The organism is Stenotrophomonas sp. 109824_Sma, from assembly GCF_056480025.1.
Genome location: NZ_CM151078.1, coordinates 410001 through 521791, shown reverse-complemented (window position 1 = coordinate 521791; position 111791 = coordinate 410001). Strand labels below are relative to the sequence as shown.

General features: G+C 65.8%; 104 protein-coding genes and 3 rRNA genes (2 of these 107 cut by a window edge). 45 read left to right on the top strand and 62 right to left on the bottom strand.

What is annotated here, in order from left to right:
• Positions 1-1100: the 5' portion of an NHL repeat-containing protein gene (locus ACZK1G_RS02415; protein WP_197659482.1), read on the bottom strand. 982 nt of this gene lie to the left of the window's left edge; the window shows 1100 of its 2082 coding nt (coding positions 1-1100); it begins with the start codon at positions 1098-1100; the stop codon falls past the left edge of the window.
• Positions 1101-1260: 160 nt separating this feature from the next.
• Between ACZK1G_RS02415 and ACZK1G_RS02410 the strand changes: the two genes are divergently transcribed.
• Entirely contained in the window at positions 1261-2781 is a 1521-nt protein-coding gene (locus ACZK1G_RS02410; RefSeq protein WP_101764845.1) for a tetratricopeptide repeat protein, read from the top strand.
• Between the two features lie 7 nt (positions 2782-2788).
• Here ACZK1G_RS02410 and ACZK1G_RS02405 read toward each other — a convergent pair whose 3' ends face one another.
• Both ACZK1G_RS02405 and cycA read right to left on the bottom strand, forming a co-directional pair.
• Complete coding sequence (locus ACZK1G_RS02405; protein ID WP_101764844.1) at positions 2789-3565, bottom strand: lytic transglycosylase domain-containing protein; 777 nt, start codon at positions 3563-3565, stop codon at positions 2789-2791.
• Positions 3566-3892: 327 nt separating this feature from the next.
• On the bottom strand, positions 3893-5266 hold the full coding sequence (gene cycA / locus ACZK1G_RS02400) for a D-serine/D-alanine/glycine transporter (protein WP_049444868.1): 1374 nt from the start codon (positions 5264-5266) through the stop codon (positions 3893-3895).
• Positions 5267-5496: 230 nt separating this feature from the next.
• On the opposite strand from cycA, the gene ACZK1G_RS02395 reads away from it, so the two are divergent.
• Positions 5497-7113: an EAL domain-containing protein gene (locus ACZK1G_RS02395; RefSeq protein ID WP_101764842.1), complete on the top strand. Its 1617-nt coding sequence runs from the start codon at positions 5497-5499 to the stop codon at positions 7111-7113.
• A 314-nt stretch (positions 7114-7427) separates the two neighbouring features.
• Here ACZK1G_RS02395 and ACZK1G_RS02390 read toward each other — a convergent pair whose 3' ends face one another.
• The gene (locus ACZK1G_RS02390) at positions 7428-8612 is read right to left on the bottom strand and encodes an MFS transporter (protein ID WP_101764841.1); all 1185 of its coding nucleotides are present in this window, start codon (positions 8610-8612) and stop codon (positions 7428-7430) included.
• Positions 8609-9787 (bottom strand): serine hydrolase domain-containing protein, encoded by a 1179-nt coding sequence (locus ACZK1G_RS02385; RefSeq protein ID WP_119007534.1) that lies wholly within the window; start codon positions 9785-9787, stop codon positions 8609-8611. The genes ACZK1G_RS02390 and ACZK1G_RS02385 overlap by 4 nt, the downstream gene beginning before the upstream one ends.
• A gap of 228 nt (positions 9788-10015) precedes the next feature.
• Here ACZK1G_RS02385 and ACZK1G_RS02380 point away from each other — a divergent pair, with 228 nt between their 5' ends.
• Both ACZK1G_RS02380 and ACZK1G_RS02375 read left to right on the top strand, forming a co-directional pair.
• Positions 10016-10915, top strand: coding sequence for a LysR family transcriptional regulator (locus ACZK1G_RS02380; protein WP_101764839.1), 900 nt, complete (start codon positions 10016-10018; stop codon positions 10913-10915).
• A 266-nt stretch (positions 10916-11181) separates the two neighbouring features.
• A complete protein-coding gene (locus tag ACZK1G_RS02375) occupies positions 11182-12789 on the top strand; it encodes an ATP-binding cassette domain-containing protein (RefSeq protein ID WP_101764838.1) in 1608 nt (535 codons plus the stop codon).
• Between the two features lie 78 nt (positions 12790-12867).
• Here ACZK1G_RS02375 and ACZK1G_RS02370 read toward each other — a convergent pair whose 3' ends face one another.
• A complete protein-coding gene (locus ACZK1G_RS02370) occupies positions 12868-14193 on the bottom strand; it encodes a GTP-binding protein (RefSeq protein ID WP_101764837.1) in 1326 nt (441 codons plus the stop codon).
• A gap of 70 nt (positions 14194-14263) precedes the next feature.
• On the opposite strand from ACZK1G_RS02370, the gene ACZK1G_RS02365 reads away from it, so the two are divergent.
• Positions 14264-14635, top strand: coding sequence for a MerC domain-containing protein (locus tag ACZK1G_RS02365; protein WP_014035801.1), 372 nt, complete (start codon positions 14264-14266; stop codon positions 14633-14635).
• Between the two features lie 76 nt (positions 14636-14711).
• On the opposite strand, the gene ACZK1G_RS02360 is transcribed toward ACZK1G_RS02365, so the two are convergent.
• Positions 14712-14996 (bottom strand): metal-sensing transcriptional repressor, encoded by a 285-nt coding sequence (locus ACZK1G_RS02360; RefSeq protein ID WP_049443556.1) that lies wholly within the window; start codon positions 14994-14996, stop codon positions 14712-14714.
• Positions 14997-15046: 50 nt separating this feature from the next.
• Between ACZK1G_RS02360 and dmeF the strand changes: the two genes are divergently transcribed.
• A complete protein-coding gene (gene dmeF, locus ACZK1G_RS02355; RefSeq protein ID WP_101764836.1) occupies positions 15047-16027 on the top strand; it encodes a CDF family Co(II)/Ni(II) efflux transporter DmeF in 981 nt (326 codons plus the stop codon).
• A gap of 120 nt (positions 16028-16147) precedes the next feature.
• Here the strand turns inward: dmeF and ACZK1G_RS02350 are convergent, their stop codons facing one another.
• Entirely contained in the window at positions 16148-16432 is a 285-nt protein-coding gene (locus tag ACZK1G_RS02350; RefSeq protein ID WP_014035798.1) for a hypothetical protein, read from the bottom strand.
• 90 nt (positions 16433-16522) lie between these two features.
• On the opposite strand from ACZK1G_RS02350, the gene ACZK1G_RS02345 reads away from it, so the two are divergent.
• The 4 genes from ACZK1G_RS02345 to ACZK1G_RS02330 all read left to right on the top strand — a co-directional run bounded on the left by ACZK1G_RS02345 (position 16523) and on the right by ACZK1G_RS02330 (position 18993).
• Entirely contained in the window at positions 16523-16942 is a 420-nt protein-coding gene (locus tag ACZK1G_RS02345; protein WP_101764835.1) for a hypothetical protein, read from the top strand.
• 111 nt (positions 16943-17053) lie between these two features.
• Positions 17054-17716: a hypothetical protein gene (locus tag ACZK1G_RS02340; RefSeq protein ID WP_158297977.1), complete on the top strand. Its 663-nt coding sequence runs from the start codon at positions 17054-17056 to the stop codon at positions 17714-17716.
• Between the two features lie 96 nt (positions 17717-17812).
• On the top strand, positions 17813-18007 hold the full coding sequence (locus ACZK1G_RS02335) for a hypothetical protein (RefSeq protein ID WP_101764834.1): 195 nt from the start codon (positions 17813-17815) through the stop codon (positions 18005-18007).
• 65 nt (positions 18008-18072) lie between these two features.
• Positions 18073-18993, top strand: a complete 921-nt coding sequence (locus tag ACZK1G_RS02330) for a class I SAM-dependent methyltransferase (RefSeq protein ID WP_236251849.1) — start codon at positions 18073-18075, stop codon at positions 18991-18993.
• A 3-nt stretch (positions 18994-18996) separates the two neighbouring features.
• On the opposite strand, the gene ACZK1G_RS02325 is transcribed toward ACZK1G_RS02330, so the two are convergent.
• The 3 genes from ACZK1G_RS02325 to ACZK1G_RS02315 all read right to left on the bottom strand — a co-directional run bounded on the left by ACZK1G_RS02325 (position 18997) and on the right by ACZK1G_RS02315 (position 21273).
• The gene (locus tag ACZK1G_RS02325) at positions 18997-19965 is read right to left on the bottom strand and encodes a polysaccharide deacetylase family protein (protein WP_101764832.1); all 969 of its coding nucleotides are present in this window, start codon (positions 19963-19965) and stop codon (positions 18997-18999) included.
• A 66-nt stretch (positions 19966-20031) separates the two neighbouring features.
• Positions 20032-20577, bottom strand: a complete 546-nt coding sequence (locus tag ACZK1G_RS02320) for an RNA 2'-phosphotransferase (protein WP_049443664.1) — start codon at positions 20575-20577, stop codon at positions 20032-20034.
• Positions 20578-20613: 36 nt separating this feature from the next.
• Complete coding sequence (locus tag ACZK1G_RS02315; RefSeq protein ID WP_080347471.1) at positions 20614-21273, bottom strand: hypothetical protein; 660 nt, start codon at positions 21271-21273, stop codon at positions 20614-20616.
• A gap of 134 nt (positions 21274-21407) precedes the next feature.
• On the opposite strand from ACZK1G_RS02315, the gene ACZK1G_RS02310 reads away from it, so the two are divergent.
• Entirely contained in the window at positions 21408-21962 is a 555-nt protein-coding gene (locus ACZK1G_RS02310) for a hypothetical protein (protein WP_197622113.1), read from the top strand.
• A 262-nt stretch (positions 21963-22224) separates the two neighbouring features.
• On the opposite strand, the gene ACZK1G_RS02305 is transcribed toward ACZK1G_RS02310, so the two are convergent.
• Both ACZK1G_RS02305 and ACZK1G_RS02300 read right to left on the bottom strand, forming a co-directional pair.
• Positions 22225-22398 carry a hypothetical protein gene (locus tag ACZK1G_RS02305; protein WP_182474440.1) on the bottom strand — a complete coding sequence of 58 codons (174 nt, stop codon included), beginning with the start codon at positions 22396-22398 and terminating at the stop codon, positions 22225-22227.
• A 9-nt stretch (positions 22399-22407) separates the two neighbouring features.
• The gene (locus ACZK1G_RS02300) at positions 22408-23220 is read right to left on the bottom strand and encodes an alpha/beta fold hydrolase (RefSeq protein ID WP_101764830.1); all 813 of its coding nucleotides are present in this window, start codon (positions 23218-23220) and stop codon (positions 22408-22410) included.
• Between the two features lie 221 nt (positions 23221-23441).
• On the opposite strand from ACZK1G_RS02300, the gene ACZK1G_RS02295 reads away from it, so the two are divergent.
• Positions 23442-23921, top strand: coding sequence for a nuclear transport factor 2 family protein (locus tag ACZK1G_RS02295; RefSeq protein ID WP_101764829.1), 480 nt, complete (start codon positions 23442-23444; stop codon positions 23919-23921).
• Between the two features lie 75 nt (positions 23922-23996).
• A complete protein-coding gene (locus tag ACZK1G_RS02290; RefSeq protein ID WP_101764828.1) occupies positions 23997-24413 on the top strand; it encodes an XVIPCD domain-containing protein in 417 nt (138 codons plus the stop codon).
• A 46-nt stretch (positions 24414-24459) separates the two neighbouring features.
• Here ACZK1G_RS02290 and ACZK1G_RS02285 read toward each other — a convergent pair whose 3' ends face one another.
• From ACZK1G_RS02285 to ACZK1G_RS02260, 6 genes are all read right to left on the bottom strand, one after another.
• Complete coding sequence (locus ACZK1G_RS02285; protein ID WP_424143750.1) at positions 24460-25437, bottom strand: hypothetical protein; 978 nt, start codon at positions 25435-25437, stop codon at positions 24460-24462.
• A gap of 160 nt (positions 25438-25597) precedes the next feature.
• Positions 25598-26173 (bottom strand): hypothetical protein, encoded by a 576-nt coding sequence (locus ACZK1G_RS02280; RefSeq protein ID WP_101764826.1) that lies wholly within the window; start codon positions 26171-26173, stop codon positions 25598-25600.
• Between the two features lie 143 nt (positions 26174-26316).
• On the bottom strand, positions 26317-27462 hold the full coding sequence (locus ACZK1G_RS02275; RefSeq protein ID WP_101764825.1) for a YncE family protein: 1146 nt from the start codon (positions 27460-27462) through the stop codon (positions 26317-26319).
• Between the two features lie 165 nt (positions 27463-27627).
• Positions 27628-28554 carry an XVIPCD domain-containing protein gene (locus ACZK1G_RS02270; protein ID WP_101764824.1) on the bottom strand — a complete coding sequence of 309 codons (927 nt, stop codon included), beginning with the start codon at positions 28552-28554 and terminating at the stop codon, positions 27628-27630.
• Between the two features lie 155 nt (positions 28555-28709).
• The gene (locus tag ACZK1G_RS02265) at positions 28710-29684 is read right to left on the bottom strand and encodes a lytic enzyme (protein ID WP_236251848.1); all 975 of its coding nucleotides are present in this window, start codon (positions 29682-29684) and stop codon (positions 28710-28712) included.
• A gap of 4 nt (positions 29685-29688) precedes the next feature.
• Positions 29689-30288, bottom strand: coding sequence for a hypothetical protein (locus ACZK1G_RS02260; protein ID WP_101764823.1), 600 nt, complete (start codon positions 30286-30288; stop codon positions 29689-29691).
• Positions 30289-30501: 213 nt separating this feature from the next.
• Here ACZK1G_RS02260 and ACZK1G_RS02255 point away from each other — a divergent pair, with 213 nt between their 5' ends.
• The 3 genes from ACZK1G_RS02255 to ACZK1G_RS02245 all read left to right on the top strand — a co-directional run bounded on the left by ACZK1G_RS02255 (position 30502) and on the right by ACZK1G_RS02245 (position 33094).
• Positions 30502-30717, top strand: a complete 216-nt coding sequence (locus tag ACZK1G_RS02255; protein ID WP_197622115.1) for a hypothetical protein — start codon at positions 30502-30504, stop codon at positions 30715-30717.
• Between the two features lie 484 nt (positions 30718-31201).
• Positions 31202-31570: a hypothetical protein gene (locus tag ACZK1G_RS02250; RefSeq protein ID WP_101764821.1), complete on the top strand. Its 369-nt coding sequence runs from the start codon at positions 31202-31204 to the stop codon at positions 31568-31570.
• Positions 31571-32194: 624 nt separating this feature from the next.
• Positions 32195-33094 (top strand): HNH endonuclease, encoded by a 900-nt coding sequence (locus ACZK1G_RS02245; RefSeq protein ID WP_197622116.1) that lies wholly within the window; start codon positions 32195-32197, stop codon positions 33092-33094.
• A 444-nt stretch (positions 33095-33538) separates the two neighbouring features.
• On the opposite strand, the gene ACZK1G_RS02240 is transcribed toward ACZK1G_RS02245, so the two are convergent.
• The 4 genes from ACZK1G_RS02240 to aceE are packed head-to-tail and all read right to left on the bottom strand — an operon-like array spanning position 33539 to position 39521.
• Positions 33539-34918, bottom strand: a complete 1380-nt coding sequence (locus ACZK1G_RS02240) for an SIR2 family protein (protein ID WP_197622117.1) — start codon at positions 34916-34918, stop codon at positions 33539-33541.
• Between the two features lie 37 nt (positions 34919-34955).
• Entirely contained in the window at positions 34956-36029 is a 1074-nt protein-coding gene (gene darG / locus ACZK1G_RS02235) for a type II toxin-antitoxin system antitoxin DNA ADP-ribosyl glycohydrolase DarG (protein ID WP_197622118.1), read from the bottom strand.
• The gene (locus ACZK1G_RS02230; protein WP_197622119.1) at positions 36017-36781 is read right to left on the bottom strand and encodes a DarT ssDNA thymidine ADP-ribosyltransferase family protein; all 765 of its coding nucleotides are present in this window, start codon (positions 36779-36781) and stop codon (positions 36017-36019) included. The genes darG and ACZK1G_RS02230 overlap by 13 nt, the downstream gene beginning before the upstream one ends.
• A gap of 52 nt (positions 36782-36833) precedes the next feature.
• Positions 36834-39521, bottom strand: coding sequence for a pyruvate dehydrogenase (acetyl-transferring), homodimeric type (aceE, locus tag ACZK1G_RS02225; RefSeq protein ID WP_046984452.1), 2688 nt, complete (start codon positions 39519-39521; stop codon positions 36834-36836).
• Between the two features lie 547 nt (positions 39522-40068).
• Here aceE and ACZK1G_RS02220 point away from each other — a divergent pair.
• Positions 40069-40629: a PadR family transcriptional regulator gene (locus ACZK1G_RS02220; RefSeq protein WP_014035775.1), complete on the top strand. Its 561-nt coding sequence runs from the start codon at positions 40069-40071 to the stop codon at positions 40627-40629.
• Positions 40630-40689: 60 nt separating this feature from the next.
• Positions 40690-41487, top strand: a complete 798-nt coding sequence (locus ACZK1G_RS02215; RefSeq protein ID WP_101764816.1) for a siderophore-interacting protein — start codon at positions 40690-40692, stop codon at positions 41485-41487.
• A 73-nt stretch (positions 41488-41560) separates the two neighbouring features.
• Here the strand turns inward: ACZK1G_RS02215 and ACZK1G_RS02210 are convergent, their stop codons facing one another.
• Entirely contained in the window at positions 41561-42394 is an 834-nt protein-coding gene (locus tag ACZK1G_RS02210) for a hypothetical protein (RefSeq protein WP_101764815.1), read from the bottom strand.
• 207 nt (positions 42395-42601) lie between these two features.
• On the opposite strand from ACZK1G_RS02210, the gene ACZK1G_RS02205 reads away from it, so the two are divergent.
• Positions 42602-43003, top strand: a complete 402-nt coding sequence (locus ACZK1G_RS02205) for a hypothetical protein (protein ID WP_049443660.1) — start codon at positions 42602-42604, stop codon at positions 43001-43003.
• A 196-nt stretch (positions 43004-43199) separates the two neighbouring features.
• Here ACZK1G_RS02205 and ACZK1G_RS02200 read toward each other — a convergent pair whose 3' ends face one another.
• Both ACZK1G_RS02200 and ACZK1G_RS02195 read right to left on the bottom strand, forming a co-directional pair.
• Complete coding sequence (locus ACZK1G_RS02200) at positions 43200-43907, bottom strand: YceI family protein (protein ID WP_005415047.1); 708 nt, start codon at positions 43905-43907, stop codon at positions 43200-43202.
• A gap of 75 nt (positions 43908-43982) precedes the next feature.
• Positions 43983-44573, bottom strand: a complete 591-nt coding sequence (locus ACZK1G_RS02195) for a malonic semialdehyde reductase (protein WP_049443517.1) — start codon at positions 44571-44573, stop codon at positions 43983-43985.
• Between the two features lie 126 nt (positions 44574-44699).
• On the opposite strand from ACZK1G_RS02195, the gene ACZK1G_RS02190 reads away from it, so the two are divergent.
• The 6 genes from ACZK1G_RS02190 (at position 44700) to ACZK1G_RS02165 (ending at position 48598) form a co-directional block, all read left to right on the top strand.
• Complete coding sequence (locus tag ACZK1G_RS02190; RefSeq protein WP_101764814.1) at positions 44700-45659, top strand: mitochondrial fission ELM1 family protein; 960 nt, start codon at positions 44700-44702, stop codon at positions 45657-45659.
• Between the two features lie 104 nt (positions 45660-45763).
• A complete protein-coding gene (locus ACZK1G_RS02185) occupies positions 45764-45994 on the top strand; it encodes a hypothetical protein (RefSeq protein WP_014035769.1) in 231 nt (76 codons plus the stop codon).
• Positions 45995-46042: 48 nt separating this feature from the next.
• Positions 46043-46894 carry a DUF2145 domain-containing protein gene (locus ACZK1G_RS02180; RefSeq protein WP_101764813.1) on the top strand — a complete coding sequence of 284 codons (852 nt, stop codon included), beginning with the start codon at positions 46043-46045 and terminating at the stop codon, positions 46892-46894.
• A 19-nt stretch (positions 46895-46913) separates the two neighbouring features.
• Entirely contained in the window at positions 46914-47417 is a 504-nt protein-coding gene (locus ACZK1G_RS02175; protein WP_101764812.1) for a hypothetical protein, read from the top strand.
• Positions 47418-47449: 32 nt separating this feature from the next.
• Entirely contained in the window at positions 47450-47962 is a 513-nt protein-coding gene (locus ACZK1G_RS02170; RefSeq protein WP_014035766.1) for a hypothetical protein, read from the top strand.
• 75 nt (positions 47963-48037) lie between these two features.
• Entirely contained in the window at positions 48038-48598 is a 561-nt protein-coding gene (locus ACZK1G_RS02165) for a queuosine precursor transporter (RefSeq protein WP_101764811.1), read from the top strand.
• Positions 48599-48997: 399 nt separating this feature from the next.
• Here ACZK1G_RS02165 and glnE read toward each other — a convergent pair whose 3' ends face one another.
• Positions 48998-51793: a bifunctional [glutamate--ammonia ligase]-adenylyl-L-tyrosine phosphorylase/[glutamate--ammonia-ligase] adenylyltransferase gene (gene glnE, locus ACZK1G_RS02160; protein WP_101764810.1), complete on the bottom strand. Its 2796-nt coding sequence runs from the start codon at positions 51791-51793 to the stop codon at positions 48998-49000.
• A gap of 375 nt (positions 51794-52168) precedes the next feature.
• Here glnE and ACZK1G_RS02155 point away from each other — a divergent pair, with 375 nt between their 5' ends.
• Positions 52169-53683 carry an acetyl-CoA hydrolase/transferase family protein gene (locus tag ACZK1G_RS02155; RefSeq protein ID WP_101764809.1) on the top strand — a complete coding sequence of 505 codons (1515 nt, stop codon included), beginning with the start codon at positions 52169-52171 and terminating at the stop codon, positions 53681-53683.
• Between the two features lie 175 nt (positions 53684-53858).
• On the opposite strand, the gene hglS is transcribed toward ACZK1G_RS02155, so the two are convergent.
• The 10 genes from hglS to ACZK1G_RS02105 all read right to left on the bottom strand — a co-directional run bounded on the left by hglS (position 53859) and on the right by ACZK1G_RS02105 (position 65456).
• The gene (hglS, locus tag ACZK1G_RS02150) at positions 53859-55223 is read right to left on the bottom strand and encodes a 2-oxoadipate dioxygenase/decarboxylase HglS (RefSeq protein WP_049443500.1); all 1365 of its coding nucleotides are present in this window, start codon (positions 55221-55223) and stop codon (positions 53859-53861) included.
• A gap of 165 nt (positions 55224-55388) precedes the next feature.
• Complete coding sequence (locus tag ACZK1G_RS02145; RefSeq protein WP_101764808.1) at positions 55389-55877, bottom strand: hypothetical protein; 489 nt, start codon at positions 55875-55877, stop codon at positions 55389-55391.
• Between the two features lie 31 nt (positions 55878-55908).
• Entirely contained in the window at positions 55909-56661 is a 753-nt protein-coding gene (locus ACZK1G_RS02140; RefSeq protein WP_101764807.1) for an HAD family hydrolase, read from the bottom strand.
• A 45-nt stretch (positions 56662-56706) separates the two neighbouring features.
• On the bottom strand, positions 56707-57216 hold the full coding sequence (locus tag ACZK1G_RS02135; protein ID WP_233490826.1) for a DinB family protein: 510 nt from the start codon (positions 57214-57216) through the stop codon (positions 56707-56709).
• A gap of 105 nt (positions 57217-57321) precedes the next feature.
• Positions 57322-57732, bottom strand: coding sequence for an EF-hand domain-containing protein (locus tag ACZK1G_RS02130; RefSeq protein ID WP_014035758.1), 411 nt, complete (start codon positions 57730-57732; stop codon positions 57322-57324).
• Between the two features lie 232 nt (positions 57733-57964).
• Positions 57965-58336, bottom strand: a complete 372-nt coding sequence (locus ACZK1G_RS02125) for a hypothetical protein (RefSeq protein WP_101764805.1) — start codon at positions 58334-58336, stop codon at positions 57965-57967.
• A gap of 364 nt (positions 58337-58700) precedes the next feature.
• On the bottom strand, positions 58701-59414 hold the full coding sequence (locus ACZK1G_RS02120) for a M15 family metallopeptidase (protein WP_101764804.1): 714 nt from the start codon (positions 59412-59414) through the stop codon (positions 58701-58703).
• A complete protein-coding gene (locus ACZK1G_RS02115) occupies positions 59347-60888 on the bottom strand; it encodes a serine hydrolase domain-containing protein (protein ID WP_101764803.1) in 1542 nt (513 codons plus the stop codon). The genes ACZK1G_RS02120 and ACZK1G_RS02115 overlap by 68 nt, the downstream gene beginning before the upstream one ends.
• Positions 60889-60920: 32 nt before the next feature.
• The gene (locus ACZK1G_RS02110; RefSeq protein WP_101764802.1) at positions 60921-63920 is read right to left on the bottom strand and encodes a TonB-dependent receptor; all 3000 of its coding nucleotides are present in this window, start codon (positions 63918-63920) and stop codon (positions 60921-60923) included.
• A 51-nt stretch (positions 63921-63971) separates the two neighbouring features.
• On the bottom strand, positions 63972-65456 hold the full coding sequence (locus ACZK1G_RS02105; RefSeq protein WP_101764801.1) for a transglutaminase-like domain-containing protein: 1485 nt from the start codon (positions 65454-65456) through the stop codon (positions 63972-63974).
• Between the two features lie 132 nt (positions 65457-65588).
• Between ACZK1G_RS02105 and ACZK1G_RS02100 the strand changes: the two genes are divergently transcribed.
• From ACZK1G_RS02100 to ACZK1G_RS02075, 6 genes are all read left to right on the top strand, one after another.
• On the top strand, positions 65589-67028 hold the full coding sequence (locus ACZK1G_RS02100; protein WP_049444538.1) for a C40 family peptidase: 1440 nt from the start codon (positions 65589-65591) through the stop codon (positions 67026-67028).
• Entirely contained in the window at positions 67025-68119 is a 1095-nt protein-coding gene (locus ACZK1G_RS02095; RefSeq protein WP_049444537.1) for a dipeptide epimerase, read from the top strand. The genes ACZK1G_RS02100 and ACZK1G_RS02095 overlap by 4 nt, the downstream gene beginning before the upstream one ends.
• 361 nt (positions 68120-68480) lie before the next feature.
• Positions 68481-69329: a MurR/RpiR family transcriptional regulator gene (locus tag ACZK1G_RS02090; protein WP_049444535.1), complete on the top strand. Its 849-nt coding sequence runs from the start codon at positions 68481-68483 to the stop codon at positions 69327-69329.
• 15 nt (positions 69330-69344) lie between these two features.
• A complete protein-coding gene (locus ACZK1G_RS02085; RefSeq protein ID WP_049444595.1) occupies positions 69345-70106 on the top strand; it encodes a L,D-transpeptidase family protein in 762 nt (253 codons plus the stop codon).
• Positions 70103-71404 (top strand): APC family permease, encoded by a 1302-nt coding sequence (locus tag ACZK1G_RS02080; protein WP_049444533.1) that lies wholly within the window; start codon positions 70103-70105, stop codon positions 71402-71404. The genes ACZK1G_RS02085 and ACZK1G_RS02080 overlap by 4 nt, the downstream gene beginning before the upstream one ends.
• Before the next feature lie 110 nt (positions 71405-71514).
• Positions 71515-71838 (top strand): hypothetical protein, encoded by a 324-nt coding sequence (locus ACZK1G_RS02075; RefSeq protein ID WP_101764800.1) that lies wholly within the window; start codon positions 71515-71517, stop codon positions 71836-71838.
• A gap of 50 nt (positions 71839-71888) precedes the next feature.
• Here the strand turns inward: ACZK1G_RS02075 and yiaA are convergent, their stop codons facing one another.
• Positions 71889-72344, bottom strand: coding sequence for an inner membrane protein YiaA (gene yiaA, locus ACZK1G_RS02070; protein WP_101764799.1), 456 nt, complete (start codon positions 72342-72344; stop codon positions 71889-71891).
• A 169-nt stretch (positions 72345-72513) separates the two neighbouring features.
• Between yiaA and ACZK1G_RS02065 the strand changes: the two genes are divergently transcribed.
• Entirely contained in the window at positions 72514-73683 is a 1170-nt protein-coding gene (locus ACZK1G_RS02065) for a PQQ-dependent sugar dehydrogenase (RefSeq protein ID WP_101764798.1), read from the top strand.
• A gap of 70 nt (positions 73684-73753) precedes the next feature.
• On the opposite strand, the gene ACZK1G_RS02060 is transcribed toward ACZK1G_RS02065, so the two are convergent.
• The 4 genes from ACZK1G_RS02060 to folB form a co-directional block, all read right to left on the bottom strand.
• Positions 73754-74308 (bottom strand): hypothetical protein, encoded by a 555-nt coding sequence (locus ACZK1G_RS02060; protein ID WP_049444525.1) that lies wholly within the window; start codon positions 74306-74308, stop codon positions 73754-73756.
• 131 nt (positions 74309-74439) lie between these two features.
• Complete coding sequence (locus ACZK1G_RS02055) at positions 74440-76614, bottom strand: glycoside hydrolase family 3 N-terminal domain-containing protein (RefSeq protein WP_101764797.1); 2175 nt, start codon at positions 76612-76614, stop codon at positions 74440-74442.
• Positions 76615-76742: 128 nt separating this feature from the next.
• A complete protein-coding gene (locus ACZK1G_RS02050; RefSeq protein WP_101764796.1) occupies positions 76743-78014 on the bottom strand; it encodes a mechanosensitive ion channel family protein in 1272 nt (423 codons plus the stop codon).
• A gap of 62 nt (positions 78015-78076) precedes the next feature.
• Positions 78077-78430 (bottom strand): dihydroneopterin aldolase, encoded by a 354-nt coding sequence (folB, locus tag ACZK1G_RS02045; protein WP_014035740.1) that lies wholly within the window; start codon positions 78428-78430, stop codon positions 78077-78079.
• 359 nt (positions 78431-78789) lie between these two features.
• Between folB and ACZK1G_RS02040 the strand changes: the two genes are divergently transcribed.
• On the top strand, positions 78790-79455 hold the full coding sequence (locus ACZK1G_RS02040) for a hypothetical protein (RefSeq protein WP_101764795.1): 666 nt from the start codon (positions 78790-78792) through the stop codon (positions 79453-79455).
• Between the two features lie 41 nt (positions 79456-79496).
• Here ACZK1G_RS02040 and tsaD read toward each other — a convergent pair whose 3' ends face one another.
• Positions 79497-80522 carry a tRNA (adenosine(37)-N6)-threonylcarbamoyltransferase complex transferase subunit TsaD gene (gene tsaD, locus ACZK1G_RS02035; protein ID WP_049444518.1) on the bottom strand — a complete coding sequence of 342 codons (1026 nt, stop codon included), beginning with the start codon at positions 80520-80522 and terminating at the stop codon, positions 79497-79499.
• A 166-nt stretch (positions 80523-80688) separates the two neighbouring features.
• On the opposite strand from tsaD, the gene rpsU reads away from it, so the two are divergent.
• The 6 genes from rpsU to ACZK1G_RS02005 all read left to right on the top strand — a co-directional run bounded on the left by rpsU (position 80689) and on the right by ACZK1G_RS02005 (position 85912).
• The gene (gene rpsU / locus ACZK1G_RS02030; RefSeq protein ID WP_002808376.1) at positions 80689-80904 is read left to right on the top strand and encodes a 30S ribosomal protein S21; all 216 of its coding nucleotides are present in this window, start codon (positions 80689-80691) and stop codon (positions 80902-80904) included.
• 133 nt (positions 80905-81037) lie between these two features.
• The gene (locus ACZK1G_RS02025) at positions 81038-81481 is read left to right on the top strand and encodes a GatB/YqeY domain-containing protein (RefSeq protein WP_049444516.1); all 444 of its coding nucleotides are present in this window, start codon (positions 81038-81040) and stop codon (positions 81479-81481) included.
• 157 nt (positions 81482-81638) lie between these two features.
• On the top strand, positions 81639-82583 hold the full coding sequence (locus ACZK1G_RS02020; RefSeq protein WP_101764794.1) for a YihY/virulence factor BrkB family protein: 945 nt from the start codon (positions 81639-81641) through the stop codon (positions 82581-82583).
• A 61-nt stretch (positions 82584-82644) separates the two neighbouring features.
• Complete coding sequence (dnaG, locus tag ACZK1G_RS02015) at positions 82645-84384, top strand: DNA primase (protein WP_049444512.1); 1740 nt, start codon at positions 82645-82647, stop codon at positions 84382-84384.
• Positions 84385-84411: 27 nt separating this feature from the next.
• Complete coding sequence (locus ACZK1G_RS02010) at positions 84412-84912, top strand: protein tyrosine phosphatase family protein (protein ID WP_049444510.1); 501 nt, start codon at positions 84412-84414, stop codon at positions 84910-84912.
• A 28-nt stretch (positions 84913-84940) separates the two neighbouring features.
• A complete protein-coding gene (locus tag ACZK1G_RS02005; protein ID WP_101764793.1) occupies positions 84941-85912 on the top strand; it encodes a bile acid:sodium symporter family protein in 972 nt (323 codons plus the stop codon).
• 144 nt (positions 85913-86056) lie between these two features.
• On the opposite strand, the gene ACZK1G_RS02000 is transcribed toward ACZK1G_RS02005, so the two are convergent.
• The 5 genes from ACZK1G_RS02000 to ACZK1G_RS01980 form a co-directional block, all read right to left on the bottom strand.
• Entirely contained in the window at positions 86057-86866 is an 810-nt protein-coding gene (locus ACZK1G_RS02000) for a TraB/GumN family protein (protein ID WP_101764792.1), read from the bottom strand.
• Between the two features lie 135 nt (positions 86867-87001).
• Positions 87002-87895, bottom strand: a complete 894-nt coding sequence (gene cyoE, locus ACZK1G_RS01995) for a heme o synthase (protein ID WP_101764791.1) — start codon at positions 87893-87895, stop codon at positions 87002-87004.
• A gap of 4 nt (positions 87896-87899) precedes the next feature.
• A complete protein-coding gene (locus ACZK1G_RS01990; protein WP_049444506.1) occupies positions 87900-89063 on the bottom strand; it encodes a COX15/CtaA family protein in 1164 nt (387 codons plus the stop codon).
• Positions 89064-89073: 10 nt separating this feature from the next.
• Entirely contained in the window at positions 89074-89643 is a 570-nt protein-coding gene (locus ACZK1G_RS01985) for a hypothetical protein (RefSeq protein ID WP_042358441.1), read from the bottom strand.
• A gap of 109 nt (positions 89644-89752) precedes the next feature.
• Positions 89753-90469 (bottom strand): SURF1 family protein, encoded by a 717-nt coding sequence (locus tag ACZK1G_RS01980; RefSeq protein WP_049444504.1) that lies wholly within the window; start codon positions 90467-90469, stop codon positions 89753-89755.
• Positions 90470-90526: 57 nt separating this feature from the next.
• Between ACZK1G_RS01980 and ACZK1G_RS01975 the strand changes: the two genes are divergently transcribed.
• Positions 90527-90745, top strand: a complete 219-nt coding sequence (locus ACZK1G_RS01975; protein ID WP_049444502.1) for a twin transmembrane helix small protein — start codon at positions 90527-90529, stop codon at positions 90743-90745.
• 20 nt (positions 90746-90765) lie between these two features.
• Here ACZK1G_RS01975 and ACZK1G_RS01970 read toward each other — a convergent pair whose 3' ends face one another.
• From ACZK1G_RS01970 to ACZK1G_RS01945, 6 genes are read right to left on the bottom strand one after another with little or no spacing between them, the layout of a single operon-like run.
• Positions 90766-91641 carry a cytochrome c oxidase subunit 3 gene (locus ACZK1G_RS01970; RefSeq protein ID WP_014035726.1) on the bottom strand — a complete coding sequence of 292 codons (876 nt, stop codon included), beginning with the start codon at positions 91639-91641 and terminating at the stop codon, positions 90766-90768.
• Positions 91642-91654: 13 nt separating this feature from the next.
• Positions 91655-92245 (bottom strand): cytochrome c oxidase assembly protein, encoded by a 591-nt coding sequence (locus ACZK1G_RS01965; protein WP_014035725.1) that lies wholly within the window; start codon positions 92243-92245, stop codon positions 91655-91657.
• A complete protein-coding gene (locus ACZK1G_RS01960; RefSeq protein ID WP_049444499.1) occupies positions 92242-92442 on the bottom strand; it encodes a hypothetical protein in 201 nt (66 codons plus the stop codon). Before ACZK1G_RS01960 ends, ACZK1G_RS01965 begins: the two co-directional genes overlap by 4 nt.
• Positions 92443-92450: 8 nt before the next feature.
• A complete protein-coding gene (gene ctaD / locus ACZK1G_RS01955) occupies positions 92451-94058 on the bottom strand; it encodes a cytochrome c oxidase subunit I (protein WP_014035723.1) in 1608 nt (535 codons plus the stop codon).
• A 59-nt stretch (positions 94059-94117) separates the two neighbouring features.
• Positions 94118-95071, bottom strand: a complete 954-nt coding sequence (coxB, locus tag ACZK1G_RS01950) for a cytochrome c oxidase subunit II (protein ID WP_101764790.1) — start codon at positions 95069-95071, stop codon at positions 94118-94120.
• An 11-nt stretch (positions 95072-95082) separates the two neighbouring features.
• Positions 95083-95559: a DUF2244 domain-containing protein gene (locus tag ACZK1G_RS01945; RefSeq protein WP_014035721.1), complete on the bottom strand. Its 477-nt coding sequence runs from the start codon at positions 95557-95559 to the stop codon at positions 95083-95085.
• Positions 95560-95833: 274 nt separating this feature from the next.
• Here ACZK1G_RS01945 and putA point away from each other — a divergent pair, with 274 nt between their 5' ends.
• Positions 95834-99052, top strand: coding sequence for a bifunctional proline dehydrogenase/L-glutamate gamma-semialdehyde dehydrogenase PutA (putA, locus tag ACZK1G_RS01940; protein WP_101764789.1), 3219 nt, complete (start codon positions 95834-95836; stop codon positions 99050-99052).
• Between the two features lie 89 nt (positions 99053-99141).
• On the opposite strand, the gene ACZK1G_RS01935 is transcribed toward putA, so the two are convergent.
• From ACZK1G_RS01935 to ACZK1G_RS01925, 3 genes are all read right to left on the bottom strand, one after another.
• Positions 99142-100215, bottom strand: coding sequence for an AAA family ATPase (locus tag ACZK1G_RS01935; RefSeq protein WP_101764788.1), 1074 nt, complete (start codon positions 100213-100215; stop codon positions 99142-99144).
• The gene (gene pnuC, locus ACZK1G_RS01930; RefSeq protein ID WP_101764787.1) at positions 100202-100801 is read right to left on the bottom strand and encodes a nicotinamide riboside transporter PnuC; all 600 of its coding nucleotides are present in this window, start codon (positions 100799-100801) and stop codon (positions 100202-100204) included. Before pnuC ends, ACZK1G_RS01935 begins: the two co-directional genes overlap by 14 nt.
• Positions 100802-100941: 140 nt before the next feature.
• Positions 100942-102369: an outer membrane protein transport protein gene (locus ACZK1G_RS01925; RefSeq protein WP_087921279.1), complete on the bottom strand. Its 1428-nt coding sequence runs from the start codon at positions 102367-102369 to the stop codon at positions 100942-100944.
• A gap of 226 nt (positions 102370-102595) precedes the next feature.
• Here ACZK1G_RS01925 and ACZK1G_RS01920 point away from each other — a divergent pair, with 226 nt between their 5' ends.
• Positions 102596-103288 carry a rhomboid family intramembrane serine protease gene (locus ACZK1G_RS01920; RefSeq protein ID WP_014035716.1) on the top strand — a complete coding sequence of 231 codons (693 nt, stop codon included), beginning with the start codon at positions 102596-102598 and terminating at the stop codon, positions 103286-103288.
• A gap of 83 nt (positions 103289-103371) precedes the next feature.
• Here ACZK1G_RS01920 and ACZK1G_RS01915 read toward each other — a convergent pair whose 3' ends face one another.
• Positions 103372-104832, bottom strand: coding sequence for a S41 family peptidase (locus ACZK1G_RS01915; RefSeq protein ID WP_101764786.1), 1461 nt, complete (start codon positions 104830-104832; stop codon positions 103372-103374).
• Between the two features lie 108 nt (positions 104833-104940).
• Positions 104941-106242, bottom strand: coding sequence for a murein hydrolase activator EnvC family protein (locus ACZK1G_RS01910; RefSeq protein WP_101764785.1), 1302 nt, complete (start codon positions 106240-106242; stop codon positions 104941-104943).
• 95 nt (positions 106243-106337) lie between these two features.
• On the opposite strand from ACZK1G_RS01910, the gene ACZK1G_RS01905 reads away from it, so the two are divergent.
• Both ACZK1G_RS01905 and ACZK1G_RS01900 read left to right on the top strand, forming a co-directional pair.
• Complete coding sequence (locus tag ACZK1G_RS01905; protein WP_197621979.1) at positions 106338-107000, top strand: DUF4097 family beta strand repeat-containing protein; 663 nt, start codon at positions 106338-106340, stop codon at positions 106998-107000.
• 86 nt (positions 107001-107086) lie between these two features.
• Entirely contained in the window at positions 107087-108796 is a 1710-nt protein-coding gene (locus ACZK1G_RS01900) for a M28 family metallopeptidase (protein WP_101764783.1), read from the top strand.
• A gap of 284 nt (positions 108797-109080) precedes the next feature.
• Here ACZK1G_RS01900 and rrf (ACZK1G_RS01895) read toward each other — a convergent pair.
• The 3 genes from rrf (ACZK1G_RS01895) to ACZK1G_RS01885 all read right to left on the bottom strand — a co-directional run.
• A 5S ribosomal RNA gene (gene rrf, locus ACZK1G_RS01895) occupies positions 109081-109195 on the bottom strand.
• 133 nt (positions 109196-109328) lie between these two features.
• Positions 109329-109443: ribosomal RNA gene (gene rrf / locus ACZK1G_RS01890) — 5S ribosomal RNA — on the bottom strand.
• Between the two features lie 125 nt (positions 109444-109568).
• Positions 109569-111791: ribosomal RNA gene (locus ACZK1G_RS01885) — 23S ribosomal RNA — on the bottom strand; it runs 657 nt beyond the window's last position.

Here is a 111791-nt window from a genome sequence, read left to right as displayed (position 1 = left end):
GGCAACGCGGCATCGGCGGCCGGGCCGACCAGCGCCGGCGCCGGCAGGTCACCCACCGGCAACGGGCGCAGGCGGTGCAGGCGGTAGCTGGCGGCGTCGGCCACCAGCACGCTGCCATCGGCATCCATCGCCAGGCCACTGGGGCGGGCCAGGCGCGGCAGGCGGCCGTTGCCGACCAGCGCGATCTGGTGGCCCTGTGGCGTCACCTGCACGATGCGGCCATCCAGGTCACCCACGTACAGCACGCCGTCGTGGGTGGTGGCCAGTGACAGCGGCCCATTGACCACGCCACCGGCGGCGACCACGGTGCTGACCGTGCCATCGGCCCCCACCCGGCGAACCGCGTTGTTGAACAGGTCGGCCACCAGCAGCGCACCGTGTGCATCGAAGGCCAGCGCCACCGGCGTATCAAAACGCGCGGCGGCACCCACGCCGTCGGCAAAGCCTGCCCGATCGCCACCGGCCAGGGTGCGCACGCTGCCATCGGTACCGATCACCCGGATGCGATCGTTGAACGTATCGGCCACGTAGACCTGGCCCTGCGCATCCACTGCGATGCCCATCGGCGCATCGAAGCGGGCCTGCGCGGCGGGGCCATCGTCATGGCCCTGTTCGCCACCGGCCAGCGTGGTCACCTGGCCATCGGTGCCGATGCGGCGGATCGCGTGGTTGCCGGTGTCGGCCACATACAGGTTGCCCTGCGCGTCGGCGGCAATGCCCGAGGGCGTATTGAAACTGGCCTGCAGTGCCGGGCCGTCGACGCGTCCCTCGCCCTGCCCGGCCACGGTTTCGATGCGGCCATCGGGCAGTCGGCGACGGATGCGGTTGTTGTCGCCGGCATCGGTGAAGTAGATGCTGCCATCGGCACCGCGCAGCAGCGCGTAGGGATCGGCGAAACGCGCCTGCGCGGATCCACCGTCCCGGTCACCGGGATGGCCGTCACCGGCCAACGGCTCGATCTGTGCGGTCCAGGCCAATGGCGTGGGCGCCGGGCCCGCAGGCTCGGCCAGCGTGTGCAGCGGCGTCTCCCACCAGGTCGCTGCCAATGCCACCGCCGTTGCAGACGCCACCCCTGCCACCATCCATTGCCACCGTGCCATCGTGCTGCGCTGCTCCTGCCTGAAGAGGCACCGACAATAGACGGTGAAGGTGCGATCCGCCACGGCCAATCGTACGGGGGAACAGCAGAGTTCCATGCGCCCTGCTTGTTCTCACTGGCTGCAGCAGGTTCAATGCGGTTCCCACGGATGGAGATCCTCCATGCCCCGCATCATCCCCCTGGCCGCCCTGCTGCTGGCCGCATTGGCCAGCGCGTCCGCCTCCGCCTCGATCACGGTGGCCCCGCAGAAGCCCTCCGCCACCGCCGATGCAGTACACGCGGCGTACGCCACGCGCTGGGATGAAGCGATCCAGCAGGCACGCAGCGGCAATACGCTGGGCGCACTGATCAGCATGGAGCGGCTGATGGAGGATCCGCTGCTGGACGACTTCGATGCCGAGCATCGTGGCCGCGCCGCGCAGGTGGCCGGCTGGACCGCGCTGATGCAGAAGAAGCCGGACCAGGCCCGCCGCTACCTGCAGCGGGCGCAGGAGGCCCTGCCGGAGGATGCCCAGGTCCTGCTCACCCAGGTGTCGGTGGAACTGTCGGACAACCAGCCGGCCGCAGCCACCACCTTCCTGGTGAAGGCACTGCAGCATGCCGACGCACCGCTGCCGGTCGATCACCACGCCATCAACTACCTGCAGTACCGCCTGCGTGACCAGCCACAGAAGCGCATGGACCTGCTGCAGGCGCTGTTCGACAACGGCTGGAAGAGTGGCGGCCTGGAACCCACCGGGCTGTGGCTGGCGCTGGCCACGCTGCAGGCCGACAACGGGCGTGGTGACGGCATCCCAGCCACGCTGGCGCGCATCGACAGCCCGGCCGAGATCATCCGCCTGCGCAGCGACAAGCGCTTCGACCGCTATGTCGATCGCGGCGATGCGCGCTTCGATCCGGTGCAGGCGGCACAGCGCCACCTCGATCAACTGCGCGTCTCCGGCCTGCTCGACCGCGCACTGGATGCGCGCATGGCCGAGTTCAGCACCACCCTGCTGATGCTGGACCGCAACGAGGAAGTGCTGTCGTTGACCGAGGGCATGGCCGGTGCGGCGAGCAACGGCGAATCACCTTCCGCCGCCGAAGCGGAATGGGTGGCCTGGCTGCTCAACAGCCGGCTCACCGCGCTGCGCCGGCTGGGCCGCACCGATGAGGCACTAGCCACTGCAAAGCAGGCCGCACGCATCGGCGTGCTCGGCCCGGATGGTGTCGAGCACCAGATGAATGTCGGTTTCGTGTTCAGTTCGCTGGGCCGCATGCAGGACGCTGCGCAGGCCGTGAATGACATGCCGGGCCTCGCCGGCTACGGCAAGGCCGCGCAGGCGCTGCTGCAGTTCGCCGCCGCCCGCGAGCGTGGCGATGCCAAGGCACGCGATGCGGCGCGCGCGGTGATCCTGGCCCAGCGCGATGATGCCCGCCTGTTCCATCGCGAAATGCTGCTGGAGGAAGGCAACCTGGACGGGGCCGCCGCCGTGCTGATCGAACAGCTGCGCTCGCCGGTTGAACGCGGTGAAACCCTGGCCAGCCTGCAGGACATGCGTACCTATCCGTCACTGCCGGGCGACGTACGCATCGATGCCGCCTGGCGCGCACTCAAGCAGCGCGCGGATGTACAGGCCGAGGTGGCACGTGTCGGCCGCATCGAACGCTACGACCTGGTCAGCACTTCCACCTCGCGCTGAGTGCCTGCTAGCGCGCCGGCACCTCGGTACGGATGCCCATCGCTTCACGGTAGCGCGCGTACAGCGCCATCACCTTGTCCACGTAGGCCAGGGTTTCGGCGTAGGGCGGCACGCCCTTGTAGCGGGTGACCGCACCGATGCCCGCGTTGTAGGCGGCCGCCGCCAACGGGCGGTCGCCGTTGTAGCGGCGCAACAGCGCGCGCATGTAGCGCGCGCCGCCCTCGATCGACTGCTGCGGCGAGAACGGATCGCTTACCCCGTATTCCAGCGCGGTATCGGGCATCAGCTGCATCACCCCCTGCGCGCCCTTGCTGGATACCGCCAGCGCATCGAAATTGCTTTCGGCGTGGGCGATCGCACGCAGCCAGGCATCATCGACGCCGGTGGCCTTGGCCGCGGCCTTGAACTGCCTGGCGTGCTGCGCCAGCTGCGGTTTGCCGACCTTGCCCAGGCCTTCGTGCGCCGGCTCGCCCGGCGGCGTGGCCACGGTGAACTTCAGGAACACCCGCGAGCCGGGCAGGTTGCGCGTGGAGTAGACCAGCGCCCCGTCCTGTTCGCGCTCGTACAGCACGCCGCTGAACACGCCCATGTTGCCCCACAGGTTCGGGGTCTGGATGGCGTTGTCGTCGATCTCCCTGGCGGTACAGCGCGAGCCCGGTTCCGGAGCGGTGGCCAGGCTGACAGTGTTGCCCTGCACGCAGCGATAGACGGTGCGCGCGGCGGCCAGCCCGGGCCACAGGCTGGGCAGCAGCAACAGCGCGAGCAGGAGGGGGCGACGGGACATGGCGGCCGGATGATCCGGCCGCGTCCGCTAATGTTGGGTGAATGGGGGTCGGCAGGGCTGCGCCCTGCACCTGCGGTAGTGCCGGCCGCTGGCCGGCAACCTCAACAGCAACAGCCGTTTTCCTGCGAGGAGGCGGGGTGGGTCCGGTTGTGGGGGACGCTGCAAGTACGTCCATGTAAGCTCGGTCGCCGCATCCATGCGGCTCACGCCCCCACAACCGGACCCACCCCGCCTTCGACAGTTCCCAGCGGCGGGCAGTAGATCCACGCCATGCGTGGATGAAACGTCCGGAGACAGTGGATCAATCAATGGAACGAAAACGCCGGGTTACTTCGCAGCCCTCCGCCGCACCCAATACCCCACGCCCAGCAGCACGAACCACGCGGGGCTGGCGATCAGCGCCTGGCGGGTATCGCCCTGCAGGCTCAGCAGCACCAGCACGCCGGCGAAGAACACCAGGCAGGCCCAGCACATCGCAACGCCGCCGGGCATCTTGAAGATCGATGCAGCATGGCGCTCCGGGTAGCGGCGGCGATAGGCCATGTAGGCCACCAGGATCAGCGACCAGACGAAGATGAACAGCACCGTCGCCAGCGTCGTCACCAGGGTGAAGGCGGTCACCAGGTTGGGAATCAGGTAGATCAGCAGCGTGCCGCCCAGCAGGCACAGGCATGAGAACAGCAGGCCGCGGGCCGGCACCGCGGCGCGTGACAGCTTCGACAGCCCGCGCGGGGCGTGGCCCTCTTCGGCCAGGCCGTACAGCATGCGGCTGGTGGAGAAGATGCCGCTGTTGGCGGAGGACGTGGCCGAGGTCAGCACCACGAAGTTGATCAGGCTGGCGGCGGCGGGAATGCCAGCCAGTACGAACAACTGCACGAACGGGCTCTTGTCCGGCACCACCTGGCGCCACGGTGTCACCGCCATGATCGCGATCAGCGCCAGCACGTAGAAGATGATGATGCGCACCGGGATCGAGTTGATCGCCTTGGGCAGGTTGCGCTCGGGGTCGGCGGTTTCGGCGGCGGTGGTGCCCACCAGCTCGATGCCGACGAAGGCGAACACCGCAATCTGGAAACCGGCGAAGAAGCCGACCAGTCCCATCGGGAACATGCCACCGTCATTCCACAGGTTCGACAGCGATGCGGTGTGACCACTGGGCGAGGTGAAGCCCCACGCCACCAGCCCGGCGCCGGTGATGATCAACGCGCAGATCGCCACGATCTTGATCAGCGCGAACCAGAATTCCATTTCACCGAACAGCTTCACCGTCACCAGGTTCAACGCCAGCAGCAGCATCACGCAGGCCAGCGCCGGTTTCCAAGCTTCAAGCCCGGGGAACCAGAACTGCGCATAGGCGGCGATCGCGATCACGTCGGCAATGGCGGTGACGATCCAGCAGAACCAGTAGGTCCATCCACAGAAGAACCCGGCCCACGGGCCGAGCAGGTCAGTGGAGAAATCGATGAAGGATTTGTACTGCAGGTTGGACAGCAGCAGCTCGCCCATCGCGCGCATCACGAAGAACAGCATCGCGCCGATGATCAGGTAGACGAAGACGATGGACGGGCCGGCCAGGCTGATGGTCTTGCCCGACCCCATGAACAGGCCGGTGCCGATGGCACCGCCGATGGCGATCAGTTGCAGGTGGCGGTTGGACAGGCTGCGGCGCAGGTGCTCGGGGGGCGTTGCGGGCTCGGTCATGGGCGCGGGCTAAGGGACGGGCGAAGCATCCGACGGTAGTCCTCCACGGCGCCAAGCGCCAGCGCCGGACGGACCTATTACGTCAAAGTCGGCCGCTTTCACCACAATGTGACCGAATACCGTATTGATCCCATTCCGCCCGGCCCGGCGCCATGCTCAGATAGCCGCACCTGCCCAAGGACCGGCCCGACCATGCGCCCTGCCCCGCCCGCCCCGCTGGAGCCCCGGCCATGAGCCGCCTGCGCGTCATCATCGGCGGCACCGCGCTGGCGCTGCTGGCCGCTGCGGTGCCGATCGCGGTCATGGCCTATGCCACCTGGGACCGCGCGATCAGCGTCGAACAGCAGCGCCTGCGCGACATCGCCGACCGTACCCTGCGCCGCTCCGACCTGTCCTACCAGGAAGCGCTGGCGGCACTGAAATCGGCCGAGGCCGGTGGCTACGTGCCCTGCAGTCCCGAGCACATCCGGCGCCTGCAGACCCTGGTCATGACCACCCCATCGATCGACCAGATGGGCTACTTCGAAGGCGGCAAGCTGCGCTGCACCTCCTGGGGACCGTTCCTGTCCGACGTGGATCAGCCCACGCCGGACCACGTCACCAGCGATGGCGCCGGCATCGCGGTGGATGTGCGCCCTGAAAACAGCGGGCGCCGCCAGGTGCTGGCGGTCCTGTATGGGTCCTACGACGCACTGGTGGACCCGCGCCGCTTCGTCGATGTCATTGCCGACCCGAACGTGCGGCTGGCGCTGGCCAGCCCCGATGGACGTCTGTTGGCCAAACAGCCAGGCCTGGATCCGGACCTGCTGCAGGCACTGCTGCGCGACCCCGGCGAAGGCCTGGATCACAGCACCCTGTTCGCCACCGCGCGCAACGAGGAATGGCTGGCCATCGCCACCACGCCGCGCACCGCGCTGGCCGCGGCGTTCCGCCAGCAGGCGTGGCTGTACGTGCCGGTGGGCCTGCTGCTGGCCGCCGCCGGTGCCGGCCTGGTGATCTGGCTGTCGCGGCGCCGCCTGTCGCTGCGCGGTGAACTGGCCACCGCCATCCGCCGCCGCGAGCTGTACCTGCATTACCAGCCGATCATCGAACTGGACACCGGCATCTGCGTCGGCGCCGAGGCACTGGTGCGCTGGCAACGCCCGGATGGCACCCAGGTGCGGCCCGACCTGTTCATTCCGCTGGCCGAAGAGGCCGGCATGATCGCCGACGTCACCGACCTGGTGATCGAGAACGTGGTGCGCGACATGCGCGAGCTGCTGGTGGCCGACCGCAGCGCGCACATCGCGATCAACCTCGCCGCCGAGGACATCAGCAGCGGCCGCGCCCTGAAGATGATTGCCCGGCACATGGCCGGCAGCGGCATCCTGCCGCAGCAGATCTGGATGGAGGCCACCGAACGCGGCTTCCTCGACCTGGACCGCGCACGCACCATGCTCGCCGCCGCCCGCCGCGCCGGCCACAGCGTGGCCATCGACGATTTCGGCGTCGGCTTCTCCAGCCTGCAGTACCTGGAGCAGCTGCCACTGGACGCGCTGAAGATCGACAAGTCGTTCATCGATGCGATCGGTACCGAAAGCGCGACCAGCCCGGTCACGCCGCACATCATCGACATGGCCAAGGAGCTGGGCCTGTGGGTGGTGGCCGAGGGCGTGGAAACCGAAGCGCAGCTGGCCTACCTGCACAGCCGGCACGTGGAATTCGGTCAGGGCTGGCTGTTCTCGCGGCCGCTGCCGCGTGATGAATTCGTCGCTTTCCATCACAAGCGGCAGCAGCAGTACGGCGCAGCACGCGAACACATGCAGAACCCGCGCAGCGTGCCGATCGAGCGTGAGGGGATCGAGTAGGACGGCCAACGGCAGAGCCCCTCGTGGTGGTTCGCGTACAGCTATCCCGGAGTTGGCCGGGGCGGTCGGGTTCGCGGGGGACGCCGTAAACCCATCCATGGGGGCTTGGCCGCGGCATCCATGCCGCGGACACCCCCGCGAACCCGACCGCCCCGGCCTCTGACAGGTTCCGGCTGCGTCCCACCACGGAATCAACAGAAGAAAGCAAAAGCAAACGCGGGTCGCTGCGCTCGGTAGTTCCACGCCATGCGTGGATGGCGCGGACCACGGTAGTGCCGGCCGCTGGCCGGCACCACGTGACACTGATCGGCCGCCTACGCCCACGCCTTCGGCCGTGCCAGCAGCCACGCCACGGTCACCGCCAGCAACAGCAACGGCAGCCATCCCAGCTGGCGTGGGCCGCTGGCCTGCAGCAGCACCCCGCCCGCTACACCGCCGGCGGCTATGGCCAGGTTCCAGCCGGTCACCAGCATCGACTGTGCCAGGTCTGCGGCGGCACCCGCACGGCGTGCCAGTGCGGTCTGGAACAACGTTGGCACCGCGCCGAACGCCACGCCCCACAGGATCGTCGCCAGCAGCAGCGCGGTCGCCGCACCCGGCCATACCAGCAACGTCAGTACCGGCACGATGAAGCCGATCACCGCCGCCCACACCAGCGCACGCAGGTGGCGATCCACACCCCAGCCAGCAATCCCGATGCCGGCAATCGCCGCCACGCCAAACGCCAGCAGCAGCCGGTCCAGCCACGCACCGGCACCCGCATCGACCGCCAGCGGTTCGATGTAGGTGTACAGCACGTTGTGCGCCAGCACGTACAGCACCATCACCAGCAGCGTGCTGCGCACGCCGGGCATCCGCCAGACCGTAGCCAGCGAGGTGCGCTGGCCGGCACCGGCCGCCGGCAGCGCCGGCAGTGTCCAGCGCGCGTATGCCAGCAGACCCACGCCCAGCACGCTCATCAATGCGAACGCCCAGCGCCAGCCGATCTGCTGGCCGAGCAGCGTACCTGCCGGCACTCCCAGTGACAGCGCCAACGGCGAACCCACCATCGCCACCGCGATGGCCCGCCCCTGCAACGACGGCACCACCATGCGCGCGGCGTAACCGGCTACCAGCGACCACAGCAGGCCACCGCTCACGCCGGCCAGGAAGCGCGCGGCGAGGATCAGCGCGTAACTGCTGCTCAGCGCGGTCAGCGTGTTGACCACCACGAAACCGGCAATGGCGGCCAACAACAGCGGACGCCGCGGCATGCGCTGGGTCAGCGCGGTCATCGGCAGCGCGGCCATCACCGAGCCCAGCGCATACACGCTCACCAGCTGGCCGACCGCCGCATCACTCACGCCCAGGCTGTCGCCCATCGGACGCAGTACACCGGCCGGCAGGGTCTCGGTCAGCAGGGTGATGAAGCCACCGCCGGCCAACGCCAGCAGGCCCGCCCATGGCAGACGCGTGGCCTCACCGGCCGGGCTGGCCGCATCGATGGCATGGCCGCTCATCGCACGGTCTCCAGATCGGCGTACACCGCATCACGCAACTCATCGACGAAGGCCCCATCCATGCCTTCGTACAGCGTGTTGGTCAGTGCCACCACGCTCAGCCCACGCGACGGGTCGACGAACCAGCTGTGCCCATAGGCGCCGCCCCAGCGCCAAGTCCCTTCGCGCTGCGGCGTTCCGCTGGCAGTGGCATCGCGCAGCAGCGCAAAGCCCAGCCCGAAGCCCCAGCCGGCCGGTTCCGGCGGCCCCTGCTCGCCCACCTGCGGGCTGGCCATCTCTGCCGCCAGCGCGGGCGGCAGCAGGCCGGAGCGCTGCACATCACGCAAGGCCTCCAGCACCACCATCACCTCATCGGCAGTCCCCACCAGGCCGGCGCCGGCGGAAGCAAAACGGCTGGCATCAAGGGCACGCGCAAGGCTGTACTCGATGCCGACCGTACCTTCGAACGGCGCGACCACCTCGCCTTCGCGCAGGCGATGCGGCTGCGGCGTGTCGCTCACATAGGGCGTGGCCAACCGCGCACCCTCGCGCGTGGCGAACGCGGTATCACGCAGGCCCAAGGGGGCGGCCAGCAAACGCTCGAGCAGCACCTGCAGCGTTTCACCGGTCGCCGCTTCGGCCACCGCACCGGCCACATCCACGCCCAACGAGTACAGCCATTGGCTGCCCGGCTCGAACAGCAGCGGTGCCTGCGCGATCCGGCGTACGTTCTCGGCCAGGGAAAGCGGGTTCGCATCCAGCCCATCGCTGACCCCAGCGCGCGCATAGGGGCCCTCCGCATCGGCTTCCAGGAAGCGGTAGCCCAGCCCGCTGCTGTGGCTGAGCAGCTGGCGCAGGCTGATCGGCGGCATGCGGCCATCGGCCAGCGCCGGGCGGAACTCCGGCAACCAACGCTGCACCGGTGCATCGAGGTCGAGCACGCCTTCGGCCACCAGGCGCAGGAACACCGTGGTCAGCAGCGGCTTGCTGACCGATGACAGCCGGAACAGCTGGTCGCGCCGCATCGGCATCGCCGACTCGCGATCAGCCAGCCCGGTCGCGCTGGCATGGCGCAGCACGCCGTGCTCGCGCACCAGCACCACCGCGCCGACCAGGCGCAGCGGGTGGACCTGCTGCAGCAGCCGCTGCACCGAAGGCAGCGTCGGCGCGGGTTCAAGGGAAAGAACGGCATTCATCGCGGTGATCCGTGGGGAGAGGCCCGCCACGTTAGGCAGCACGGCACGGCGCAAAAAGCCGGTTGCCGCTCCGGGCATCATGGACCGTGCAGTCCGCAATCGGCATCATGCCCGGAACTGCAAGGCCGCAACGGCCGGCGACCCGCCCCGCACCACAGTGTTGCGGTGGCGGCGCCGCCCGTCGCGATCACGCGCCCCTACCCTGCTGCTTTCATTGCCCGTACGCCCATGTCAGTCCTGGACAACCTCGCCAACCTGCAGACCTTCGTGCACGCCGCCGACACCCGCAGCTTCGTCGAGACCGGGCGCCTGCAGGGCATCTCCGCCTCGGCCGCCGGCAAGTGCGTTGCCCGGCTGGAGCATGCACTGGGCGTGCGCCTGTTCCATCGCAGCACGCGCAGCATCACCCTCACCGCCGAGGGCCAACTGTTCCTGGCGCGCTGCCGGCGCATCCTCGACGAGCGCGATGCCGCGCGCACCGAACTGGCACAGCCGCACGCCACGCCTCGCGGCACGCTGCGCATCGGCCTGCCGTTGGTGGGCGACCTCACCCTGCCGTTGATGGCCGAATTCATGGCGGCGTATCCGGACATCCGCCTCGACCTGGATTTCAGCGACCGGCTGGTCGACGTCATCGAGGAGGGTTTCGACGCCGTGCTGCGTGTCGGCGAGCCCAGCGATTCACGCATGAACGCACGTCGCCTGGGCGTCTTTCCACGCCGCATCGTTGCCTCGCCGGCGTACCTGCAGCGCCGCGGCACGCCACGCACGCCGGCCGACCTGTTGCAGCACACGTTGCTGCACTACCGCTTCCCCAGTACCGGCAAGCTGGAACTGTGGCCGATCCACTGGCCCGATGAGGAAACCCCGCAGGAGCTGCCGGTACACATGGTGGCCAACACCATCGAGGCGCGGGTGGCGCTGGCGTTGCGCCACGTCGGCCTGGCCTTCGTACCGGTGCACTCGGTGCGCGATGCGCTGGCCGACGGTCGCCTGGTCACCGTGTTGGACGAACACGTGCATTCCTGCGGCATCTTCCACCTGCTGTGGCCCTCGGGCCGCCACGTACTGCCGAAGCTGCGGGTGTTCATCGATTTCGTCAGCGCCCGCCTGGAAACCGTGCCCTAGTCGCGGTCCCCCCATGTCCGGCCCACAGTAGATCCACGCCATGCGTGCCTCGTGCAGTAGATCCACGCCATGCGTGGATGCCTTGTAGCGTCGGCCATGCCTGGCGGTGCCACACCCGACCATTCAGCCAGCCCCGCTATACTGCCCGCTCATTCCTCCAAGAGGCTCGCGACCAATGCGCCATTGATGCCGCCGTCTTCCCACTAGACGGCCTGACTCTTCCCGCCCCTGCGCGCAGGGGAGAACCCGGCATCCATGGAGGTCGCATGACCACACATTCCCTCACGCTCGATCGCGTGTCGTATCGGCTGGCCGACGGCCGCCCGCTGTTTTCCGATCTGTCGTTTTCCTTCGAACCGGTCGCCACCGGCCTGGTGGGTGCCAATGGCACCGGCAAGAGCGTGCTCGCACGCCTGCTGGCCGGCCACCTGCTGCCCGACAGCGGGCAGATACGCAGCAGCGGCCGCGTGTTCCTGCTGCCGACGCCCGGCTATCCCCCCACCGGCACGGTTGGCGAACTGGCCGGCGTAGGCCCGGAACTGGCCGCACTGCAACGCATCGAAGCCGGCAGCGTGGACGAGACCGACTTCGCCTGTGTTGGCGAGCGTTGGGATCTGCGCGAGCGCCTGCAGCAGCAATGGCAGGCGCTACGGCTGCCCGACGATCTCGATCCCGCCCAACCCGCCGCGCGCCTCAGTGGCGGCCAGGCCATGCAGGTGGCGCTGTCCGGCGCCTGGGCCAGCGGCGCCGATTGGCTGATCCTGGACGAGCCCAGCAACCACCTCGATGCACGCCATCGCCAGCAGCTGTACCAACAGCTGCAGCAGTGGCGCGGTGGCCTGCTGGTGATCAGCCATGATCGCGAGCTGCTGGCGCAGATGCAGCAGATCGTTGAGCTCGACGCGCGCGGGCTGCATCGCTATGGCGGGCCGTGGCAGCACTACGCCGACGCGCGTGCCGCCGAACGCGAAGCCGCTGCTGCACAGCTCGACCATGCGCGCGCCCAGCACCGGCAGCAGCAACGCAGCGCGCGCGAACAACACGAACGCCAGCAGCAACGCCAGGCACGTGGCAACCGCGATGCAAAGCAGGCCAACCAGGCACCGATCCTGCTTGGCCGGCAGAAGCAGCGTGCCGAGGCCAGCCACGGCCGCGCGCAGCAGGTACAGGCCGAACGCCTGCAGGTCAGCGCAGACCAGCTGCGCGCTGCAGCCTCGGCGGTTCAGGCCGCGCCGGAACTGGCACTGTTTGCCGGTGAGGGTGAACGCGGCAGCGCACGCCTTCTGCAGGTGGACTCGCTGGTGTTGCCGCATGGCTGCAGTGCACCGTTGCAGCTGGAGATCCGTCGAGGGCAGCGCATCGCCGTGGTCGGTGACAACGGCAGTGGCAAGTCCACGCTGCTGCGCGTGCTGGCCGGCCAGCTGCCTGCACGCAGCGGCACTGTGCAACGCCATGCACCGCTGGCGCTGCTCGACCAGCAGCTGCTGGGGTTGTCCGGCGAGTGCAGCATTCTCGACACCGTGCAGGCCGCCAACCCCGCGGCTGATACCGGTGAACTGCGCACCCGGCTGGCCCTGCTCGGGCTGGACGCACAGCGTATCCAGCGTGCAGCCCAAAGCCTCAGCGATGGTGAACGGGTGAAGGGCGCGCTGGCCAGCGTGCTGTATGCCGATCCCGCACCGCAGTTGCTGCTGCTGGACGAGCCCGGCAATGCGCTGGATCTGGGTGCCTTGCAGGCGCTGGAAGAACTGCTGGTGGCATGGCCGGGTGCCCTGGTGATGGTCAGCCACGACCGGCACCTGCTGCAGGCGTTACAGCCGACGCAGGTGTTGCAGGTAGGTGCCGATGGTTGGCAGTGGCGCGACGCCTTGTAGATCCACGCCATGCGTGGATGGATGCATGGCGGGCAGTGCCGGCCGCTGGCCGGCACACCCCGCACCCTCAACGCCCGCTCAGCGCTTCCACACCGGGAACGCCTGCGGCAGCTGATGCCACAGCAACGGGCCGGCACGCAGCTCCTGTTCGTTGAGCAGGCAGGCATCCAGTTCCGCGCGCACCGCACGCTCATCCATGTGTACGCCGATCACCACCAGCTCCTGGCGGCGGTCGCCCCACAACGGGTGCCACAGCCGCTGCATCGCCGAATGCGCGGCCGCATCCGGGAATTCTTCCAGCCCCGGCAACGGCGCGCTCCAGCAGTCGGCCTGCTGCCGCGCCCACCCCAGGTCGCTGTAAGGCAGCGGCGTCGGCGGCAGCAACGGCGCGGTGTCTTCCAGCCCGGCGCGCACGCGATCGCGCGCGGCGTACCAGAATCCCGCCGCCTGCGTCCGCGTCGCGGCACCCACAGTGTTCAGCTCGCCCACCCAATCCATGCGGTTGGCCAGCCAGAACCAGCCCTTGCTGCGGATCACGCCGGGCATGCCCGACTGCAGCGCGCGGGCGAAGCGCGCAGGATGGAACGGTCGCCGCGAGCGGTAGACGAAACTGGCGATGCCGTACTCCTCGGTTTCGGGTGTGTGCTCGCCACGCAGTTCCTTCACCCAACCCGGCGCACGTTGCGCACGCTCGTAATCGAAGCGGCCGGTGTCCAGCAACTCGGCCAGCGGCACATCACCGAAGCTGGACAGCAACAGCTTCGCGTCGCGGTTCAAGCCACGCAGCACGGCCAGCGTGTCCTGCAGCACTTCGTCATCCACCTGGTCGACCTTGCTGACCACGATCACATCGGCGAACTCCACCTGCTCGCACAGCAGGTCGACCACGCCGCGATCGTCGTCTGGCCCGGCCTGTTGCCCGCGCTCGGCCAGGCGCAGCGTCGAACCGAAGTCGGCCAGGAACGCGCTGCCATCCACCACCGTCACCATCGTGTCCAGGCGCGCGATGTCACTCAGGCTGAAGCCCTGCTCGTCGCGTACCGCAAAGGTGGCCGCCACCGGCATCGGTTCACCGATTCCGGTCGACTCGATCAGCAGGTAGTCGTAGCGACCGGCATCGGCCAGCCGCCGCACTTCCTGCAGCAGGTCGTCGCGCAGCGTGCAGCAGATGCAGCCATTGCTGAATTCCACCAGCGTCTCTTCGGTGCGGCGCAGTTCGGCGCCACCCTCGCGCACCAGCTGCGCATCGATGTTGACCTCGCTCATGTCGTTGACGATGACCGCCACGCGCAGGCCCTCGCGGTTGCGCAGGATCTGGTTGAGCAGGGTGGTCTTGCCGGCCCCGAGGAAGCCGGACAGCACAGTGACCGGAAGGCGACGGTCGGCGCGGGAAACAGTGTTCATGTCGGAGCGGGTTGGCTGCGGAACGGAAATGTTACTGTATAACAATTGTCGCGCAAGGAACCTCCCCCCGATGAAGTCGCCTTCTGCCGCCCTGCTCGATGCCGGCGCGGTCGCCCTGTCCAGCCTGTGCCTGCTGCACTGCCTGGCGCTGCCGCTGCTTGCCGCCGCGCTGCCACTGCTTGGCACCTGGGCCGAAGCGGAATGGGTGCACCTGCTGTTCGTCGCCATCGCCCTGCCGCTGACCGGCTACGCGCTGTGGCGGGCCGAGCGCCGTCACCCGCTGCCGGTGCTGGCCTGGGCCACCGCCGGCGCCGGGCTCGGCCTGCTGCTGGCCGGTGCGTTGGCGCTGCCCTCGCACGACTGGGAGACACCGATGACGGTCACCGGCAGCCTGCTGCTGGCCGCCACGCACATCTGGAACGCGCGGCACCGGCACGGGTAGTGCCGGCCGCCGGCCGGCAACTCCATGAACGCCGCACGCAACCTGCTGGTGCCGGCCAGCGGCCGGCACTACCCGGTCATTTGCCGTAGCGACGAAGCAGCTCCACCAGCACCGCGGCCTCGTCCGCCCGCTGCTGCGGATCTTCGGCGCCCACCACGTGTTCCTGCAGGTGCTCGTGCAGCAGCTCCATCAGCAGGCTGTGGGCGGCACCGCGCACGGCGGCAACCTGCACCAGCACGTCCGCACAGTCGCCGGCCTCACCCTCCGGCCTGTCCAGCGCCTGCTCCAATGCCGCCACCTGGCCGCCGATACGGCGTACCCGGGTCAGCAGCTGCTTTCGATTCTTGTGTACATGGGCCATGGATGGATCGTATACCCTATGGGGGTATCCTTCCACCCTCTGGTCTTCCCATGCACCTGGACGCCCTTGCCGCCGCCCGTCGCCACGAACACCGCTTCGACGACGGCAATCCGCTGGCCGAACGCAACACCCGCCGCGCCCTGTGGCTGACCGTCAGCATGATGCTGGTGGAGATCGTCGGCGGATGGTGGTTCAACTCCATGGCCGTGCTCGCCGACGGCTGGCACATGAGTTCGCACGCGCTGGCGCTGGGCCTTTCGGTGTTCGCCTACCGCTGCGCGCGCCGCTACGCGCACGACCCGCGCTTCGCCTTCGGCACCTGGAAGATCGAGATCCTGGCCGGCTATACCAGCGCCATCGCCCTGCTCGGCGTCGCCGCGCTGATGGCCGTGCAATCGCTGGAACGGCTGTGGGTGCCGGCGCCGATCCACTACAACGAAGCCATCGCCATCGCGGCAGTCGGGCTGGGCGTGAACCTGCTGTGCGCCTGGTGGCTGCACGACAGCCCCGGACACGCGCATCATCATCACGGTCATACCCATGGCCATGGCCATGACCACGGGCATGGCCACGATCACCACGACCACAGCCACGCACACGGCCACGACCTCAACCTGCGCTCGGCCTACGTGCACGTGCTGGCCGACGCCGCCACCTCGGTGCTGGCCATCGTCGCCCTGCTCGGCGGCAAGCTGCTGGGCCTGACCTGGCTGGACCCGGTGATGGGCCTGGTCGGCGCCGTGCTGGTGACGGTCTGGGCGATCGGCCTGCTGCGCGACAGCGGCCGCATCCTGCTCGACGCGCAGATGGACGCGCCGGTGGTGGCCGAAGTGCGCGAAGTGATCGAACAGGGCCCGTGGCCGGCACGCCTGGCCGACCTGCACGTCTGGCAGGTGGGTCGCGGCAAGTACGCGGTCAGCGCCAGCGTGGTCACCAGCGACGCCAGCCTCGATGCCGATACCGTGCGCAACGCGCTGGCCATCCATGAGGAGCTGGTGCACGTGACGGTGGAGATCCACCGCAGCGCATGAATCACATCGGGTAGTGCCGGCCGCTGGCCGGCAAGGCTTTCTCCGGCCACCGCTGCCCAGTAGAGCCAGGCCATGCCTGGCTGGTCCTATCCATGAGTCGAGCATGGCTCGACTCTACCGCTACAGCTTCAGCATCATCCGCAGCAGGTACATCAGCAGCGGCAGCGCGCTCAGCACTGCGCCAGCAATGCCGATCCACGGCCAGCGCTCACCGCGCACGCGCGCGGCCACCGCCAGGCCGCAGCCCACCAGCGCCGCACCCAGCACGCCCACGCCCAGCCCTGCGGCCATGCCATTGCCGCCTGCAGCCACCGCTGCCTGCGCTGCCACGGTGCCTGCACCCCACCCCACAGCGATCCCCAGCCAACTGCCCACGCCGCACCACGGTGCCTTGCCCTGCGCCATCCGAAAACCCCTGTGTTCTTGCCGAATTTCTGTACGGGCCGCGCCCGCGTGCTGCCTACACTAGCCGCACCTGCCCTGTAGGGACATCCCATGCGCACGCTCCGCCTGCTGCTGCCCGGTGCCCTCCTGCTGCTGACCACCGCCTGCAGCGGTGACGCCGGGCTTCCCTTCTCCGCCGACCCGCTGCAGGGCTGCTTCGCCACCAGCGCGCGCAAACCCGCCGACTTCCGCATCGACAAGGAAGGCGGCCAGTACTTCGTCTCCTTCAGCCGTGGCGAGCAGTGGCAGCGCGAGCCCAATGCCCTGCACAAAGCCAGCCGCAGCGAGATCAGCCGCTACTTCCGTGATGATGCCGATCAGATCGACAGTGCCCTGATCCGCATGGCCGGCGGCTTCGGTATCTTCCACTTCAACAAGGGCGCGACGCTGAAGGGCAAGGCCAGCGACAGCGACTACATGGCGCTGATGCTGATCGGGGCTGGGCCGGTGTATGCGGTGAAGTGCGATTAGCGACAGCAATTTTTGAGGAATGTTTGAAATCCCAACAACTGCGTGATGCTACCCAGTGCACCACTGGGTAAGTAGAGAAGATGGAGCCTCACCCAGATTGGAGAGGTCCAGATGAAATCGCAGCTAGCCGCTCTCATGTTCATCGTCTCAGCATCCATGCAGGCGGCAGATGGAATGCCGGCTGAAGGACAGACCGGTGACGAAGCGAAGTCCCCAGCGAGAATTGTTCGCAGCGCAGAATGGCCTGACTCCATCGGGGGAACGGTCAGTGTGGAGCAGTCCCTCACCCGCAACTCGAAGGGTCAGTATGTATATCGCTACGATGATCAATCGGAAGCAACGAAGCGGTACCACGAGGCTTCCTGCGCAGATATCGGGATGAATCCCGCCAAGGGAGAGTCAATCACGGTGGGGCCAGGAAGCGCTGCATGGCATTGCTCAAGCATCGAGTCGAACGGTGCTATTGACGCAAAGAGTACTGACTATGTATTCGCCTATGCACCAAATGGACAGGTATCAGCCGGCCAGAACTTCGTTTCCTACGGAACCGTGAGATTCAACAGCTCTGTCAGCGGGAATATCCAAGGTAGCGCGCAAATCGACAACGGAAGGTGCCAAACCTTCTATAGCGAGTACTACCCACCGAATACCGTGGGAAACCACACCGCAAGAGTACTCTGCTTCGCTCATACTCCGCAGACCATGAATACGTTGATGGAGGGGTGCGTACCGCGCGCCTGCGCAAGCGATCGCGGTTCCATCAGGGCCGACTGATACCAGGCTCCTGCCACGGAGGAAAGGGCGCCAAGGCGCCCTCTCCTGCTCGGGCTTAATGATTCGGCTTCAATCATCACTGACATCATTCAGTTCATGATTTCACCAGCTGGCCCTTGGCTTTCGGGCGGTCTACGCATCGACAAGGAAAGCGGCCAGTACTTCGTCTCCTTCGGTCGCGATGGCCAGTGGCAGCGCGGCCCGAGAGCCCTGCACAAGGCCAGCGACAGCGACTACATGGCGCTGATGCTGATCGGGGCCGGGCTGGTGTATGCGGTGAAGTGCGATTGAACTGTAGAGCCGAGCCCACGCTCGGCTACGTTTGCAGTAGATCCACGCCATGCGTGGATGCAGGCATGGTGGAGCCATGGGAAGACTCGGCTCTGCAACAGCTGCGGTACCATGCCCTCCCCCGAACCGCCCCGGTACCCGCCGTGCCCCATTACACCGGCCCCCTGCTGACCCGCGACAGCGCCGATACCCTGCGCCGTGCCCATGACAAGGGCGCCGCCGAATGGCAGGGCTCGCTCGACCTCGGCCGCAGCCAGGACACCGTGGTACTGCACACCGACGGCTTCCACTTCCGTGGCCAGCCCTACCCGTGGCCGGGCAAGCTGAAGGACCGCACGCTGTACTACTGGGATGGCGATGCGTTCGAGCCGATCTCGCGCTACAGCGGCTCACTGATCAAGCTGGTACCGACCGAATGGGGCGCACCGACCTTCGAGATCGACGGTATCAAGATGCTGCCGACCTCGAAGCTGTCGCCGTTCGAGGATGCGCGCCGCAAGGTGGAGCTGGTCGCCCCGGCGGGCAAGGTCATCCTCGATACCTGCGGCGGCCTGGGCTACTTCGCCGCGTGCGCGCTGGAGGCCGGTGTCGGCCAGATCCGCTCGTTCGAGAAGAACGCCGATGTGATGTGGCTGCGCACGCTCAACCCATGGTCGCCGGATCCGGACTCGGCTGCCGCCGGTGGCCGCCTGCAGTTCAGCCACGGCGACGTCTCGCAGCAGATCGAACAGGTGGCCAGCAACAGCGTCGACGCGATCCTGCACGACCCGCCGCGCTTCGGCATCGCCGGCGAGCTGTACTCGCAGGTGTTCTACGACCACCTCGCCCGCGTCATCCGCAAAGGTGGCCGCCTGTTCCATTACACCGGTGCGCCGAACAAGCTGACCAGCGGCCGCGACGTCCCGCGTGAAGTCGCCAAGCGGTTGGAGAAGGCCGGTTTCAAGGCCGAGCTGGCGCTGGACGGCGTGCTGGCCGTCAAGCGCTGAGCCTTACTCCGAATCGACCTTTGCCAGTTTCATCACCCACGCCGGCACCTCGGGTTCGCCGGCGTAGAAGTCCTTCGGCTTTTTCTCCGCCATCGCCCAACGGTGCAGCCAGCTCGGGCCGTAGCGGCCGTTGTAACCCTCGGCACCGCGTGCGTAGGCCGGGTCACGCATCGCCTCGTCCAGTGAAATGAAGCGATAGCCTCGGCGCCTGGTAGCCGCCACCAGTTCGGCGAACGTCGCCGCATTGAGCTCGTTGGCGTGCATCAACCACACCTGCGGCAGCGCGTAACCCAGCAACGCCTGTGACTGGTTCTCGTAGTAGTCCAGCTTGTTCAGCATGTACGGCACGTAGCCCTTGCGCAGCTGCGCCAGCGTCGCTTCGCGTGCAGGTGAGTCCGCCTGCTCGTTCATCACGTTGGCATAGGCGAACGCCCACACCCACTCGCCGTTGTCCACCGTCACCGGCGCCACGCGGTAGCCGTGCTGCTTGAAGAACGCGTCCATCTGCGCACGCTCATCCGGGGTGCGCCCGGCGCGCAGGTAGGGATGGCGCATCCACTGCGGCGCCTGCCCCTTCTCGGCCAGCAGCGGCCGCAGCACCGTTTCGCCGCGCAGGAAATCCTGCTGGAACGCCGGCACGCCCTTCGCATTCAGATCCATGTGCGAGTACGTGTGGTTGCCCAGCACATAGCCCGCATCGCGCCAGTCGCGCAGCATCTGTACCCGCGCCGGCTGCGCCTGCCCGTCCACCTCAAGCTTGTTCTCGTTGACGAAGCCGACCACCGGCACGCCCGCCTGATGCAGCTGGGCCATCAACGCCGCATGCCGCGCCTGCAGGTCCGGCGGCGTAATCTGGTCCAGCCGTGCCCATGGCAGGTCATCGATGGTCACCGCAATCCGGCGGTCCACCTCGGCGGCATGTACCGCCAGCGAACACAGCAGCAACGGCAACGCACGCAGCAAGCATCGCATCGGGTCTTCCCTGGAGTGGCGAGGCGTCGACTGTAGCGCGATTGCCGCGCGCCGCCGAGCGTGTGCTCAGCCGGCGATGTACTGCGGCGGCACGTGCGCGGTCAGCCACACGCCATTGGCCGAACGGTGGAACACATGACCATCGGCATGCATGCGCCCGGCATTCACGCTGAGGATGACCGGCGCACCGCGGCGTGCGCCCACCTGCTGCGCGGTCTGGCGATCCAGCGACAGGTGCACGTGCTGGCGCTCGCCAGGCCGCAGGCCCTGCTCACGGATGGCACCGACGAAGCGAGCCACCGTGCCGTGGTACAGCCATGCCGGCGGCTGCAGCGCCTCCAGGCCCAGATCCACCTGGATCGAATGCCCCTGGCTGGCGCGGATGCGCAGACCGTCGTCGCTCAGCGCGAAGCGCTGCTTGTCATTGGTCTCGACCACCGCCTGCAGGGTGTGCCGGTCCAGCGCCACGCCATGATCGGCCATCCGCTGCAGCAGATCATCGACATCGGCCCAGCCCTGCGCATCCAGCTGCAGGCCGATCTTCTCTGGTTCGTGGCGCAACACCAGGCTCATGAACTTGCTGGCCTGCTTGTGTGAAGTATCCGTACTCATCGGCATAGGCTGCCGCAGATCACCGCCGGATGCCAGTTACGCCCCTGCCGATCGTGCCGCCCGGGCCCGTGCGATCGCGCGCCACAGGGCCACGCCGCCGGCCATCGCGGCCAACAACAGCACCGCCAGCACCAGCGCCAGATCATCCGGGTTGCGCAGCAAAGGAGCGTTCACCCGCGTCAGGATGTGGAATACCACGCGCTGCGACTGCTCCAGCGGTACATCGCCCTCCGACACCAGCTCCACCAGGCACGCCGTGGGTGACAGCCGAGCCACATTGCGCCACGCATTCTCGTACAGGTGCAGCACCCATCCGGCCAAGGCCAGTGCGCCACCGTGCAGCAGCATCAGCGCCAGGTTCGCCGTGCGTAGCCGATCGCGCAGCCACAGCGCGCGGCTCGCGCATACCGCCATGGCCCCCAGCAACGCCAGCACGATGCCTGCCACCGGAATCCAGCTCAGGGGTTGCCAGTCATCCAATGCGCCGGCACGTGCCATCACCTGTTCGGCCACCTGCAACCGTGCCTGCTCATCCGGGCCACCGCAGGCTGCGTTGATCGGCTCCAGCAGCAGGTCGACCCGATAGTGGAAGAAGCCCGCTGCCAACGCGACGGACAGCAGCGCGACCAGTTGCAGCATCATCAGGATCGGGCCCTGCCCAAAGATGCGGCGGATTCGGGACGTGGCAGGGCTCATCGGTTCATCCATGACAGCAAAGAGCCATCCTAACCAAGCGCCCCGTGCGTGTCGGCTGGCGGATGCGACACGCACCACGCAGCACCGTTACGATGGCACGGTTGTTTGGATCCGAAATTTCCCTGGTAATCCTGATGGTGATGCTGTATCTGGTCGTGCGGACGCTGCTGCCACTGCTGGCGTTCGTGCTCGCGTGGTGGCTGCTGTCGCGCCTGATCAAGGCCCGCGTCGCCCGGCTGCCACGCGTCCCGTTGAACCTGCCCGAGCACAGCAGCAGCCCCCGCAGGAAGGATCGCCGCATCTACGCACGCAAACTGCGGCGCAAGCCAGGCCTGCGCACGGCGATCGGTTATCCGGGAACCGTCGTCGAGGTGCAGGTTCCCGTAGCCGCACAGTCCGTCGTGCTGCAGGCATGGCAACCCGCGCTCGCACAGCTGGGGCGGCCCACGGCGATGCGCTACCCGATCGCTCGCACCGGCGGCGAGCATGAAGCCCATGCCGTCGTTCCCGTGCAGGTACGACTGCTGGGCGATCGCATGCAGGTGGCCATCGCGCGACCGGTGGACGCTGAAATGCTGCGTGCAGAACTGGCACGACTGGCAGGGTTGCCGGTCGAGGCAATCAACGTGCAGCAGCGCGACATAGCGCCGTGGAGGGAGGCAGGCTGGCAGCCACTGTCTCGCCTGTAGCGTCGAGCCATGCTCGACTCAATGAAAATCACGCCCCACGCGGCAGCTTCGACGCCCACATACTTCGGCAGTAGATCCACGCCATGCGTGGATGAACGCATGGCGAAACCGTGCAGTGCGGAGTCCACGCTCAGCTCAGGAAGAATCACGCACCACGCGGCAGCTTCGACGCCCACACACCGCGGCAGTAGATCCACGCCATGCGTGGATGAACGCATGGCGAAATCGCGCAGTGCGGAACCCACGCTCATCTCAGGATGCATCACGCACCACGCGGCAGCTTCGACGCCCACATGTTGTCCACCAGGTTCGGATACCGCCGCCCGTTCTCCTCCGCCCGCTGCCGCGCCGCTGCCTTCTGTGCATCGGACAGCGGCTGCGGCGCCTGCCCCTTGGGCTTGGGCTTCTTCCACGGAGGTGTATTGGTCTGGCGCATCGCAGCAGCTTACCGCTTCAGGAAATTCAGCAGCGCCAGATTGAAATGATCCGCGTGGCTGGTGTTGCAGCCATGCGGCGCGCCTTCCAGGATCACCACCTCGCTGCCCGCAATCGCCTCATGGGTGCGCTGGCCGGAGCCCTCGAACGGCACGATGGCGTCACTGTCGCCGTGCAGGATCAAGGTTGGCACCGTGATCTTCTTCAGGTCATCGCGGAAATCGGTGGTGGCGAACGCCTTCATGCAGCCCAACGCCGCCGCCTGGTCGGATTGATGGCACAGCGCGATCGCCGCCTGACGCGTCTCTTCAGTCACCATCAACTGGCCGTTGGCGCTGAAGAAATCGCGGGTAAAGCCGTCGAAGAAGGCTTCGCGGTCGTTCTCCAGCCCACTGCGCATGTCATCGGCCTTGTCCTGCGTCAGCGGGCCGTCCGGATTGTCGTCGCTGCGCAGCAGGAACGGCGGCACCGCCGCGGCGAACACCACACTGTGCAGGCGCTCCTGGCCGTGGTTGGCCACGTAGCGCGCCACCTCGCCGCCGCCCATCGAGAAACCGACCAGGGTGACGTCACGTAGGTCACGTTCCTCGATCAACCCCGCCAGGTCCGCCGCCAGCGTGTCGTAGTCATAGCCTTCGGCCGGCTTGTCGGAGCGCCCGAAGCCGCGCCGGTCGTAGCTGATCACCCGGTGCTGTGCATCACGCAGGATCGACACCTGTGGCTTCCAGGCATCGGCGGACAGCGGCCAGCCGTGGATCAGGATCACCGGGCGGCCGTCGCCACCACTGTCTTCAACATGCAGGCGGATGCGGGAAGCAGGCATGGGAGCTCCTGTGGAAGGGGAGGAGTGCAGGCTAGCGGCCACGACCTATGGCAGCCGTGAGGGAATCGCGCCCGCCCGTGACATCGCCTGCACACGCCGCCGCACGGCGCCGCACCGGCATTCCCGGCCTTCGCACCGCGCCTTCCCGGTTTCGTCGCAGCGCCGTACCGCCGTGGTCACCGGCATGCCAGCCTGCGCACATCACTCCCGGGAGTTTCGCCATGTTGCTGCTCACCCTGCCCCTGCTGGCTGCCGGCCTCGCTGCCGCACCGTCGCCCGCCGATGACCTGCGCGAACAGATCCGCCAGGCCGATACCCAGCTGTTTGCTGTGGCCTTCGAGGCCTGCGATGCCGACAAGGCCGCCGCGATGACCACCGAAGACATGGAGTTCTTCCATGACAAGGACGGCAAGTCGGCCAGCAACCGTGAGGACTTCCGCCGCAGCGTGGCCAGCATGTGCGACAACGCGCGCAAGGGCGGCTGGCACCTGCGCCGCGAGCTGGTGGATTCCTCACTGCAGGTGTTCCCGCTGCACGATGAGCGGGCGCTGGAAATCGGTGACCACCGCTTCCACGAACGCGGCAAGGACGGCGTGGAGCGCTGGGTGGGCCAGGCCCGCTTCATCCAGGTCTGGCGTCGCGTGGACGGGCGCTGGCTGGCCGAACGGGTGATCAGCTACGACCATCACGCAGCGGACTGACCCATCGGGCGTGCTTCACGGGCCGGATCTATACTGGCGGGGTCCACCACGACCCACCGCAACCGTTCGATCGCCATGGCAGAGATCACCCCCAACCATCCCGAGTACGGCCTCAACCAGCAGATCCGCCAGGGCGTGGCCGCGCTGGACGCCCAACATGGCCGTCCGTTCGACCAGACCAGCGAGCGCCTGACCGCCAGCCTGACCGTGCTCGCCCGCGAGCAGGGCCTGCAGCAGGTCGACCATGTGCTGGTCAGCAATGCGACGGCCCAGCACCCGGCCGGGCACAACGTCTTCGTGGTGCAGGGCGACCCGGCCAACCCCGCGCACCTGCGCGCGATGATGCCGACCGCTGTGGCGGTACAGACACCGGTGGAGCAGTCGCTGCAGAAGCTGGGGCTGGGTGTACAGCCGGCGGTGCACGCCGAGCAGCAGACGCTGGATGCACAGGCGCAGGACCCGCAGCAGAATCCCGTGCATCGCCTGGGGTGAATGCCACCAGACGTCGATGCCATCGACGCCTGTGGAAAACCCTGTATCAGCCCATTCGCGGCTGAGCGTGCTGCGTCTGCTGCTGCAGCTGATCGTCCTGCGCGACGCGGCTGGCCTCGCGGCCCTGATGCTGCACGCTGGCGAGCTGGTACACCTCTTCAACCGTGCCCTGCTGGGTATCGGCCAGCGAAAGGCGCTGGCGGTTCGCCGCCGGGTCCGGTGATGCGGTCTCGCCCATGCGCTGCAGAAAGACATAGCCCGGCGAATCCGCTGCACCGCCACTGCTGAAGGCCACCTGCAAGGTATCGCGTTCGGTGTAGCCACCCTGCACCGCCAAGCGCGTCAGGTGACCCGCCAGCAGTTCGGGCTGCTGTCCCGGCGGCAGCCCCTGCCGATCGGCGGCCTCACCCAGCGCCGCACGCACGCGCTGGTCCAGCGGATGCAACGCATCACCCGGCGCACGTGCGTCGTTGGCCAATCGCTCACCGCTGCGCTCACCCATGTCGTCGGTCTCGCTCAGCAGGTGCTGCTTCCACGTGCGATCGGGCATCGGGTTGGTCTTCGTACGGTTGAGCTCGCTGTCGGGGAACGGCGGATCGATGCTTTCGACGCCGTGGATGTTGCGCAGCGGGCGATAGGCGTCCTTGCCTTCGCCCTTCATGCCCAGGGGAATGCGCACATCCGGAAGAAGCTGCGCGGCAGGACCGACCAGCCCGTTCACGTCGATACTTCTCTTCCGCTCGATGCCGGCGTGATTCAGTGCTTCCCAGGTGAAGTCCACGCAGTTGTGGCGCACGTCCTTATATTGCAGATCGAAGCCGTACTTGTCCGGGTGCGCGCCGAACGCCTCAAGCTTTTTGTACTGTTGCTCGCTGATCTCGAGCGTGCGGCTGTAGTGCGGGTTCTGGTACTCGGCCGCATCGGTCTTCATGACCTCGCCCGGCCCGTTCATGCTTCCATGCTCGGAAGGCGCGAAGCCGAAACTCCGCGTGGTCTTGTCCGGCCCATGGAGCACGTAGAACATGTGCCCGGGCCCGGATGTCTGCGGAACCCCGTCCACAACTTTCTGTACACCTCTCTCGTCCACCAACGGCGTACCAGGTGCGGCAATGACGATTTCTACGGTGTAGCGCGGCTTGTCCATAAGAAGAATCCTTCAGTTCCTTCCAGCGGTGGGATGGTGACTATTTTCCAGAGAGTGGGTCTGCATGAACCCGCAGCTGTGCCGGGTAATGCTGGAGCGCAGCGGTGGGCTGCACCGTGCGTACATCCAGGCGGTAGCGGGCACCCGTTTCCAGCGGCAGCGGGACGATGCTCAACCTGTATCGGTTGGCGTCCATCGATACTTGCTGCGCGTAGCGCCAGTCTGCCGATGCATGCCATTCGGGGAGCGGCTCACCCAGATTGCGCGCCCTTGCCTGATGGACATCAGAGGTTGCAACGTCCTGCCAGGCACCTGCGACCCAGCGCTGCAGGAACAGCTGGAAGGGAACATGAACACTGTCCATGTCTGGCTCACTGCCGGGCCCGGGTCCATGTCGCTGCACTTCAAGATCCAGCACATAGGGTCGACCGGGATAGAAGTTGCGGGCATTCGTCTCGAACTCGAACCGCACCGCCTGGCCGGGTTCGGCCACGTCGATCGGCTTGACCAGATCCAGCGGCTCCGGCGCGTCCGGTACGCGATTGCTGCAGGCGCCGAGTGCGCTCGCCAGCGTGAAGAACAGGCCGGCGCGCAGCCAGCGATGGATACCCAGCATGATTCAGACCCTTTGGCTCCCTGCCATGGGCTTCAACCCTAGCGGGCGGCCTCCGGCACTGCAACCGGACAAAGAAGAAGGCAGGGTCTTCACCCTGCCTCCTTCACGCGTCACGTCGGCGGGCGGGGCCCGGCGTCAGCGCCTTACAGCTGGATGCGCGCCACGCTCTCGTCAGCGCCCTTGTCATCCTTCTCGCCGTTCTTGATGCTCACGAACAACACGTTGTTCTTCGCATCCAGCGCCAGGCTGTTCGGGTGGGTCGGCACCGTGTAGGTCGCCACCTTCTGGTAGCTGTCACTGTTGTAGGCGGTCACCGTGCCCGCCTCGCGGTTGGTCACGTACAGGCGCTTGCGCGGTGCATCCAGCAGGATGCCCAGCGGGCCGGCGTCGGTCGGGATGCTGGCCAGTTCCTTGCCGGTGCTGCGGTCGAGCACCAGCACGCGCTGGCCCGGGTGCTTGCTGACCAGGCCGCTGCTCTTGGCCTGGTAGCCACGCAGGAATTCCGAGCCCTGGTCGGTCACGAACAGGCGCTTGCCGGCCGGGTCCAGCGCGATGTTCATCGGCTGCTCGGCGGCGATCTTATGCTGCGCCACCACCTTGTTCGAATCGGTGCCCACCACCACCAAATCAGCCAGCAGGTTGCTGGTGTAGACGCGCTTATTGGCCGCATCCAGCGCCAGGCCCGGTGCCTTGGCATTGCCCAGGCCATCGATGGTGTTGATCACCTTCAGCGTGGTGGTATCGATCACGAACAGCACGCTGCTCACGTCCGGCTGGCTGCTGTGGCCGGTCACGTACAGGCGGTTGGCCGCGCTGTCGACCACCAGCTCGCGCAGGTCGTGGGTGTAGGCAGCCTTGCCGTCCTTGCCGGTCTTCTTCTCCATCAGCTGGATGGTGCCGACGGCCTTGTTCTGCGCGGTGTCGACCACCGTCACCGACAGGTCCACGGTGTTGCCCACGTACAGGCGGTTGTGGGCGTCATCCAGCACCACGCCGAACGCCTTGCGCTCCAGCGGGATGCGGGTCTCCACGGCCAGCGTGGCCGGGTTCAAGCGCAGCACCTGGGCCGGGTCGGCGTCATCGCCGAAGCCGCCGGACGAGGCTACGAACACGGCGTTCTGCTTCGGGCTGTAGGCCAGCTCGTACAGGCCCTTGGCCACGGCCTGGCGCTGCACTGCGGTGGTGGCGCTGGCGGCAGGTGCGTTGTCGGCGAACGCCGAAGGCACGCCGAGGCTGAGCGACACAGCGAGGGCCAGGGCGGCCGAACGGAAGAGAGGATTACGGAACATGCGAGCGTCCTTGAATGGGCACGGGAAGGTGTCCTGGCTCGCTGGGCCGTACTGCGACGGCCCGACCTGCATCTGTCTGCGCGGGTGGGCTGGCTGGGGTTGCCGGGGAATGGTAGCAGGTGGGGGGCGTGGCGTGCGTCTGCGCGCGCATGGCAGACGCGCGGATTACTGCTCCTTCAACCGCAGCGAATCAGCCACATCGGTCTTGGCCGCCACCTCGGTGGCGATGCTGGCGCGGCGGTGCCCCGGGTCGTTGCGGTCACCCTGCACGATGAAGATGCTCTCGGCGGCATGGCTGTTTTTGGTCGGCTGGCTGAGCAGCACGTGGTCCACGCGCGAGAGATTGTTCTGCTTGGCCAGCACCAGCAGGCTGGCACTGATGCGCTGGCTGGCGGCATCGAATGGACGTCCATGCGCGGCGTCCAGCTCGGCCACCTTCTGGATCAGCTGCGAGAACAGGCGATGGTCCGGATGCGAGGGGTCCAGCAGCGTACCGGCCACCTCAATCGGCGTCGGCGGCGGCTCATCGCTGGCACGGTCGCCCTGGCGATGGTGTTCGGCCTCGCGCTCAGGCATCGCATGGTGGGTTTCGGCATTCAGATCACTGCCCGGGAACGGCGCGGCAATGCACTGGATTTCCGGCAGGTTGAACAGCACCGCGAACTCGCCCAGGTTGCTGCCGCCATCCAGTGGGGCCGGCAGCGGATGCAGGCCGGCGTAGTGCAGGGCGGCCCAGACGAAATCGCTGCAACGGTTGATGGTGGCCGGGCGATCCACATCGAATTCGAACTCGGCCGGTTCCTCGGCGAAATCACGCAGGCAGCCGTAGTGCTCCTCGGTGATTTCCAGGGTGCGGCTGTAGTACGGGTCCAGATGCTGGTCGGCATCGTCGTGGCGCACCTGCGCGTACTGCACGCCGGTGCGGGTTTCACCCGGCGCCTGGCGCGGTGGTGCGAAGCCGTAGCTGTGGGCCTCGTCGCCTGCCGCCACCTGCAGGTACATATGGCCGCGCGGCGAGATGCCTCCACTTTTCAGCGGGGTGCCGGGGGCGGCCAGATAAAGCGTTGCCGTGTAGCGTGTTGCCTGCTCCATGCCTGTTCAGCCTTGATGGGTACTGCGGTCCTGAGCGGATGATGGCATAGGTGGGATGGGGGGCAGGTGGAGGAATAGAGGAGGCCGATCGCGGCTTGCTGAATATGTGAGCCAGCATGCAGTACCAGCGCCCCGAAAGCTCGCGGGTGGCGGTACTAGCCCATCTGCATGCCGCCAGACGTCTGCGCCGCCGCCTCGCGCTGCTGCGTTTCCTGACGGGTCTGCTCAGTCACTCGCGTGTCGATCTGCTGACTACGGGCCAGCCCCTCTTCAAGGCTTTGCTGAGGCTGGTTCAGATCCACCATGGCCCTGAAGCCAGGCGTCGTGCCCATCACGAAGATCTTCTCTTCCTGCAGCACCACATCGCGCAGCTGTTGCGGCTGGTGAATGCCGTTCTCCCGCGCAGCAACCATCGCTGACATCACCTGCGCATCGCTCACCTTCTCAGGCAGGCCCGATCGCATGCGGTCAAACAGCTGCTGCGATTCCGGCGAAAGTGCAGCTACCCGCTCCCGCGGCGGCAGTTCGCCCTCCACCTCGGTCAACAGCTTCTGCAACGTGGTTTGCTTCTTGGGAAGGGGATTCTCGTGCGTCGAATTGAGTTTGCTATCGGGGAACGGCTTGGGAATGCTCTTCAGCGCATCGATATTCGGAAGCACCTTCATCGTCCCTTCGAAGCTGGGATCGGGCTTCTCCAACTTGGGCCGCAGGCCGGCCTGACCAAGGCCTGTCCACACATAATCGACGCAGCTGTTCGACCAACCCTTGTAATGGAGATTGAAGCGGCTCTCATCCCTGTTGACGCTTGCCTCGCCGTACTCCTTCAGTTTGTCGTACTGATCCTTGGTGATCTCGAGGGTGTAGGAGAACCGAGGGTTCTGATAGGTCTCGAATTCACCCTTGACCACGTGCCCAGGCCCGGAGATCCCAGTTTTTATCGGCGAGAACCCATATCCGTCTTTCTTTTCACCATCGGCAACCATGAAGTAGGCGTGGCCCGCCGAAGATGGGTGGGTCGTCCCATCCTTGCCTGCAACAGGTGTCCCCGGGGCAGCAAGGTAGACCGTGACGGTGTAAGGCCCCTTCTTGCCGTCCTGGGGTGCGGCTGCACTATTCGATTGACTGTCCATAGTCCTATTTCACGTTGTAGTTGGCGACGAGAAGCTCGAAGTTGAGATGTGCAACTTCTGGGTTGCCCTGAAGGTTGGTCACCTTCAGACGGTACTTACCGGCGGTCAGATCCCCGGAATCGGCACGGGCCACCTCGTATTCCCTGTAGGCCAGGGACATGTCGTACTTCCCTGCGTTGACCAGGCTGTTCGAATCCGCGCCGACGGCGCTCCTATACTCGTACACATCGCCCTTGGCCGGTTGATATCGGCTGCCCTGCCAGACAGCAGGCAGATCGCGATTCAATACCTGTAGCGCTATGGGCGTTTCGGTTTCGCCCTCCAGCTTCCACAGCTGCACCTTCAAGGGAATCCGGGCGTCTTCAAGGAAGTCGACATCGCCCGGTTTCATATCCGGGCGCTTGGCTGGCCCGCCGGTACGGAACCCAATCAGGAATGTGCGCGGCTTGGGATCCTTCTCCCAAGGTGGTGGCAGTTCAAAACGCGCCTCTACCACCGCACCTGCATGGACCAGGTCCATCGGCTTGGCGACAGGGAAACCATCGCCATACATCTGGGGTGTCTGCGTACCACAGCCGCCCATAAGCAGGAGCAGCAGTACCATCCATGGCCTCAGTAGGTGTCGCATCCGTTCCTCACATTCGGGCACTCACTTGTCGGCAGTTTATACACCGCACCGGCCGGCAGGACCTGAACTGGCTTCACAAAGCCCCAGGACGGGATGGGGATTCCTGCCGATGAACATTGCACGGGCCAGTTCTGGTGTTAGCAAGCACGCGATAGTGCAGGCACTATTCCTGCACTCAGGAGAATGACCATGACCAAGATCCACCCCGCATGGCTGGATGCCTTCGACAAGGAACTTCTCCACCTGTTCGCCATCGACCATCGCGATGCCGGCATGGATGAGTATCTGCTGGGCTGCTACGCAGACCTGCCGCCGCGCGAGGCGGCGTTGGCGTTCGGCAGCGACTACGACCTGGAGCGCGACGATGTGCTGTGGCCACGGCCGGGCGTGGCGTCGGAAAGTTAAGCTGTGTCGCAATCGGCATACTTCGTATCTCAGACCTGCAGGCGGATTGTCGCTTTTGAGACCCCGACCCTCTGCAAACCGTGCTTTTCAATGCGCATTCGGGCCGTAACTTAACACCGGCCGAAACCACTGCACCGCAAGGGTTCTGCCACGCGCGCCCCATGCAACAATGCCGTAAGCGTCAGCATTTGCGGCCTCTGCGGCCTGCGGTTTCTTGGCATCTCGCAACCATGCGAGTACACCTTGGCGTGCCACCGGAAAAGGGTGGCGCGGGACTCGAAAACCCGTCTCTGTACCAGATGTATGCGCTTGCCGGCCGGCGTCACCTTTTGTGTGGCGCCGGCTGGCAATCCGTTCGCGTTCCATGGCGGGCGGTGCGTGGGGATCTTCGGATCCGCCGGTCTGGTACATACCGGTTTTCGAGCCCGCACCGTCCGCCACCTTTATCGGTGGCGCTGCTATCTGTCCTGTACGGAGCATTGCCATGAACACATCGGACTTCCGTTCCCTGCACGCGCAGTACGATCCGGACAACGCCGAAGCCGAGCGCGAACCTTCCGTCGATCCCAACGCCTTCGTCGCCACGCTGCGGCGTATCGGATCTGGTGCGGCTGCGGATGGCCAGCCTTGGCCGGAGCGGCATCAACTGCCTGGGCGTTGCCTTCAGCTGGCGGATGCGGATTGCGCGCTGGCTGGTCTGCGCGTGGTGGCGGAGCTGATGTTGGCTGCGGAGCGCACACGGCAGAACGGCGCGCCCGAGGAGTATCTGGGGGATCGGATGATGGAAGGGCTGAAGATGGCGTGTGTGGCGTTGACTGCGCAGGCTATTGAGCTGTTGCAGGTTCGGGAATAGAGCGTGCTTCGCTACGCACATGGAATGCAATGCGCCGGATCGTATGCACGGCCCTAAGCATTCGCCGCTGTCTGAGCCCTTTAGCCTCCAACACTGGCCTCACTATGCCGAGCCGGACTTTACTTGCCCTGACGGCGGCTGCACTACTGGGATTGATCATCGGCAGGGCCCATGCGCCGGCCAACACGATGAATTTTGAGGTCTACCCAAGACTCACCGACTCGGAGTTTGCCCTGTTTCGGGCCGACGCCGAGAGCTTTGCCGAAGCGTTGTCTTGCCAAGGCATCACCATCGGAAAGCATGATTTCGGTAGACGCTTCTTTGATATAAGCGTACGTGGCGATGCCATTCTGTTCGTGGACAACTCTGGGCCAAGTCTTCTGATAGTCACCATATCCACGGTTGCAAGCGATGCAATACAGCTACAGCGCTGGAAAGATGGATGGGGCTCACCCGAGGAACGTAGGAGGTACTTGAGCCCACCTGAGAACGGCTGCCCTAGACCTGCGTCCCAATAGACCCCATCTGCACCCCGTCCTAGTGCCAAACCCGTCAACCAATGACACAAAGAACCTGGTTCTGGCTAGAATCCTGGGCACTTAGCTACTGGGACAGGGATCTAGGATGGAACTCCCATTCGAGGTGGGCGCGCTTTACAACCGTCAAAAGCAGATCCACGGTGTACTTGGCGGGCAACAGCAAGGCGGCATTTCGACACCCAAGGAGCATCCGCTAGTCATCGCGTTCACTGGCGAGGCCGGCGTGTCTCATGGCTACCATGATTTCTGGGACGACGACGAAGTCTTCCATTACTTCGGCGAGGGTCAAGTCGGAGACATGAAGTATGTGGCGGGCAACCGAGCGATTGGCGAGCACGTGAAGGATGGCAAGACGCTCGTAGTGTTCCAGATGATGGGCAAGGGGCGGCCCTACCGGTACCTTGGTAGGTTCATCTGCCAGTCCTCCTACGTTCGGCCTGGCACGCCAGATCGAGAAGGGCAGCCTAGATCTGCGATCGTGTTCCGCTTGAAATCACTGGAAGCCTCGCTGGGCCTCACGGCGGGTGAGTCGGATCAAGCAGAAATCGATGCTGCACTAGATGACGTTGGCGCGACGAGCGCAAGACGCGAAACCGAAGTGCGGACGAAGCAACGCCTGTTCCGCGAGCGTCTGATTGGCATTGAGAAGGGTTGCCGGTTGACCGGCATTGAGGACCTTAGATTCCTACGCGCGAGCCACATCAAGCCATGGGCAGATAGTACCCATAGCGAGCGCGTTGATGGCGAGAACGGCCTGTTGCTGGCTCCACATGCAGATCTGCTGTTTGATCGGGGATGGATTAGCTTCTCGTCGAGTGGTCGCCTACTCGTTTCGAGCAAAATCCCTATCGATGTTAAAAATAGAATCGGCCTAAGCTTGAACGCATCTCTTCGGTGCGGAGTCTTCTCCCAGAAACAGCAGAGCTTCCTAGATTTTCATAGAGACATTGTTTTTGACGAGCCCTACACTCGCGAGGTCCGATGACCCAGAGATCAATGATTTCATGCCTATATACTGCACGTTCCGAAAGAAGCACTGCGGAGCCAAGAGATAGAGGCTGTTTCGCATCCGATATCTAGAAACTTCAGCACTCCGACCGGCCACGAATACGCACAGGGCGTAGCCGCAGCGCAAGAAAATATTTGTTTACGCCACTCCACCCATAGCAATGTGAATGCTGTGAATCTTTGTTGCGAACAGCACCTCGATCACTCGCCACAAACAATCGCACCCGGCATTGGACGCCGAGCATTCTGATATGGATATCCTACATCACTCATCTCAGCAGCATGAGCAGAAGGACAAAGCATTTCAATGCTCGGCGTCGAATTCCTGGCCGCGCGATCGGATAAGCCCAGCAGCAACTGACTCGAGAAATTAATATATATTAACTAACTCACTATAAACTTTACGCACTTGCACCAGATATCATAGACTCACCGCACTCTTGTCAAGCTCATAAACATCCCCATCCATAACCTTACGGAGAACATCAACAGCAGCATCAGTGTATCGATGCCCCAACATCGTTGATTTATGACCCAACTTAATTGCAATATGATACTTATTATCGGTGGCGCGCATATCAAAACCAGATTGACTTTGAAGCAAATTAATCAGCTCGCTCGCCTTATGCCACGTCTTAAATCCAAGCTTCTGGGCCACGCCGGTTAGAGCATATTTATAGTCAATATTAACCTTGGAAGGATCCGCGATGGAAGTGACGCCAAAGAGCTTCGCAAAACTCTCGCCGGATTCAACGGTCTGCTCAAGCTGCTGAAAGTCGACCTCGACGTGCTTCTTTGGAATGTTTGATCGAACAAGCTCCACCGAGCGCGCCATCAATGCGCGCAACAGCTTCGTATTGATCTTCTCCAAATTTCCCGCTTGCCCAAAGGCTTTGAACACCCACTCAAAACCTGAAGCGACTATGCATTTAACTCGCATATTTACGTCTGGCGCAACTGATATTACTTTATCTCGCGGCGGGTATGAAGAAGCATCAACAGACTCATCCCATTCTAGAATGTATATATTTGGAATCAAGCCGCCCCCAGCGCGAGTCATTCGATAGACATCATAGAGAATTGATTTTATATTCGGATCCTCTGCACGGTATCCAACAAATAACAGCGGATGCTCCACAAAATAAGTGAGCAACTTCGCGCTCAGGTACTTGTGATCCTCATTAAAGCGATCGTAGTCTTCCTGGTGAAAAACAAGAGTGCCAGGTTCAGACCGGCAGCCATGAATCTTAAATATCTCCCCAATGGAAAGATAAGCCTTTCTTAGAACTTGCTGGCCAATTACTCTTTCGTACTCTGGGAATAATGGCTCGATTAACTCATCGTAATTAGTTGTAATTATCGCATGGGCACTTATATTCCTAAACGCCTTTATTTCTTGATCAAGCGCCTTTGAGCCATACCCTCCTTTCGTGGAGCCAAGCCCAGCCAGAAGCTCTGCAATCTTCGTTTTCACAAAGATATCGGGCGGTGCATTCTCACCAAAGCACTCTTCTGGAAATTCAGCACGCCCCTCCGCCCAGGCCCATTCTCGAAAGGCATCGGCAAACACAGAGCCAATTCTCTTAAGATCGCCAGAGTATGCCTGCTTATAATAAGCAAATTCACGATCTATCCTGGGGCATATACCTGCCAACTGCCGAAGAAGCTCCTCCCAGTTGGGGCCGCCAGCGTATCTACGGCTAAATCCTGAACCGATGAATACTATGGGTTGACACTCAGCCTTTGCCAGGACTGAGCCAACATCCATGACAATTTCATCCTGATATTGCTTGTAGTCCATCGGCATAATCATTTACTCCCTAGGCTCAATCGTATAACTATTTATCATGAATCCTGACAAGTCCGTCTTCTACAATCCTAGAGAGGGCAAGTTGGATCTCCGATTTGGGAAAGCTATTCCTTCGATAGGCACCCAGCGAATGGACTGAATCAACGATCTCACTTTCCCCTTGCGGGCCTAGCCTCGAGCTATACCAATGAATGGTAGATAGGAGCTCAAGACCATAGGGGCTTTTGAACCCTTCCAGCAAGTGGGCGAGATTCGCGACGACCGCATCTGCATCGCCTGCTATCGCAATATTAGCCTGAATGAATTCTTCAGAAGCAGCGAACCCAGAAGGGGTAACGGTGAAAAAACGCCCATCGCTTTCAGTACTTGATATCTGTCCATTTTTTGCCATGGAGAACAGAGATTTCTTGAGCGCCTCTGAATATGGCCCATAAAGACTATCCTCATAGCTTAGGTTTAACCTAACCCCGAGAACCTGAAGAAAGTATGCAACCTTTTGTAGAGAAAGACGATCGATAGCCCCACCAAAAGCCGGCTCGAGATTCGCGAGAGCTTTTAGAAAAATGGCGCGAGAGGGACTCATAAAGGCACCACCCTCCCTAAACTCAGGCGTCGCAACCTGGCTAGCCGATGGGCCGAATATATGGAAATCAACATTCGACATTATCGAAACTTTTTCGACAATTAGCGGCCGCACCTCATCCCACTCCAGCCCCCCATTTCCACACCCAAGCGGCGGAAGAGCGATTGACCGAATTGATAGCCGTTCAATTTCTTCCATCATCGAATCAAGCCCTTTATCGATAAAATCCAACTTCGACTTCGAACGCCAATGATCTTTGGTAGGGAAATTGAATAAGTATCTAACGCCATCATTCCCAAACATTCCGCCTCGATCGAACACCAAAACACGGCCGGGCCTCAGCCATTTTGTTTCGCAGTGCCTCTTGTAAAACTTAAAGTTCTCTGGCCAGCGCCGCTTAAATTCTAGAGCGACGCCTTTACCCATAACACCGACGCAATTTACCGTATTTACCAATGCCTCAGCACCGGATTGAAATAGGTCACCATTTTCAAATTTTATCGCCATTAGATAAAGCACTCCGGCCTGCAGACCATGACCCCCTGATACCCATTCTCTCTCGCCAGCGCCTGAGCTGCAATCAGTGCTCTTTGCGTAGGCAGAACGATTGCACAGAAATCACTAATCGAGACGGCATTCTTAACAAGTAGCTCCGCCATTCTTTCAGTGGACCGATGATGCCTTGGCCCTGGAGTAGGGGAGCTATTGAAGTAGCGACATACTCCCTCGTAACCTATCTCCGGAATGTCGGCAGTTCGCGGTGTATCATCAAAATGCAACCAATTTATATGGGTTTCAAATTGGCTCTGATCAGCCACTACCACAGGCAAAGGGACATTGGTATTTAGAGCATAATTACTGAAGCAAACCTGCGGATAGTTCCTGAAGAGCGTCGGCACACTCGCGACAAGAAATGCGCGCTGAGAAGCATCTGACATACCGAGCCGATTGGCGGTTGGCGACAAGACCACCACTGAGCCTTGATGGATCGCATACGTAAATGCCGTCACCGGAGATAGATAGAAAGCAACGTAATCGTTAACCACCCCCCCATGTGGCATTTCTACCAAATCCGAGTTCCGCCTTTGGACGATGTGGACGTGGCTCGTTTGATGGCACGCTTGCGGATCTTCATGAAGCTTCGCACGAACCTCACCATCCCTAAAGAAAGTCGCAAGATCGCGTTGATCCACTTGTCTAAATGCAAATCGGTTGGGCATTCGCTCCCCCTGAGCTCGTTCAATTAGACTCGATGCAATTCCCTTGCGCATGCTGCCCAAGGCCATAGAAAAAAGGGCGGCCTATGGCCGCCCTCTTAATCAATCAAACCCCAACAGGATTAGCCTTCTCCGGATCAATCTTGTACTGCTTGATCGCCCGAGCCACATCCTTCGCGGTCATCTTCCCTTCCTTCGCCAGCGCCGCAATCGCGGCATGGGCGATGTAGTACCGATCCACCTCAAAGAACCGGCGCAGGTTCGCACGCGTATCCGAGCGGCCGAAACCATCGGTACCCAGCACGGTGTACGACATCGGCACGAACGCGCGGATCTGGTCCGCATACGCACGCACATAGTCGGTGGCGGCAATCGCCGGGCCCTGGCGGCCTTCCAGCAGCTCGGTCACGTAGGCCTTGCGCTGCTCACCTTCCGGATGCAGGCGGTTGGCACGCTCCACGTCGAAACCATCGCGACGCAGTTCGTTGAAGCTCGGGCAGCTCCAGATGTCGGCGGTCACGCCGAAGTCCTTGTCCAGCAGCTCGGCAGCAGCAATGGCTTCGCGCAGGATGGTGCCCGAACCCAGCAGCTGCACGCGCAGCTCGCCCTTCTTCGGCTTGCCGGCGTCGGTCAGCAGGTACATGCCCTTGACGATGCCTTCGGCCGCGCCTTCCGGCATTTCCGGGTGGGTGTAGTTCTCGTTCATCAGGGTGACGTAGTAATACTCGTCCACCTGGTCTTCCATCATGCGCTTGGTGCCGTGCTGCAGCACCACGGTCACTTCGAAGCCGAAGGTCGGGTCGTAGCTGCGCACGTTCGGGATGCCACCGGCCACCAGGTGGCTGAAGCCATCTTCGTGCTGCAGGCCTTCACCGTTCAGCGTGGTGCGGCCGGCGGTGCCACCCAGCAGGAAGCCGCGGGTACGCATGTCCGCTGCCTGCCAGGCGATGTCGCCCACGCGCTGGAAGCCGAACATCGAGTAATAGATGTAGAACGGCAGCATCGGCACGTTGCTGACCGAGTAGCTGGTACCGGCGGCCATCCACGAGCTGATCGCACCCGGCTCGCTGATGCCCTGCTGCAGCACCTGGCCGCTCTGGTCTTCGCGGTAGAACATCAGCTGGTCCGCGTCCACCGGCTTGTACTTCTGACCAAACGGCGCGTAGATGCCGATCTGGCGGAACAGGCCTTCCATGCCGAAGGTACGGGCTTCGTCGGCCACGATCGGCACGATGTGCGGGCCCAGTTCCTTGTCACGCAGGGTGATGTTCAGGCTCTGCACGAAGGCCATGGTGGTGGAGTAGCTGCGCTCGCCGCTGCTCTTCAGCAGGCGGTCGTAGGCTTCCAGCTTCGGCGCCACGAAGGTCTTGTCGGCCTTGCGGCGGCGCTGCGGCAGGTAGCCGCCCAGCGCGGCACGGCGTTCCTGCAGGTACTGCACTTCCGGCGAATCCGGGCCCGGGTGGTAGAACGGCACCTGGCCGTCGGCCAGCTGCGCGTCGGTCACCGGAATGTTGAAGCGGTCGCGGAAGTGGCGCACCGCTTCGTCGTCCAGCTTCTTGGTCTGGTGGGTCGGGTTCAGCGCTTCACCGGCGCTGCCCATGCCGTAACCCTTCACGGTCTTGGCCAGGATGACGGTCGGCATGCCCTTGGTGTTCACGGCCTGGTGGTAGGCGGCGTACACCTTGTGCGGATCGTGGCCACCACGGTTCAGGCGCCAGATGTCGTCGTCGCTCAGGCCGGCCACCATCGCAGCGGTTTCCGGGTACTTGCCGAAGAAATGCTCGCGGGTATACGCGCCGCCGAAGGCCTTGCAGTTCTGGTATTCGCCGTCGACGGTTTCCATCATCAGCTTCTTCAGCACGCCGTCGCTGTCCTTGGCCAGCAGGGCATCCCAGTAACCGCCCCACAGCAGCTTGATCACGTTCCAGCCGCCGCCACGGAACACGCCTTCCAGTTCCTGGATGATCTTGCCGTTGCCGCGCACCGGGCCGTCCAGGCGCTGCAGGTTGCAGTTCACCACGAAGATCAGGTTGTCCAGGCCTTCACGGCCGGCCAGGGCGATGGCACCCAGGGTTTCCGGCTCGTCGCTCTCGCCGTCGCCGATGAAGCACCACACCTTGCGGTCGGACTTCTCGATCAGGCCACGGTTTTCCAGGTAGCGCATGAACTGCGCCTGGTAGATGGCGGCCAGCGGGCCCAGGCCCATCGACACGGTCGGGGTCTGCCAGTACTCCGGCATCAGCCACGGGTGCGGGTACGAGGACAGGCCACCGCCGTCCACTTCCATGCGGAACTTGTCCAGCTGCTCTTCGCTGATGCGGCCTTCCAGGAAGGAACGCGCGTAGATGCCCGGGGCGCTGTGGCCCTGGATGAACAGCAGGTCGCCCGGGTGGTTTTCGCTCGGGGCGCGCCAGAAGTGGTTGAAGCCCACGTCGTACAGGGTGGCGCCGGAGGCGAACGAGGCGATGTGGCCGCCCAGGTCACCCGGCTTGCGGTTGGCACGCACCACGGTGGCCATCGCGTTCCAGCGGATGATCGAACGGATGCGCCATTCCAGCTCGGCATTGCCCGGGCTCTTGGCCTCGAGCTGCGGCTCGATGGTGTTGACGTACTCGGTGGTGGGAGAGAACGGCAGGTAGGCGCCCGAACGACGGGTCAGTTCCACCATGCCTTCCAGCAGCTGATGCGCGCGCTCGGAGCCCTCGACATCAATAACGGCCTTCAACGACTCGATCCACTCCTGGGTTTCCACAGGATTCGGGTCGTTGTTCAGCACCTCGTTCAACCAGTTCATTAGCGCTCCCATAACCGCACGCACGCGCGCGACTGTTGTATAGATTTCTAGACCGCAAAGTGTAGCGCACCAAGGGCTTTCGTCACTTGGCTACGCAGGCGTATGGATGCAACCGGCCAGTGTCCGCAAGGGGCTTGCCGGGCCCGCTGAAGGCCCTGCGGCGGGCCTTGGCGGCTGCGCGGGCTGTCGCTTGCGGGCCGCTGCGCCCATGTGCAGGACGCAGTGTTACCGCTGCCGATGACGGTTGTAGGGCAACTCCGGCACCGCCGTAGGTGCGCCCCGGGCGGGAGTACTGAACCGGCGACAACATGTCGCATCTGCCTCTGGAATGGTGCCGGCAGCGGGTCCAGCGTGGGCCGCGAGTGAGGGGCCTGACGGCCCTGCTCCCTTCCACAGCATCGCCGGGGCGCCCTGCAAGGGGTGCCCCTTTTGCTGTGGGCCCACGGCCAGCCGTGGCCCAAAACGGACCTGCTTGTGGCCGGATCGATGATTGCCGGCTTCGATATATCGATATATCGTTTGCACACTCGTTTACCGATATATCGAAATGAGCCGTACCGCTTCTCCCAGAGCCCGTTCCACCGATCCGGCGGTGCCCCGCCGCAACGGCCAGCCGCGTGTGCTCAGCCGTGGCGACCTGCGCCTGCTGGTGCTGGCCCTGATCGGCGAACAACCGCGCCATGGCTACGAGCTGATGCAGCTGATCAGCAACCAGTTCATGCAGGCCTACACACCCAGCGCCGGCACCATGTACCCGCTGCTGGCCAGCTTCGAGCAGGCCGGTTGGATCGAGGCCGAGGAAGTGGACGGCAAGCGGATCTTCCGTATCACCGCCGCCGGCGAGTTCGAGCTGAAGGTGCAGCGCACCCAGGTGCGTCTGGCGCAGCGGCGTGCCTTCGACCGTGCCCGCGAGATCACCAAGGCTTCGCTGCCGCCGCCGCTGGCCACGGCCCTGCGCGAGTTCAAGCGGGCGCTGGTGCATCACCACGGCCGCTGGGCCGAGGGTGAGGCGGACGAGGTGGCGGCGCTGCTGACGCGGGCGTCTGCCCTGCTGAACGGTACCGCCGGTAGCGAGGCATCACCACTTTCAACGACCCAGCCAGACTGACTCCAGCCAGGTCCTCCCCCATGCCGCGCGCCCCCGCGCGACACCTTTGCAGGTATCCCCATGACCGAACACAACAACACGCGCCTGCGCCTGGACGTGCGCTTCCGTGAACTGACCGTGCTGCGCACCGAAGACGTCACCCCGCACATGCGCCGCGTGGTGCTGGGCGGCGACGATCTGGCCGGCTTCGATTCGCCCGGCGCCGACGACCACATCAAGCTGTTCTTCCCCAACGCCAGCGGCGAGATGGTGCTGCCGGTGCTGACCGCCGAAGGCCGCAGCTACCCGGCCGGCAAGGAGCCTTCGCCGTCGCGCGACTACACCCCGCGCTGGTGGGACCACGAATCCGGCGAGCTGGCCATCGACTTCGTGCTGCACGACCAGGGCATTGCCGGGCCGTGGGCCGAGCAGGCCCAGCCGGGCGACGTGCTGGTGATCGGCGGCCCGCGCGGCTCGTTCGTGGTAGCCGACAGCTACGACGCCTATGTGCTGATCGGCGATGAAACCGCGCTGCCGGCCATCGCCCGCTGGCTGGACGTGCTGCCGGACGGCGCCGAGGTGCAGGCCTTCATCGAAGTGAGCGATGAAGCCGAGCGCCAGGACCTGCCGCAGTACGAGAACGTGCGCATCCACTGGCTGGAGCGCAACGGCTTCCCGGCGGCCAGCAGCACGCTGCTGGAAGACATGCTGACCGACTTCGAAGCGCCGGACGGCGATGTCTTCTACTGGATCGCCACCGAATCGCGCCGCGCACGGATGATGCGCAAGTTCATCGAAGGGCATCTGGGCGTGCCGCGCGACTGGATCCGCTCGACCGGCTACTGGAAGGCCCACCCGGACGAAACCGACGGCGATTGAGCAGAATACGGTAGGTGCGGACCGTTGGTCCGCACGCCTTCGAATGGGTAGTGCCGGCCGCTGGCCGGCAACCTCATGAACCTTCGGCAGGAACCTGCAATTGCCGGCCAGCGGCCGGCACTACCCCGCCGGATGCCACCTGCCGCGTCCACCCGAACCGCTGCGCGGCCCAGATCTCCAGCGCCACCAGCAGCGCGATGATCAACAACGGCAGCAGCAGCCCGAAATACACGCCGGGCATCATGCCGTTGATCTGCGCCTTCACCAGCCGCAGCACGCCACGGGTGTGCAGCAGCTCATCGACGTGCATGGTCAGCGCTTCGCGCACCACCTTGGGCTCCAGGCCAATCGTGCCGGCCCTGTCCACCAGCGTGTCTTCCACCATGCCGCGCAGCAGGCCTTCGCGCACCTTGCCGATCACCCAGCCGGTGCCGCGTGCCAGCGGGCCATCGCCAAGACGGTCGAGGCCAGGCAACGGATGTTCGCTGAGGTACGCCGAGGCGATGGTGTCGGCCACATCGCCCACCGTGCCCTGGCTGCGCAATGCCTCGCGCATGCGCGGGTCGTCCAGCGAGTCGGTGAAGCCTTCGCTCCAGCCTTCCACCAGGGTCTGCAGGTGCGGCTGGAAATGATCGAGCTGCTTGAACAGCGCGCGGTGCGCACCGGCAGTGAAGCCCAGCTGCAGGCCGAAGAAGGCGGTGGCCAGCGGCAGCAGCACCACGTAACTGGCCAGCAGCCAGTGATGCCAGCGCTTGCGCCGCTGCAACCAACCACGGCGGTGCAGCCAGCGCCAGGCGACGATGCCCAGCACCAGGCCCAGCAACGTGCCGAGCAGGCTGCCGCCCAGCAGATCGAGCACGCTGAGGCCCGTCCAGAATTCGTTCAACCAGTACTGCGCGTCCTGCATGGATCTTCCTTCCATGGGTGGTACAGCGGACCATTGTAGAGCCGAGCCCACGCTCGGCTGCTCCGCCTTCGGTGGGTGCGGACCGCCATCGACTGGTGGGTGCGGACCGTTGGTCCGCACACTCCCATGCAATTGCCGGCCAGCGGCCGGCATTACCCGGCAAGCAATGCGACAATCGCGCTCCTTTCCTGCAGCAACGAGGCCCACATGGCCAAACTGACCCTGGCCAGCGTGGATGCGCTGCGTACCCGCTTTGCCGATGACGCCGCCTGCGATGCGGCCCTGGCCGCCTTCGCCGACACCGCTGCGCTGCGCGTACCGCTGCGTGAGCTGGTGGAGGCACAGCACCGTTACCTGCAGGCCGAATTCGAAGTGGCGCAGGTAGCCGATGTGCTGCGCCGCGACCAGAAATATGCGCCGGTCGGTCGGCCTTCGATCAACATCGTGCAGCTGCGCAAGCAGCAGGCCGCGACCAAGCAGGCGGCGCTGATCGCACGCCAGGTGGTGGCGCAGGCCGCGCAGACCTTCGTGCGGGTGAGCGGGATGACAGTGAAGGCCAAGCAGAGCCCGAGCGAAGCGTGTGGGGCGTGGTTGGGCACGTTGCGCTGATGGATCGTGCGGACCAACGGTCCGCACCCACCAGATGCAGGTCCGCACCCTCCCAATGCAGGTTGGCACCTACCGGGTAGTGCCGGCCGCTGGCCGGCAACCCCATCGGCATCGGGCACCTCGCATGCAGCACCCAAAAAGAAGGCCCGCTTTTCAGCGGGCCTTCTGCCTTCTCACGACGAGTGAGTGGGGTGCATCAAGCGGCCGGCTTTTCGCCGGTGGCTTCGGTGGTGATGCGGATCTTCACTTCATCGCTGACGTTCGGGGCGTAGGCGCCGACGCCGAAATCGCTGCGCTTCAGGGTGGTGGTGGCATCGAAGCCGGCGGCCGGAACCTTGGCCATCGGGTGCTCGCCGCCGCCGTTGACGGTGACGTCCAGGGTGACCGGCTTGGTGATGCCCTTGATGGTCAGGTCGCCGGTGACGGTCAGCTTGTTGGTGCCAGCGGCTTCCACCTTGGTGCTCTTGAAGGTGGCATCGGCGAACTTGGCGGCGTCGAAGAAGTCGGCGCTCTTCAGGTGCTCGTCGAACTTGGCGGTGAAGCTGTTCAGGCCGCTCAGCGGCAGCTTCACTTCCACGGTGGACTTGGTCACGTCTTCGGCGTTGTACACCAGGGTGCCTTCGACGTTGCCGAAGTGCGCGCTCGGGTTGGAGAAGCCGAAGTGGCTCCACTGCGCCAGCACGTCGGTGTGGCTCGGGTCCAGCTTGTAGGTGCCCGAGGCGATCTTGATCGCTTCGGCGGCCGGCGCAGCGGCGGCGGCATCAGCAGCCGGGGTGGCGGCCTGCTCGGTGGTGGCCGGGGCGGCGGCGTCGGCCGCCGGGGCAGCGGTGTCGGCCGGCTTGGAGCAGGCGGCGATGGCCAGGGTCAGGGCCAGCGGCAGCAGCAGTTTACGGGTGGCGCTCATCTCAGGAACTCTCCGGATCGTAGGGTGGGTACAGCAGGGACCGCCAAGGGGGCGGCCCGGAATCGATACAGCGACTTACGCGATGCGCGCCGCTTCGTCGAACGACAGGCGCGGCAGACGCGGGAACAGGCCCGCCGGGTCACCGTAACCCAGGTTGACCAGGAAATTCGACTTGATGGAGGTGCCAGCGAAGAAGGCTTCGTCCACCTTGGCCGCATCGAAGCCGGACATCGGGCCGGCATCCAGGCCCAGCGCGCGTGCGGCCAGGATCAGGTAGGCACCCTGCAGGCTGCCGTTGCGGATGGCGGCTTCGTGGCGGCCTTCCTGCGGGCCGTCGAACCATGCCTTGGCATCGGTGTGCGGGAACAGGTACGGCAGCTTTTCGTGGAAGTCCAGGTCGAAGCCGATGATGGCGGTGACCGGGGCGGCCATGGTCTTGGCCAGGTTGCCTTCGGACAGGGCCGGGGCCAGCTTGTCCTTGGCTTCCTTCGAGGTGACGAAGACGAAGCGGGCCGGCGTGGTGTTGGCCGCGGTCGGGCCCCACTTCACCAGGTCGTACAGTTCCTGCAGCAGGCTGGCCGGGACCGGCTTGTCGAGGAAGGCGTTCTGGGTACGGGCAGTACGGAACAGCTGATCGAGGGCAGCAGCGTCGAGCGCGTGGGACATCGGTGGATCTCCAGGGCGGCGAAAGGAAGTCAGTGCCCGCGGGCGGCGCGGGGCGAATCGACGAGCCGCAGTGTAGAGTGTCGCGACTGTTGCAACACCCAGCAGGGCTGAAACGAATTAATGCCAATGGTGAAACGATCGAGCGCGCCCTGGACGGTCACCGACGGCCGCGCGGGCAATGTCCGCCAGGCGGTCGCGCTGGCCTCGGCGCTGCGCCAGGGCACCCATCAGCCGCTGGTCCTGCAGCCCCGCGCGCCCTGGCGCTGGCTGTCGCCGCGCCGCCTGCCGGGCGATGTGAATGGCTATGGCGAGGCGTTCGCGTCACTGGCCGCCGAGGCCCCGGCGCTGGCGATCGGTTGTGGCCGACAGGCCGCTGGCGCCCTGCGCGTGCTGCGCGCACGTGGCAGCCAGGTGGTGCAGATCCTGGACCCGCGCATCGGCGCGCGTCACTGGGACGTGGTGGTGGTGCCCGAACATGACGCCCTGCGCGGCAGCAACGTGCTGACCCTGCTCGGCAGCCTCAACCCGGTGGACGATGACTGGCTGGCCTGGGGCCGCGCCGCGTTCGCCGGCTTCAGTACCCTGCCCGGCCCGCGCACTGCGCTGCTGGTGGGCGGGCCGACGCCGCTGGCGCCGTGGGATGAGACGGCGATGGTCGGTGTGTTCCAGGAACTGGCCGACCAGATCCGCAGCGAAGGCGGCAGCCTGCTGGCGACCACCTCGCGACGCACGCCACCGGCCTTGGCCGAGATCCTGCGCGCGAAATTCGCCGACCTGCCGCACGTGATCTGGGGCGATGGTGGCGACGGTACCAATCCCTACGGTGGCCTGCTCGGCTGGGCCAACCGCGTGGTGGTCTCGCCCGATTCGGTGAACCTGCTCTCTGAAGCCTGCGCCACGCGCATGCCGGTGATGGTGGCGCTGGCCGATACCGTGCAGGGGCGGCTGGCGCGCTTCCAGCAACAGCTGCGCGAGCGCGGGCGATTGCAGGCGCGCTGGCTGGACTGGCAGTACGACCGCATCGAGCCACTGCGCGAAACCGCACGGATTGCGGCGGAAGTGAAAGCGCGGCTGGCATTGGGGTAGTGCCGGCCGCTGGCCGGCACGTCCCGACCGCCCAGCGATTTCTGAACATTTCGATCCAGCTGCGCGGTTAGAGTCCAGCTTCCCCCATCACTCTGAACGTCTTCATGCGTACCCTGCTCCTGCTGCCCCTGGCCCTGCTCGCCGCGTGCTCCACCGCGCCCACCGAGCTGGACCCGATCTCCTATCAATGCCAGCAGCAGCTGGACGCCTACCGCGAACAGCCGGCGCTGCGCGATCCGAAGACTGGCGAGCGCCCACCGCTGCCGATCGCCCCGATCAGCGATGCCTGCGACAAGGAACTCAAGCGCAAGGGCGTGGATCGCCCGCTGCGCTGAGCAGCGTATGATCGGCGCGCGGGCCTGCCCGCCGTTGAAGGTACCGACATGGATCGTTTTTCCCGCCTGCCCCGCGCCGCGCTGCTGATCGCCAGCCTGCTGGCGACCGCACCTGCATGGGCCAACAGCACCGAGTGCCGCGAGCGCTACCCCAGTGTGGCGTCGCAGGCGGCAATGCTGGACGTGGCCTGGACCACCGCCGAGCGGCTGGACGCGCTGCCCGATGTGGACGTAGTGATCGCCGCGCGCGGTGGCCAGGACCTGAGCCGCTACGGCCTGCGTCACAGCCACCTGGCGTTCCTGCTGCGCGAGGACGACGGCCGCTGGCGCGCGATGCACCTGCTCAACCGCTGCAAGACCGACAGCTCGCAGCTGTACCACGAGGGCCTGGGCAACTTCGTCGGCGAGAGCGGCGGCCACACCGACCTGCGCATCGGCGTGCCATCGGCGCCGTTGCGTGCGGCGTTGAAAGCGATGCTGGTGTCGCCCTCGATCCAGCCCAAGGCGCTGCACGAAACCAGGTACAACGTGGTCGCCTACCCGTTTGCCACCGACTACCAGAACTCCAACCAGTGGGTGCTGGAGGTGCTGGCGGCAGCAATGGCGCAGGCCGAAGGCGCGCCGGCCATCGTCAAGCGCGAACAGGCGCAGCAGTGGCTGCGCCAACAGAAGTACCAGCCCAGCGTGCTGCATATCGGCCTCGGCAAGCGCGTAGGAGCGCGCCTGTTCGTGGCCAACGCCACCACCACCGACCATCCGGCCGGCGAGCGCATCTCCGGCAACTATTCGGTGGTGACGGTGGAATCGGTATTCGACTTCCTGCACCAGCGCAGCCAGCTGCAGCAGGAACTGGTGATCCCCCACATGCCGGTGGCCGGTGCCGCCGCAGCCTCGCCCTGAATCCCGCAAGGAGAACGACATGCGCGCCCTGCCTGTTTCCCTGATGTCGATGGTGATCGTCGCCGGCCTGGCCTGGTCGACGGCCGCACACGCCGAACGCCGCATCGTGATCATCCATGACCCGGGCCCGCAGGGGCCGAGCCTGGAGATGTCCACGCAGATGGTGGCCTCGGCCCGCGCAGCGGCGGCGCAGGAAGCCCAGGATGCCGCCGAGGCGGGCCAGCCGCTGGCCCGACCGCAGCAGATCAAGCTGCCACAGATGGAGGTGAGCGGGATCGCCACCACCGTCGATGGCCGCCGCGAAGTGCTGCTGCGCGATGCCAACGACCCGCAGAACACCGCATCGATGCAGTACCCGCGCGGCATCGGCGATCCCGCCGTGCAGTTCACCGTGGGCCAGACCGTGAACTTCGAACCGACCGGCGCCGACCAGGGCTGGCAGTTGAAGGACAACCAGGGCCGTGCGCTGGAATACCTGCCCGAGGCCACCGGCCCGCGCGACATTTTCGATAACCGGCGCTGAGCCGCCGTCCCCACCCTGACCAGGAGGTCTCCATGTTCCGTTGCCTGCGCGTTCCCGCTTCTGCCCTGCTGCTCTCGGCGCTGCTGGTGCCCACCGTCCATGCCGGCGCCGCGCCGCAGTTGAACAGCAGTGAGGCGAGCGTGCTGATCACCTCGCTGATCGTGGTCTCGGTACCCCTCGCTGCATCGGCGGGCCTGTCCGAACTGTCGAAGGCGCCGTTCAAGGCCAGCGAACGCAATGCCCGGGCTGCCCGCACCAAGGCGGTACCGCTGCCGCCGATGGAAGTGAAGAAGGTGGAGACCACGCCGGCAGGCGAGCGCCAGGTGCAGCTGCAGGTGCCCGACAAGGCCGACCAGACCGCTACCCTGCGCTGGCCGGCGCGCGTGCACGAAGACCAGACGGCGGCGTTCGTGGTCGGCCAGCAGGTGCATTTCGACCCCACCGAGGCCGGTGCGGGCTGGACCGTGAAGAGCGCACAGGGCCAGGCGCTGGCCTACGTGCCCACCGCCTACGCCGCTGGCGATGTGATGAGCGAAGCGCTGTAAAGCTGAACGACCGGTTTTGGCTTTGCCGCGGGCCGGGCGGATAATGTGGGATTCCCTTTGTCCCCCTGGCTCGCCATGTCCGTGCGTCCTGCCCCTGTGTTTGCCCCGTTGACCGCCCGCGCCCTGGTGCTGGCGGTACTGGCCATGGGCGCGGTGGTGCTGCTGTCCAACGTGCTGGTGCAGTACCCGATCAACGACTGGCTGACCTGGGGTGCCTTCAGTTATCCGGTCGCGTTTCTGGTCAGCAACCTGATCAACCGCCGCTTCGGCCCGGGCCCGGCGCGCCGCGTGGCGTGGATCGGTTTCCTGGTGGCGGTGCTGCTGTCGATCTGGGTGGCCACGCCGCGCATCGCCATTGCCTCGTGCTCGGCCTTCATCGTGGCGCAGCTGCTGGACATCACCGTGTTCGACCGCCTGCGCCGTGGCAGCTGGTGGCGCGCACCGATGGTGGCCACCACCTGCAGTGCGACGGTGGATACCACCATTTTCTGGTCGATCGCGTTTGCCGGTTCCACCCTGCCGTGGGTGAGCTGGGCCGCCGGCGACCTGGCGGTGAAGCTGGCGATCGGCGTCTGCCTGCTGGCCCCGTTCCGCGCCCTGCTGTGGAAGATGGCGCCGCTGCGCGCCACCAGCTGACCGCCGTCGCCCTGGTAGGTGCCAACCTTGGTTGGCACGCTGTTGCCGGGGTCATGAACGCTGATGGGTTGTGCCAACCAAGGTTGGCACCTACCAACAGCAGGTCATCGCCAGGCCATAGCCCTGGTAGGTGCCAACCTTGGTTGGCACGCTGTTGCCGGGTTCATGAACGCTGATGGATTGTGCCAACCAAGATTGGCACCTACCAACAGCAGGACAACGGACAGCTCATTGATCCGGCGGGTCATCGCCGGGCCATTGCTCTGGTGGGTGCCAACCTTGGTTGGCACGCTGTTGCCGGGGTCATGAACGCTGATGGGTTGTGCCAACCAAGGTTGGCACCTACCAACAGCAGGACAACGGCCAGATCATTGCTCCGATGGTGCTTTGTGCTGGCTGTCAGGCGAACGGCAGCGCTGCAGCACTACACGCCGCCGTGATCGCCGCGCAGGCCTCTTCAATGGCCGGGGTGGTCGGTGCCAAACGTGGCCGCCGATCCAGCGTGCAGGCCAGGCCAACCTCCAACAACGTCGCGTGCGCGGTGTGCAGCGCCTGCGCGGTGGCATCGGGCAGGAAACCGGCGGCGCCCAGCGCATCGATCAACGACGGTGTGTCGCGCGGCTGCAGCAGCGCGGGCACCTGCGCGCTGCGTGCCAACACACCGGTCTGCAGCAGGAACTCCAGGTCCACCACGCCGCCAGCACCCTGCTTCAAGTCCAGCCGCGCGGCATCGCTGCGGTCCAGTTCGGTGCGCATGCGCCCACGCATCTTCAACACGTCGGCATACAGCACACCGGCATCGCGTTCGCGGCCCAGCGTCTGCGCACGCACCTGCTCGAAGTCGGCCAGCAGGCTGGCATCGCCGGCCACGCCACGCGCGCGCACCAGCGCCTGGTGTTCCCAGGTCCACGCCCGTTCGCGCTGGTATTCGGTGTAACTGGCCAGCGAAGACACCAGCGAACCCTTGCCGCCATCCGGGCGCAGGCGCACGTCGATGTCGTACAGGCGCCCGGCAGCGGTGACCGCACCCAGCAGCGCCATCACCTTCTGCGCCAGGCGCGCATACCAGCGCCCCGGCTCCAGCGGACGCGTGCCATCGCTGGCATCCACGCCGGCCGGGTTGTCGTGCAGGAACACCAGGTCCAGGTCGGAACCGAAGCCCAGTTCAAGCCCACCGAGGCTGCCATAGCCGATGATCGCGAAGCGCCCGCCAGGGATCTCACCGTGCGCGGTGCGCATGTCCGCCTCGGCCATCGCCAGCACGGTGACCACCACCGCCTGCGCCAGCTCAGCCAGTTGCCGCGTGCTGTCCACCGCGCCCTGGCGGCCATCCAGCGTGGCCATCGCCATGCGGAAGCTGAGTGCCAGTCGCGTTTCATTGAGCCAGCGCAGTGCGGATTCGGGATCTTCCACCGCCAGCACCTGCTGGCACTCGGCCAGCATGCCGGCGGCATCGGGCATCGGCCCGGACACGCGCACGTCCAGCAGTTCGTCCAGCAGCAGCGGGTACGCGGCCAGGCGCTCGGCCAGCAGCGCACTGCGCGCCAGCACATCGACCAGACGCGCCAACGCACTCGGTTGTTCGTCCAGCAGTGCGAGATAGCTGGTCCGGCGCAGCACCGCCTGCAGCAGGCCAAGCACGCGCTTGAGCGCGGCATCGGGCTGTGGCGAGCGCGTGGCCGCATGCAGCAACGCGGGCAGCACGCGATCCAGTCGCGCACGCGCGGCATCGGACAACGACTTCACGCCGGTGCCCTGCGCGAAATCGCGCAGCGACTGGTCGGCGCCATTGGCATCGAGGAAACCGGCTTCGGCCAGCAGCGGCGCATTGCTGCCCTCGGGCAGGCTGCGCCAGTAGTTGGCCAGTGCATCGGGCGCGGCCTGGCCCTTTCGCGGCGCCAGCAGCGCGGCGAATTCGGTACTGACCCGCTGCTGCTGCACGGCCAGTGCCGCGCGCAGCACGTCCCAGTCAGGGTAGCCGAGGCCGACGGCGATGCGCTCGCGGTCCAGCGCATCGCTGGGCAGCACGTGGGTCTGTGCATCGCGCAGCATCTGCAGGCGGTTTTCCAGCCGGCGCAGGAACAGGTAAGCCTCGCGCAGTGCGCTGCCATCCTCGGGCGCGATCTGCCCGGCCGCCACCAGCGCGTCCAGCGCCACCAGCAGCCGACGCTCGCGCAAGGTTGGTTCGCGGCCGCCACGGATCAACTGCAGCGCCTGGCACAGGAATTCGATTTCGCGGATGCCGCCGGCGCCGCGCTTGATGTCCTCATGCAGTTCGCGGCGCGCGACTTCGGCGGTGATCGCCGCCTTCATCTCGCGCAGGCCGTCGAGCGCGGTGAAATCCAGGTAGCGGCGATACACGAACGGGCGCAGGGTCTGCAGCCACGCTTCACCGGCGTCGATATCGCCGGCCACCGCGCGCGCCTTCAGCCACGCATAGCGTTCCCAGTCGCGGCCTTCGCGCTGGAAGTACTGGTCCATCGCCGCGAACGAGAGCGCGACGCGACCAGCGCTGCCGAACGGGCGCAGGCGCAGGTCGACGCGGTGGCTGAAGCCATCGACGGTGGTTTCGTCCAGCAGCTTGGCCAGGCGCTGGCCGAGGCGCGCGAAATACTCCTCGGCAGCCAACGCGCGCGGACCGTCGGATTCGCCGCCGTGCGGGTAGGCGTAGACCAGGTCCACATCGGAACTGAAGTTGAGCTCGCCACCACCCAGCTTGCCGAGGCCGAACACCACCAGTTGCTGCGGCGTGCCGTCGCCATCGCGGACCACGCCGTGGCGCTGGGCGAATTCCTGCTGCAAGGCGTCCAGTGCCAGCCGCAGGCAGTCTTCGGCCAGAGCGGTGGCGCCGGCCAGGGTCTGCGCCACGTCGTCCAGACCGGTCAGGTCGCGCCAGATCAGCCGCGTCGACATGGCGGTACGCCAGCGCCGGATCTGCGCCGGCCAGTCGCTGGGCTGCAGCGGATCGAGCACCGGCGCCGGGATCGGCGGGCAGCCGGGCGCGGCCAGCTGTGCCAGCAGCGCCGGTTGCCGCACCAGGGTGTCCAGCGCGAAGTCGCTGGCCACCGCCAGGCGGGTCAGCAGCGGCAGCAGCTCGGCAGGAACGGGCTCGGGCAGGCCCTGGGCCAGGCGCGCCAGGGCGCGGTAGACAAGGGGCTGCAGGGACGCGGAAAGGTCTGCGGGGGCGAGGGTCATGCCTCGATTCTCGCGGGGTCGGATCCCTTTGCCAACGGCGAAGGGCTCTGACCCCGGATTGCTGGCACTGCGCGGGTCAGAGCCTTTTGCCCATGGCAAAAGGATCCGACCCGGTGTGTCGCGCGTATTCATACTGGGCGACAGGCAATAAAAAAGCCCGCTTGCAGCGAACTGCCAGCGGGCTCTGCTCCCTCCCCCACGTCGGGATGCAGGGCCATCGTGCGGGCTGCGAAAGCACTTTGCACGCTGCACTGCAAAACAAAACCGGTGGGTATGGGTGACCCCTGCGGGGAAAAGCCATTCCACGAAGGTAGAACCCCCCGTACGGATGAGGATGGCCGATAATCGGAATTCCCCCCAGCAACACGTGTCGTCATGTCTGTTGATCGCATCGCCAACGCGCGTCTCCGTGACCGCGTGGTCTCCGCAGAGGCCGCAGCCGCGCTGATCCAGCCCGGTGAAACCGTGGCCATGAGCGGCTTTACCGGCTCCGGGTATCCCAAGGCCGTTCCCGTCGAACTGGCGCGCCGCATCGAAGCGGTGCATGTCCAGGGCCAGCCCTTCCAGATCAAGCTGATGACCGGCGCCTCCACCGCGCCGGAACTCGATGGCGCGCTGGCCAAGGCCGATGGCATCGCCATGCGCATGCCGTTCCAGAGCGACCCGGATGCGCGCAACCGCATCAACGAGGGCAAGCTGGATTACATCGACATCCACCTCAGCCACGTCGCCCAGCACGTGTGGTTCGGCTTCTACGGCGAGATCGATACCGCCGTGATCGAAGTCTCGGCCATCCGCGAGGATGGCTCGCTGGTGCCCTCTACCTCGGTCGGCAACAACAAGACCTGGCTGGACCTGGCGAAGAAGGTGATCGTCGAGGTCAACGAATGGCAGCCGGCCGGCGTCGACGGCATGCATGACATCTACTACGGCACCGCGCTGCCACCGCACCGCAAGCCGATTCCGCTGGTGAACGCCAACGACCGCATCGGCGACACCGCGCTGCGCTGCGACCCGGACAAGATCGTGGCGGTGGTGCGCACCAACGGCCCGGACCGCAACAGCCCGTTCAGCCCGATCGATGCGACCAGCGAACAGATCGCCTCGCACCTGATCGAATTCCTCAAGCACGAAGTGAAGAAGGGCCGCCTGCCACCGAACCTGCTGCCGCTGCAGTCGGGCGTGGGCAACATCCCGAACGCGGTGCTGGCCGGCCTGGCCAAGAGCGGTTTCCGCGACCTGGCCGCGTTCACCGAAGTGATCCAGGACGGCATGCTCGACCTGCTGCGCGACGGCGTGCTGAGCTACGCCTCGTGCACCGGCTTCGCGCTGAGCCCGCAGGCCAACGAGACGTTCAAGGAACATATCGATTTCTACCGCGAACGCATCATCATGCGCACGCAGGAAATCTCCAACCATCCGGAACTGGTGCGCCGCCTTGGCTGCATCGGCATGAACGGCATGATCGAGGTGGATATCTACGGCAACGTCAATTCGACGCACGTGATGGGCACGCGGATCATGAACGGCATCGGCGGTTCCGGTGACTTCGCCCGCAACGGTTTCCTGTCGGCGTTCCTGAGCCCGTCCACGGCGAAGAACGGCACCATCTCGGCGATCGTGCCGATGGCCAGCCATGTCGACCACACCGAGCACGACGTGTCGGTGATCGTGACCGAGCAGGGCCTGGCTGATCTGCGTGGCCTGACCCCGCGCAAGCGTGCGCAGGTGCTGATCGACAACTGCGCGCATCCGGATTTCCGCGCGCAGCTGCAGGATTACTTCGACCGTGCCAGCCGCGAGAGCTACGGCAAGCACACCCCGCACTTGCTGCCGGAAGCGCTGTCGTGGCACCAGCGCTGGCTGGATACCGGCACGATGAAGGGCTGACTGTGTTGGGGGTCAGGGCCCTTTTCTACCGAAAAGGGATCTGACCCCGGTCATGCGCAACGTCGGGGTCGGATCCCTTTCCGCAGGAAAGGGCTCTGACCCCAGGCACGGACATCGGGTAGAGCCGGCCGCTGGCCGGCTTCCCAAAACAGCCGGCCAGCGGCCGGCTCTACCTTCACGCGATGCGCAGGCTCGCCAGCGATTCGGCCTGCAGCCGCTCGTAGATCTCGAACTCGTCATTCACCGCCACGCCCAGCGCCTGCTCGAAGGCCTCGCGGTTGGCATGCGCGGCATAGGCTCGCTGCTCTTCGCCACCCAGGTTCGACTGGAAGATGCCCGCCGCACTGACCGGCAGGAAATCCTCGTAGACGATCGGGTCGGCCGTGGCCAGGCCCGCGGCCACCAGCACTTCAGCCGGCAGATCGGCCACGCGCTCCGGTGCGGCGCGGCCGGCGTCGGTCAGCTGGTAGCGGTAATAGCCCAGTCCTTCCTGGCGCAACGTGTCATGGTCATCCGGGAAGCTGGCGAACACCGCCTGCAGGCGCTGGCCGTAGTCGCCACCGGTGCTGCCTTCGCCACCGGCATCGCGTGCCTGCGACAGCAGCTGGTCGTACAGCGCGCGGCCCTTCGGGGTCAGCGCAAGGCCACGTTGTTCGATCTCGCCGAAGCGCGCGGTATGGGTGCCGGCATCGCCACCCTCGCTGTCCGGGAAATGCACGGCTTCTTCCAGCGCCTTGAAACTGGTCTGGCGCAGCAGGATCGGGCAGGCACGGCGCGGCGGGCCCTCGATCACCGCCTTGGCCGCCATGCCGTGTTCGATCATCGCCGCCTGCGCAGCGTCGATGTCCAACGTGCGCGGCGTCAGGTGATTGATGTGCGGGCCACGGAAACTGACCACGTCGGCCACCAGGCGATGCGCGTTGTGCAGGGCGTGGTAGGTCGGCAGGTCGACGGTGGCATCGCCGTGCCAGCGGAAGGTTTCCAGTGCTTCCTCGACGAAGCGCTCGGCATCGGCCTGCGACAGGCCACCGTCACGCTCGGCCTGGTCGATCAGCGCCAGCGCGCCGTCGGTGAAGATGCGGCGACGTGCCAGGATCTTTGCCGACTCGGCACGCAGGGTTTCGTCTTCGATCAGCTCCAGGCGCAGCAGCGAGGTGAACACGCGGAACGGGTTCTGCGCCAGCGCGGCGCCGGTCAGCGGCCGGAACGCGGTGGAGTGCACCGGCACGCCAGCCACCGACAGGTCGTAGTAGCCGACCGGGAACATGCCCATCACCGCGAACAGGCGGCGCAGCGTCGCCAGTTCCTGCACGGTGCCGACGCGGATCGCGCCATGGCGCTCCTCGTCCAGCCGCGCACGCTCGTCGTTGCGCAGCAGCTGCGCGGCCAGCGCCGGGTCCTGGTCCAGCACCTGCGCGTTGATCCGCTCCACCAGTTCCACCAGCGTGCCGTACAGCGGCACTTCGGTGCGGTACATGCGGGACATGGCCTGCGCGAACAGGCGGCGGATCACATCAGGCGAAACGAAAGAGGCGCTCATCAGTCACTCGATTACGGGAACGGGGAACAGCTCGAACCCGTATTGTCGCCGGAGCGCGCGGCGGCGGCGATATGCAGAGCAACATGAAAGAAACCGGTAGTGCCGGCCGCTGGCCGGCAACCTCCGGATGCCTGGAAGGGTGCAGTTGCCGGCCAGCGGCCGGCACTACCGCTTGAGCTGGCGCTTCAGGGTGGCATCCAGGGTGATCGGCCGGTCCCAGTGCTGGTAGCTGGCCACGATGGCGTGGCGCACCGCCCGGTAGTGCAGGTTTTCCGGCGTGGCGGGCATGCGCTTCACCACCGCTTCCCAGCCGCCCTCCGGGTTCTGGCTGAAGGCGCGCACGCTGTCGCGGCAGGTCTGGCCGCTGGCCTTGGCCCAGAAGCAGGCGAAATAGATGTCCCCGGCCTGCCAGCCATGGGTGGTGAACAGCGCACTGACATATCCGCGTGGTACGTCGGCGTAGCGCGACACCTCGTCGAGGAAGGCGTCGGGGTAGCGCTCGGCGTAGTGGTTGATGTCCTGCAGCTGGGCATCGACCCAGCTGTCACCGGTTTCCACCGTGTAGTCCGCCGAACGCTCGGCGGTCTGCTGGGCCAGCACGGTGGCCGGCACCAGCAGCAGGGACAACAACAGCGCGCGCAGTCGGACGTTCATGCCCCGATTCTGCCGCAGCCGCCGGGCCCTGTCAGGCCGCCGCAGCGGCCTTGGCCTCGATCGCGGCCAGAGCGGCCGGCCAATCGTGGGCGGTATCGGCAGTGACCATGCGCGGTTCGTCGTCGGCCACGCCGTGCTGGGTCTCGTGTGCCCAGGTCACTGCGTATGGCGTATGCACGCCCCAGCCGCCGAGGGTGACCACCGGCTCGATATCCGAACGCAGCGAGTTGCCGACCATCACGAAGCGCTCCATCGGCAGGTCGAATTCGGCCAGCACGCGGGCGTAGGTTTCCGGATCCTTCTCGGAAACGATCTCGATGCGCGGGAACAGCTCGGCCAGGTTGGCCACCTTGATCTTCGCCTCCTGGTGGAACAGGTCGCCCTTGGTGATCAGCACCACCGGGTAGTGCTCTGCGATGGCCGCCACCGCTTCGCGCACGCCGTCGATCAGCTCGACCGGGTGGCGCAGGGTGTCATGGCCGATCTCCAGGATGCGCTGGATGTCCTTGGCCTCGATGCGCTGGCCGGTGATGTCGATGGCCGCTTCGATCATCGACAGCGTCATGCTCTTCACGCCGTAGCCGAAGGTGCCCAGGTGGCGCTGCTGCACTTCCAGCAGGTGGCGCGCGGTCTGGGTGTCATGCACGTCGACGTAGCGCGACAGCAGGTCAAGATAATCCTGCTCGGCCTTGCGGTAGTAGTCCTCGCTCTTCCACAGCGTATCGTCACCGTCAAAACCGACCAGGCCGATGGCGCGCGACGGCGCAGGCGTGGGGGTAGTCATCGCACAAGGATACCGCCGTCCCGGCACGTGGGACACCGGGCAGGCTCAGTCGCCGTGCTGGCGCTGGTAGACCAGCAGGTCCAGTGCCGGGGCATGGCCAGTCAGCTGGGTCAGCAGGGTATGCACCTGGCCGCGGTGATGGGTCTGGTGGTTGAACCAGTGCGCCAGCCCGGCGTCCACCCGTTGCAGCTGCGGTTCGGGCGTGGAGACGCGCCGATAGGCGACACGGGTCGCCAAGGCCGCGTCGGACAGCCCAAGCACGAACGCGACGATGCCGGCATCTTCCTCGATCCGCGCCTGCTGCAGCCGGGTGAAATCGGTGAACAGCAGCGTGTCGAGCGCATATCCGGTATCGCCTTGCCCGGCCAGCCGGCGCAGCCAGATGCGATCCGTCACCAGCAGGTGGTTGAGCGTACCTTCGACGGAACCGAAGAACGCCCCGCACGGCCTACGGTAGTCCTCGTCGGGCAACGGCTCCACGGCGGCGTACAGGCGCTGGTTGGCCCAAGCGTTGTAACGGGCCATGGTCTCGAAATGGCGCTTGAGGGTTGCCATGCGCGGATGGTCGTGCCCGGCGCGGGCGCCGTCAATACAGCAAAAACCCGGGCGGCCGCAGCCGCCCGGGTCCCCATGCACCGGTCTTCCCGAATCAGGTCTGGATCAACGGCCCTGCGCCGCGCCGGCACCCGCACCGGCCTGCTGCGCGGCCACGTAGGCCTTGTACTCGTCGGCGCTCAGCTCGCCGTCCTTGTTGGTATCGGCCTGGTCGAACACCTGGGCCAGGCCGGCGTTCACCTGCGCCTCGGTCTTGCTGATGGTGCCGTTGCCATCGGTATCGATGCTGGCCCAGGTCTGGCCACCGCCGTTGGCCTGCGCCGAGGCCGCTGCGGCCGCGTCGGTCGCCTGGTCAGCCGCCTGCCCGGCCTGTGCCGCCGCCTGCTGGGCCTGCGCCGCTTCATTCTGCGCATGCGCGGCCTGCTGCTTGGCCGACTGGGCCATCGCCGGGATGGCCAGCACGCTGCCGGCGGCGACGATCAGGGCGATCAGGGGCTTGCGGTTGCGAATAGTCATCAGGGGTGTCTCCTACCAATTGGGTGGTGTTGCGCGGCCTGTTGTTTCCGCACGGCACCTACCCTGCCACCGCCTTTCTGAATCGATTTTGGGCCGCGACCGGCCTCCACACGCACGATTAACCACTCGCCTCCACGCATGCTTTAGCGCGCTGGTTAGCGTCGAGTGAGCGGCTCATAAGATGCGCATTCAGCGCCTCTGGATTTAACCGGCAGGCAACGAAAAACCTGCGTCAGTCGACGGTTTTTTCCAATGACCGCGAACTGAACAACACCCATCCCAGGGCGACACCGGCGAGCGCCCCGGCGATTTCCAGCACGACACGGCTGCCAAGTTCGTTCGGATCGTGGATGGTGGCCAGGAACAGGCGCGCGTACAGCGGCGACTCCAGCCGCACGATGCCCATGTAAAAGAGCTTCCACGCATCGATGCCGGCGGAGGCCACCACCGAAATGACGCAGGACCAGCCAATCGCATGCCCCACCGTCCAGTGCAGCAGCCGGCACAACCGCGACCACAGGAAGTACACCAGCAGGCCGACCAGCAGCGCGATGGCGCCGGCCTCCAGGGTGCCGAGCAGGCCGAAGTGCAGGGGAAGGTTCATCGGGCGGGCTGGGATGAGAAGGCGGCCAGTGTAAGGGATCTGCCCCGGACCCGATCCGGTGGCCACGGTAGATCCACGCCATGCGTGGATGAATCTCCATCGAGATCGAATATCTCGACGATTGAAAAAAGAGCAGCCGAGCATCGGCTCGGCTTTACAACGGACTCCGCGGGAAACTGTCAGAGGCGGGGCGGTACCGGAGTGCGGGGTGTCAGCCGCATGGATGCGGCTGCCAAGCCTCCATGGACGGATTTACGGCGTCCCCGCACTCCGGCGCCGCCCCGCCAACCCACGGAACGCACGCTGTTGCTGTTGATTCGGCCGTTGCCTCTGCAGGTGCAGGGCGCAGCCCTGCCGAAACCCCCTAGAGCACCGGAACGTCGTACGCGGTGCCGGGATCCGGTTCGGGCTGCAGGGTGTAGTGCCACCACTCCTGCGGATAATTGACGAAGCCCCGCCGCGCCATCGCGCGCACCAGCTGCTGGCGATTGGCCTGCTGTGCATCGCTCAACCCGCTGGCCTGCGTATGCGCGCGTGGTCCGAAGAAATCGAAGTCGGTGCCCATGTCCAGCGGCGTACATGCACCGCTGCGGCAATCCAGCAGCCCCAGATCCACCGTGGCGCCGCGGCTGTGTCCGGAACGTTCGGCGATGTAGCCGTCGGCCAGCAGCCGCGGCTTGTCCAGATCCGGGTACTGCAATGCCTTGCGCGAGCGCTCGCGCGGGTCGTTCACCCAGGCCATGAAGGCCTGCACCGAGCGCACCGGGCGGTAGCAGTCGTAGATCCGCAGGCCGAATCCATCCGCACGCAGGTCCTGTTCCACCTGCGCCAGCGCCTTCGCCACCGGCGCCAGCAGATAGCACGAGGGCGCCTCGTAGCCCGGTACGCGCGCGCCGGTGAAGTTGTTGGCGCCGGCGTAGCGGATATCCATCTCGATGCGTGGCGACAGCGAACGGATCTCGACCAGACCGGCACTGGCGGCGTCGATCGCCGGCGAAACGCGCGGTGGTTCAGCGGCGCTGGCGCTCGCTGCCAGCGCAGTCGCCAGTACGAGTGAAATGCAGGTCCTGGAAGTCATAGCTGAAGTCGATGTCCGGATCGATGGCACGCAGGTCCAATGTGGGCGGTGCACCGTCACCGGGCTGCAGCCAGGCCTGTGCATCTTCGCTCAGCGTATCCCAGCGCAGCAGCCAACGCCCCTGCAACTGCAGCACCGTGGCCTGCAGTCGGGGCGACTTGTCGACGCTGAAACGCAGGCCGTCCTCGCCCGGGCACAGTGAGGCCGCACCCAGCCACGGATCGCGGTAGCGGCCCTGCCAGCGTGGCAGATCAGTACGGCTCGTCTCCTGCGCCGCTGTGGTGGATGGCCGCGAATGGCCTGTCGCCGCCCGCGTTGCCTGGTCCGCCTTCAGTTCGGCCAGGTACTCCATCGCCGGCTTCGCATCGTCGCGTGTGGTGAAGCGCTTCAGCGCTGCCTGCATCAGCGCGGTGCGCGCATCCTCGCCTTCACCGTTGATCAGCATCACCACGCCCACTTTCCGGTCAGGCAGCAGCGCCAGCGACGAGTACATGCCCGACAGCGTGCCGGTGTGCGCTACCTTCCACTGCCCATCCATGTCGGACACGCGCCAGCCATAGCCATAACCGTAGAAGTGCGCGTTGTCCCAGCGCTGCTGGCGCTCACCCAGCGGCATCGGCATGTGCAACGTCCACAGCGTGCGGCGCTGTTCACTGTTCAACCAGTCAGGCACCACGGAAGGATCCAACAGCACCTGCATCCAGCGCGTCATGTCGCGCAGCGAGCAACGGATGCCACCGGCCGCCATCGACGGCAGGTCCGGGCTGATGTCAGCGTCGGCGTTCACCACCTCATTGCGGTCACCACGCCATGCATGCGGCTGCGCCACGTTGCCCACGCGCTTCAGCGACCACGCGCCCACCTGACAGCGTGACAGGCCCAGCGGCTCGAACACCTGCTCGCGCATCAGCTGGTCATAGGGTTTGCCACCGGCCGCAGCGGCCACTTCCCCGGCCACCACGTACATCAGGTTGTCGTAGGCGTAGTGGCTGCGGAAGCTGCTGACCGGTTTCAGGTGCGCCAGCCCTGCGATGATGTCGGCGCGGGTGAACATGTTCGGTTCCGGCCACAACATCAGGTCGCCAGCGCCCAAGCCAAGACCGCTGTTGTGGATCAACAGGTCGCGCACCTGCATCTGCTGGCCGACCCATGCGTCCTGCATGCGGAACCCGGGCAGGTGCCGCTGCACCGGATCATCCCAGCGCAGCCTGCCCTGCTGCACCAGCCGCGCCAGCAACGCGGTGGTCATCGCCTTGCTGTTGGAGGCGATCTTGAACAAGGTGTCCTCGTCGATGCGGCCGCCATCGCCACGCGAACCCTCGGCGCGCTGGTAGACCACGCGCCCCTGTTCGACCACGGCCATGGCCAGCCCGGGCAGATGCTCGTGCTGGACCACGGCCGCGACGTCGGCATCGATCGAGGCGGTCGCGCTCGTCTGCGCCGCCGCAACCGGAAAAACCGCCAACGCCGCCATGCAGAAGCTGCGTCGAGCGTGCTGGGCTGGCTTCAGTACGCCCATGTCACGGTCAACTGCGCATAGCGCGGTGACTGGAAGCCGGTGCCGTAGCGGTACAGCGGGTTGGGCGAACCAATACCGTTCTGCGGCTCATAGTCCTGGTCCACGGTCACCACGCGCTGCTGGTTCAGCACGTTGTACACCGCCAGCTTCAGGCGCAGGTCGGTGGGAATCGGCACCTTGTAGGAGACGCTGACATCGAGATCGTAGGTCCACGGCGTGCGCCCATCACCGCCGCGCGGCGAGTGCACGAACACACGTTCGGATGGCACCGTCGCCTGGCAGTTGGACACGCAGACGTAGTAACTGTGGAAATCGGTCGCATCGAACGGATTGCCGGCACCGAAGCGGGTGATCGGGCTGCCCGACTGCACGCCCAGGGTTGCGGCCACACTCAGGTTCTCGGTCAGCGCATAACTGCCACGGAACTTGAACTGATGGCGGCGATCATTGGCCAGGTAGCCATAGCCCCGGTAGTTCACCCACGGATTGTCGAAGTTCTCGGTGCGACCGGCATCGGCGAAGTCGGTATCGGAGTTGACCGGCCCCTCGGCGTTGCCGCGGCCATAGGCCAGCGTGTAGGACGCATTGAAGCCCCACTTGCCGTCCCATGCGCGGTCGACCTGCAGCTCCAGTGCCTTGTAGTCGCGCTTGGGCTTCACCCAGCCGCGCTGGCCGACATAGTTGCCGTTGTCGTCATACAGCGCCCAACCTTCCTTCGAGGTGTCGATGCTGATCCAGCCATCGTTGCGGCCATCGCAGTCGGTGTCGCCCCACACGGTGTTGGTGCGCCCCGGGTTGCCCATGATCCACACGCTGTCGATGGCACCACACTGCCCGGTGGCGGTGATGTTCATGTCATCGATGGCGTTGTGCAGGCGCCGGTAGGTCACGCTGGCACCCACCGACCAGGCCTCGTTGATCATCTGCTGGAAGCCCAGGATGGCCTCATCCTGGTAGACCGGGTCCATGTCCCGGTTCACTTCCGCGCGCAGGTCCGGCACGCTGCCGTCGCCCTGCGAGTTGTCCACCGGGCCGATCTGCGCACCCAGGTTGGGGATGTTGTTGGCTGCGCCGGTGTAGCCGAGGAACTCGTACCAGGTGCGCTCGTCGAGGAAGCCACCGGCCTGCTTGATGTTGATGACGTTGGCAACCGGCAGGAAGTAGCGGCCGAGGTTGCCGAACACCTTGGTGGTGCCATCGCCGCGCACGTCCCAGGAGAAGCCGGCACGCGGGGCCAGCATGTTGTCGATCTTGATGTAGCTGTTGCCGTCGCCGCCCTTGTTGTCGAACGCCTCCATGCGCAGGCCGAGATTGAGCAGCAGGTTCGGCGTGACCTGCCAGTTGTCTTCCAGGTAGTAGGCCGAGTTGATGGTCTTGAACGCACCTTCCACTTCATAGCGGCGGGTGCGCACGACCACGCCGCTGGCTGGCACCACGCCACCGTTCAGCGAGCTGCCGGGGGTACGGTAGTAGATGTCGTAGCGGAAGCCGCCCGGGCCAGGGTAGGCGCGGCTGTAGTCGGACGTATTCTCTTCCCGGTCCAGGCCGAACCGCAGCAGGTGGTTGCCCAGGGTCCATTCGAAGTCCGCGCGCGCCGCCTTGCGCGTATCCAGCGCCGACTCCAGCTGCGAGCTGCTGGTGCAGCTGCGGTCGCCCTGCAGCGACGGTGGCACGCCCTGTCCGGCCGTACGATTGTCGAAGACGCGGTTGCAGTTCTCGTCCATCAACGAGCTCTGCACGCGGTTGCGCTTGTTCTCGCCGTACATCAGCTTCATGGTCAGATCATTGTTGACCTGCCAGCTGTAGGTGCCCGACCAGTTGCGGCCACCCACGGTGTTCATGATCTGGTTGGCACGCTCGCCCACGCTGCTGCCAAGGTCGTAATCGTAGGCATAGACGTCGGTGAGCGTCTTGTTGCGATCGGAGAAGCCGAACAGCGAGAACATCTGGTTGTCGGTGATGCGCCAATCGATCTTGCCGCCCCAGAACGGGTCATCGGCCTTGCCCTGGTTGAAGCGGGTGCCGGCGTCGTTGGTCGATGTCGGGCGGTAGTCGCGGGCTTCGTACATGCCGAAGAAGAACAACCGGTCCTGCACCAGCGCACCGGAAGCGAATACGTTCAGCGCGCTGCGGCTGTAGTCGTCGCGGCTGGCGGTGATGTAGCGGCTGCCGTTGCCGTCGTAACGGTCACGCGCCTGCGACTGCCATGCGCGCGGCTCGAACACCAGCTCGGCACCGGCCTTGAAGTCATTGCTGCCCGAGCGGGTCACCGCATTGATGACACCGCCGGTGCTGCGCCCGAACTCCACCGAATAGCCGCCAGTCTTGACCTGGAACTCCTGGTAGAACGAGAACGGCACCGACGAGAAGCCGACCCGGTTGTAGAAGTCGGTGACGTTCAGGCCATTGATGTAGACCGTGTTCTCGGCCACCGACGAACCGCCGAAGGAAATGCCCTGGCCACCCAGCGACCCCTTGCCCTTCACCGCACCCGGCGCCAGCAGCGCCACGGCGGTGATGTCACGGTCCACCGGCAGGCGCGAGAGTTCCTCGCGGGTGATGTTGGTGGCCGACTCGGTGGACTTCACATCGACCATCGACACCACCTGCGGCGCCCGCACTTCCACCGTGCCCAGCGTGCTGACCGCGCCGAGCGGTACGTTCACCGTGGTCGCGCTGCCGAGGCTGACGGTCACCTGGCCAACACGGCTGGCGCCGCCACCGGGCAGGCCGACCTCCATCTCGTAGGTGCCTACCGGCAGCAGTGGAATGCGGTAGCTGCCGTTGGCCTCGGCCTGCACCGAACGGACGAAACCCGTTGCCGGATTGCGTACGGTCACCGTGGCACCGGCCGGCACCTGCCCGGCCTCGCTGACCAACCGGCCAACCACCGAACCATCCTGTGCGAATGCGCTGGGCGCGATCACGCCCAGACACGCCCCGAGGGCGACGCACAACGCCGCCCGCTTGATGCTGTAAGCCTTCATCCCCTGCTCTCTCCTGCAAGAATTGAATGGTGTGGTGTGCGATGTGTCGCGCTAGCGTTGCCTGGCTGGCAGTACCCGCCACTGGAAGTCGTAGCTCCATTGGTCGGAGTACAGGTTGTCGCCTGCCCACTCGGCCTCGCCACGCTGCGAGTCGACCGTTTCCGAGCGGTAATGCTGTTTGGCCGGCACGATGGGCTGGCCGAAATCATCGTTGAAGGCGATGCGGTAGCCGTCGAGGCCACCCAGGTAGAAATCACGCAGTGCAGGCACGTCGCTGGCCAGCGCCCCGGTGGTCACGTCCATTGGCAGCCAACCATACGGCGCCAGGTAGACCTGGCCCCAGTCATGCAGGTTGTTGTAACCACTGCCATCGTCGGAAAACACCATGCCCGACTGCCAGCGCGCGGGAATGCCGTTCAGGCGCAGCAGCGCGATCAGCAGCAGGGTCTGCTGCCCGCAGTCAGCATGGCCGGCACGCAGCGCGTAATCGCTGATGTTGCTGATCGTTGAGTACTCGCGCGCGCCGGCCCAGGGAATGCGGTCAACCGCAGCAAACAGCTTGCGCACCACTTCATACGGGCGCGTCTCGCCCTGCAGCACCTGGTCGGAGAACAGCTTCAGTGCAGGGGTGAAGCGCACATGTGGCAGCTGCTCGGCCAGATACGGCTTCAACGCCGGATCAGCCGGGGTCGGCTGCACCCTGGCCGGATCAATCGCGGTATGCCGGGCGAAGATCGTGACCGCATAGCGGACCTCGAAGCGGGTCGGCTGCCCGGCCACCGCTTTGGCTTCCAGATAGGCCGTGCGCTGCAAGGTGCTGGCCGGTGCCACCCGCGCCTTGCCCGGGCTGCCGCCCAGCCACTGCACCTGCTCCTGCTGGCCCGGGATCTCGCGCGGGTACGGAATCCAGGCGCGTACGGTTTCGCCGGCCGGCACGGCATCGGCCTTCACCGTAAGCGATTGGGTGAATTCGATACGCTGCGGCAGCACCGACGCCTGGCCACTCTGTTCGGCCGCGGCAACCACGCGCGCGTGGTGTGCGTTAAGCACTTCGTTGGGGCCCGGAGACGGCATCGGTGCATCCGCGCGGCGACGTGCACGTGCTTCGTCGCTGAGCAGGAACAGGTTCGATGGTGCGCGCTTGAAGTACCAGCGCTCGCCATCGATATCGAGATGCTCGATCAGGCCAAGCTGGTCCCAGCGCGCGAATTCCTCGTCGGTCAGGTCGGGAATCCAGCGGCGCACGGCCGCCTTCGCGGCTGCCTGGTCCAGGCTGAAATCCAGACGGATGCGGCGCATGCGCTCGAACTGGAAGTCGGCCGGCGGGAAGACGCCTTGCGTGGCAAACGCCATGACCACGCTGTTGAACTGGCCACTGTCGACCCAGTCGATCAGCTGCCATTCCCGCTCACGATCGATCGCCAGATCAAGCGCACTGCGGGGATCCTTTGCCCCCGCCGACCACGCCCACAGCAGCAGCGCGGCACACAGGCCGGCGGTGGCAGGCAGACGCGGTTTGCGAACGGCAGGATCCACAGCGACACTTCCCCAGCGCGGGTGGTAACGGCTGTGTAACACGGGCCGGGATGCCGGTCAATAATTTATTCTTGCTTTCGATGCCAAAAGGAATAAATATTCCAACAGGCATTCGAGGAGGGTGTGCAGCGCATGATCCTGGCTTCCCGCGAACGGCATCGGCATTGGCCACGCCGCTTGACCCTGGCCCTGTGCCTGCTGGCCGCACCGGCCTTTGCACAGGCGGCACCGCTGCCCGACCCGGGCGCGCCGCTGCCCTATGTGATCGGCCTGCACGAGGCCTACCTCACCCCGCAGTACTGGGCCGCGCGCCTGGACAACGCCGACGTGCCGATCCTTGACCGCGGCCAGATCGAGGCACAGAACGTGCGGATGCAGGCGCAGGACAGCCACATCCAGGACATCGCCGCATTGCCAGCCCAGCTTGATGCGGCGACGGTGCGTGCCAGCATCACCGCGCTGTCGAGCTGGCCCAGCCGCACCCTGTACAACGACAAGGGCCAGGCCATCGCGCCGGCAGTGCGCAGCATGATCGAAGCCAACCTCGGCCTCGATGCGATTCCCACGCAGGTGGCACCGCAGTATGGGCTGGTGGTAAAGCGCGCGGCACTGCGCACCTTCCCCACCCGCGAGCGCGTGTTCAGCAGCATCGGCGACACCGACATCGATCGCTTCCAGGAATCGGCGCTGTTCCCCGGCGACAAGGTTGCCGTGGTCCATCGCAGCGCCGACGGCCGCTGGCTGTTCGTGCACAGCGAGCGCTACAGCGCGTGGATCGAAGCCGAGGCCATTGCCAGCGGCGACAAAGCCACCGTGCTCGGTTATGGCGCCAAGGGGCCGTACCGGATCGTCACCGGCTCCACCGCGCAGACCGCCTACACCCCGGAAGAGCCGCGCGTCTCGCGCCTGCAGCTGGACATGGGCGTGCGCTTGCCGGTGCTGGCCGACTGGCCGGCCGCCGAACCGGTGAACGGTCAGCAGGCGCATGCGTCGTGGGTGGTGCAGTTGCCGGTACGCGAAGCCGATGGTCGGTTGAAGCTGGTGCCGGCGCTGCTGCCACGCTCGCAGGACACCGCCGCCGACTACCTGCCGCTGACCCCGCGCCTGCTGCTGCAGCAGGCCTTCAAGTTCCTCGGCGAGCGCTACGGCTGGGGCCACGACTACGACACCCGCGACTGCAGCGGTTTCGTCTCCGAGATCTACCGCAGCTTCGGCGTGCTGCTGCCACGCAATACCAGTGCACAGGCGGTCAGCCCTGCCCTGGATCGCCTGCCGTTCACCGGCAAGGACGGCAAGGCGGTGCGCGACCGCGCCGTCACCGACCTGCAGGTGGGCGACCTGGTCTACATCCCCGGCCACGTGATGATGGCCATCGGCCACGTCGACGGCCGTACCTGGGTCATCCACGATACCGCGGGCGGCAGCTGGTTCGGTGCCGACGGCACGCGCGTGCAGGCCCATCTCAATGGTGTTTCGGTCACTCCGCTGGAACCGATGATGGCCAGCGATACCGTCCGCTACATCGACCGCATCACCAACATCCAGCGCCTGCGGGCCAAGACTCCTGAATGAAGATCACCGCCATCGAACTGGGCATGCTGCGCGTGCCGTTGAAGACACCGTTCAAGACCGCCCTGCGCACGGTGGAGACCGTGGAAGACGTGGTGGTGCTGATCCGCACCGACACCGGTCACACCGGCTACGGTGAAGCCCCGGCCACCGCAGTGATCACCGGCGATACGCACGGCTCGATCATCGAAGCAATCCGCCACTTCATCGCGCCGCGCCTGATTGGCCAGGACGTGGTCAACCTCAACCGCCTGTGTGGGCTGGTGCAGACGGCGATGGAGCGCAACACCAGCGCCAAGGCCGCGGTGGAAATCGCGCTGTATGACCTGTGGGCGCAGCTGCACGGCGCACCGCTGTACCAGATGCTCGGTGGCGGCGACCCGGTGATCACCACCGACATCACCATCAGCGTGGACTACATCGACAAGATGGTGGGCGACTCGCTGTCGGCGATCGAACGCGGCTTCGAGTCGCTGAAGATCAAGGTCGGCAAGGACATCGGCCTGGACATCGAACGGGTCAAGGCGATCCACGCCGCGGTGGAAGGCCGCGCCCTGCTGCGGCTGGATGCCAACCAGGGCTGGACCGCCAAGCAGGCGGTTCACGCGATGCGCACGCTGGAGGAAGCCGGCGTGGTCCTTGAGCTGCTCGAGCAACCGGTGAAAGCGGCCGACATCAGCGGCCTGAAGTACGTCACCGACCGCGTCAACACGCCGGTGATGGCCGACGAAAGCGTGTTCAGCCCGAGCCAGGTGATGGACCTGATCCAGCAGCGCGCGGCCGACATCATCAACATCAAGCTGATGAAGACCGGCGGCCTGTCCAACGCGATCCGCATCGCCGACATCGCCGGCATCTACGGCGTGCCGTGCATGATCGGCTGCATGATCGAGTCCAGCATCAGCGTGGCTGCGGCCGTGCACCTGGCCGTGGCCAAGAGCGATGTGATCACCAAGGTTGACCTCGACGGCCCCTCGCTGGGCCAGTTCGACCCGGTCAGCGGCGGTGTGCATTTCAACGAATCGGAGATCAGCATCAGCGACGTGCCGGGGCTGGGCATCACCGAAGTGCGTGGGCTGGAGATGCTGGGGTGATCTCTGCCTTGCGGCTGACGCTGCGTGTCACTGACGTTGGGTCGCGCGTTACTTTTCTTTTCGCGAAAAGAAAAGTAACCAAAAGAAACGCTCCGCCATCCGCGAGCCGACGTGCTGCGCACGCCGGTGCCCTGCGCTCCTCGGTCCGTCGAGGGACGGCGCGGAACTCGCTACGCTCAGACACCCGCGCCTCTTCGCCCCCGCCGGACCTGCGGTGCTCGGCTCGCTTGAAGGCGGACTCAACGTCAAAGGCAACAACCGCACTCCATATCCTCTTCGCTGCTGGCACCCGCCCGACCCATCCCATGACACGCTCCACGCAGCCAACCGCAACGCGCCTATCCATGCCCGGACACCCCGCATGCCGCCCCTGCTGAAGATCCGTTCCGAGCGCGGGCAGATGTCGGCCATCGAGCGCCGCATCGCCGACTTCATCCTCGACAATGCCCACCTGCTGCGTGACTACTCGTCCCAGCAGCTGGCCAGCGCACTGGGCATCAGCCAGTCCAGCGTGGTGAAGTTCAGCCAGAAACTCGGCTTCAAGGGCTATCCGGACCTGAAGTACTCGATCGGCCAGGATGTGGCTCGCGCCGGTGCCGATCCACAACAGGCCCCCAGCGAACCCGACAGCGGCGACGACTACCTGCGCCTGGGCGAGGCCCTGCGCCGCAGCAAGGCGCAGGCCGAAGAGGAAACACGGCAGGCCAATCCACGCGATGAAATCGAGCGCATCGTGCAGCTGCTCGACGGCGCGCCCAAACTGTTCGTCTACGGCCTGGGTGACGACGGCCTGTATGCCCGTGAGTTCGCCATGCGGTTGTCGCTGCTCGGCCTGCTGGTGGTACCGCACACCGACCCGATCCTGATGCTGGCCAACCTGTCCGCCGCGCGCCCCGGCGATGTGCTGCTGGTGTTCTCCGAGTTCGGCAACCTGCCCCAGCTTTCGCAGCTGTCGCGCCAGTTCCAGGACATGGGTGGCAAGGTGATTTCCATCACCCGCCACACCGCCAACCCGCTGCGCGCGCATGCTGATGCGGCACTGGTGGTGTGTGCGCACGACCGCACGCCGCAGGTCGCGCAGCTGCTGTACCGTAGTGCCATGCACGCCCTGCTCGATTTCCTGTTCGTGCTGCTCTGCCACGCCAATCCGGACCGCCAGCAGCAGCTCGCGGTGAACCTGGAGCGGATCGACCACCTGCTGGATTCCTGACCGGAGCGCATGTTCATGATATCGCTGGTCCGCCTTGCCACCACCGCGCTGCTGCTTGCCGCGGCGGTGTCCGTCCACGCCGCGCCACTGGACGGCGCGCGCCAGCTGATCGTGGTCACCAGCGAAGGCTGGGACAGCACCGAGGGGCAGCTGCAGGCCTATGTGCGCGACGGCAAGGGCTGGCACACGCATGGACAGGCGTTCCCGGTGGCGCTCGGCCGTACCGGCAGCGCCTGGGGCCTGGGCCTGCATCCGGCACAGGCCGATGGTCCGCAGAAACAGGAAGGGGATGGCCGCAGCCCGGCCGGCATATTCGCGCTCGGCAGTGCATTCGGCTATGCCGTCACTCGTGCTGGCACCGCGATGCCCTACCAGCCGATGCTGGACAGCAGCTACTGCATGGACGTGCCCAGCTCGCCGTTCTACAACCGCATCGTCGATGAGAAGAAAGTCGGCAGTGCGGCGGTCAAGGGCTCCACCGAGCCAATGCGGCTGGACCTGCACAACAAGGGCGACGTGCGCTACCGGGAAGGCTTCGTCATCGCCCACAACCCGGACAACCAGCCCGGCAAGGGCAGCTGCATCTTCGCCCACCTGTGGCGCACGCCCGGTGAGGCCACCGCCGGCTGTACGGCCATGCCACAAGAACGCATGCAGGCGCTGATGAACTGGCTGCGCCCGCAGGACGCGCCGCGCTTCGTCCTGCTGCCGCGTGCCGAGTACAAGCGCCTGCAGGCGCAGTGGCAACTGCCCGCGCTGGCCGGAGACGCCCGTTGAGCGCGCAGGACGAACCGCAGCTGCAGCGCGCGGTCAGCCGCTGGCAGATCGTCGGCCTGTCGATCAACGATGTGATCGGCAGTGGCATCTACCTGCTGCCGGCCGCCACCGTCGCTCTGCTCGGCCCGTTCAGCCTGTGGGGCGTGGTCGCCGCTGGCATCGTCGTCGCGCTGCTGGTGCTGTGCTACGCGCAGGCCGCCAGCTATTTCGACGAGCCCGGTGGCAGCTACCTGTATGCACGCGAGGCGTTCGGGCGATTCGCCGGGTTCGAGATTGGCTGGATGATCTGGCTGACCCGCATCAGTTCGGCGGCCGCACTCAGCAATGCGCTGGCCGATGCGGTCGCGCGCTTCTGGCCGTGGGCCGGCGCCGGCATGGGTCGCATCGCGGTGATCGTGGTGTCGCTGGGCTTCCTCACCGGCGTCAACATCATTGGCGTGCGCTCGGCTGCGCGCACCGGCGTGGTGCTGGTGATCGGCAAGATGCTGCCGCTGCTGCTGTTCGTGGCCATCGGTGCGTTCTACATCGATCCACAGCTGGCCTTCTCCGGCCAGCGCCCGGACCCGCACGACCTGCAGCGCATGGGCGAAGCCGCGTTGCTGCTGCTGTACGCCTACGCGGGCTTCGAGAACATCCCGGCCGCCGCCGGCGAGTACCGCAATCCGCGCCGTGATATTCCGTTCGCACTGATCACCATGATCATCACCGTCACCGTCATCTACGGCGCGGTGCAGGTGGTGGCGCAGGGCACGCTGGCCGGCCTGTCCAGCTCGGCGACGCCGCTGGCCGATGCCGCCGCCGGCTTCGGTGGCGAGGCACTGGCACTGATCCTGACCATCGGCGCCACCATCTCCATCCTCGGTACCAACAGCAACACGATGATGATGGGCCCACGTTTCCTGTTCGCACTGGCGCGCGATGGCTACGGGCCGAAGATCCTGGCGCAGGTGCATCCGCGCTTCCACACCCCGGCAGCATCGATCCTGTGCCAGGGCCTGATCGCACTCGGCCTGGCCCTGTCCGGCTCGTTCGTGCAGCTGGCCCTGCTGTCGATGACCACGCGCCTGTTCGCCTACATCGGCACTGCCGCGGCGGTACTGGTACTGGCCAAGCGCTACGCCGACCGCCCCGGTGCGTTGAAGTTGCCGGGTGGCCCGCTGATTCCGGTGCTGGCGCTGCTGCTGTGCCTGGCGCTGTTCGCCAGTGCCAGCTGGCAGAACATCGCTGCTGCACTGGTCGCGTTCGCCATCGGCGCGGTGATCTACAAGCTGCCGCGCAAGGATGCCGACGCTGGGTGAGCGTAGCGCCGGGCCATGCCCGGCGGATTGATCTGGCGATCACGCTGCGGGACCGGGCCGTTAACCGCCACGCAGGCACGATCAGGCTTCGTCCACAACGGAGCCCTTCCATGACCGAGTACCAGATTCCCGGCCGCGTACCGGACGACAGCACACCGCGCGACGCGGTCAGCAACTACTGGCGTGAGCGCTACACGGCCGAGCCTTACTACGACGACCAGTTGTTCTTCGAGGACTACGAGCCGGCCTACCGGATCGGCCACGCAGCGCGTGCGCAGGACATGATCCGCGCCTACGAGGAAGTGGAACGCGAGCTCGAATCACGTTGGGCCAGCGAACGTGGCCGCAGCCGCCTGGACTGGGTGCAGGCACGCAACGCGGCGCGTCGTGGCTGGGAGGAAGCTCAGCTGGCGGATCCGCGGTTGAAGCGATAGCGCCAGGCTGCTTTAGAGCCGAGCCTACGCTCGGCTCCACACCGGATCGATCAATCCTGCTCCGGCAGCGGCTGCACGATCGCACTGCGCTTGATCTCGCCGCCACCGGCGGCGATCAGGTCGCGGGTGTTCTTCTGCACCGCCACCGCACCGAACAGCGACAGCGCGTACGCCATGCCATAGAAGCCCTTCTCGCTCGGCGCCAGCGTGGCATTCCACAGGCCGACCAGCAGCAGCATCAGCGCCGACAACAGCGCGAACCAGCACAGCGCGTAGTACAGGCCACTGACCGGAATGCCCTCGACGCGGTCGCGCACGCTCTTCTGCAGCGACACCGCCGCGAACAGGCCGAACAGCAGCAGCGTCAGGTAGTAGCCCTTCTCGTTGAGCGCCATCGTGGCGGCGTTGAACAGGCCGATCAGGTAGGCCGCCGCACCCAGCAGCAGGGCCACCCAGGAGGCGGCAATGAAGGCGGTGGACGGCTTGTGGGGCATGGCAGTGTTCATTGCAGATCCTTGGCAGGCAGACGGGCACGCTTTGCCCGGGCGTGCCCACCCTAGACGATCCCGCTGCCGTCGCACAGGGGGGCGCAGGACCTTCGGGCCACGACGGTCACCGCTGCAGTGGTATACAAGGGACAGCCCGGCCATCCGCATCCCCGCCCTGGAGATACCCATGACCCGCACGCCCCTGCTGCTCGCCCTCGGCCTCGTGCCGATCCTCGCCACCTCCGCCTGCAATGCGGCCGACCCCGCCGCCAACGGCGGCGCCCAGGCTGCTACGCCGGCAGCCACACCGGCTGACCAGCGCCCATTCACCGCCACCGAGATCAGCCGCTTCGACCAGCCGTGGGCAATGACCTTCCTGCCCGATGGCAGCCTGCTGGTCACCGAAAAGCGCGGCAAACTGCAGCACCTGGACCTGGCCAGCGGCCAGAAACAGGAAATCACCGGCGTTCCGAAGGTTGCCTACGGTGGCCAGGGTGGTTTCGGCGACATCATCCTGCACCCGGACTTCGCCCGGAATCATGTCATTTACCTCAGCTACGCCGAGGAAGGCACACTGGATACCCGCGGTGCTGCCGTGGCCCGGGCCACGCTGGCGCTGGACGCCAGCGGCGCTGGCCAGCTGAAGGACCTGAAGGTGATCTGGCGGCAGAGCCCGAAGGTCAGCGGTGAGGGCCACTACGGCCACCGCCTCGCCTTCGGCCCGGACGGCAAGCTGTGGATCAGCTCCAGCGAGCGGCAGAAGTTCGATCCGGCCCAGGACATGGGCAGCAACCTCGGCAAGATCATCCGCCTCAACGACGATGGCAGCCTGCCCGCCGACAACCCGTTCGCCTCGCAGGGCGGGGTTGCCGCACAGGTGTGGTCGCTGGGCCACCGCAACATCCTGGGCATGGCCTTCGATGCCAACGGCAAGCTGTGGGCGCACGAGATGGGCCCGGCCGGCGGCGACGAACTGAACCTGATCGTGCGCGGCGCCAACTACGGCTACCCGATCGTTTCCAACGGTGACCACTACGACGGCCGCCCGATTCCCGACCACGATACCCGGCCGGAATTCGCCGCCCCGAAGGTGACCTGGACGCCGGTGATCTCGCCTGCCGGCTTCGTGATCTACAGCGGCAGCCTGTTCCCGCAGTGGAAGGGCAGCGGCTTCATCGGCGGCCTGTCGTCCACGTCGCTGGTGCGCGTAGCCTTCGATGGCGACAGCGCGCGCGAAGCCGAGCGCTTCAACATGGGCGAGCGCATCCGCGAAGTGGAACAGGGCCCGGATGGCGCGCTGTGGCTGCTGGAAGATGGCAGCAAGGCACGCCTGTTGAAGCTCACGCCGAAGACCTGATGCTCCGGTAGTGCCGGCCGCTGGCCGGCATGTTTGTCCGCAACGGCCCCGCACGCGGGGCCGTCCGCATTCACTGGATGGTGATGACCTTCACTTCGGTCTGCGCACAGGCCTTGTCCAGGCACTGCCCGTTCAACCACACCTGGCCATCACCGATCATCACGCCCTGCTGGTTGACGAAGACCTTGCCGAAGTCCTGTTCGGACACCGCCTTGACCACCGCCGGGGTGATGATCTTCTCGTAGTTGCGCTGGAACTCACCGGGGCCGGTGATCTTCTTTCCGCCGCTGATGTTCAACGGGAAGCGCACCTCTTCCACCACCGCAGCGCGATCACCGCCGACCACCGCGGTCTTGAACGCGTTGAAGACCTTTTCATACTGCGCGGCATCACCGAGCACGCTCTCGATTCGCGCACGTGCATCTTCAGCAGGCGCGTCCGCTGCAGGGGTAGCCGGTGCAGCTGCAGCGGGTTCAGCAGCAGGCATCGCCGGTTCAGCCGCAGGCGTCGCAGCAGCACCGACCTCCATCGGCGGCGGCGCATCCACCGCAGGCTCGGCCGGCGGCGCCGGCTGCGAACAGGCCGCCAGCAACAGGGCGGGAATCAACACAGCGATCGTGCGCATGCGGGGCCATCCATCGGTTCAAGAACACCGATGGTAGCGCCGCCGCAGTGAGGACAACAAAAAGGGGACGGAGGGGATTAAGTCGTTTTGGCACAAACGACTTAATCCCCTCCGTCCCCTTTTTGCGTTGGTCAGGCCTTCAGCAGCTCGAACTGCACGGCGTCACCTGCCGCCGACGAGGCGCAGACCCACAGATCGAAGTGGCCCGGCTCGGCACGCAGCACGCCGTCGCGGCCGGTGAAGGCCAGCTGCTCGCGGGTCAGGGTGAACACCACCTCAGCCGACTCACCCGGCTGCAGCGCCACCTTGCGGAAGTCCTTCAGTTCGCGCACCGGACGCACGCGGCTGGCCACGCGGTCGTGGATGTACAGCTGCACCACTTCCTCGCCAGCCACGTCGCCGCTGTTGGTCAGCGTGGTGGTGATGGTCAGGGTATCGTCCCAGCCAAGCTGGGCTGCACTCAGCTGCGGCACGCCATAGGCGAAGCTGGTGTAGCCGATGCCATGCCCGAACGGATACAGCGGCTCGTTCGGAATCTCGCGCCAGCGGGCCTTGAACTCCGACATCGTCGGCAGTTCCGGGCGACCGGTGCGCGGGTGGTTGTAGAAGTAAGGCTGCTGGCCGGACACCTGCGGGAAGCTGACCGGCAGGCGGCCGGACGGGCTGTAATCGCCGAACAGCACATCAGCCACCGCATGGCCGGTCTGCGTGCCCAGGTACCAGGTCACCGCCACGGCCTGTGCATTGCGCACCGCGCCCTGCAGTGCCAGCGCGCGACCATTGCGCAGCAGCACCACCAGCGGCTTGCCGGTCATCGCCACGGCCTCGGCCAGCGCCTGCTGTGCCGGCGGCAGGGTGATCTCCACGCGCGACTGCGCTTCACCGCTGTAGCGCTGCGGTTCGCCCAGCGCCAGCACCACCACGTCGGCGCGCAGCGCGGCCGCCACGGCCGCTTCGGTGCCGCCCGGAATCGCGGCTTCCAGATCGCAACCCGGCACGATCTCCAGCAGCGCCTCGTCGCCGATGGCGGCACGCACGCCGGTTTCCAGGTCCACATAGCGCTGCTTGTCGCCGAACAGCGTCCAGCAGCCTTCGATGTTCTCGCGGTCCTGCACGAAGGGGCCAATCAGCGCGATCTTCTGCCCGGTCTTCTGCAGCGGCAGCACGTTGTCACGGTTGTTCAGCAGCACGATCGAACGGCGCGCGGCATCGCGCGACAGTGCGTCATGTGCGGCAATGTGCGAGGTATCCGCTTCGCGCGCCGGGTCCAGCGAACGGTACGGATCGTCGAACAGGCCGATGGTCTCCTTCAGCCACAGGATGCGGCGCACGCCTTCATCCAGCACCGCCATCGGCACGTCGCCGCTCTCGACCAGGCCCGGCAGGTGTTCGGCGTAGAAGCCGCTCTGCATGCTCAGGTCGAGGCCGGCGGTGAACGCCTTGGCAGTAGCATCGCGGTCATCGGCGGCATAGCCGTGCGCGACCAGTTCCATGTCGGCGGTGTAATCGGAGATCACCACGCCCGGGAACTTCCACTCACCGCGCAGGATGTCGGTCAGCAGCTCGGCATTGGCGCTCGCCGGCACACCATTGATGTCGTTGAACGAGGACATCACGGTGATCGCGCCCGCATCGAAGGCGGCCTTGAACGGCGGCAGGTGCACGTCGCGCAGGGTCTGCGGCGAGATGTCCACCATGTTGTATTCCATGCCCGCCATCACCGCGCCGTAGGCGGCGAAGTGCTTCGGCGTGGCCAGCAGCGAATCGGCGGCGCGCAGGTCGCTGCCCTGGAAGCCACGCACGCGGGCGGCGGCGAACGCACACCCCAGCACCACGTCCTCACCGGCACCTTCGGCGCCACGGCCCCAGCGCTGGTCTCGGGCGATGTCCACGGCCGGGGCATAGGTCCAGTGCAGGCCAGCAGCGGTGGCTTCGATGGCGGTGGCGCGCGCAGTGCGCTCGGCCAGCTCCGGCTCGAAACTAGCGGCCTCGCCCAGCGGAATCGGGAACACGGTACGCATGCCGTGGATGACGTCGGCGGCCAGGATCACCGGAATGCCCAGGCGGCTCTCCTCGGTGGCGACCTGCTGGATGCGGCGGCCCAGCTCGGCGCCCACGCCATTGAACAGGGAACCGACCTTGCCCTCGCGCACCTGCTGCAGCACCTGGTCGGCATTGCGCACGTTGGCTTCCGGGTTCACGTCCGGGGCGAACGGGCGGACCATGTCCGCGAAGACACCCAGCTGGCCGACCTTTTCCTCGACGGTCATCTGGGCAATGAGGGATTCGATGCGATCGGAGGCCACCAGCAGTCCTTGATGAAAACGTTTACAAGCCCGGCATTCTAGCGATCCCGAGCCATTTGGCGAGAGGTTTCGTCGTTCAGTTTCAGCCACCAGCGGGGTCCGTATGGCCCCGCCGGGGGCACCGCAGCTTACTCCGAGCCGCCCAACTGGCGCTGCCCGGCCATCAACATGGCGTCGCTGGAGGCCTGGAACACCCGCAGGCCGAACGCCGGCAGGATCGCCAGCAGGTGGTCGAAGATGTCCGACTGCACCGCCTCGTACTCACCCCAGGCGGTGCTGCGGGTGAAGCAGTAGAGCTCCAGCGGCAGGCCCTCGGTGGTCGGCTGCAGCTGCCGTACCAGCAGGGTCATGTCGGTATGGATGCCCGGATGGCTGCGCAGGTAGCGCTCCACATACGCACGGAAGGTGCCCAGGTTGGTCACCCGGCGGCTGTTGACCTCGGCCACGCCCTGCTCGCGCAGGCGCCCGTTCCACTGCCCCAGTTCCTGCTCCTTGGCCTGCAGGTAGTCACGCAGCAGCGCGAATTCGCCGAGGAAGGCCAGGTCGCCCTCGTCCAGGAAACCGACGCTGTGCTGGTCCAGGTACAGCGCGCGCTTGATCCGGCGGCCCCCGGCCTCCTGCATGCCGCGCCAGTTCTTGAACGACTCGGTCACCAGCTTCTTGGTCGGGATGGTGGTGATGGTCTTGTCGAAGTTCTGCACGGTGATGGTGTGCAACGCGATATCGATGACGTCGCCATCGGCGTTCTGGCTGGGCATCTCGATCCAGTCGCCGATGCGCACGCGGCCATCGCCACTGATCTGCACGCTGGCCACCAGCGACAGGATGGTGTCCTGGAAGATCAGCATCAGCACCGCCGTGGCCGCGCCCAGGCCGGTCACCAGCGGGCCCAGCTTCACCCCCAGCAGGGTGGCGACGATGGACAGGCCGGCGGCCACGAACACCACGATCTTGACCACCTGCAGGTAGCCCTTGATCGGCTTGTTGCGCGCATCGGGCTTGCGCTCGTACAGGCTGTTGGCCGCGTCCAGCGCATGCGAGAACGCCATCGACACCGTCAGTACGGCCCACACGATGCACAGCTTGATGATGACGTTGACCAGGCTGGGCGGCAGGTCGGGGATGAGGGTGATGCCCGAGGCGATCACCTGGCTGGGCACCACGTTGGACAGGCGCGAAATCACCCGCATCAAGTGGCTGCCGCGGCCGGACTCGGCGCCCGGCAGGCGCTGCAGCAGGCGCCGCAGGCCACGCACCAGGATGCGCTTGGTCACCCAGTTGGCCAGGCCCGCTGCGATCAGCAGGGCCGAGATCATCAACGCCAGGTAGGCGCCGGGATAGGGTTCCAGTGTGTTCTGCAGCCGTTCCAGCCACTGTACCGCCACCACCGCGTCCACCATCCGTTGTCTCCTTGCTTTGTCGTTGTTGTTGGGGTTGCCGGCCAGCGGCCGGCACTACCGGGTCAGTCCCGCGAGCGCTCGATGATCACGCCCACCGCGCGCGCGCCGCGCACCGCGCCCGGCTTGCTCAGCTTCAGGCGCAGCCACTTCACCTCGAATTCGTCCAGCACGATCTGTGCGCAGCGCTCGGCCAGGGTCTCGACCAGACCGAACTCCGATTCGCGCACGAACTGCTCCAGGCGCTTGCTGACCGCCTTGTAGTTCAGGGTGTGGGCGATGTCGTCGGTGGCCGCGGGGCGACGGTTGTCGAAGCCCATTTCCAGATCGAACACCAGGTCCTGGCGGATCCGTCGTTCCCAATCGTAGATACCGATCAGGGCGTCGATCGTCAGCCCCTCGATGAAAACCTTGTCCATTGCGCTTACCAGCCCGAGTACAGGGGGCCATGGTAACGGCACGGCGGTGAGCCTGCCCGGAACGGGCGGTGGGTGGCCGGCAGGGGCGCGGCTCCAGAAAAGACAAAGGGCCCTGCTAGCGGGGCCCTTTGGTACTACCGTTTGTCCCCGGGGGGAGCTGTTGAACAGCTGCGGGTCCCGGTGGCGCAGGCACGCAGATTAGGCAAGGACCCGATCGCCGGTCAAGGCCAATTCCGACAGGGCAGGTCAGGTAGTCGTCCGAGGCCAAACGCAGAGAATCAGCCGCGCGGACAACGACGTTCCCTGATGGTGGTCGCCGCCCACTCTCGCGAACATCGATTCCTCCTTCACCACCGCACATGACGATGGCTCCACACGATGTACTGCGGCGCGCGTTGTCAGCGGAGCGTCTGTCCACTTACGAGCGAATCGCATCGACCTGCAGCCCCGACGTCACAGCCGAATCCCTGTACCTCTGGAACATGCGGATGTGCGGTGCACTGATGATGCCGGTCCATCTGTGCGAAGTGGTCACCCGTAACGCCGCTGCTACCGTGCTCGCCCGGCAGCATGGCCCGCGTTGGCCTTGGAATGATGCCTTCCGACGCAGGCTGCCAACCTCGTCCTGTACTTCCGCACGTGCAGCACTGGAACAGGTTGCTGGCCGCACGACCGATACACCCGAAATCGTCGCCAAGCTGCCGATGGTGTTCTGGCAGCAGCTTTTCACCTGTCGCTTCGACGCCACGCTGTGGATACCCGCACTCAACGGAGTTCTGCGGCATGCACCCTCAGCTCATCCCAGCGTCATCAGAAAAGCCATCCACGCTGACATCGGACGCATTCGCCTCCTGCGCAATCGGATCGCCCACCACGAACCCATCCTGGAACGCGATATCGGTGCCGACCTGGCGGCGATCGGGCGGCTGATCCATGCGCGCTGCCCGCATACGCTGGGCTGGTTGCAACGCCATGAGCGGGCGACGACGGTATTGGCGGCGTCGCCGTTGGCAGGGCGCCCGTAATGCGTCCGCCGGGTATGGCCCGGCGCTACCGGTTCCGGGGCTCACACCGCCGGCAGGGTCGCCATGTCCCAGCGCGGGGTCACATCCACCTTCGGCGGGCTGTGCTGGCCGGCCTGCAGGCGCAGCGCACCGGCGAAGGCGATCATCGCGCCGTTGTCGGTGCACAGTGCCGGCCGCGGGAAGCAGGCACGGCCGCCGAGACGCTCGGCCATCTGCTTCAGGCGCGCACGCAGGCGCGTGTTGGCACCGACGCCACCGGCCACGACGATCACGTTGGTGCCCGCCGCTTCCAGCGCGCGCTCGCACTTGATCGACAGGGTCTCGACCACCGCGTCCTCAAAGCCACGGGCGATGTCGGCACGGGTCTGCTCGCTCTGGTCACTGTCGCGCCAGGCCATCAGGACCTGGGTCTTCAGGCCAGAAAAGCTGAAATCCAGCCCCGGGCGGTCGGTCATCGGCCGCGCGAAGCGGTACGCGCCCGGCGTGCCCTGCTCGGCCAGCCTGGCCAGCTGCGGGCCACCCGGGTACGGCAGGCCCATCAGCTTGGCGGTCTTGTCGAAGGCCTCGCCGGCCGCGTCGTCCAGGGTCTCGCCCAGCAGGCGGTACTGGCCGATGGCGTCCACCGCCACCAGCTGGGTGTGGCCACCCGATACCAGCAGCGCCACGAACGGCGCTTCCGGCGGATCGTCCTCCATCAGCGGGGCCAGCAGGTGGCCCTCCATATGGTGTACGCCCACCGCCGGGACCTCCAGCGCCCAGGCCAGCGAGCGGGCCACACCCGCGCCGACCAGCAGCGCGCCGACCAGGCCGGGGCCGGCGGTGTAGGCCACACCATCGATATCGCCCACGCCCAGGCCGGCGTCAGCCAGGGTCTGGCGTACCAGTGGCAGCAGCTTGCGGACGTGGTCGCGGCTGGCCAGCTCGGGCACCACACCGCCGTATTCGGCGTGCAGGGCGATCTGGCTGTAGACCGCATGGGCGCGCAGGGCCGCGCTGCCGGCCAGGTCGGTGTCATACACCGCCACGCCGGTCTCATCACAGGAAGATTCGATGCCAAGGACTCGCATGCCTGCTATTATGACGCCCCTGCCGCCCCCTCGGGGGACGTGCAGATCTCACTGCTTTCGAACCCCCGGCCCGTATTCAGGGTTGGCCGCTTGCAGTTTGTCGTTTCGCCGCTATAATGTGCGGCTCGCCGGGCGTGACCCGGTTCTACTGTGTCCCGGAGATTCCATGCCCAGCGTCAAAGTCCGCGAGAACGAGCCCTTCGAGTTTGCTCTTCGCCGCTTCAAGCGCACTTGCGAAAAGGCCGGTGTGCTGGCCGAAACCCGCAAGCGCGAGTTCTACGAAAAGCCGACCCAGGAGCGCAAGCGCAAGGCCGCCGCTGCTGTGAAGCGTCAGCTGCGCCGCTCGTCGCGCGACGTCACCAAGCGTCAGCGCCTGTACTGATCGGACGCATCTTCATTGCGACGGGCTTGCCTGTCGCGATGGAGCCGAAGCCGGCACGCGCGAGCGTCGCCGGCTTTTTGCGTTTCCGGGTTCGGGCATCCGCCCCGCCCCACCTACCACCACGAGGTTCCTCATGAGCATGAAGCAGCAGCTCACCGAAGACATGAAGGCCGCCATGAAGGCGGGCGAGAAGCACAAGCTGGGCGTGATCCGCCTGATCAACGCCGCCATCAAGCAGCGCGAAGTGGACGAGCGCATCGAGCTGGATGACACCGCCGTGATCGCCGTGCTCGACAAGATGGTCAAGCAGCGCAAGGACTCGGTCAGCCAGTTCGAAGCCGCCAACCGCGAAGACCTGGCCGAGATCGAGCGCGCCGAGATCGTGGTCATCGAAGCCTACCTGCCGGCCAAGATGGGCGAAGCCGAGATCGTGGCCGCCATCCAGGCCGCCATCGCCGAGACCGGTGCCGCCGGCCCGGCCGACATGGGCAAGCTGATGGGCGCGCTGAAGCCCAAGCTCGCCGGCCAGGCCGACATGGGCCTGGTCTCCAAGCTGGTCAAGCAGCAGCTGGCGTAAGCCATTGCCGGGGTCGGATCCCTTTCGCAACGCGAAAGGGCCCTGACCCCAATGTGGAACTGGCAGGGTCGGATCCCTTTCGCTCGCGAAAGGGCTCTGACCCCATCGATGCACCCGCTTCACCGCCTCTTCGACCCCCGGCTGCTACAACACCCTCATGGTCGAGCAATCGCACTCCCCCGACGACACGCGCCCCCACGGTTTTCCCGCCCGGCTTCGCCACTACGCTGACCGACTGCAGGACAGCTTCCCGATGGCCGTCGCCAAGCGCTTCGTCGAAATCGACGTGCTGACCCAGGCCGCCTCGGTCTCCTTCTACGCCCTGCTGTCGATGGCACCGTTGCTGGTGCTGCTGCTGTGGCTGACCGCCTCGCTGTACCCACCGGCACAGCAGACATTGATCAGCCAGATCGGTTCGGTGGCCGGTAGCAGCGTGGCGAGTGTTGCCGATACCGTGCTGCATAACGCCAACAGCCAGCCCAGCGTCGGTTCGCTGGCCGGGCTGTGGAGCACCCTGCTGCTGTTCGTCGGCGCCACGGCGGTATTCGCCCAGCTGCAGAACGCGCTGAACCGGATCTTCCACACCAGCGGCCAGCGCCTGGAAGGCGTCAAGGCCTGGCTGCGCAAGCGCGTTTTCTCGTTCGGTGTGGTGCTGGCGCTGGGTTTCCTGCTGATCCTGTCGATGACCGCCACCACCGCCCTGCAGGTGGTGTTCGCGCAGCTGCCTTCGGTACTGCCGGCGATCGGCTACCTGACCTCGCTGCTGCTGTATACGCTGGCCTTCGCCTTCCTCTACCACTACCTGCCGGACCGCCGCGTGGCCTGGCGCCAGGCCTTCATCGGCGGCGCCATCACCTCGGTGCTGTTCACCCTCGGCCGCTACGGGATTGGCGTCTACATCGCCACCGTGGCCCCGGGCAGCGCCTACGGTTCGATGGGCGCGCTGGTGATCTCGCTGGTCTGGATCTACTACGCCACTGCCGTGTTCTTCGTCGGTGCTTTGATGACCGCGGTGATCGACGAACGCCAGCACGCACGGACGCAGCTGGCCAGGGCCGGCGTCGACGCCGAACAGGCCAGCCCCGGCACCGCCAGCGAGTAAACTAGGGGGAATCCGCCGCCCCTGCTGCGCGCCCTGGCGGCCGCGCCCTGCCCTGTTGCCCATGGCCCGTATCCCCGACGCTTTCATCGACGATCTGCTGGCCCGCACCGACATCGTCGAGGTGGTGGGCAGCCGCGTGCCGTTGAAGCGCCAGGGCAAGGAGTACGCGGCGCGCTGCCCGTTCCATGATGAGCGCTCGGCCTCGTTCACGGTCTCGCCCACCAAGCAGTTCTATCACTGCTTCGGCTGTGGCGCGCACGGCACCGCGATCAGCTTCCTGATGAACTATGACCGCCTCGAGTTCCTCGACGCGGTGGATGAACTGGCCAAGCGCGCGGGCATGGAAGTGCCGCGCAACGAGAACCCGCGCAGCCCGCAGCAGCAGGACGACAGTCGCGAGCTGTATTCGGCGCTTGAGGCGGCCACCAAGTTCTTCCAGAACAACCTGCAGGGCAGCGACAAGGCCCGCAGCTACCTGGATGGCCGTGGCGTGGATGAAGAGAACCGCGCGCGCTTCCAGATCGGCTACGCACCGGATGGCTACAGCGGCCTGCGCGATGCGCTGGGCAAGGACGAGCGGCGCATGAAGCTGCTCGACCGCGCCGGCCTGTTCTCCAAGAACGATCGCGGCCACGTCTACGACAAGTTCCGCGACCGGGTGATGTTCCCGATCTTCGACCGCCGTGGCCGGGTGATCGCCTTCGGCGGCCGCGTGTTCGAGAAGGACGACGGCCCCAAGTACCTCAACTCGCCCGAGACCGCGCTGTTCCACAAGGGCCGCGAACTGTACGGCCTGTGGCAGGTGCGCCAGGCCAACCAGAAGATCGAGCGGCTGATCGTGGTCGAGGGCTACATGGACGTGGTCTCGCTGTTCCAGTTCGGGGTCACCCAGGCGGTGGCAACGCTGGGTACCGCGACCACGCCGGACCATGCCGAGCTGCTGTTCCGCAACGCACCGGACGTGTTCTTCTGCTTCGACGGCGACGCCGCCGGCCGCCGCGCCGGCTGGAAGGCGCTGGAGTCGGTGCTGCCGCGCATGAAGGATGGCCGCCAGGCCTTCTTCCTGTTCCTGCCCGATGGCGAAGACCCGGACACCATCGTGCGCAAGGAAGGCGCCGAAGCGTTCAACGAGCGCCTGAAGCAGGCCACGCCGCTGTCGCAGTTCTTCTTCGACGAGCTCACCCGTGAGATCAACCTGGGCACGCTGGACGGCAAGGCACGCCTGGCCGAGCGGGCCAAGCCGATGCTGGCGCAGATTCCCGACGGTGCCTTCGGCGACCTGATGAAGCAGCAGCTGGCGCAGCTGACCGGCCTGGGCGGCAATGCCCCGTCAGCGCGCGCACCGATGCCGCAACGGCAGCCGCAGCGGACGATCCAGCCGGTGGCCAAGCGCAGCCTGGTGCGCGGCGCGATCGCCGTACTGCTGCAGCAGCCGTCGCTGGCGCTGACGCTGGGTGGCAAGCACCACTTCCAGGGCCTGCGCCTGCCCGGCGTGGAACTGCTGCTGGAACTGCTGGGCCTGGTCGAACAGCGCCCGGACATCAGCACCGGCGCCCTGCTGGAGCACTTCGACGGGCGCGAGGAACAGACGTCGCTGCACACCCTGGCCGCGCAGACGTTGCCCGGCGACGACGCGATGTGGACCCAGGAACTGCACGATGCCGTGGCCCAGCTGGAGAAACAGCTGCTGGTGCAACGTCTGGAGGAGTTGTTGGCAAAGCAGCGCCAGCAGGGCCTGGACGATACTGACAAGTACGAACTGCGCGAGCTGCTGAAGGCGCGCGCCGGACTGCGCCTGTAGCGGCAGAACGTTTTCACGGAGAGGACCATGCTGCTGCGCCTGACCTGCCTGCTGTTGTTGTCGCTCTGCCTGCCACTGACGGCCCTGGCCGAAGACGCGCCCCTCAACGAAGTCCGCCCCGGCCTGTATGCCGGCGGCCAGCCCAGCGCCGCACAGCTGCAGGCCTTGGCCGCACAGGGCGTGCGCACCGTGATCGACCTGCGCCAGCCCGGCGAGGACCGGGGTTTCGATGAAACCCGTGCCGCCGAATCACTGGGCCTGCGCTACGTGCGCATTCCGGTGGCCGGTGCCGAGGGGCTCGATGCGGCCAACGTACGCGCCGTGCACCAGGCCCTGCAGCAGAGCCAGGGGCCGGTGCTGCTGCACTGCGCGTCCGGCAACCGCGCCGGCGCCGTTCTCGGCCTGGTCAACGCACGCTACGAACACGCCAGCCCCGAACAGGCACTGCAGCTCGGCCAGCGCGCCGGCCTGAAGTCGCTGGAGGCCGCTACCCGCCAGCGCCTGGCCACGCCGGTCACTTCGCCCTGAACCCTCCGCACCAAGGACTCTGCCCACCATGACCCGCTGGTGGTCGCGCCTGCGACCGGACAATTTTACCCTCGCCCTGCTGTGCACCGTCGGTCTGGCCTCGCTGCTGCCGATGAAGGGCGCCGCCGCCATCGTCCTCGATGATGTCACCACGGTCGCCATCGCCGCGCTGTTCTTCCTGCATGGCGCACGCCTGCCGCGCGAATCGATCATCGGCGGCATGCTGCACTGGCGGCTGCACCTGACCATCCTGGCCTGCACCTTCATCCTGTTCCCGCTGCTGGGGCTGATGTTCAAGCCACTGTCGGGCTGGCTGCTGACACCGGAGCTGTACCTGGGCGTGCTGTTCCTGTGCACCCTGCCCTCCACCGTGCAGTCGTCCATCGCGTTCACCTCGATGGCACGCGGCAATGTACCCGCAGCGGTGTGCAGCGCCTCGCTGTCGAGCATCCTCGGCGTGTTCCTGACCCCGCTGCTGCTGACCGCATTGGCCGGCACCTCCGGCGGCATCCATGACCCCCTGCATGCAATCGGCGGCATCATGCTGCAGCTGCTGGTGCCGTTCGTGGCCGGCCACCTGCTGCGGCCGTGGATCGCCGGCTGGGTGGAGAAGCAGCGCGCGCTGCTGCGCTACACCGACCAGGCCACCATCCTGCTGGTGGTGTACTCGGCCTTCGGCGAAGCCGTCACCGAGGGCCTGTGGAGCAAGACGCCGCTGCTGTCGCTGCTGGCCGTGGCGGTGGTTGCCGCCGTGCTGCTCGGCATCGCCATGCCGCTGATCACCTTCATCGCGCGTCGCCTGCGTTTCAACCGCGAGGACGAGATCGCCATCGTGTTCTGCGGCTCGAAGAAGAGCCTGGCCACCGGTGTGCCGATCGCCAAGGTGCTGTTCGCCGGCGGCAGTCTCGGCGCGATCGTGCTGCCGGTGATGATCTACCACCAGATCCAGCTGATCGTCTGCGGCGTGATCGCGCAGCGGTATGCGAAGCGCGCGCCCTGATTGGGCGCGCGGGTTGTTGTGGAGAGCCCATCCACGCGTGGCGTGGCTCTACTGACACCATCCACGCATGGCGTGGATCTACCAAACCGCGGATGGCGCTAACCCGCAGTAGATCCACGCCATGCGTGGATCGGTTGCCTGGCGCTACGGATCCACGAGCGTGCCGACGCTCAGATGCGGCATCCAGACCCACAGGTCGTATTGGCGTCCGGCTTGGGTATCGACCCGTGGGCCACGCACGGGCTGCTCGGGAATTGAGCGCGCCACGCAAGGGTCCGCGCATCCCCACGCCTCGCCACGCAACGCGCCCAGCCGCACGCTGTAGATATCCAGATCCCGCAGCAACGAGCCCATCGGCTGTGTCTGCATTTCCGGCGGTGCACCTGCCGGCCGCTGCAGCATGGCGTGCACATTGCCGGTCAGCACCAGCATGCGTGCGCCAGCCGGCGCGCGCCGGTACAGACGCCGCAGCTCGGCCGCCATGCGGCTGTCGCGTGCCTGGTTGCCGCCATAACTCTTGTCGACGTCGTAGCCGACCACGTCGATGACGCGGCCCTGTGCCTTCAGCGCGCGCAGGTCTTCGATCATCGCCAGCATGTCGCGGCTGCGACGGCCATCGTGCTGGTCATCACGCACGGTCCAGAACCCGCGGCCGTGCAGGCGCTGGCGTGCCGCGGCCCCGCCATCGGAAGCCAGGTAATCGCGCAGCGTGGGGTTCTCGGCACGTGGCAGTTCCAGCGCCAGCAGTACCGGCGCGCCATCGCGGCTGTAGTCGTCCACCAGCTGCCGCACCAGCAGTGGCGTCTCGCGTGTGCCGTGGAATTCGCCCAGCACCAGCATGCGATGGTCAGCGGCGTATTGGCGGATCTGCGCGGTAGTGTCGTCGGCATGCGCGGTCACGGCCATGCCCAGCGCCAGCATCAGCGCGGTGGTCCAACGGAAGATCGAATGCATCCCTGCTGCTTCCTTTCCCTGGGGTCAGGAACAGCAATGGCGACGCCGAGACGGCGGTTCAAGGGATCCACGCCATGCGTGGATGTCCGCGCGATCAGGTGGGGTCAGAGCCCCTTCGGGGATCCGACCCCGAGGTCACAACCAGGGCAGGATCCAGTGGTCCACCAGCAGGAAGGCGAACAGCGCCATCAGGTAGACGATGGAGTAATAGAACATCTTCATTGAGAAGAGTTCGTCCGGCGGGTCCAGCATGCGCCAGGCGTACCAGAGGAACACGGCATTGAGCACAATCGCGCCGCCCAGGTAGAACGCACCGCTCATGCCCACCAGGTACGGCAGCAGGCAGACCAGCGCCAGCACCACCGAATACACCATGATCTGCTTGCGGGTGTGCACCACGCCGTGGGTTACCGGCAGCATTGGGATCTCGGCCTTGGCGTAGTCCTCGCGGCGGAAGATCGCCAGCGCCCAGAAGTGCGGCGGTGTCCAGATGAAGATGATCAGCACCAGCAGCGACGAGTACGCCCAGTCCGACGAACCCTGCATGCCGGTCACTGCAGCCCAGCCCAGCATCGGCGGCATCGCGCCGGCCAGGCCACCGATGACGATGTTCTGCGAGGTCGCACGCTTGAGGTACACGGTGTAGATCACCGCGTAGCCGATCAGCGAGGCAAAGGTCAGCACCGCGGTGATCAGGTTCACCCACAGCACCAGCATGGTCATCGACAGCACGATCAGCACGCCGGCGAACACCAGCACCTGCCACGGCTTGACCTTGCCCACCACCAGCGGGCGCCACGAGGTGCGGGCCATCTGCGCATCGATGTGCGCGTCCAGCAGCTGGTTGATCGCGGCGGCGGCCGAAGCCGCCAGCCAGATACCGAGGAAGCCGAGCACGCCGGCGCGCACCTGCTCCCAGCTGGGCACGCCGGGGATGGCCAGGACCATGCCGACCAGGGCGGTGAAGACAATGAGGGCGACGACCTTGGGCTTGGTCAGGTCCCAGTACTGGCGGTAATTGGAAAACATGGAATCAGTCCGGGGCACGCAGGCGGGCCAGCAGGCTGACCAGCACGAACAACAGGGCAACGGCCACGCCGTTGTGGGCCACCGCCACTTCCAGCGGCAGCGCCAGCTTCACATTGAGGATGCCGAGGGTGACCTGCAGCACCAGCAGCGTGATCAGCGCGCTGGCCCAGCCACGCATGCTCGGCAACCGGAACAGGCGCACGCCCAGCCACAGCAGGTAGACGGCCACCACCACCGCGAACAGGCGGTGCGCCATCTGGATGGCGATGCGCGAGGCGCCATCCAGCACGCCGCCTTCGTAATCCACGCCGATGCCGCGCCACAGGGTGAAGCCTTCGACGAAGTTGTGCTGCGGCCACCACTGGTTGGCGCAACGCGGGAAGTTGTCGAGCGAAGCGCTGCCACCGCCGCAGGCGAGTGCGGCGTAGTTGGCACTGACCCAGCCCCCCAGCGCGATCTGGGTGACCAGCACCGCCACGCCGATGCGCAGCAGCCACTTCAGCTTCGGCGCTTCAGCCAGGGTGATCGGCATGTGCGTCGCGCGCCAGGCCATCCATACCAGCAGGCCGAACATCAGCATGCCACCCAGCAGATGGCCCATCACCACGATGGGTTTGAGCAGCAGGGTCACCGTCCACATGCCCAGCAGGGCCTGGAAGATCACCACGGCCAGTGTCAGCAGCGCCGCACGCGCCAGGTCGATGTTGCTCCAGCGCAGCGCGGCGATCAGCAGGATCGCCTCGCCGATCAGCGCCAGCACGCTGGCCGTGCCATGCCAGCCCATCATGTACAGCGGTATGCCGGCGGCCACCAGTACGCAGGCGGTCACCACCGCCGTGCTTCCGAATCGCCGCTTGCGCGTGGCCAGCAGCGCCAGGGTCAGGATCTCGATGCCCAGCGCGCCGGCCAGGAAGCGGTGCACCTGCTCACGCCAGGCCTTGTGGGTCTCCAGCGGGCGGATCTCCGCGGCAGGGTGCCCGATGGTCTCTTCCACGTGCTGCGGCCAGGTGGCCTGGCCATAGCAGGTCGGCCAGTCCGGGCAGCTCAGGCCGGCATCGGACAGGCGCACGAACGCGCCGAACATGATCGTGCTCGCGGTCATGATCATGGCGAACCACGCCAGGCGGTGGAAATTGCGGTGCAGCGCCGGACGCGCGGAAAGGCTCATCAAACGGGACTCACTTCAGTTTCAGCAACGTGGCCATGTCCTTGCGCAGGCCACCGAGGTCGGAACCCGGGGCATGGCGCATGATCACGAAGCCGTTCGGATCGATCACGTAGACCGGCAGTCCCGCCGGATCATCGACGCCCGGCAACGCCGCGCGCAGGGCTGGCGACGGAGCCAGCGGCCGCAGCGCGGGCAGCGAGGCGATCGACGCCGGTGGCGTACCCAGCCACAGGATCTCGACATTATCGGCGTTATGGCCGAACAGCTGCCACACCTTGCCCAGTCCCTGCGACAAAGTGACGCACTGCGCGTCGCAGGCGCCAGGCGGGGCCACCAGCAGGCGCCAGGTGCGGGCCTCGGGGTTCCAGGGATACGGCTGGCCGCTGGCCAGGGTCGGCGCCTGCTGGCGCAGGTCCACCGGCGGCTTCAGCAGCTGGCCGGCATTGCGGTGCCCGGTCGGCTGCCAGCCGGAGAAGCGCAGCACGGCGGCCAGCGCCATCGCCCCGAAGAACACGGCAAACAGCAGCACCAGGGTCCGGCGGCCGGAACCGCGCGCCTGCGGGGACGTAGCAGTATTCATGCGGGGCATTTTCTCATGGTTGGGTAGGGGTTGCGGGTGTGGTGCCCCGGTAGTGCCGGCCGCTGGCCGGCATCCAGGAATCCGAGGGCGTGCCGGCCAGCGGCTGGCACTACCGGGCGATGGGGCGTCTCCTGCGCCGCTCCAGCACTACGGCCACCACCAGCACGGTCAGGGCCAGCCCGAACCACTGCACGGCGTAGCCCAGATGACGCTGCGGCGGCAGCGTGTTCGGCAGCAGGTCCAGGTCGCGCTCATCGCCGAATGGCAGCGCCGGGTCCAGGCGCAGGACGCGGTCGGGTAGCGCCTGCAACCCCAGCGCGCGTGCCAGGCCTTCTGCCGGCAACCGGCTGGCCAGCCAGCGCCCGGCCTCACCGGTGGCGGAGAACGCGGGGCCCAGTACCAGTCCCGCCGACGGCGGCGGTGCCAGCAACCCACGCACCGCCACCGGCGAAGGCGGCGCCGGCACATCCGGCAACGTGCGATCTGGCGGCAGCGCACGCCAGCCGAGGTCGACCAATAGCACGCTGCCGTCGTCACTGCGGAAGGGGCGATAGATCTTCACCCCGGCGCGGCCATGCCGGGTCTGGTTGTCCAGCAGCACCACGCCGGGCAGGAAGCGGCCGTGGTCGGCCACGCCGTGCAACGCGCCGGGCGCCGCCAGGGCCTGCGACAGCGGCAACGCCTGTGCCACGGCTGGACCCTGCGCATCCAACATTGCCTGTTTGGCATGCATGCGCTGCAGCTGCCACAACCCCAACGCGCTGAAACCCGCCATCACCAGCACGGCCAGCAGCCATCCGATCACGCGCGTGTGCTGGCGCATCATGACAAGTCCGCGCAAACGCGGTCAGATAGGCACATCCACCCTGCCCTCGAGCCGCGCATGAGTGATTCGCTGAAGACCCTGCTGGTAATCGCGTTTCTGATCGTCATCGTCTGGAACCTGGGCGCCGGCCTGTACTACCTGGTGGTCGACCGCGGCCAGACCAAGCGCACGGTCAACGCACTGACACGTCGCATCTCGGTGTCGGTGGCGTTGATCCTGCTGGTGATCGTGAGCATCTACATGGGCTGGATCAAACCGCACGGCATCGGCGGCTGAAGCCACCGCTGCCTGCGCGGTCAAAGCACGTAGACGAACAGGAACAGCATCAGCCACACCACGTCGACGAAGTGCCAGTACCACGCGGCCGCTTCGAAGGCGAAATGGTTGTCGCGGGTGAAGTGCCCCTTGGCCGAGCGCAGCCACATCACGATCAGCATGATCGTGCCCAGCAGCACATGCGCGCCGTGGAAGCCGGTCAGCATGAAGAACGTCGACCCGTAGATGCCGGAGCCGAGCGTCAGGTTCAGTTCCTTGTAGGCGTGGATGTACTCCTCTGCCTGCAGGGTCAGGAAGCCGAGGCCGAGCACCACGGTCAGGCCCAGCCAGATCAGCAGCTGGCGGCGGTTGCCGGCCTTCAGTGCGTGGTGGGCAATGGTCAGGGTCACGCCGGAGGTCAGCAGGATCAGCGTATTGATCAGCGGCAGGCCCCAGGCCGGGATGGTCTGGAACGCGCCACCGATCGCCGCCGGGCCATTGGTCGGCCATCCCGCGGAATAGCCCTGCCAGAGCAGCTCGTTGGTCATCACCCCGCGGCCTTCGCCACTGAGCCACGACAGGCCCAGGTTGCGGGTGTAGAACAGCGCGCCGAAGAACGCGCCGAAGAACATCACCTCGGAGAAGATGAACCAGATCATCCCCATCCGGAATGATCCGTCGACCTGGTGGTTGTAGTTGCCGGCCTGCGATTCGCGCACCACGTCGCTGAACCACCAGAACAGGGTCAGCACCAGCATCGCGATGCCGATGTAGAACGTCCAGCGTCCCCAGCTGGCATCGTTGAGCCAGCTGGCCACGCCCACCATGGTCACCATCATCGCGATGGAACCCACGAACGGCCATTTGCTCTGGGCCGGGACGAAGTACACGTTGGCGTCGGTCGGTGTCTGGGCCATGTCGGTATCCGGGTCAGGGTGCGGCGTGCGCGCCGTCCGAGGTGGCGGCCGGGGCCAGCCGATCGGACAGCGCGTCGTTGCGGTAGAAGGTGTAGGACAAGGTGATCGTCTTGATCTCCGGCGGCAGGTCCGGATCGACGATGAAGCGCACCGGCATGTCGCGCTTCTCGCCGGCCTGCAGCGTCTGCGCGGTGAAACAGAAACACTCGGTCTTGCTGAAGAAGCCCGACGCACGCGCCGGCGCCACCGAAGGTACCGCGCTGCCGACCACGGCCGCCGCGCTGTCGTTGCGGGCGAAGTACAGCGCCTCGTTGAGTTCGCCGGGCACCACGTCCATGGTCAGCTGCTCAGGATGGAACGACCACGGCAGGCGCGAATTGACGCCGCCATCGAACTCCACGCGCACGGTGCGCTTGCCGGCCGCGGCACCTGCACTGGCTTCGCCACCGGGGCCGCGCTCCAGGCGCACGCCGAACACCTTTTCGCAGGCGATGCGGTACAGCGGCACCAGCGAGAACGTCAGCAGGAACACCGCCACCGCCACGCCGATCAGGCGCGGCAGCCCGGCGCTGCGGGACGGTGTGCTGGCCGGTGCCTCGCTCATCGGCCGATCACCCCGCTGAGGATGAAGCCGACGTAGACCAGCACGGCGATGGCGCCGACCCACATCGCCGTGCGCTTCGCACGCTGGCGCTGCTGCTCGATGCTTCCGCCCTGGTAGAGCCGACCGCTGCTCGGCTGCTTTTCGTCAGTCGAGCCTGGCTCGACGCTACTGATCGGAAGCGGGCTCTCGTTATGCATGCCCCACCTCAATGCGTGATGTCGTCATGCGCCAGATCCCCCGGACGTATGGTCGGCGGCGTGGTGAAGGTATGCGCCGGTGCCGGCGACGGCAGCGTCCACTCCAGGCCACGCGCGCCTTCCCAGGAACGGGCCTCGGCCTTCTCGCCGTTGCGCAGCGAGGACAGCAGGATCGCCGCCATCATGAACGGGGTGACGAACATGCCGAACGCACCGATCGAGCTGATCAGGTTCCAGTCGGCGAAGGCCACGCTGTAATCGGGAATACGGCGCGGCATGCCGGCCAGGCCGAGGAAGTGCTGCGGGAAGAACAGCAGGTTGACGAACACGATCGACCACCAGAAGTGCACCTTGGCCCACTTCTCGCTGTACATCCGCCCGGTCCACTTCGGCCACCAGTAGTACACCGCCGCGATCAGCGCGAACACCGCACCGGTCACCAGCACGTAGTGGAAGTGGGCGACCACGAAGTAGGTGTCGTGGTACTGGAAGTCGGCCGCCACGATGGCCAGCATGAGGCCCGAGAAACCACCGATGGTGAACAGGATGACGAAGGCCACCGACCACAGCATCGGCGCCTCGAACGTCAGCGAGCCACGCCACATGGTGCTGACCCAGTTGAACACCTTCACGCCGGTCGGAATCGAGATCAGCATGGTGGCGAACATGAAGTAGATCTCGCCGCCCAGCGGCATGCCCACGGTGAACATGTGGTGGGCCCAGACGATGAACGACAGGAACGCGATCGCGGCGGTGGCGTACACCATCGCCTGGTAGCCGAACAGCGGCTTGCGGCTGAAGGTCGGGATGATCTCGCTGACCACGCCGAAGGCGGGCAGGATCATGATGTAGACCTCGGGGTGGCCGAAGAACCAGAAGATGTGCTGGAACATCACCGGGTCACCGCCACCGGCAGCGTTGAAGAAGCTGGTGCCGAAGAACTTGTCGGTCAGCAGCATGGTCACCGCACCGGCCAGCACCGGCATCACCGCGATCAGCAGGAAGGCGGTGATCAGCCAGGCCCAGCAGAAGATCGGCATCTTCAGCAGGTCGATGCCCGGCGCACGCATGTTGAGCACGGTGGCGATGATGTTGATCGCGCCCATGATCGAGCTGATGCCGGCCACGTGGATGGCGAACACGGTGAACGCAACGTTGTAGCCGCCCTGCAGCGACAGCGGCGGGTACAGCGTCCAGCCGCCGGCAGGCGCACCGCCAGGCAGCAGGAAGGTCAGCAGCAGCAGGCTGAAGGCCACCGGCAGCAGCCAGAACGACCAGTTGTTCATGCGCGGCAGCGCCATGTCGGGCGCGCCGATCTGCAGCGGGATCATCCAGTTGGCCAGGCCGACGAAGGCCGGCATCACGCCACCGAAGATCATCACCAGTGCATGCACGGTGGTCAGCTGGTTGAACACCTCCGGCCGGATGAACTGGATGCCGGGCTGTGCAAGCTCAAGCCGGATCAGCACGCTCATGAAAGCGCCGATGACGAACATGATGAAGCTGAAACCCAGGTACAGCGTGCCGATGTCCTTGTGGTTGGTCGAGAAGAACCAACGCTCGAAGAAACTCTGCTGGTGATGGTGATCGTCGTGCCCAACTGCCGAGTGCGCCATTGCAAAACACCTCTCAGAATCGGTTGTCACCACGGCCGCGGGCGGCCGCGGGCTTTACATCACGCGCCGCTCGCTGCGGTGGCAGGCGTGCTGCCGGTTTCGGCAGCGGCGGGGGCGGCCGGCGCTGCCGGAGCCTCGCCCGCCGGTTCGGCCGGTGCCGCAGGCGTTGCCAGCGCGGCAGGCGGCGCCGGCTTGCGCTGCGCCAGCCACTGCTTGAACTCTTCCTTGGACACCGCCTCGACCACGATCGGCATGAAGCCGTGGTCCTTGCCGCACAGTTCGGCGCACTGGCCGCGGTACACGCCGGGCTGCTCGATGCTGGTCCAGGCCTCGTTGATGAAGCCCGGGATGGCGTCCTGCTTCCAGCCCAGCGCGGGCACCCACCAGGCGTGGATCACGTCATCGGAAGTGATGACGAAGCGCACCTTGGTATCGACCGGCAGCACCAGCCGGTTGTCGACATCCAGCAGGTAGTGCGGATGGCTTTCGCGGGTCGGCACCTTGCCGCTCTGCCGCATGCGGTCGGACTCGCGGTCCAGGCGGCTGGTGAAGGTGACGTTCTCGCCGAGGTATTCGTACTTCCACATCCACTGGTAGCCGGTGACCTTCACCGTCATCTCGGCATCGCGGGTGTCGTACATCTTGATCAGGTTGGCCGTGGCCGGCCACGCCATCACGATCAGGATGATCACCGGGATCACCGTCCAGATGATCTCGGCCTTGGTGTTGTGGCTGAAGGTGGCGGCGACCGCGCCCTTGGATTTGCGGAACTTGAAGATGGCGTAGGCCATCGCGCCGAACACGATGACGCCGATCACCGTGCAGATGATCAACGAGAGATTGTTCGATTCCCAGGCCAGGCGTGAGGTCTGGGTCACCCCCTTGCCCATGTTCAGCTGCCACGGCTTGGGATCGGCCGCCTGGGCCCAGGCCAACGCCGGCATCAGTCCCTCGGCCACCATGGCGGCGACCGCTGCAACGCACTTCGTGCCCCACCTGCTGCTTTGCTTCATTGCCTAGACCCTTAGCGTCGTCGGTTGCCGCCATCGCTGGCGGCGAGCAAGCTTTCAAGTGTCTCTGCGAGCGTCTGACGTTCGGCCGGCGCGAGGAAACTCCCCACCTCCACCTGCCGGCCGCTGGATGCCAGCCGGACCCTCTCATCGTCGGTGAGCAGGCGCACCCAGTGGGGGTGGGCCCGGAACACCGGCGATCCACCGGGTACGGGGATGACCTCCACGTACGCCGGCACTACCCGGATCTCCTCCTGCCGTTCACCACTGCGCCACAAGGCACGCAGCGCCGCCGCCAGCACCAGGCTGTACAGCAGCGCGAACAGGGGGGCGAATGCATTGCCGGCCAACCACCCGAAGGCGGACACCAGCCACATCGCACCCGACAACACGGTGAACAACAGGACGAACTGCCGGGCATCGAGCGCCCGTGGGGGACGCAGCCGCAGCTGCGTACCTGACCCATCCGGAGCTGGAAGCACCTCGATCATGTCGCAACCGCGTTCCTGCCGCGGGAAACGTCTCGATGGTAGCCCCGCCCTCTCGCCGGTAGCAAGGGTGCATTCACACTTTTTCCAATGCTGCAACACAGCATGAGGTCGGCGGAACGAATGACGAATTCAGCACAAATATTGCCGGGCTTGCTGAACACGCTGAATCCACCACCGTTAGGGGCTATCAGCCCTTCACGAAGGTGGCTGCGGGGCACTTCCGCAACCCGCAAAAATGATTAAAATCGCCAAGTTTTCCATTGGCCGGACCGGCATGAACGCACCTTCCTCCTCCCCTGCCGCCAGCGACGCCCTGCGTCCCGGCGCGCTGCTGTCGCCGGAACTGCCGGCGCCCCCCAACCCGTTCCGCCAGGCCATCACCGATGCCTGGTTGAAGGACGAGGCCAGCCACGTCCGCGAGCTGCTGGCGCAGGCCCGCCTGCCGGCCGAAGAGCAGGCCAGGGTGCAGGCGCTGGCCGCCGACCTGGTCGGCCGCGTGCGCGTGCGTGCCAAGGACCAGGGCGCGATCGAAGCCTTCATGCGCCAGTACGACCTGGGCAGCGAAGAAGGCGTGCTGCTGATGTGCGTGGCCGAAGCGCTGCTGCGCATTCCGGACCAGGACACCGCCGACAAGCTGATCCGCGACAAGCTGGCCGACGCCGACTGGGAAAAGCACCTGGGCGGCAGCGACTCGGTGCTGGTCAACGCCTCCACCTGGGGCCTGATGCTGACCGGCAAGCTGGTGCAGATGAACGACGCCACCCGCGCCGATGCGCCCAGCGCGTTCAAGCGCCTGGTCGGCCGCGTCGGTGAGCCGGTGGTGCGCCTGGCCGTGCGCCAGGCGATGAAGATCATGGGCCACCAGTTCGTCATGGGCCGCACCATCAGCGAAGCGCTGTCGCGCTCGCACAAGGGCGACAACGCGAACTACCGCTACTCCTTCGACATGCTCGGCGAAGGTGCGCTGACCATGAAGGACGCGCTGCGCTACCTGGAAGACTACCGTCGTGCGATCCACGCCATCGGCGGCGATCACAAGGCACGCGGCGGCCGTCCGGACGGCGACGTCAACAATGCCCCGGGCATCTCGATCAAGCTGTCGGCGCTGTACCCGCGCTACGAGCACGCCAAGCGCGCGCGCGTGTTGAAGGACCTGGTGCCGGGCGTGCTGGAACTGGCGCAGCTGGCCAAGAGCTACGGCATCGGCTGCACCGTCGACGCCGAAGAGTCCGACCGCCTGGAACTGTCGTTGGACATCATCGAGCAGGTGTTCTCCGATGCCTCGCTGGCCGGCTGGGATGGCTTCGGCGTGGTCGTGCAGGCCTACCAGAAGCGCACGCCGTACACGATCGACCACCTGGCCGACATGGCGCGCCGCGCCGGTCGCCGCCTGCAGGTGCGCCTGGTCAAGGGCGCCTACTGGGATGCCGAGATCAAGCGCGCGCAGATCGAAGGCTATCCGGGCTACCCGGTGTTCACCCGCAAGCAGAACACCGACGTGTCCTACCTGGCATGCGCGAAGCGCCTGTTCACCCATGCCGACGCGATCTATCCGATGTTCGCCACGCACAACGCGCACACCATCGCCGCCGTGCGCAGCATCGCCAACGGTGGCGTGTACGAGCACCAGAAGCTGCACGGCATGGGCGACGACCTGTACGCCGAAGTGGTGCCGGCCGATCGCCTGGGCCTGCCCTGCCGCGTGTACGCGCCGGTCGGTTCGCATGAAGACCTGCTGCCGTACCTGGTGCGCCGCCTGCTGGAAAACGGCGCCAACTCCAGCTTCGTCAACCGCATCACCGACGAGCGCGTGCCGATCGCCGACCTGATCCGCGATCCGGTCGAGATGGTCGCCTCGTTCGCTTCGATTCCGCATCCCAAGATCCCGCTGCCGGTTGACCTGCTGCGCAGCCAGAACCACGACAGGAAGAACTCCATGGGCGCCAACCTCGCCAACGACAACGAACTGCGCGCCCTCGCCGAGCAGCTCAACGCGGCCGTGAAGCCGTGGCAGGCCGCCCCGCTGGTACCGGGTGCCAACCCGGCCGGCGCCGCGCTGCCGGTGATCAATCCGGCCGACACCCGCGAAGTGGTCGGCCAGTGGCTGGCCGCCGATGCCGCCACCGTGCAGAAGGCCCTGGCCAATGCCGTGGCCGCGCAGCCGGCCTGGAACCGCACCCCGGCCGCCAGCCGCGCCGCCATCCTCGAGCACGCCGCCGACCAGCTGGAAGCGCGCATGCCGGAGTTCATGGCACTGTGCGTGAAGGAAGCCGGCAAGAGCCTGCCCGACAGCATCGCCGAAGTGCGCGAAGCCGTGGACTTCCTGCGCTACTACGCCAAGCAGGCGCGCGAGCAGTTCAGCCACGCCGAGAAGCTGCCGAGCCCGACCGGTGAGTCCAACGAGCTGCAGCTGCATGGCCGCGGCGTGTTCGTCTGCATCAGCCCGTGGAACTTCCCGCTGGCGATCTTCCTGGGCCAGGTCGCTGCTGCACTGGCCGCCGGCAACAGCGTCATCGCCAAGCCGGCCGAGCAGACCAACCTGATCGGCTACTACGCGGTGAAGCTGCTGCACGACGCCGGCGTGCCGGCCGAGGTCGTGCAGTACCTGCCGGGCGACGGCGCCACCGTCGGTGCCGCGCTGACCGCCGACCCGCGTGTGGCCGGCGTGGCCTTCACCGGCTCCACCGACACCGCCCGTGCAATCAACCGCGCGATGGCCGCACGTGACGCCGCCATCGGTGTGCTGATCGCCGAGACCGGTGGCCAGAATGCCTTCATCGCCGACTCCTCGGCGCTGCCGGAACAGCTGGTCAAGGACGCGATCGGTTCGGCCTTCACCTCCGCCGGCCAGCGTTGCTCGGCCGCGCGCGTGCTGTTCGTGCAGGACGACATCGCCGACAAGGTGATGACCATGTTGGCCGGCGCGATGAAGGAACTGAAGGTCGGCAACCCCGGCCAGCTGTCCACCGACGTCGGACCGGTGATCGACGCCGACGCGCTGAAGATCCTGCAGGACCACGCCGAGCGCATGGACCGCGAAGCGCGCCTGATCGCCGCCGCCGAGCTGTCCGCCGAAGCGGCCAACGGCACCTTCTTCGCGCCGCGTGCGTATGAACTGAAGGACCTCGGCCAGCTGCACAAGGAAATCTTCGGGCCGGTGCTGCACGTGATCCGCTGGAAGGGCGACCAGCTCGACGCAGTGATCGACCAGATCAACGCCACCGGCTACGGCCTGACCCTGGGCGTGCATTCGCGCATCGACGAGACCGTTGATCGCATCAGCAACGGCGTCCACGTCGGCAACGTCTACGTCAACCGCAACCAGATCGGCGCGGTGGTCGGCGTGCAGCCGTTCGGCGGCCAGGGCCTGTCCGGCACCGGCCCGAAGGCCGGCGGCCCGCACTACCTGCTGCGCTTTGCCACCGAAAAGACGGTGACGGTGAACACCACCGCCGCCGGCGGCAACGCCTCGCTGCTGACCCTGGGCGACTGATCGCCTGCGTCATGCGGCGAACGAAAAACCCCGCGAAAGCGGGGTTTTTTGTGCTTTTTATTCCTGTAGAGCCGAGCACAGGCTCGGCTCTATAGCGGCGAGGCGACACTGAACCGGTTGTCCGCCCGCTTCGCCAGCTCGCCCTGCACGCGTGCGATGCGCGTCTCCAGATCGCCTTCCAGCAGCACGTACTCGACACCCTCTGCCTGCAGCTGCGCCAGGTACCACGCATGCTGCTGCGACCGGAAGGCTTCGCCCACGCGCGTGCCATCCTGGTCGAACGGAATATCCGGCGCGCACAGGAACAGCAGGTCGTAGCGTCGTCGTGCCGCCTGCCGCAGCGGCTCCGGCGCCGTGCCGAACATCCAGCCGCTGTACCCCAGCGTTACCCACGGCGTGGTATCGCAGAACAGCCAGCGATGCGCGCGCCGCGCGGCCTCGTCTTCGTGCTGTGGCTGTGTCATTGCAATGCGAAGCAGATCGTCCGGCGTCAGTTCTCCGCCCTGCTGCTCCCACAGGGTGCGGCCATACTCCGGCACCCAGGCGGTCTGCAGGCGCTCGGCCAGCACGCGCGCCAGCGTGGTCTTGCCACTGGACTCGCCACCGATGAACGCCACGCGCTGCACGTAGTCCGGATACACCTCGGCGGAAAGGCTGTGCCGATGCGCATGTGGATCGGCACGCAGCTGGGTGCCGCAGGCCTGTCCGACGTCCAGCGCGCGCTCCAGCCGCTCATGTCGCACCGGAGTGCCGAAGTGCGTGGCCAACGCCTGTGCGAAGCCGTCTCCATAGTCCTCACCGGTGTACACCGCCTGCACCGGCCCACCGAACAGGTTCAGGCACAGCCAGGCGGTGAAGTCGCGCTGCACCTGTTCGTCATCACTGTCCTGCGGCAGCGTGCGCACGGGCAAACCGTGCTGCGTGCACAATGCCGCCAGTCGCGAGTCATCCAACACCGCCACCGTCGCCTGCGGGAAACGCGCACGCAGCCAACGCTCGCGGCGCTCGGCACTGTAGCCGGCAAAGCCCGGCTGCGACCAGCCGATCACCAGCAACTGCTGGCAGCGCGTGGCGGCGAAGTCGATCAATCGTTCATGGCCGAGGTGCAGCGGGCAGAACTTGCCCACCACCAGCCCCCGCGCAGCACGCTCAGGCAGCGGCATCGGCCGCACTGGCCTCGTTGCGCATCAGGTGCCGCCAATGGCGCAGGGCCACCAGCGCGTTGATCCAGAAGCCCACGTACAGGATCGAGGTCAGGTGCAGGCCACGGCTGTAGTACAGCGGCACTGCAACGGTGTTCACCAGCAGCCACACCCACCACGATTCCAGCTTGCGCCGCATCATCAGGATCTGCGCGATCACGCTCAGCACCAGCACCGCCGAATCGATGTACGGCGCATAGGCATTGGTCAGTCGGGTCAGCATCCAGCCGTAGCCGAAGGTGGCCACCACCGCCAGCGGCGCCAGCCAGGCCCATGCCCGCGGCCGCAACGAGGTGATCGGCAGCGGCGCGCCATGGTCGCCGCGCAGCCACTGCCACCAGCCCAGCACACTGATGGCGATGAAGAAGAACTGCAGCACCATGTCCGCGTACAGGTGCGATCGTTCGAACACGGCGGCAAACAAGGCACAGCCGACGATGCCCAGCCACCAGGTATGCACGTTGTTGCGGCCGGCCAGCAGGATCGAGCCGGCGACGGCGATGTTGGCAGCCAGCTCCAGCTGGAAGCTCGGGTCGGACAGGTTCATGGGGCTATTGTCGTGGATCCGCGCGCTGCGTGGACAACTCGGCAGAACCACGCCATGCGTGGATGCCCCACAGACCACCCCACAAAAAAGGCCCCGCTCGCGCGGGGCCTCCTTCGTACTGCTTCAGGCAATCGCCCGAATCAGAACTTGTACTGCATCGAAGCTGCCAGCACGTCGCCGCTGACCTTGTACTTGCCGGTCACGGTGTTGCCGGTGGCCGAGGTCGAGGTGACGTTCGGATCCTTGGTGAACAGGTGGGTGTAGCCCACGCTGTATTCCATCTTGTCCGAAGCCGCGTAGGTCAGACCCAGCGACAGCCACTTGCGGGTGGTGTCCGGCACGCGCACGTCGCGGTGGGCGTCGGTGGTCGGGGTCTGGTCGTAGGCGAGACCGCCGCGCAGGGTCAGCTTCTCGTTCATGCGGTACTCGGTACCGATCGACGCGAAGGTGGTGTCGCGGTAGTGGAACGGCAGCACGCTGTCCGGCTGGTTGGAGTCATAGTCGACGGTAACCTGGTCGAACTTGCTCCAGGCGGTACGCGTGACTTCGGCCATGATCTTCCACTGGTCGTCCACGCGGTGGGTGAAGCCGATGGTGGCGCTGGCCGGCAGGGTGATCGAGGCACGACCCTTGCTGTCGATGAAGGTGCCCGGTGCGGCGGCGGCCAGGAAGGTCGCGGCATTGCCCGGAATGGTGAAGTCGGCCTTGCCGTCGTTGATCTTGTGCTTGACCTGCGAACGGTAGCTGAAGGCGATGTTGGTGCCTTCCACCGGGCTGACGGTCATGCCCAGGGTGTAGCCCATCGACACTTCGTCACCCTTGATGCGCAGGTAGCCATCGGCGGTGCCCGGAGCAAAGCCCTGCTGGGCCATGGCCACGGCGGCCTGACGCGAGGCGGCGGCAGCCTGGGCGGCGGTGCCACCGGCGGCCAGAACGGCAGCGGCGGCCTTCTGCTGGGCGCTGGCGTTGATCGCGGTGCCGGTATCGACGGCACTGGTCAGGTCGACGTTCAGGCGCTCGGCGAACACCGAAGCACCGAACGACAGGTACGGGTTGATGTCGTAGGAGAACGCGACGCCCAGGTCGATCGCCTGCAGCTCGGTCTTGACGCCGTTGTAGCGGCCGACCCAGTCACGGTCGTATTCGGTCTTGAAGCCGAACGGCACGGTCAGCGATGCGCCGAAGTGCATGTTGTCGTTCTCGCCGAACGGCAGGTGGAAGTAGGCCGCCGGAACCGGGGCGATCATGCCGGCGTCGCCGCCGTTGCCGCCGGAAATCGGAGCGCCGTTGGCGTACTTGCCCTGGCCACGGAACTTGGCGCCGAAGCTGATGGCGCTGACGTCGCCCTGCAGCATGGTGCCGTCGAGCAGGCGCATGGAGGCCGGGTTGGTGGCGATGACCGAGGCGTCGCCTTCGGTCGAGGTGGAGCCGGCGAACGCACGGCCGAGGCCCTTGGCGCTGTTTTCCTTCAGCTGGAAGGCGGCGGCGTTGGCATCGGCGGCGGCCAGCGCACCGGCAACGCCGACGGCCAGCAGGGTCAGACGGGCAATGGTGGAAGCGGTTTGCATCGTAGTTCTCTCTCCGGTAAGCGGTGATGTTGCTCTGAGTGCGCCTGCGCCCGGCCGGCCCTGGGGCCCTTCGGAGCGCGCCGGATTCCCCTCCCGACATACGACGCCGTATGCGAGTATTACCCAGAGCTGTTAATGAAACAATAACAGCACCTGCGCTTTTTTCGTCTCAAAAGCTGAACAGGACAATCCCCGCCGCAGGCGTCGTCACGCTAGGCTTATGCCCATGTTCGTCTCCCTCCCGTCGCGCAAGAAGGCGGCCCTGCGCTGGGCCACGCCCGTGCTGTTCGCGTCATTGTGGCTGGCATTCCTATGGTCGATCTCGCGCCCGGACGATGCCCGCGGCAGCCTCTGGCTGGACTGGGGCGCCCTGTCCACCGGACTGACCCACCCGCTGGACTGGTGGGCGACCCTGCAGGACGGCAGCGTACTGCGCCTTTTCACCGCGCTGTTCCTGCACGCCGACTGGTCGCACCTGCTGGGCAACCTGGTGTTCCTGCTGATCTTCGGCCTGCCCGCCGAGCGGGTGCTGGGGCCCTGGCGGTTGCTGCTGTTGTTCCTGGTGGGCGGCGCGGTGTCCAACCTGGTGGCGATCTACACCATGGGCAGCCCGGACCAGATCATCATCGGCGCCAGTGGCGCGGTGTCGGCGCTGATCGGCGCCTACCTGGCCCTGTTCCCGGGCGCGCGGCTGGGCGTGGTGATCCCGCTCGGCCTGTTCCTGGAGTTCGTGCGCGCCCCGGCCTACCTGCTCATCGGCGTCTGGGCCGCGCTGCAGGTGGTGTTCGCCCATATCGGCCCCAGCTTCGGCATGGTGGCTTGGTGGGCGCACATCGGCGGCTTCCTGTTCGGCCTGCTGTATGGCGTGTACGTGCGCGCGGCGATCGCGCGCCGGCTGCGCAAGCGCCACGGGTTCTGACACTGGGTAGTGCCGGCCGCTGGCCGGCTCCTCGCTCACCCGCTCGTTCGTAGATCAGTCGAGCATGGCTCGACTCTACAGAATCAGGGCTTGGCCGGGACCGGAGCGGGCTTGGCTTCCGGCGTGCTGTCCGCCTTCGGTTCGACCTTCGGCTCCGGCTTGGCTTCGGGCTTCGCCGCAGCGGCCTTCGCGGCCTTGGCCGCATCCGCTTTCGCCGCTTCGGCCTTCAAGCGTGCAGCCACCGAACCCGGGTTCTTCAGCTCGGCCAGCGCGTCGTTGATCGGGCCATCGCCCGGCAGCACCGCACCGGCGTGGTAGCCCTCGGTGCCTTCGTCGTCGCCGCGCAGATGGCCCGGCAGGGTCGCTTCGCTGTAGTCGCTCAGGCTGGCCGGCAGTGCATCCTCGGCCGGCGTGGCGACGGGCTTCAGTTCGACGTCCGGCACGATGCCGGTGGCCTGGATCGACTTGCCGCTGGGCGTGTAATAGCGCGCGGTGGTCAGCTTCACCGAATCACCGTTGTCCAGCGGCAGCACGGTCTGCACCGAGCCCTTGCCGAAGGTACGGCTGCCAACCACGCGCGCACGCTTGTTGTCGCGCAGTGCGCCGGCAAGTACTTCCGATGCGCTGGCCGAACCGGCATCGGTCAGCACGACCACCGGTGCGCCCTTCAGCAGATCACCCGGGGTCGCGTCGAAACGGGCATCGCTGATGCTGATGCGACCGCGGGTGCTGACGATGTTGCCCTTGTCGAGCAGATCATCGGCCACCTGCACGGCGGCGGTCAGCAGGCCACCCGGGTTGCTGCGCAGGTCCAGCACCAGGCCCTTGAGCTGGCCACCGGACTGCTTCTGCAGCTGCTGCACGTGCTTCTGGAAGTCCGAACCGGTATCGGCCTGGAAGGTGCTCAGGCGGATATAGCCATAGCCGGGCTCCAGCAGGCGGCTGCGCACGCTGGTCACGCGGATGGTCTGGCGGGTCAGGCTCACGTCGAACGGCTTCGGCTTGCCTTCGCGCACGATGGTCAGCACCACCTTGCTGCCGGCCGGGCCGCGCAGCGGCTCGCTGGCGTCGATCGCGCTGATCGGCTTGCCGTCGATGGCAATGATCAGGTCACCGGCGAGGATGCCGGCCTTGGCCGCCGGGGTGTCGTCGATCGGCGAGATCACCTTCATGCTGGCGTTGTCTGGCTGCTGCTGCAGCTCCACGCCGATGCCCTCGTAGGCACCATTGGCCTGCTCGTCGAAGGCCTGCGCGTCTTCCTTGTTGAAGTAGGTGCTGTGCGGATCGAGATCGAGCAGCAGGCCACGCACGGCCGACTGCATCAGCTTCTTGTCATCGACCGGGTCGACATAGGCGGCGCGCACCGCGTTGTACACGGCCACGAAACGGCGGATTTCCTCCAGCGGCACCTTCGAGGTCACCGCCTCCTCGCTGTTCGCTGCCTGCCCGCTGGTTTCCTGGCTCGGGGCGGGCGCGGTCTGCTGCGCCCAGGACAGCGCTGGCAACAGGGCCAGCAAGAGGGTGGCGGTACGGGCTGCGCGCATGGATCACTCCTGTCGACGTTGGCATCGTGCCCAAGGCACATGCACCGATTATGCGCGAAGCACAGCTAAATTCCCGTTGAATCCGGCCCGCATCCGGCAGGCCTGGATTCAGCGCCGCTGCAGCCAGCTGTCCGGGTTGACCGGCTGCCCGCCACGGCGCAGCTCGAAGTACAGCGCGGTGACACCCTGGCCACCGGAATTGCCGACCTTGGCCACCGCATCACCGCGGCTGACCCGTGCGCCGGCATCCTTCAGCAGGGTGTCGTTGTGGGCATACAGGCTCATGTAGCCATTGCCGTGGTCGACGATCAGGATCATGCCGTAGCCGGTCATCCAGTCGGAGAACACCACGGTGCCGTCGGCCACGGCCGTGACGGTGCTGCCGGCCGGCGCGCCGATCAGCACGCCGCTGCTGGTACGGCCATCGGGCAGCTTGCCGCCATAGCGGGCCAGCAGGTTGCCGGACAACGGCCAGCCCAGGCCACCGACCTTCGGTGCCGGTGCCGATGCCACCGCAGGCGGAACCTTGGTGGGCGGCGGCGGTGGCCGGCCCTGTGCGGCGGCCTGGCGTGCGGCCCGCTCGGCAGCGGCCTTTTCGGCGGCGGCCCGACGCGCCGCCGCGCGACGCTCGGCTTCGGCCCGGGCGGCCGCGGCACGCAGGTTGGCCAGCAGCGTTTCCAGCGCCTTGGCATCCTGCCCCAGTGCCTGTTCCTTCTCGCGCCGGTCCTTGAAGCGTTCGTCCAGCGAGGCCACGGTCTGCGCGCGGTCGCGGCGGTCGGCCGCCAGCGTCGCAGCCTGCTGCTTCTGGTCCTGCTGCGCCCCCTGCAGCTTCTGCTTGCGCTCGGCGATCTGCGCCTGCAGCGCTTCCAGTTCCTTCAGGTCGGCGGTGAGCGTGGTGATGCGCTGCGCACGTTCGCGCTGCAGGTAGCGGTGGTAGGCCAGCGCACGATTGGCATCAGCCACCGTGTCCTGCGACAGCAGCAGCTTCAACGGTGCATGATTGCCCAACTGGTAGGCCGCGCGCAGCAACCCGGCCAGTTCGCGGTGCTGCTGGGCCAGGTTGGCCTGCAGCGTGCTGCGGTGCTGTTCGGCTTCGGCCAGCGCCTGGTTCTGCTCGCGCAGGGCCGACTCGGTCCGCGCAAGGGCGCGGCCACTGCGGGCCACCTTCTCGTCGGCCTCGCGCAGCTGCTGGGATGCCTGGCCACGCTGCCCCTCGATCTGCCGTCGTTCCTGCGCCACGCCCTTCAGCTCGGTGCGCAGTTTCTGCAGCTTGCGCTCGGTCTCGCGGGTGGTCTGCGCGGCGCCGGGCAGCGGCAAGGCCAGTGCCAGGACCAGCCCCAGCAGCAGGCAACGCCCGCCGCGTACGGCGGCGATGTGATGTCGGCGTGATGGGAAGGCGTTGTCGCGCAAGGGCTTTCCAGTGACTTCAGGCAGTTGCGGGGGGTACCGGGGAATGGTGACATCTCCGCACGCGGCCTGCCAGCCGCACATCCATCGAGGTCCCCATGAAAACTCTATCCATTCCGCTGCTGTTGGGCGTACTGCTGGTCACCGGGCCGGTCTGCGCCCAGGAGAACATCAGCAAGGTCAACGGCAGCATCAGCGCCGAGCCGGGTCAACGCTACGGCAAGCTGGACACCGTCAACGGCGGCATCCGCGTCGGCGAAGGCGTCGAGACCGGCAGCATCGACACCGTCAACGGCGGGGTGAAGGTCGCCGACCGTGCGCGCACCGGCAAGATCGAAACGGTCAACGGCGGTGTCCGCCTGGGTCGCGAAGTGATCGCCAGCGGCGGCGTCAGCACCGTCAACGGCAGCATCTTCACCGATCGCGGCAGCCAGATCGAAGGCGGCGTCGAGACCGTGAACGGCGGCATCGGCCTGGTTGAAAGCCGCGTCGGCAAGGACGTGGAGACCGTCAACGGTGACATCACCGTCGGCATCGGTTCGCAGGTCAACGGCAGCGTGCATGTGCGCAAGCCGAACTTCAGTGTCTCGCTGACCGCCAGCCGCAAGCCGCGCGTGATCATCGGCCCCAACGCGGTGGTCAGTGGGCCGCTGCAGTTCGAGCGCGAGGTGGTGCTGTACGTGCATCGCACCGCGCGCATCGGCCCGGTCACCGGTGCCGAGCCGATCCCGTTCGATACCGAAACCGCGCCAGCCGACTGAATCCATCGAACCTGCCGGTTCGGTGATACTCGCGTTTACCGGTCGCGCATGAGGTGCGACCGCCCTTTGTTCTCCAGGAATCGACGATGCCCCGCAAACTCCTCCTGTGCCTGGCCGCCGCGGCCGCGCTCAGTGCCTGCAAAGGCGAAGACACCCCGGCAGCCACGCCGGCCACCGATACCGCTGCCGCGAAGCCGGCCGCCCATCAATTCTCTCCGGAGATCAACGCCGGAGACTTCGCCGAGATGGTCAAGACCCTGGCTTCGGATGAGTTCGAAGGCCGCGCCCCGGGCAGCAAGGGCGAAGAACTGACGGTCAACTACATCCGCGACCAGATGCAGCGCATCGGCCTGCAGCCCGGCAACGGCGACAGCTGGTTCCAGGACGTGCCGATGACCGAGACTACGGCCGACGAATCGACCGTGCTGACGATCACCCAGGGCGGCAAGACCACCGAACTGAAGTTCGGCACCGACATGGTGGTCGGTACCCGTACCGGCCAGGCCGAGGTGAAGGTCGATGCCAGCGACCTGGTGTTCGTCGGCTACGGCGTCGATGCGCCGGAGCAGAAGTGGAACGATTACGCCGGCCAGGACTGGAAGGGCAAGACGGTCGTCATGTTCGTCAACGATCCGGGCTTCCATGTTGATGACGCGAAGCTGTTCGACGGCAAGCGCATGACCTATTACGGCCGCTGGACCTACAAGTTCGAGGAGGCCGCCCGCAAGGGTGCTGCTGCCGCACTGATCGTTCACGACACTGCCGGCGCGTCCTACGGTTGGGACGTGGTGAAGAATTCCTGGGCCGGCCCGCAGTACGACCTGCCCGCCAAGGATGACCCGGAGGCCCGGATCCCGGTGCAGGGCTGGCTGAGCGCCGACGCCGCCAAGGCGCTGTTCGCCGGTGCCGGCCTGGACCTCGCCCAGGCCTACAAGGACGCCAGCAAGCGTGGTTTCAAGCCGGTGCCGCTGAAGGCCACCGCTGCGGTCGACCTGAAGAGCCAGATCGCACAGAAGCAGTCGCGCAACGTGGTCGGCGTGCTGCCGGGCAGCAAGCGCGCTGACGAAGCCGTGCTGTACATGGCGCACTGGGACCACCTGGGCAAGCATGAGGGTGAGACCGGCGACAACATCTACAACGGCGCAGTCGACAACGCCACCGGCGTGGCCGGCATCCTCGAGGTGGCCGAAGCCATGGCCCACCAGGAACCGAAGCCGGAGCGTTCGGTGGTGTTCCTGGCGGTGACCCTGGAAGAGTCCGGCCTGCTGGGTTCGAAGTACTACGTCGCCCACCCGACCTTCCCGCTGGACAAGATCGCCGGTGTGATCAACATTGATGCGATGTCGGTGGCCGGCCGTGCCAAGGACGTGACCGTCACCGGCTTCGGCAGCTCGGAGCTGGAGGACATCCTCAAGCCGCTGGCCGCCGCCCAGGACCGTACCCTGCACGGTGAGACCTCGGTGCAGAGCGGCTTCTACTTCCGCTCCGATCACTTCAACTTCGCCAAGGCCGGTGTGCCGGCCCTGTACGCCGATGGCGGCGAAGACCTGCGCGAGGGTGGCGTGGAAGCAGGCCGCAAGGCTGCGGCGGATTACGGCGCCAACCGTTACCACGGCCCGAAGGACGAGTTCGACGCGGCCACCTGGAAGCTGGACGGCACCGTCGAAGACCTGCAGCTGATGTACGGCGTGGGCAAGGAACTGGCCGGTGGCGATCGTTGGCCGAACTGGTATGCAGGCAATCCGTTCAAGGCGGCCCGCGACGCGATGATGAAGGACAAGGCCCCGGCCAAGTAAGTCGGGCCATGCTCGACTGAACATCGTTTGGAGCAGAGCGGCGCCCCACGGGGCGCCGCTTTTTTTGCGCGCTGCCATTGGTGGGTGCCAATCTTGGTTGGCACCTCTTTACACGGCGAGCGCCCCATCCACGCGTGGCGTGGATCTACTGGTAGTGCCGGCCGCTGGCCGGCAAACGGCAGCGGGTGCATCGACTCATCCGCCAGCCAGCGGGCGCCACCACCCGCATTTCCTGCGCACAAAGAAAAACCCCGCTGCATGAGCAGCGGGGTTTTGGGTGTAAACCCTGGCGATGACCTACTCTCGCATGGCTTGAGCCACACTACCATCGGCGCAGCTGCGTTTCACTTCCGAGTTCGGGATGGGATCGGGTGGTTCCACAGCGCTAATTTCACCAGGGAGACGGTTGCAGCAGCGCTTGCAGCGCCAGCTTCGCGATCTTGCCCGTGGGGCGGAAGGGACCCGGAAAATGCAGTGCCTTCACTTAATAAGAAAAACCCCGCTGCGTGAGCAGCGGGGTTTTGGGTGTAAACCCTGGCGATGACCTACTCTCGCATGGCTTGAGCCACACTACCATCGGCGCAGCTGCGTTTCACTTCCGAGTTCGGGATGGGATCGGGTGGTTCCACAGCGCTAATTTCACCAGGGAGGCTTTTGGAGAGTCGCACTCGTCCCGGGGGACAAGGCGCCAGCCTCGCATAGTTCTTGTGACGTAGCGTGCACTTGGATGCTCTTACGACGTTGTCGTAAAGCCAAGGCAACTTGAGGTTATATGGTCAAGCCGCACGGATCATTAGTATCAGTTAGCTCAATACATTGCTGTACTTACACACCTGACCTATCAACCACGTAGTCTACATGGTTCCTTCAGGGGGCTTGTGCCCCGGGAGATCTCATCTTGAGGCGCGCTTCCCGCTTAGATGCTTTCAGCGGTTATCGCTTCCGAACATAGCTACCCGGCAATGCCACTGGCGTGACAACCGGAACACCAGAGGTTCGTCCACTCCGGTCCTCTCGTACTAGGAGCAGCCCCTCTCAAATCTCCAACGCCCATGGCAGATAGGGACCGAACTGTCTCACGACGTTCTGAACCCAGCTCGCGTACCACTTTAAATGGCGAACAGCCATACCCTTGGGACCGACTACAGCCCCAGGATGTGATGAGCCGACATCGAGGTGCCAAACACCGCCGTCGATATGAACTCTTGGGCGGTATCAGCCTGTTATCCCCGGAGTACCTTTTATCCGTTGAGCGATGGCCCTTCCATACAGAACCACCGGATCACTAAGTCCTAGTTTCCTACCTGCTTGATCCGTCGATCTTGCAGTCAAGCACGCTTATGCCTTTGCACACAGTGCGCGATGTCCGACCGCGCTGAGCGTACCTTCGAGCTCCTCCGTTACTCTTTAGGAGGAGACCGCCCCAGTCAAACTACCCACCATACACGGTCCCCGACCCAGATAATGGGCCCAGGTTAGAACGTCAAGCACGACAGGGTGGTATTTCAAGGATGGCTCCGCTGCAGCTAGCGCCACAGTTTCATAGCCTCCCACCTATCCTACACAGACGAACTCAACGTTCAGTGTAAAGCTATAGTAAAGGTTCACGGGGTCTTTCCGTCTTGCCACGGGAACGCTGCATCTTCACAGCGATTTCAATTTCACTGAGTCTCGGGTGGAGACAGCGCCGCTGTCGTTACGCCATTCGTGCAGGTCGGAACTTACCCGACAAGGAATTTCGCTACCTTAGGACCGTTATAGTTACGGCCGCCGTTTACTGGGGCTTCGATCAAGAGCTTCGCCTTGCGGCTGACCCCATCAATTAACCTTCCAGCACCGGGCAGGCGTCACACCCTATACGTCCACTTTCGTGTTTGCAGAGTGCTGTGTTTTTGATAAACAGTCGCAGCGGCCTGGTTACTGCGACCCTCTTCAGCTATAGCTCGCACGAGCCACCAAAAAGGGTGCACCTTCTCCCGAAGTTACGGTGCCATGTTGCCTAGTTCCTTCACCCGAGTTCTCTCAAGCGCCTGAGAATTCTCATCCTACCCACCTGTGTCGGTTTACGGTACGGTCTGCGTAAGCTGAAGCTTAGGAGCTTTTCCTGGAAGCGTGGTATCAGTGACTTCGCCATAAAGGCTCGTCTCGGTGCTCGGTCTTAAAGGATCCCGGATTTGCCAAAGATCCAAACCTACCGCCTTTCCCCAGGACAACCAACGCCTGGTACACCTAACCTTCTCCGTCCCTCCATCGCACTTACGCGAGGTGCAGGAATATTAACCTGCTTCCCATCGACTACGACTTTCGTCCTCGCCTTAGGGGCCGACTCACCCTGCGCCGATTAACGTTGCGCAAGGAAACCTTGGGCTTTCGGCGTGCGGGTTTTTCACCCGCATTATCGTTACTCATGTCAGCATTCGCACTTCCGATACCTCCAGCAGACTTCTCAATCCACCTTCAACGGCTTACGGAACGCTCCTCTACCGCGCATAACAAAGTTATGCACCCCAAGCTTCGGTTCACTGCTTAGCCCCGTTAAATCTTCCCCGCAGACCGACTCGACCAGTGAGCTATTACGCTTTCTTTAAAGGGTGGCTGCTTCTAAGCCAACCTCCTGGCTGTCTGTGCCTTTCCACATGGTTTTCCACTTAGCAGTGAATTTGGGACCTTAGCTGTGGGTCTGGGTTGTTTCCCTTTTCACGACGGACGTTAGCACCCGCCGTGTGTCTCCCATACAGTCCGTCTCGGTATTCGGAGTTTGCAATGGTTTGGTAAGTCGCGATGACCCCCTAGCCATAACAGTGCTCTACCCCCGAGAGGATACATATGAGGCGCTACCTAAATAGCTTTCGAGGAGAACCAGCTATCTCCGGGTTCGATTAGCTTTTCACTCCTAATCACACCTCATCCCCTACCTTTGCAACGGGAGTGGGTTCGGGCCTCCAGTGCGTGTTACCGCACCTTCACCCTGGGCATGACTAGATCACCCGGTTTC

Excerpts from the sequence above, each read along its gene's own strand:
- ACZK1G_RS02410 (WP_101764845.1), top strand. The coding sequence starts at position 1,261 with ATGCCCCGCATCATCCCCCTGGCCGCCCTGCTGCTGGCCGCATTGGCC.
- ACZK1G_RS02405 (WP_101764844.1), bottom strand. The coding sequence starts at position 3,565 with ATGTCCCGTCGCCCCCTCCTGCTCGCGCTGTTGCTGCTGCCCAGCCTG.
- cycA (WP_049444868.1), bottom strand. The coding sequence starts at position 5,266 with ATGACCGAGCCCGCAACGCCCCCCGAGCACCTGCGCCGCAGCCTGTCC.
- ACZK1G_RS02395 (WP_101764842.1), top strand. The coding sequence starts at position 5,497 with ATGAGCCGCCTGCGCGTCATCATCGGCGGCACCGCGCTGGCGCTGCTG.
- ACZK1G_RS02390 (WP_101764841.1), bottom strand. The coding sequence starts at position 8,612 with ATGAGCGGCCATGCCATCGATGCGGCCAGCCCGGCCGGTGAGGCCACG.
- ACZK1G_RS02385 (WP_119007534.1), bottom strand. The coding sequence starts at position 9,787 with ATGAATGCCGTTCTTTCCCTTGAACCCGCGCCGACGCTGCCTTCGGTG.
- ACZK1G_RS02380 (WP_101764839.1), top strand. The coding sequence starts at position 10,016 with ATGTCAGTCCTGGACAACCTCGCCAACCTGCAGACCTTCGTGCACGCC.
- ACZK1G_RS02375 (WP_101764838.1), top strand. The coding sequence starts at position 11,182 with ATGACCACACATTCCCTCACGCTCGATCGCGTGTCGTATCGGCTGGCC.
- ACZK1G_RS02370 (WP_101764837.1), bottom strand. The coding sequence starts at position 14,193 with ATGAACACTGTTTCCCGCGCCGACCGTCGCCTTCCGGTCACTGTGCTG.
- ACZK1G_RS02365 (WP_014035801.1), top strand. The coding sequence starts at position 14,264 with ATGAAGTCGCCTTCTGCCGCCCTGCTCGATGCCGGCGCGGTCGCCCTG.
- ACZK1G_RS02360 (WP_049443556.1), bottom strand. The coding sequence starts at position 14,996 with ATGGCCCATGTACACAAGAATCGAAAGCAGCTGCTGACCCGGGTACGC.
- dmeF (WP_101764836.1), top strand. The coding sequence starts at position 15,047 with ATGCACCTGGACGCCCTTGCCGCCGCCCGTCGCCACGAACACCGCTTC.
- ACZK1G_RS02350 (WP_014035798.1), bottom strand. The coding sequence starts at position 16,432 with ATGGCGCAGGGCAAGGCACCGTGGTGCGGCGTGGGCAGTTGGCTGGGG.
- ACZK1G_RS02345 (WP_101764835.1), top strand. The coding sequence starts at position 16,523 with ATGCGCACGCTCCGCCTGCTGCTGCCCGGTGCCCTCCTGCTGCTGACC.
- ACZK1G_RS02340 (WP_158297977.1), top strand. The coding sequence starts at position 17,054 with ATGAAATCGCAGCTAGCCGCTCTCATGTTCATCGTCTCAGCATCCATG.
- ACZK1G_RS02335 (WP_101764834.1), top strand. The coding sequence starts at position 17,813 with ATGATTTCACCAGCTGGCCCTTGGCTTTCGGGCGGTCTACGCATCGAC.
- ACZK1G_RS02330 (WP_236251849.1), top strand. The coding sequence starts at position 18,073 with ATGGTGGAGCCATGGGAAGACTCGGCTCTGCAACAGCTGCGGTACCAT.
- ACZK1G_RS02325 (WP_101764832.1), bottom strand. The coding sequence starts at position 19,965 with ATGCGATGCTTGCTGCGTGCGTTGCCGTTGCTGCTGTGTTCGCTGGCG.
- ACZK1G_RS02320 (WP_049443664.1), bottom strand. The coding sequence starts at position 20,577 with ATGAGTACGGATACTTCACACAAGCAGGCCAGCAAGTTCATGAGCCTG.
- ACZK1G_RS02315 (WP_080347471.1), bottom strand. The coding sequence starts at position 21,273 with ATGAGCCCTGCCACGTCCCGAATCCGCCGCATCTTTGGGCAGGGCCCG.
- ACZK1G_RS02310 (WP_197622113.1), top strand. The coding sequence starts at position 21,408 with ATGGTGATGCTGTATCTGGTCGTGCGGACGCTGCTGCCACTGCTGGCG.
- ACZK1G_RS02305 (WP_182474440.1), bottom strand. The coding sequence starts at position 22,398 with ATGCGCCAGACCAATACACCTCCGTGGAAGAAGCCCAAGCCCAAGGGG.
- ACZK1G_RS02300 (WP_101764830.1), bottom strand. The coding sequence starts at position 23,220 with ATGCCTGCTTCCCGCATCCGCCTGCATGTTGAAGACAGTGGTGGCGAC.
- ACZK1G_RS02295 (WP_101764829.1), top strand. The coding sequence starts at position 23,442 with ATGTTGCTGCTCACCCTGCCCCTGCTGGCTGCCGGCCTCGCTGCCGCA.
- ACZK1G_RS02290 (WP_101764828.1), top strand. The coding sequence starts at position 23,997 with ATGGCAGAGATCACCCCCAACCATCCCGAGTACGGCCTCAACCAGCAG.
- ACZK1G_RS02285 (WP_424143750.1), bottom strand. The coding sequence starts at position 25,437 with ATGTTCTACGTGCTCCATGGGCCGGACAAGACCACGCGGAGTTTCGGC.
- ACZK1G_RS02280 (WP_101764826.1), bottom strand. The coding sequence starts at position 26,173 with ATGCTGGGTATCCATCGCTGGCTGCGCGCCGGCCTGTTCTTCACGCTG.
- ACZK1G_RS02275 (WP_101764825.1), bottom strand. The coding sequence starts at position 27,462 with ATGTTCCGTAATCCTCTCTTCCGTTCGGCCGCCCTGGCCCTCGCTGTG.
- ACZK1G_RS02270 (WP_101764824.1), bottom strand. The coding sequence starts at position 28,554 with ATGGAGCAGGCAACACGCTACACGGCAACGCTTTATCTGGCCGCCCCC.
- ACZK1G_RS02265 (WP_236251848.1), bottom strand. The coding sequence starts at position 29,684 with ATGGACAGTCAATCGAATAGTGCAGCCGCACCCCAGGACGGCAAGAAG.
- ACZK1G_RS02260 (WP_101764823.1), bottom strand. The coding sequence starts at position 30,288 with ATGGTACTGCTGCTCCTGCTTATGGGCGGCTGTGGTACGCAGACACCC.
- ACZK1G_RS02255 (WP_197622115.1), top strand. The coding sequence starts at position 30,502 with ATGACCAAGATCCACCCCGCATGGCTGGATGCCTTCGACAAGGAACTT.
- ACZK1G_RS02250 (WP_101764821.1), top strand. The coding sequence starts at position 31,202 with ATGAACACATCGGACTTCCGTTCCCTGCACGCGCAGTACGATCCGGAC.
- ACZK1G_RS02245 (WP_197622116.1), top strand. The coding sequence starts at position 32,195 with ATGGAACTCCCATTCGAGGTGGGCGCGCTTTACAACCGTCAAAAGCAG.
- ACZK1G_RS02240 (WP_197622117.1), bottom strand. The coding sequence starts at position 34,918 with ATGGACTACAAGCAATATCAGGATGAAATTGTCATGGATGTTGGCTCA.
- ACZK1G_RS02230 (WP_197622119.1), bottom strand. The coding sequence starts at position 36,781 with ATGCGCAAGGGAATTGCATCGAGTCTAATTGAACGAGCTCAGGGGGAG.
- aceE (WP_046984452.1), bottom strand. The coding sequence starts at position 39,521 with ATGAACTGGTTGAACGAGGTGCTGAACAACGACCCGAATCCTGTGGAA.
- ACZK1G_RS02220 (WP_014035775.1), top strand. The coding sequence starts at position 40,069 with ATGAGCCGTACCGCTTCTCCCAGAGCCCGTTCCACCGATCCGGCGGTG.
- ACZK1G_RS02215 (WP_101764816.1), top strand. The coding sequence starts at position 40,690 with ATGACCGAACACAACAACACGCGCCTGCGCCTGGACGTGCGCTTCCGT.
- ACZK1G_RS02210 (WP_101764815.1), bottom strand. The coding sequence starts at position 42,394 with ATGCAGGACGCGCAGTACTGGTTGAACGAATTCTGGACGGGCCTCAGC.
- ACZK1G_RS02205 (WP_049443660.1), top strand. The coding sequence starts at position 42,602 with ATGGCCAAACTGACCCTGGCCAGCGTGGATGCGCTGCGTACCCGCTTT.
- ACZK1G_RS02200 (WP_005415047.1), bottom strand. The coding sequence starts at position 43,907 with ATGAGCGCCACCCGTAAACTGCTGCTGCCGCTGGCCCTGACCCTGGCC.
- ACZK1G_RS02195 (WP_049443517.1), bottom strand. The coding sequence starts at position 44,573 with ATGTCCCACGCGCTCGACGCTGCTGCCCTCGATCAGCTGTTCCGTACT.
- ACZK1G_RS02190 (WP_101764814.1), top strand. The coding sequence starts at position 44,700 with ATGGTGAAACGATCGAGCGCGCCCTGGACGGTCACCGACGGCCGCGCG.
- ACZK1G_RS02185 (WP_014035769.1), top strand. The coding sequence starts at position 45,764 with ATGCGTACCCTGCTCCTGCTGCCCCTGGCCCTGCTCGCCGCGTGCTCC.
- ACZK1G_RS02180 (WP_101764813.1), top strand. The coding sequence starts at position 46,043 with ATGGATCGTTTTTCCCGCCTGCCCCGCGCCGCGCTGCTGATCGCCAGC.
- ACZK1G_RS02175 (WP_101764812.1), top strand. The coding sequence starts at position 46,914 with ATGCGCGCCCTGCCTGTTTCCCTGATGTCGATGGTGATCGTCGCCGGC.
- ACZK1G_RS02170 (WP_014035766.1), top strand. The coding sequence starts at position 47,450 with ATGTTCCGTTGCCTGCGCGTTCCCGCTTCTGCCCTGCTGCTCTCGGCG.
- ACZK1G_RS02165 (WP_101764811.1), top strand. The coding sequence starts at position 48,038 with ATGTCCGTGCGTCCTGCCCCTGTGTTTGCCCCGTTGACCGCCCGCGCC.
- glnE (WP_101764810.1), bottom strand. The coding sequence starts at position 51,793 with ATGACCCTCGCCCCCGCAGACCTTTCCGCGTCCCTGCAGCCCCTTGTC.
- ACZK1G_RS02155 (WP_101764809.1), top strand. The coding sequence starts at position 52,169 with ATGTCTGTTGATCGCATCGCCAACGCGCGTCTCCGTGACCGCGTGGTC.
- hglS (WP_049443500.1), bottom strand. The coding sequence starts at position 55,223 with ATGAGCGCCTCTTTCGTTTCGCCTGATGTGATCCGCCGCCTGTTCGCG.
- ACZK1G_RS02145 (WP_101764808.1), bottom strand. The coding sequence starts at position 55,877 with ATGAACGTCCGACTGCGCGCGCTGTTGTTGTCCCTGCTGCTGGTGCCG.
- ACZK1G_RS02140 (WP_101764807.1), bottom strand. The coding sequence starts at position 56,661 with ATGACTACCCCCACGCCTGCGCCGTCGCGCGCCATCGGCCTGGTCGGT.
- ACZK1G_RS02135 (WP_233490826.1), bottom strand. The coding sequence starts at position 57,216 with ATGGCAACCCTCAAGCGCCATTTCGAGACCATGGCCCGTTACAACGCT.
- ACZK1G_RS02130 (WP_014035758.1), bottom strand. The coding sequence starts at position 57,732 with ATGACTATTCGCAACCGCAAGCCCCTGATCGCCCTGATCGTCGCCGCC.
- ACZK1G_RS02125 (WP_101764805.1), bottom strand. The coding sequence starts at position 58,336 with ATGAACCTTCCCCTGCACTTCGGCCTGCTCGGCACCCTGGAGGCCGGC.
- ACZK1G_RS02120 (WP_101764804.1), bottom strand. The coding sequence starts at position 59,414 with ATGACTTCCAGGACCTGCATTTCACTCGTACTGGCGACTGCGCTGGCA.
- ACZK1G_RS02115 (WP_101764803.1), bottom strand. The coding sequence starts at position 60,888 with ATGGCGGCGTTGGCGGTTTTTCCGGTTGCGGCGGCGCAGACGAGCGCG.
- ACZK1G_RS02110 (WP_101764802.1), bottom strand. The coding sequence starts at position 63,920 with ATGAAGGCTTACAGCATCAAGCGGGCGGCGTTGTGCGTCGCCCTCGGG.
- ACZK1G_RS02100 (WP_049444538.1), top strand. The coding sequence starts at position 65,589 with ATGATCCTGGCTTCCCGCGAACGGCATCGGCATTGGCCACGCCGCTTG.
- ACZK1G_RS02095 (WP_049444537.1), top strand. The coding sequence starts at position 67,025 with ATGAAGATCACCGCCATCGAACTGGGCATGCTGCGCGTGCCGTTGAAG.
- ACZK1G_RS02090 (WP_049444535.1), top strand. The coding sequence starts at position 68,481 with ATGCCGCCCCTGCTGAAGATCCGTTCCGAGCGCGGGCAGATGTCGGCC.
- ACZK1G_RS02085 (WP_049444595.1), top strand. The coding sequence starts at position 69,345 with ATGATATCGCTGGTCCGCCTTGCCACCACCGCGCTGCTGCTTGCCGCG.
- ACZK1G_RS02075 (WP_101764800.1), top strand. The coding sequence starts at position 71,515 with ATGACCGAGTACCAGATTCCCGGCCGCGTACCGGACGACAGCACACCG.
- yiaA (WP_101764799.1), bottom strand. The coding sequence starts at position 72,344 with ATGAACACTGCCATGCCCCACAAGCCGTCCACCGCCTTCATTGCCGCC.
- ACZK1G_RS02065 (WP_101764798.1), top strand. The coding sequence starts at position 72,514 with ATGACCCGCACGCCCCTGCTGCTCGCCCTCGGCCTCGTGCCGATCCTC.
- ACZK1G_RS02060 (WP_049444525.1), bottom strand. The coding sequence starts at position 74,308 with ATGCGCACGATCGCTGTGTTGATTCCCGCCCTGTTGCTGGCGGCCTGT.
- ACZK1G_RS02050 (WP_101764796.1), bottom strand. The coding sequence starts at position 78,014 with ATGGTGGACGCGGTGGTGGCGGTACAGTGGCTGGAACGGCTGCAGAAC.
- folB (WP_014035740.1), bottom strand. The coding sequence starts at position 78,430 with ATGGACAAGGTTTTCATCGAGGGGCTGACGATCGACGCCCTGATCGGT.
- ACZK1G_RS02040 (WP_101764795.1), top strand. The coding sequence starts at position 78,790 with ATGACGATGGCTCCACACGATGTACTGCGGCGCGCGTTGTCAGCGGAG.
- tsaD (WP_049444518.1), bottom strand. The coding sequence starts at position 80,522 with ATGCGAGTCCTTGGCATCGAATCTTCCTGTGATGAGACCGGCGTGGCG.
- rpsU (WP_002808376.1), top strand. The coding sequence starts at position 80,689 with ATGCCCAGCGTCAAAGTCCGCGAGAACGAGCCCTTCGAGTTTGCTCTT.
- ACZK1G_RS02025 (WP_049444516.1), top strand. The coding sequence starts at position 81,038 with ATGAGCATGAAGCAGCAGCTCACCGAAGACATGAAGGCCGCCATGAAG.
- ACZK1G_RS02020 (WP_101764794.1), top strand. The coding sequence starts at position 81,639 with ATGGTCGAGCAATCGCACTCCCCCGACGACACGCGCCCCCACGGTTTT.
- dnaG (WP_049444512.1), top strand. The coding sequence starts at position 82,645 with ATGGCCCGTATCCCCGACGCTTTCATCGACGATCTGCTGGCCCGCACC.
- ACZK1G_RS02010 (WP_049444510.1), top strand. The coding sequence starts at position 84,412 with ATGCTGCTGCGCCTGACCTGCCTGCTGTTGTTGTCGCTCTGCCTGCCA.
- ACZK1G_RS02005 (WP_101764793.1), top strand. The coding sequence starts at position 84,941 with ATGACCCGCTGGTGGTCGCGCCTGCGACCGGACAATTTTACCCTCGCC.
- ACZK1G_RS02000 (WP_101764792.1), bottom strand. The coding sequence starts at position 86,866 with ATGCATTCGATCTTCCGTTGGACCACCGCGCTGATGCTGGCGCTGGGC.
- cyoE (WP_101764791.1), bottom strand. The coding sequence starts at position 87,895 with ATGTTTTCCAATTACCGCCAGTACTGGGACCTGACCAAGCCCAAGGTC.
- ACZK1G_RS01990 (WP_049444506.1), bottom strand. The coding sequence starts at position 89,063 with ATGAGCCTTTCCGCGCGTCCGGCGCTGCACCGCAATTTCCACCGCCTG.
- ACZK1G_RS01985 (WP_042358441.1), bottom strand. The coding sequence starts at position 89,643 with ATGAATACTGCTACGTCCCCGCAGGCGCGCGGTTCCGGCCGCCGGACC.
- ACZK1G_RS01980 (WP_049444504.1), bottom strand. The coding sequence starts at position 90,469 with ATGATGCGCCAGCACACGCGCGTGATCGGATGGCTGCTGGCCGTGCTG.
- ACZK1G_RS01975 (WP_049444502.1), top strand. The coding sequence starts at position 90,527 with ATGAGTGATTCGCTGAAGACCCTGCTGGTAATCGCGTTTCTGATCGTC.
- ACZK1G_RS01970 (WP_014035726.1), bottom strand. The coding sequence starts at position 91,641 with ATGGCCCAGACACCGACCGACGCCAACGTGTACTTCGTCCCGGCCCAG.
- ACZK1G_RS01965 (WP_014035725.1), bottom strand. The coding sequence starts at position 92,245 with ATGAGCGAGGCACCGGCCAGCACACCGTCCCGCAGCGCCGGGCTGCCG.
- ACZK1G_RS01960 (WP_049444499.1), bottom strand. The coding sequence starts at position 92,442 with ATGCATAACGAGAGCCCGCTTCCGATCAGTAGCGTCGAGCCAGGCTCG.
- ctaD (WP_014035723.1), bottom strand. The coding sequence starts at position 94,058 with ATGGCGCACTCGGCAGTTGGGCACGACGATCACCATCACCAGCAGAGT.
- coxB (WP_101764790.1), bottom strand. The coding sequence starts at position 95,071 with ATGAAGCAAAGCAGCAGGTGGGGCACGAAGTGCGTTGCAGCGGTCGCC.
- ACZK1G_RS01945 (WP_014035721.1), bottom strand. The coding sequence starts at position 95,559 with ATGATCGAGGTGCTTCCAGCTCCGGATGGGTCAGGTACGCAGCTGCGG.
- putA (WP_101764789.1), top strand. The coding sequence starts at position 95,834 with ATGAACGCACCTTCCTCCTCCCCTGCCGCCAGCGACGCCCTGCGTCCC.
- ACZK1G_RS01935 (WP_101764788.1), bottom strand. The coding sequence starts at position 100,215 with ATGCCGCTGCCTGAGCGTGCTGCGCGGGGGCTGGTGGTGGGCAAGTTC.
- pnuC (WP_101764787.1), bottom strand. The coding sequence starts at position 100,801 with ATGAACCTGTCCGACCCGAGCTTCCAGCTGGAGCTGGCTGCCAACATC.
- ACZK1G_RS01925 (WP_087921279.1), bottom strand. The coding sequence starts at position 102,369 with ATGCAAACCGCTTCCACCATTGCCCGTCTGACCCTGCTGGCCGTCGGC.
- ACZK1G_RS01920 (WP_014035716.1), top strand. The coding sequence starts at position 102,596 with ATGTTCGTCTCCCTCCCGTCGCGCAAGAAGGCGGCCCTGCGCTGGGCC.
- ACZK1G_RS01915 (WP_101764786.1), bottom strand. The coding sequence starts at position 104,832 with ATGCGCGCAGCCCGTACCGCCACCCTCTTGCTGGCCCTGTTGCCAGCG.
- ACZK1G_RS01905 (WP_197621979.1), top strand. The coding sequence starts at position 106,338 with ATGAAAACTCTATCCATTCCGCTGCTGTTGGGCGTACTGCTGGTCACC.
- ACZK1G_RS01900 (WP_101764783.1), top strand. The coding sequence starts at position 107,087 with ATGCCCCGCAAACTCCTCCTGTGCCTGGCCGCCGCGGCCGCGCTCAGT.